The 108961-nt window shown below is 70.3% G+C and carries 113 protein-coding genes, 1 tRNA gene, 1 pseudogene and 1 riboswitch (2 of these 116 running past the window's edge); of the genes and pseudogenes, 47 read left to right on the forward strand and 68 right to left on the reverse strand.

Annotated elements, in window-relative coordinates; genetic code table 11:
• The 9 genes from NVS89_RS03640 to NVS89_RS03680 form a co-directional block, all read right to left on the reverse strand.
• Positions 1–845, reverse strand: the 5' portion of a protein-coding gene (locus NVS89_RS03640; RefSeq protein ID WP_258731126.1) for a phage/gene transfer agent baseplate hub protein. It extends 19 nt beyond the left edge of the window; the window shows 845 of its 864 coding nt (coding positions 1–845); its start codon is at positions 843–845; the stop codon falls past the left edge of the window.
• Complete coding sequence (locus tag NVS89_RS03645; protein WP_258731127.1) at positions 842–1483, reverse strand: DUF2460 domain-containing protein; 642 nt, start codon at positions 1481–1483, stop codon at positions 842–844. Before NVS89_RS03645 ends, NVS89_RS03640 begins: the two co-directional genes overlap by 4 nt.
• A complete protein-coding gene (locus NVS89_RS03650; RefSeq protein ID WP_258731128.1) occupies positions 1483–2091 on the reverse strand; it encodes a phage tail tape measure protein in 609 nt (202 codons plus the stop codon). The genes NVS89_RS03645 and NVS89_RS03650 overlap by 1 nt, the downstream gene beginning before the upstream one ends.
• Positions 2092–2130: 39 nt before the next feature.
• Positions 2131–2337 carry a rcc01693 family protein gene (locus NVS89_RS03655; protein WP_258731521.1) on the reverse strand — a complete coding sequence of 69 codons (207 nt, stop codon included), beginning with the start codon at positions 2335–2337 and terminating at the stop codon, positions 2131–2133.
• Positions 2334–2699 (reverse strand): gene transfer agent family protein, encoded by a 366-nt coding sequence (locus NVS89_RS03660; protein ID WP_258731129.1) that lies wholly within the window; start codon positions 2697–2699, stop codon positions 2334–2336. Before NVS89_RS03660 ends, NVS89_RS03655 begins: the two co-directional genes overlap by 4 nt.
• Before the next feature lie 10 nt (positions 2700–2709).
• Complete coding sequence (locus tag NVS89_RS03665; protein WP_258731130.1) at positions 2710–3117, reverse strand: phage major tail protein, TP901-1 family; 408 nt, start codon at positions 3115–3117, stop codon at positions 2710–2712.
• Between the two features lie 214 nt (positions 3118–3331).
• Positions 3332–3736, reverse strand: coding sequence for a DUF3168 domain-containing protein (locus tag NVS89_RS03670; protein WP_258731131.1), 405 nt, complete (start codon positions 3734–3736; stop codon positions 3332–3334).
• Positions 3737–3827: 91 nt separating this feature from the next.
• Positions 3828–4160 carry a head-tail adaptor protein gene (locus NVS89_RS03675; protein WP_258731132.1) on the reverse strand — a complete coding sequence of 111 codons (333 nt, stop codon included), beginning with the start codon at positions 4158–4160 and terminating at the stop codon, positions 3828–3830.
• Positions 4157–4723 (reverse strand): head-tail connector protein, encoded by a 567-nt coding sequence (locus NVS89_RS03680; RefSeq protein ID WP_258731133.1) that lies wholly within the window; start codon positions 4721–4723, stop codon positions 4157–4159. Before NVS89_RS03680 ends, NVS89_RS03675 begins: the two co-directional genes overlap by 4 nt.
• Positions 4724–4827: 104 nt before the next feature.
• Between NVS89_RS03680 and NVS89_RS03685 the strand changes: the two genes are divergently transcribed.
• Positions 4828–5586: a S1 family peptidase gene (locus NVS89_RS03685; RefSeq protein ID WP_258731134.1), complete on the forward strand. Its 759-nt coding sequence runs from the start codon at positions 4828–4830 to the stop codon at positions 5584–5586.
• Positions 5587–5711: 125 nt separating this feature from the next.
• Entirely contained in the window at positions 5712–6290 is a 579-nt protein-coding gene (locus NVS89_RS03690; protein ID WP_258731522.1) for a flavin reductase family protein, read from the forward strand.
• Positions 6291–6331: 41 nt separating this feature from the next.
• On the opposite strand, the gene NVS89_RS03695 is transcribed toward NVS89_RS03690, so the two are convergent.
• The 7 genes and pseudogenes from NVS89_RS03695 to NVS89_RS03725 form a co-directional block, all read right to left on the reverse strand.
• Positions 6332–7594: a phage major capsid protein gene (locus NVS89_RS03695; RefSeq protein WP_374114524.1), complete on the reverse strand. Its 1263-nt coding sequence runs from the start codon at positions 7592–7594 to the stop codon at positions 6332–6334.
• A 91-nt stretch (positions 7595–7685) separates the two neighbouring features.
• A pseudogene (locus NVS89_RS03700) lies at positions 7686–8257 on the reverse strand (HK97 family phage prohead protease).
• A complete protein-coding gene (locus tag NVS89_RS03705; RefSeq protein ID WP_258731135.1) occupies positions 8254–8424 on the reverse strand; it encodes a hypothetical protein in 171 nt (56 codons plus the stop codon). Before NVS89_RS03705 ends, NVS89_RS03700 begins: the two are co-directional and overlap by 4 nt.
• The gene (locus NVS89_RS03710) at positions 8421–8609 is read right to left on the reverse strand and encodes a hypothetical protein (RefSeq protein WP_258731136.1); all 189 of its coding nucleotides are present in this window, start codon (positions 8607–8609) and stop codon (positions 8421–8423) included. Before NVS89_RS03710 ends, NVS89_RS03705 begins: the two co-directional genes overlap by 4 nt.
• A gap of 654 nt (positions 8610–9263) precedes the next feature.
• Positions 9264–10460: a phage portal protein gene (locus NVS89_RS03715; RefSeq protein WP_258731137.1), complete on the reverse strand. Its 1197-nt coding sequence runs from the start codon at positions 10458–10460 to the stop codon at positions 9264–9266.
• Positions 10461–10817: 357 nt separating this feature from the next.
• A complete protein-coding gene (locus NVS89_RS03720) occupies positions 10818–12128 on the reverse strand; it encodes a DNA-packaging protein (protein ID WP_258731138.1) in 1311 nt (436 codons plus the stop codon).
• Entirely contained in the window at positions 12094–12606 is a 513-nt protein-coding gene (locus tag NVS89_RS03725) for a hypothetical protein (protein ID WP_258731139.1), read from the reverse strand. Before NVS89_RS03725 ends, NVS89_RS03720 begins: the two co-directional genes overlap by 35 nt.
• 295 nt (positions 12607–12901) lie before the next feature.
• Here NVS89_RS03725 and NVS89_RS03730 point away from each other — a divergent pair, with 295 nt between their 5' ends.
• From NVS89_RS03730 to NVS89_RS03750, 5 genes are all read left to right on the forward strand, one after another.
• Positions 12902–13873 (forward strand): IS1595 family transposase, encoded by a 972-nt coding sequence (locus NVS89_RS03730; protein WP_258731141.1) that lies wholly within the window; start codon positions 12902–12904, stop codon positions 13871–13873.
• 204 nt (positions 13874–14077) lie between these two features.
• Positions 14078–14446, forward strand: a complete 369-nt coding sequence (locus tag NVS89_RS03735) for a hypothetical protein (protein ID WP_258731142.1) — start codon at positions 14078–14080, stop codon at positions 14444–14446.
• A gap of 695 nt (positions 14447–15141) precedes the next feature.
• A complete protein-coding gene (locus NVS89_RS03740; protein WP_258731143.1) occupies positions 15142–15693 on the forward strand; it encodes a hypothetical protein in 552 nt (183 codons plus the stop codon).
• Complete coding sequence (locus NVS89_RS03745; RefSeq protein ID WP_258731144.1) at positions 15690–15899, forward strand: TOBE domain-containing protein; 210 nt, start codon at positions 15690–15692, stop codon at positions 15897–15899. Before NVS89_RS03740 ends, NVS89_RS03745 begins: the two co-directional genes overlap by 4 nt.
• A gap of 11 nt (positions 15900–15910) precedes the next feature.
• Entirely contained in the window at positions 15911–16447 is a 537-nt protein-coding gene (locus NVS89_RS03750) for an SAM-dependent methyltransferase (protein WP_258731524.1), read from the forward strand.
• Here the strand turns inward: NVS89_RS03750 and NVS89_RS22900 are convergent.
• Together NVS89_RS22900 and NVS89_RS03765 are read right to left on the reverse strand one after the other, a co-directional pair.
• A complete protein-coding gene (locus NVS89_RS22900) occupies positions 16444–17169 on the reverse strand; it encodes a TetR/AcrR family transcriptional regulator (RefSeq protein ID WP_309486517.1) in 726 nt (241 codons plus the stop codon). The two genes, NVS89_RS03750 and NVS89_RS22900, sit on opposite strands and share 4 nt — an antisense overlap.
• A gap of 8 nt (positions 17170–17177) precedes the next feature.
• On the reverse strand, positions 17178–17753 hold the full coding sequence (locus NVS89_RS03765; RefSeq protein ID WP_258731145.1) for an NADPH-dependent FMN reductase: 576 nt from the start codon (positions 17751–17753) through the stop codon (positions 17178–17180).
• 193 nt (positions 17754–17946) lie between these two features.
• Between NVS89_RS03765 and dcd the strand changes: the two genes are divergently transcribed.
• A complete protein-coding gene (gene dcd, locus NVS89_RS03770; RefSeq protein WP_258731146.1) occupies positions 17947–18504 on the forward strand; it encodes a dCTP deaminase in 558 nt (185 codons plus the stop codon).
• 47 nt (positions 18505–18551) lie between these two features.
• Here dcd and NVS89_RS03775 read toward each other — a convergent pair whose 3' ends face one another.
• On the reverse strand, positions 18552–19316 hold the full coding sequence (locus NVS89_RS03775) for an FCD domain-containing protein (RefSeq protein ID WP_258731147.1): 765 nt from the start codon (positions 19314–19316) through the stop codon (positions 18552–18554).
• 218 nt (positions 19317–19534) lie between these two features.
• Between NVS89_RS03775 and NVS89_RS03780 the strand changes: the two genes are divergently transcribed.
• Together NVS89_RS03780 and NVS89_RS03785 are read left to right on the forward strand one after the other, a co-directional pair.
• Positions 19535–20671 (forward strand): alpha-hydroxy acid oxidase, encoded by a 1137-nt coding sequence (locus NVS89_RS03780; protein WP_258731148.1) that lies wholly within the window; start codon positions 19535–19537, stop codon positions 20669–20671.
• A gap of 85 nt (positions 20672–20756) precedes the next feature.
• On the forward strand, positions 20757–21038 hold the full coding sequence (locus NVS89_RS03785) for a hypothetical protein (protein ID WP_258731149.1): 282 nt from the start codon (positions 20757–20759) through the stop codon (positions 21036–21038).
• 19 nt (positions 21039–21057) lie between these two features.
• Here NVS89_RS03785 and NVS89_RS03790 read toward each other — a convergent pair whose 3' ends face one another.
• A complete protein-coding gene (locus tag NVS89_RS03790; protein ID WP_258731150.1) occupies positions 21058–21666 on the reverse strand; it encodes a YcgN family cysteine cluster protein in 609 nt (202 codons plus the stop codon).
• A 217-nt stretch (positions 21667–21883) separates the two neighbouring features.
• On the opposite strand from NVS89_RS03790, the gene NVS89_RS03795 reads away from it, so the two are divergent.
• From NVS89_RS03795 to NVS89_RS03810, 4 genes are all read left to right on the forward strand, one after another.
• Positions 21884–24097 (forward strand): transglycosylase domain-containing protein, encoded by a 2214-nt coding sequence (locus tag NVS89_RS03795; RefSeq protein ID WP_258731526.1) that lies wholly within the window; start codon positions 21884–21886, stop codon positions 24095–24097.
• Between the two features lie 77 nt (positions 24098–24174).
• Complete coding sequence (locus NVS89_RS03800; protein WP_258731151.1) at positions 24175–24762, forward strand: DUF1214 domain-containing protein; 588 nt, start codon at positions 24175–24177, stop codon at positions 24760–24762.
• 25 nt (positions 24763–24787) lie between these two features.
• Positions 24788–25333 (forward strand): DUF1254 domain-containing protein, encoded by a 546-nt coding sequence (locus NVS89_RS03805; RefSeq protein ID WP_258731152.1) that lies wholly within the window; start codon positions 24788–24790, stop codon positions 25331–25333.
• Between the two features lie 391 nt (positions 25334–25724).
• Positions 25725–27053, forward strand: coding sequence for a DUF2336 domain-containing protein (locus NVS89_RS03810; RefSeq protein WP_258731153.1), 1329 nt, complete (start codon positions 25725–25727; stop codon positions 27051–27053).
• Between the two features lie 8 nt (positions 27054–27061).
• Here NVS89_RS03810 and NVS89_RS03815 read toward each other — a convergent pair whose 3' ends face one another.
• Together NVS89_RS03815 and NVS89_RS03820 are read right to left on the reverse strand one after the other, a co-directional pair.
• Positions 27062–27403 carry a DUF1491 family protein gene (locus NVS89_RS03815; protein ID WP_258731154.1) on the reverse strand — a complete coding sequence of 114 codons (342 nt, stop codon included), beginning with the start codon at positions 27401–27403 and terminating at the stop codon, positions 27062–27064.
• 6 nt (positions 27404–27409) lie between these two features.
• Entirely contained in the window at positions 27410–28117 is a 708-nt protein-coding gene (locus tag NVS89_RS03820) for a peptidoglycan-binding domain-containing protein (RefSeq protein WP_258731155.1), read from the reverse strand.
• Between the two features lie 202 nt (positions 28118–28319).
• Between NVS89_RS03820 and NVS89_RS03825 the strand changes: the two genes are divergently transcribed.
• Entirely contained in the window at positions 28320–28817 is a 498-nt protein-coding gene (locus NVS89_RS03825) for a DUF5330 domain-containing protein (RefSeq protein WP_258731156.1), read from the forward strand.
• Between the two features lie 86 nt (positions 28818–28903).
• Positions 28904–29353, forward strand: a complete 450-nt coding sequence (locus tag NVS89_RS03830) for a SufE family protein (RefSeq protein ID WP_374114525.1) — start codon at positions 28904–28906, stop codon at positions 29351–29353.
• Positions 29354–29414: 61 nt separating this feature from the next.
• On the opposite strand, the gene NVS89_RS03835 is transcribed toward NVS89_RS03830, so the two are convergent.
• Both NVS89_RS03835 and NVS89_RS03840 read right to left on the reverse strand, forming a co-directional pair.
• Complete coding sequence (locus tag NVS89_RS03835) at positions 29415–29951, reverse strand: DUF6456 domain-containing protein (RefSeq protein ID WP_258731159.1); 537 nt, start codon at positions 29949–29951, stop codon at positions 29415–29417.
• Positions 29918–30289, reverse strand: coding sequence for a helix-turn-helix domain-containing protein (locus NVS89_RS03840; RefSeq protein ID WP_258731160.1), 372 nt, complete (start codon positions 30287–30289; stop codon positions 29918–29920). The genes NVS89_RS03835 and NVS89_RS03840 overlap by 34 nt, the downstream gene beginning before the upstream one ends.
• A 202-nt stretch (positions 30290–30491) precedes the next feature.
• On the opposite strand from NVS89_RS03840, the gene NVS89_RS03845 reads away from it, so the two are divergent.
• The gene (locus NVS89_RS03845) at positions 30492–30743 is read left to right on the forward strand and encodes a hypothetical protein (protein ID WP_258731161.1); all 252 of its coding nucleotides are present in this window, start codon (positions 30492–30494) and stop codon (positions 30741–30743) included.
• An 81-nt stretch (positions 30744–30824) separates the two neighbouring features.
• Here the strand turns inward: NVS89_RS03845 and NVS89_RS03850 are convergent, their stop codons facing one another.
• Positions 30825–31247, reverse strand: a complete 423-nt coding sequence (locus NVS89_RS03850) for a Ros/MucR family transcriptional regulator (protein ID WP_258731162.1) — start codon at positions 31245–31247, stop codon at positions 30825–30827.
• Positions 31248–31598: 351 nt separating this feature from the next.
• On the opposite strand from NVS89_RS03850, the gene msrB reads away from it, so the two are divergent.
• Together msrB and NVS89_RS03860 are read left to right on the forward strand one after the other, a co-directional pair.
• Positions 31599–32033, forward strand: coding sequence for a peptide-methionine (R)-S-oxide reductase MsrB (msrB, locus tag NVS89_RS03855; RefSeq protein WP_258731163.1), 435 nt, complete (start codon positions 31599–31601; stop codon positions 32031–32033).
• Positions 32030–34165: a S9 family peptidase gene (locus tag NVS89_RS03860; protein WP_258731164.1), complete on the forward strand. Its 2136-nt coding sequence runs from the start codon at positions 32030–32032 to the stop codon at positions 34163–34165. The genes msrB and NVS89_RS03860 overlap by 4 nt, the downstream gene beginning before the upstream one ends.
• Positions 34166–34211: 46 nt before the next feature.
• Here the strand turns inward: NVS89_RS03860 and NVS89_RS03865 are convergent, their stop codons facing one another.
• The gene (locus tag NVS89_RS03865) at positions 34212–35243 is read right to left on the reverse strand and encodes a hypothetical protein (protein ID WP_258731165.1); all 1032 of its coding nucleotides are present in this window, start codon (positions 35241–35243) and stop codon (positions 34212–34214) included.
• Here NVS89_RS03865 and NVS89_RS03870 point away from each other — a divergent pair.
• Together NVS89_RS03870 and NVS89_RS03875 are read left to right on the forward strand one after the other, a co-directional pair.
• The gene (locus NVS89_RS03870; protein ID WP_258731166.1) at positions 35214–35429 is read left to right on the forward strand and encodes a hypothetical protein; all 216 of its coding nucleotides are present in this window, start codon (positions 35214–35216) and stop codon (positions 35427–35429) included. The genes NVS89_RS03865 and NVS89_RS03870 overlap by 30 nt on opposite strands.
• 220 nt (positions 35430–35649) lie before the next feature.
• A complete protein-coding gene (locus NVS89_RS03875; protein WP_258731167.1) occupies positions 35650–36246 on the forward strand; it encodes a superoxide dismutase in 597 nt (198 codons plus the stop codon).
• Positions 36247–36340: 94 nt separating this feature from the next.
• Here NVS89_RS03875 and NVS89_RS03880 read toward each other — a convergent pair whose 3' ends face one another.
• The 3 genes from NVS89_RS03880 to NVS89_RS03890 all read right to left on the reverse strand — a co-directional run bounded on the left by NVS89_RS03880 (position 36341) and on the right by NVS89_RS03890 (position 38195).
• A complete protein-coding gene (locus NVS89_RS03880; RefSeq protein ID WP_258731168.1) occupies positions 36341–36718 on the reverse strand; it encodes a YkvA family protein in 378 nt (125 codons plus the stop codon).
• A gap of 19 nt (positions 36719–36737) precedes the next feature.
• The gene (locus NVS89_RS03885; RefSeq protein ID WP_258731169.1) at positions 36738–37124 is read right to left on the reverse strand and encodes a hypothetical protein; all 387 of its coding nucleotides are present in this window, start codon (positions 37122–37124) and stop codon (positions 36738–36740) included.
• 81 nt (positions 37125–37205) lie between these two features.
• Positions 37206–38195: a zinc transporter ZntB gene (locus NVS89_RS03890; protein ID WP_258731170.1), complete on the reverse strand. Its 990-nt coding sequence runs from the start codon at positions 38193–38195 to the stop codon at positions 37206–37208.
• 193 nt (positions 38196–38388) lie between these two features.
• Between NVS89_RS03890 and NVS89_RS03895 the strand changes: the two genes are divergently transcribed.
• Positions 38389–38748 carry a hypothetical protein gene (locus NVS89_RS03895; RefSeq protein ID WP_258731171.1) on the forward strand — a complete coding sequence of 120 codons (360 nt, stop codon included), beginning with the start codon at positions 38389–38391 and terminating at the stop codon, positions 38746–38748.
• A 27-nt stretch (positions 38749–38775) separates the two neighbouring features.
• Here the strand turns inward: NVS89_RS03895 and folK are convergent, their stop codons facing one another.
• Both folK and folP read right to left on the reverse strand, forming a co-directional pair.
• Positions 38776–39285: a 2-amino-4-hydroxy-6-hydroxymethyldihydropteridine diphosphokinase gene (folK, locus tag NVS89_RS03900; protein WP_258731527.1), complete on the reverse strand. Its 510-nt coding sequence runs from the start codon at positions 39283–39285 to the stop codon at positions 38776–38778.
• 67 nt (positions 39286–39352) lie between these two features.
• Entirely contained in the window at positions 39353–40195 is an 843-nt protein-coding gene (gene folP / locus NVS89_RS03905; RefSeq protein ID WP_258731172.1) for a dihydropteroate synthase, read from the reverse strand.
• A gap of 206 nt (positions 40196–40401) precedes the next feature.
• On the opposite strand from folP, the gene NVS89_RS03910 reads away from it, so the two are divergent.
• The 3 genes from NVS89_RS03910 to NVS89_RS03920 all read left to right on the forward strand — a co-directional run bounded on the left by NVS89_RS03910 (position 40402) and on the right by NVS89_RS03920 (position 44476).
• On the forward strand, positions 40402–42081 hold the full coding sequence (locus NVS89_RS03910) for a helicase HerA-like domain-containing protein (protein WP_258731173.1): 1680 nt from the start codon (positions 40402–40404) through the stop codon (positions 42079–42081).
• 27 nt (positions 42082–42108) lie between these two features.
• Entirely contained in the window at positions 42109–43491 is a 1383-nt protein-coding gene (locus NVS89_RS03915) for a M20/M25/M40 family metallo-hydrolase (protein ID WP_258731174.1), read from the forward strand.
• A gap of 124 nt (positions 43492–43615) precedes the next feature.
• Positions 43616–44476: a branched-chain amino acid aminotransferase gene (locus NVS89_RS03920; RefSeq protein ID WP_258731175.1), complete on the forward strand. Its 861-nt coding sequence runs from the start codon at positions 43616–43618 to the stop codon at positions 44474–44476.
• A gap of 62 nt (positions 44477–44538) precedes the next feature.
• Here the strand turns inward: NVS89_RS03920 and NVS89_RS03925 are convergent, their stop codons facing one another.
• Entirely contained in the window at positions 44539–44742 is a 204-nt protein-coding gene (locus NVS89_RS03925) for a CsbD family protein (protein WP_258731176.1), read from the reverse strand.
• A 90-nt stretch (positions 44743–44832) separates the two neighbouring features.
• On the opposite strand from NVS89_RS03925, the gene meaB reads away from it, so the two are divergent.
• The 3 genes from meaB (at position 44833) to NVS89_RS03940 (ending at position 47003) form a co-directional block, all read left to right on the forward strand.
• Positions 44833–45825 carry a methylmalonyl Co-A mutase-associated GTPase MeaB gene (meaB, locus tag NVS89_RS03930; protein ID WP_258731177.1) on the forward strand — a complete coding sequence of 331 codons (993 nt, stop codon included), beginning with the start codon at positions 44833–44835 and terminating at the stop codon, positions 45823–45825.
• A 117-nt stretch (positions 45826–45942) separates the two neighbouring features.
• Positions 45943–46320, forward strand: coding sequence for a response regulator (locus tag NVS89_RS03935; protein WP_258731178.1), 378 nt, complete (start codon positions 45943–45945; stop codon positions 46318–46320).
• A gap of 2 nt (positions 46321–46322) precedes the next feature.
• Positions 46323–47003 carry a pyroglutamyl-peptidase I gene (locus tag NVS89_RS03940; RefSeq protein WP_258731179.1) on the forward strand — a complete coding sequence of 227 codons (681 nt, stop codon included), beginning with the start codon at positions 46323–46325 and terminating at the stop codon, positions 47001–47003.
• Here NVS89_RS03940 and NVS89_RS03945 read toward each other — a convergent pair.
• Positions 46981–47310, reverse strand: a complete 330-nt coding sequence (locus tag NVS89_RS03945; RefSeq protein WP_258731180.1) for a c-type cytochrome — start codon at positions 47308–47310, stop codon at positions 46981–46983. The two genes, NVS89_RS03940 and NVS89_RS03945, sit on opposite strands and share 23 nt — an antisense overlap.
• 62 nt (positions 47311–47372) lie before the next feature.
• Positions 47373–48665, reverse strand: a complete 1293-nt coding sequence (locus tag NVS89_RS03950) for a PQQ-dependent sugar dehydrogenase (RefSeq protein WP_258731181.1) — start codon at positions 48663–48665, stop codon at positions 47373–47375.
• Positions 48666–49048: 383 nt separating this feature from the next.
• Between NVS89_RS03950 and NVS89_RS03955 the strand changes: the two genes are divergently transcribed.
• From NVS89_RS03955 to dmeF, 4 genes are all read left to right on the forward strand, one after another.
• The gene (locus NVS89_RS03955) at positions 49049–49975 is read left to right on the forward strand and encodes a sulfite exporter TauE/SafE family protein (protein WP_258731182.1); all 927 of its coding nucleotides are present in this window, start codon (positions 49049–49051) and stop codon (positions 49973–49975) included.
• Positions 49972–50841 (forward strand): TIGR02186 family protein, encoded by an 870-nt coding sequence (locus NVS89_RS03960; RefSeq protein WP_258731183.1) that lies wholly within the window; start codon positions 49972–49974, stop codon positions 50839–50841. Before NVS89_RS03955 ends, NVS89_RS03960 begins: the two co-directional genes overlap by 4 nt.
• A 130-nt stretch (positions 50842–50971) precedes the next feature.
• Complete coding sequence (locus NVS89_RS03965) at positions 50972–51250, forward strand: metal/formaldehyde-sensitive transcriptional repressor (RefSeq protein WP_258731184.1); 279 nt, start codon at positions 50972–50974, stop codon at positions 51248–51250.
• A gap of 17 nt (positions 51251–51267) precedes the next feature.
• Positions 51268–52347: a CDF family Co(II)/Ni(II) efflux transporter DmeF gene (gene dmeF, locus NVS89_RS03970; RefSeq protein ID WP_258731185.1), complete on the forward strand. Its 1080-nt coding sequence runs from the start codon at positions 51268–51270 to the stop codon at positions 52345–52347.
• A 21-nt stretch (positions 52348–52368) separates the two neighbouring features.
• On the opposite strand, the gene NVS89_RS03975 is transcribed toward dmeF, so the two are convergent.
• Together NVS89_RS03975 and NVS89_RS03980 are read right to left on the reverse strand one after the other, a co-directional pair.
• Positions 52369–53805, reverse strand: coding sequence for an AtzE family amidohydrolase (locus NVS89_RS03975; RefSeq protein ID WP_258731186.1), 1437 nt, complete (start codon positions 53803–53805; stop codon positions 52369–52371).
• The gene (locus NVS89_RS03980) at positions 53802–54047 is read right to left on the reverse strand and encodes a DUF4089 domain-containing protein (RefSeq protein WP_258731188.1); all 246 of its coding nucleotides are present in this window, start codon (positions 54045–54047) and stop codon (positions 53802–53804) included. Before NVS89_RS03980 ends, NVS89_RS03975 begins: the two co-directional genes overlap by 4 nt.
• A gap of 307 nt (positions 54048–54354) precedes the next feature.
• On the opposite strand from NVS89_RS03980, the gene NVS89_RS03985 reads away from it, so the two are divergent.
• Positions 54355–54431: transfer RNA gene (locus tag NVS89_RS03985), tRNA-His, on the forward strand.
• A gap of 28 nt (positions 54432–54459) precedes the next feature.
• Here NVS89_RS03985 and NVS89_RS03990 read toward each other — a convergent pair.
• Positions 54460–54957, reverse strand: a complete 498-nt coding sequence (locus NVS89_RS03990; protein WP_258731189.1) for a hypothetical protein — start codon at positions 54955–54957, stop codon at positions 54460–54462.
• Between the two features lie 168 nt (positions 54958–55125).
• A complete protein-coding gene (locus NVS89_RS03995) occupies positions 55126–56862 on the reverse strand; it encodes a DUF3141 domain-containing protein (protein WP_258731190.1) in 1737 nt (578 codons plus the stop codon).
• A 279-nt stretch (positions 56863–57141) separates the two neighbouring features.
• Between NVS89_RS03995 and yfdE the strand changes: the two genes are divergently transcribed.
• Together yfdE and NVS89_RS04005 are read left to right on the forward strand one after the other, a co-directional pair.
• Positions 57142–58347 (forward strand): CoA:oxalate CoA-transferase, encoded by a 1206-nt coding sequence (gene yfdE, locus NVS89_RS04000; RefSeq protein WP_258731191.1) that lies wholly within the window; start codon positions 57142–57144, stop codon positions 58345–58347.
• A gap of 225 nt (positions 58348–58572) precedes the next feature.
• Positions 58573–60213: a Na+/H+ antiporter gene (locus NVS89_RS04005; RefSeq protein ID WP_258731192.1), complete on the forward strand. Its 1641-nt coding sequence runs from the start codon at positions 58573–58575 to the stop codon at positions 60211–60213.
• 87 nt (positions 60214–60300) lie between these two features.
• On the opposite strand, the gene NVS89_RS04010 is transcribed toward NVS89_RS04005, so the two are convergent.
• Complete coding sequence (locus NVS89_RS04010; RefSeq protein WP_258731193.1) at positions 60301–61134, reverse strand: universal stress protein; 834 nt, start codon at positions 61132–61134, stop codon at positions 60301–60303.
• A 161-nt stretch (positions 61135–61295) separates the two neighbouring features.
• On the opposite strand from NVS89_RS04010, the gene NVS89_RS04015 reads away from it, so the two are divergent.
• From NVS89_RS04015 to clcA, 5 genes are all read left to right on the forward strand, one after another.
• Positions 61296–62048, forward strand: coding sequence for an ABC transporter permease (locus tag NVS89_RS04015; protein WP_258731194.1), 753 nt, complete (start codon positions 61296–61298; stop codon positions 62046–62048).
• Positions 62049–62329: 281 nt separating this feature from the next.
• Positions 62330–64156, forward strand: a complete 1827-nt coding sequence (locus tag NVS89_RS04020; protein WP_258731195.1) for a M23 family metallopeptidase — start codon at positions 62330–62332, stop codon at positions 64154–64156.
• Positions 64157–64166: 10 nt separating this feature from the next.
• Entirely contained in the window at positions 64167–65363 is a 1197-nt protein-coding gene (locus NVS89_RS04025) for a winged helix-turn-helix domain-containing protein (RefSeq protein ID WP_258731196.1), read from the forward strand.
• A gap of 87 nt (positions 65364–65450) precedes the next feature.
• A riboswitch (TPP riboswitch) is annotated at positions 65451–65567 on the forward strand.
• A 70-nt stretch (positions 65568–65637) separates the two neighbouring features.
• A complete protein-coding gene (locus NVS89_RS04030; protein ID WP_258731197.1) occupies positions 65638–66591 on the forward strand; it encodes an ABC transporter substrate-binding protein in 954 nt (317 codons plus the stop codon).
• A 160-nt stretch (positions 66592–66751) separates the two neighbouring features.
• Positions 66752–68110, forward strand: coding sequence for a H(+)/Cl(-) exchange transporter ClcA (gene clcA, locus NVS89_RS04035; RefSeq protein WP_258731198.1), 1359 nt, complete (start codon positions 66752–66754; stop codon positions 68108–68110).
• 123 nt (positions 68111–68233) lie between these two features.
• Here the strand turns inward: clcA and NVS89_RS04040 are convergent, their stop codons facing one another.
• The 5 genes from NVS89_RS04040 to NVS89_RS04060 form a co-directional block, all read right to left on the reverse strand.
• Positions 68234–69979 (reverse strand): ABC transporter ATP-binding protein/permease, encoded by a 1746-nt coding sequence (locus NVS89_RS04040; protein ID WP_258731199.1) that lies wholly within the window; start codon positions 69977–69979, stop codon positions 68234–68236.
• Between the two features lie 243 nt (positions 69980–70222).
• A complete protein-coding gene (locus tag NVS89_RS04045) occupies positions 70223–70468 on the reverse strand; it encodes a hypothetical protein (protein WP_258731200.1) in 246 nt (81 codons plus the stop codon).
• A 157-nt stretch (positions 70469–70625) separates the two neighbouring features.
• Positions 70626–71447, reverse strand: a complete 822-nt coding sequence (gene phnE / locus NVS89_RS04050; protein WP_258731201.1) for a phosphonate ABC transporter, permease protein PhnE — start codon at positions 71445–71447, stop codon at positions 70626–70628.
• Between the two features lie 194 nt (positions 71448–71641).
• Positions 71642–72643, reverse strand: coding sequence for a phosphonate ABC transporter substrate-binding protein (phnD, locus tag NVS89_RS04055; RefSeq protein ID WP_258731202.1), 1002 nt, complete (start codon positions 72641–72643; stop codon positions 71642–71644).
• A gap of 14 nt (positions 72644–72657) precedes the next feature.
• On the reverse strand, positions 72658–73518 hold the full coding sequence (locus NVS89_RS04060; protein WP_258731203.1) for a phosphonate ABC transporter ATP-binding protein: 861 nt from the start codon (positions 73516–73518) through the stop codon (positions 72658–72660).
• Between the two features lie 229 nt (positions 73519–73747).
• On the opposite strand from NVS89_RS04060, the gene NVS89_RS04065 reads away from it, so the two are divergent.
• Positions 73748–74209, forward strand: coding sequence for a hypothetical protein (locus NVS89_RS04065; RefSeq protein WP_258731204.1), 462 nt, complete (start codon positions 73748–73750; stop codon positions 74207–74209).
• 10 nt (positions 74210–74219) lie between these two features.
• Here the strand turns inward: NVS89_RS04065 and NVS89_RS04070 are convergent, their stop codons facing one another.
• Positions 74220–75893: an electron transfer flavoprotein-ubiquinone oxidoreductase gene (locus tag NVS89_RS04070; protein WP_258731205.1), complete on the reverse strand. Its 1674-nt coding sequence runs from the start codon at positions 75891–75893 to the stop codon at positions 74220–74222.
• A gap of 117 nt (positions 75894–76010) precedes the next feature.
• Between NVS89_RS04070 and NVS89_RS04075 the strand changes: the two genes are divergently transcribed.
• The 3 genes from NVS89_RS04075 to cydB all read left to right on the forward strand — a co-directional run bounded on the left by NVS89_RS04075 (position 76011) and on the right by cydB (position 79545).
• Entirely contained in the window at positions 76011–76931 is a 921-nt protein-coding gene (locus NVS89_RS04075; protein ID WP_258731206.1) for a uracil-DNA glycosylase, read from the forward strand.
• A 169-nt stretch (positions 76932–77100) separates the two neighbouring features.
• Entirely contained in the window at positions 77101–78516 is a 1416-nt protein-coding gene (locus NVS89_RS04080; RefSeq protein WP_258731207.1) for a cytochrome ubiquinol oxidase subunit I, read from the forward strand.
• 3 nt (positions 78517–78519) lie between these two features.
• Positions 78520–79545: a cytochrome d ubiquinol oxidase subunit II gene (cydB, locus tag NVS89_RS04085; protein WP_309486519.1), complete on the forward strand. Its 1026-nt coding sequence runs from the start codon at positions 78520–78522 to the stop codon at positions 79543–79545.
• Positions 79546–79813: 268 nt separating this feature from the next.
• Here cydB and NVS89_RS04090 read toward each other — a convergent pair whose 3' ends face one another.
• Both NVS89_RS04090 and rnhB read right to left on the reverse strand, forming a co-directional pair.
• Positions 79814–81337, reverse strand: coding sequence for a glycosyltransferase family 39 protein (locus NVS89_RS04090; protein ID WP_258731208.1), 1524 nt, complete (start codon positions 81335–81337; stop codon positions 79814–79816).
• 8 nt (positions 81338–81345) lie between these two features.
• Positions 81346–82080, reverse strand: a complete 735-nt coding sequence (rnhB, locus tag NVS89_RS04095; protein ID WP_258731209.1) for a ribonuclease HII — start codon at positions 82078–82080, stop codon at positions 81346–81348.
• Between the two features lie 282 nt (positions 82081–82362).
• Between rnhB and NVS89_RS04100 the strand changes: the two genes are divergently transcribed.
• The gene (locus NVS89_RS04100) at positions 82363–82986 is read left to right on the forward strand and encodes a MarC family protein (protein ID WP_258731210.1); all 624 of its coding nucleotides are present in this window, start codon (positions 82363–82365) and stop codon (positions 82984–82986) included.
• A 27-nt stretch (positions 82987–83013) separates the two neighbouring features.
• On the opposite strand, the gene NVS89_RS04105 is transcribed toward NVS89_RS04100, so the two are convergent.
• The 5 genes from NVS89_RS04105 to NVS89_RS04125 form a co-directional block, all read right to left on the reverse strand.
• Positions 83014–83895 carry a dienelactone hydrolase family protein gene (locus NVS89_RS04105; protein WP_258731211.1) on the reverse strand — a complete coding sequence of 294 codons (882 nt, stop codon included), beginning with the start codon at positions 83893–83895 and terminating at the stop codon, positions 83014–83016.
• Between the two features lie 276 nt (positions 83896–84171).
• Positions 84172–85809 (reverse strand): chaperonin GroEL, encoded by a 1638-nt coding sequence (groL, locus tag NVS89_RS04110; RefSeq protein ID WP_258731212.1) that lies wholly within the window; start codon positions 85807–85809, stop codon positions 84172–84174.
• A 95-nt stretch (positions 85810–85904) separates the two neighbouring features.
• Positions 85905–86201: a co-chaperone GroES gene (groES, locus tag NVS89_RS04115; RefSeq protein ID WP_258731213.1), complete on the reverse strand. Its 297-nt coding sequence runs from the start codon at positions 86199–86201 to the stop codon at positions 85905–85907.
• A 262-nt stretch (positions 86202–86463) separates the two neighbouring features.
• Positions 86464–86973 (reverse strand): phasin, encoded by a 510-nt coding sequence (locus tag NVS89_RS04120; RefSeq protein WP_258731214.1) that lies wholly within the window; start codon positions 86971–86973, stop codon positions 86464–86466.
• A gap of 258 nt (positions 86974–87231) precedes the next feature.
• Positions 87232–87618 (reverse strand): phasin family protein, encoded by a 387-nt coding sequence (locus NVS89_RS04125; protein ID WP_258731215.1) that lies wholly within the window; start codon positions 87616–87618, stop codon positions 87232–87234.
• Positions 87619–87909: 291 nt separating this feature from the next.
• On the opposite strand from NVS89_RS04125, the gene NVS89_RS04130 reads away from it, so the two are divergent.
• Positions 87910–90930 (forward strand): PAS domain-containing sensor histidine kinase, encoded by a 3021-nt coding sequence (locus NVS89_RS04130; RefSeq protein WP_258731216.1) that lies wholly within the window; start codon positions 87910–87912, stop codon positions 90928–90930.
• Between the two features lie 18 nt (positions 90931–90948).
• Here NVS89_RS04130 and NVS89_RS04135 read toward each other — a convergent pair whose 3' ends face one another.
• Positions 90949–92781, reverse strand: a complete 1833-nt coding sequence (locus NVS89_RS04135; RefSeq protein ID WP_258731217.1) for an AsmA family protein — start codon at positions 92779–92781, stop codon at positions 90949–90951.
• A gap of 231 nt (positions 92782–93012) precedes the next feature.
• On the opposite strand from NVS89_RS04135, the gene NVS89_RS04140 reads away from it, so the two are divergent.
• A complete protein-coding gene (locus NVS89_RS04140) occupies positions 93013–94980 on the forward strand; it encodes an acetoacetate--CoA ligase (RefSeq protein ID WP_258731218.1) in 1968 nt (655 codons plus the stop codon).
• Between the two features lie 31 nt (positions 94981–95011).
• On the opposite strand, the gene NVS89_RS04145 is transcribed toward NVS89_RS04140, so the two are convergent.
• The 15 genes from NVS89_RS04145 to coxB all read right to left on the reverse strand — a co-directional run.
• Positions 95012–96685, reverse strand: a complete 1674-nt coding sequence (locus tag NVS89_RS04145; protein ID WP_258731219.1) for an ABC transporter permease — start codon at positions 96683–96685, stop codon at positions 95012–95014.
• 52 nt (positions 96686–96737) lie between these two features.
• Complete coding sequence (locus NVS89_RS04150) at positions 96738–97787, reverse strand: extracellular solute-binding protein (RefSeq protein WP_258731220.1); 1050 nt, start codon at positions 97785–97787, stop codon at positions 96738–96740.
• Positions 97788–98001: 214 nt separating this feature from the next.
• Positions 98002–98478, reverse strand: a complete 477-nt coding sequence (gene bfr, locus NVS89_RS04155) for a bacterioferritin (protein ID WP_258731221.1) — start codon at positions 98476–98478, stop codon at positions 98002–98004.
• A gap of 117 nt (positions 98479–98595) precedes the next feature.
• On the reverse strand, positions 98596–99039 hold the full coding sequence (locus tag NVS89_RS04160) for a (2Fe-2S)-binding protein (protein WP_258731222.1): 444 nt from the start codon (positions 99037–99039) through the stop codon (positions 98596–98598).
• 166 nt (positions 99040–99205) lie between these two features.
• A complete protein-coding gene (locus NVS89_RS04165) occupies positions 99206–99862 on the reverse strand; it encodes a GNAT family N-acetyltransferase (RefSeq protein WP_258731223.1) in 657 nt (218 codons plus the stop codon).
• 20 nt (positions 99863–99882) lie between these two features.
• Positions 99883–101193 (reverse strand): M16 family metallopeptidase, encoded by a 1311-nt coding sequence (locus NVS89_RS04170; RefSeq protein WP_258731224.1) that lies wholly within the window; start codon positions 101191–101193, stop codon positions 99883–99885.
• Positions 101190–102599: a threonine synthase gene (gene thrC / locus NVS89_RS04175; protein ID WP_258731225.1), complete on the reverse strand. Its 1410-nt coding sequence runs from the start codon at positions 102597–102599 to the stop codon at positions 101190–101192. The genes NVS89_RS04170 and thrC overlap by 4 nt, the downstream gene beginning before the upstream one ends.
• 223 nt (positions 102600–102822) lie before the next feature.
• Positions 102823–103557: an SURF1 family protein gene (locus NVS89_RS04180; RefSeq protein ID WP_258731529.1), complete on the reverse strand. Its 735-nt coding sequence runs from the start codon at positions 103555–103557 to the stop codon at positions 102823–102825.
• Positions 103558–103679: 122 nt separating this feature from the next.
• Positions 103680–104066, reverse strand: a complete 387-nt coding sequence (locus tag NVS89_RS04185) for a DUF983 domain-containing protein (RefSeq protein WP_258731226.1) — start codon at positions 104064–104066, stop codon at positions 103680–103682.
• Between the two features lie 177 nt (positions 104067–104243).
• Positions 104244–105080 (reverse strand): cytochrome c oxidase subunit 3, encoded by an 837-nt coding sequence (locus tag NVS89_RS04190; protein ID WP_258731227.1) that lies wholly within the window; start codon positions 105078–105080, stop codon positions 104244–104246.
• Between the two features lie 103 nt (positions 105081–105183).
• The gene (locus tag NVS89_RS04195) at positions 105184–105900 is read right to left on the reverse strand and encodes a cytochrome c oxidase assembly protein (protein ID WP_258731228.1); all 717 of its coding nucleotides are present in this window, start codon (positions 105898–105900) and stop codon (positions 105184–105186) included.
• 7 nt (positions 105901–105907) lie between these two features.
• Positions 105908–106093 (reverse strand): cytochrome c oxidase system small membrane protein, encoded by a 186-nt coding sequence (locus NVS89_RS04200; protein WP_258731229.1) that lies wholly within the window; start codon positions 106091–106093, stop codon positions 105908–105910.
• Between the two features lie 24 nt (positions 106094–106117).
• Positions 106118–107101 carry a heme o synthase gene (locus tag NVS89_RS04205; protein WP_258731230.1) on the reverse strand — a complete coding sequence of 328 codons (984 nt, stop codon included), beginning with the start codon at positions 107099–107101 and terminating at the stop codon, positions 106118–106120.
• A 160-nt stretch (positions 107102–107261) separates the two neighbouring features.
• Positions 107262–108854 (reverse strand): cytochrome c oxidase subunit I, encoded by a 1593-nt coding sequence (gene ctaD, locus NVS89_RS04210; RefSeq protein WP_258731231.1) that lies wholly within the window; start codon positions 108852–108854, stop codon positions 107262–107264.
• A 65-nt stretch (positions 108855–108919) separates the two neighbouring features.
• Positions 108920–108961, reverse strand: the final stretch of a protein-coding gene (gene coxB, locus NVS89_RS04215; RefSeq protein WP_374114514.1) for a cytochrome c oxidase subunit II. The gene runs 903 nt beyond the window's last position; the window shows 42 of its 945 coding nt (coding positions 904–945); its start codon lies beyond the right edge, outside the window; the stop codon is at positions 108920–108922.

A 108961-nucleotide genomic window follows, 5' to 3' on the forward strand; every position in this document is an offset into this window, starting at 1 on the left:
GACACCTTCAGCACCGCGTCATTGCCCGGCATGTGCGGGAAGCCGCGGAAGTTCAGCGTGTTGGCGAAGCGGTCGCGGCAGGTCTCGAAGCGCTTGTCGCACCCCGCCGTCACGGTGAAGGCGTCGCCCGGCGCCACGTCGTCCGGCGGGCGCTGCCACAGCTCGATCCGCACCCCGGCATCGATGCGGTGGCCCTTCACCTCGCTGGCGAAGCCGGCATTGGCGCCGCTGGTGAAATCGAGCCGCCCCTGCGTGAACCAGCCGCTGGCGAAGCCCTCGAGCCCGGAGACGACGAGAAGGCTCGCCCCCTCCACCGCCGCCACCGTCCCGGCGCCGCGATAGGCCGGTGCGTCGAGCGCGATGCGGCACCGCGCATCGCCGAGATCGGCGTCGCAGCCGGCCGCGAACAGCCGGCCGCGCACGACATTCAGCCCGGCGGCGAGGCTCCTCAGCTCGGCGACGAAGGCGCCGTTCTCGCGGCGCACCTCGCCGATCGTGCCCCGCCGCAGGCTGAGGAAGGCAGCGGGAAAGCTCCAGTCGGCGAGGATGAGCTCGACCTGCGCCCCGTCATAGCGCCCGGCGAGCAGGTCGCCCTCGTCGATCAGCTCGGAGGTCAGCGCGGCGGAAAGCTCGCCGCCGCCGACCGCGAAGCCGAGCGCGGAGCGGTCCTCGCTCCCGGTGACGCCGCCGCCGGCGCGGAACACCGTGCCGTCGACCACGAGGTCCTCGTCATGCTCGGTGAGGCCGAGCACGGTGCCGTCGATGCGGGTGACGCGCCAGCAGCGCGCGAAGGTGGTCGCCCCGCCCGCGAGCGTCGCGGCCAGCGTCTCGGGAAGCTGCCTCATGGGCGTATCTCCAGGATCGGGATGCGCGGGATCGCCCCCGCCTCGAAGGCGGTGAGGTTCACCTCGAGAAAATCGGTGTCGAAGCGCACCGGCACGTCGAAGGCGAAGCCCGCCGTCACGCTCGCGCCCGCGGGCGGCACGTGGCCGGCGAGGAAGCTCACCGTGCCCGTCGTGGTGTCGAGCGCGAAGGCGCTGCCCGCCACTTGCTCGACCCCGTTCACCGCCACCCGCACCGTGCCGGCGACCGGCTTGGCGATCGGGCGCGGATAGGGCGCATAGGCGCCGCCATAGGTCTTGGCGAGCTGGAACGCGGCCTGCGCCCCGTCGCCGGTGCCGAGCGCCTGGTCGAACGGCGTCACCGCGGCACCCGGCGCGGCGGAGGAATGGTCCAGCCGGTCGTGCCAGCGGAAGCCGTAGAGCCGCCCGCGCCGCTCCTCGAAGAAGGCGACCACGCTCGCGAGCTGGTCGAGCGACTTGACGCCGTAGCCCGCGTCCCAACGCCGGCGCGAATGCTTGAGGCGGGTGTTGCGCTCCTCGCGGCCGGTCAGCGTGGTGACGATCTCCGTCGCCCGCTCCGGCCCGCCCGCCGCGCCGAGCGCGATGTCGAGCGGGAACAGCGTCTCGTGGAAGGCGGCCATCAAAGGCTCCTTTCCCCGCGCGAGACGGCGCGGGCGACGAGGCCGGAGAGATAGGCTTCGGAGCGGCGGAACGAGGAGGCGTCGGGCGTCGTCACGTTCACCGTCACGTTGACCGCCCGGCCCTGATCCTGTGCCGCGACGCCGAGGCGACCGTCCGGCCCGCGCCGGAGCGGCAGGATCGCCTCGGCGCCGCTCTCGCCCATCAGGCCTGTGCGGCCGCCGGCGAGCGGGAAATAGCTCGGCGCCGCCACCACGCCGCCCTGGGCGAACGGCACGACGCGCCCGCCGCCCGAGGCGGCGCTGATCACGCCGCCATTGGCGAAGCCCAGCGTGCCGCCCAGAAGGTTCTGGAACAGCCCGGCCACGCCCTGCTCGATCGGCCGGAACGCAGCGTCGAGCGCCAGTGTGGAGAGCCGCGAGACCAGCGAGCGGAACACGTCGTCCGCCTCGCGCCCCTTCACCGCCGCCCCGGTCAGCGCGTCGCCGACCGCGCGGCCGAAGCCGCGCGCCAGCCGCTCGGCCTCGGAGAGCTCGCGCCGGAAGGCCGAGGTGTCGGCCGTGATCGCCACGGTGAGCGTGTCGTCGAGGCCGGAATAGGTGTCGGCCATGCGGATCCTCCATCTGCGGATGCGTCGAAGCGGGCGGGCTCAGTCGGGAAAGCGCGCCATCAGCGCGGCGAGCCCGGCGCGGTCGAGCGGGGCGCGCGCGGGGCCGGACACGGCTTCCATCGCCGCCGCCAGCTCGCGCGGCGTCAGGCGCCAGAAATCATCCGCGCCGAGCCGCAGCCGGCCGAAGCCGAACGCCATCGCCGCGGACCAGGGAAAGGCCGGCCGCTCGGCCGCCTCCCGTCTCAGCCCGCCGGGCGTGCCGGAGGCGCCGGGGGCAAAGGGCCCGGCGCGGCGCCCTCCCCGGCGCCGAAGGTGGCGGCGATCAGCTCGCCGACGATGCGCGCGAAGCCGGCCGCCCCGCCCGGCGTCGTCATCCGCGCCACCTCCGCGTCGCTCACCTCCGCGCCCGCCCCACGCAGCCCGGCGCCGACGACCCGGACGGCGTCGCGCGCCGAGAGCCGGCCGCGCCCGAAGCGTTCGGCCAGCGCGACCAGGTCCTCGGCGCCGAAGGCATCCTCGAGCTCGGCCAGCGCGCCCAGCGTGAGCACCAGCGTGCGCGGGCGCCCGTCGAGCTCGGCGGAAATCTCGCCGCGATGGCGGTTCGCCATGATCTTCTCCTCAGAGCGCGGTGAAGGTGATCTCGCCCGCGCTCTCCAGCGCGATGTCGAACGTCACCTCGCGGTCGTGCTCGGCGGCGATCTCCAGCGTGGTGATCTGGAATGGCCCGGCGAGGGTGCCGAAATCGGGCACCACGATCTGCGCATCGCGGACCGTGCCGTCGAAGAAGCTCTGGCGGATCAGCGCGTCCGAGGCCGCGTCCTTGAACACGCCGGAACCGGAGATCGAGGCGCGCTTGGCGCCGGCGCCGGCCAGCAGCTCGCGCCAGCGGCCCGCGCTCTCGGCATGGGTCACGTCGACGGTCTCGGTGTTGAACGCGATCTGGCGCGAGCGCAGCCCCGCCACGGTCGCGAAGGCCTCGCCGTCATGGATCTTCAGCAAGAGGTCCTTGCCCTTCTGCGCCGCCATAAGCGGGTTCCTTTCCTGTGGGTCTCGGGTATTCAGGGACGGTTAACAGTCGCTCTGTAGGCTGCTCTGCAATTGACGGCAGAAGACCGGCGCGCACGCTGAAGCATCGCGCGAGGAAATCCGCGCAATTGACTTCAACCTCAGAATCAACTTCACGCCGGATCTCGCGATATTACGGCTTCTTGCGTGCATTTTTTCACGAGAACGGAAAAGCTCAACCGCCTTCCGTCACCGCGCGGAAGCGCACCAGCGCGTGATAGGTCAGCCCGCCCGCCTCACGCCGTATGTCGGCCTGGGTGAAGCGCAGATTGACAAGGCGCGCACCGGTCAGCTCCAGCGACATGTCGTGCAGCGCCTCCTGCACCAGATGGGTGATGGCGTGGGCCTCCCCGTGCCCGCCCTGGCGCGACCAGACATGGAGCGTCAGGCGGTGCTCCTCGCCGGCCTCGGTGGCAGTCGACCAGTCGAGAAGCTGCGCCTCGCCGAGCGTCACATAGGGGAATTCCGGCGCCGCCGGCGGCACGTCGTAGACGCGCGCACCACCCAGCGCGGCGCTCAGCGCGCCGTCGTTCGCCAGCGTCGCATGGACGGCGGCGCGCAGCGCCGTGGCCGCGCTCATCGGCCCCTCCCGATCCGCTCGGCAAGCCGGCGGGCGAGCGCCGGCGGCAGGGCGCGCAGCGTGGCGAGCCCCTTCAGGCGAGCCTCGAAGGTCATGGTGTTTCCTCCCGGCAGCTGCAGACGAGCCGGCGGCCGCGCCCGTCCGGGTCGCTCACCGTCTCGACCAGAAAGCGCCGCGCCCCGAGCCGCAGCCGGTCGCCCGGCTGCACGGTGGCGGGCGCACGCACGGTCACCTTGTGGGTCAGCACCGCACCGGGGCGGTCGGTGATCTCGGCCGGCGCGGCCGAGGTCTCGAGCGCGCCCCACAGCGAATCCACGGCGAGGAAGGTGCGGGTCACGCCGCCCATCCCGTCCGGCGTCTCCACCGGCGTCTCGTGCACCAGCCGGTGCCGCAGCGCCGAAACGCTCTCCGGCTCACCGCTCATAGCCGCGCCACCCGGAACGGGGCGACCAGCGCGTCGAGCCGGGCGGGAAAGGCCGCGCCGGCCCCCTGCTCGTCGCGGTGCTCGTAGAAATGGGCCAGCACCACCCGCACCGCCTCGATCAGTGGCGAGGGCACGTGGTCGGCATCGGCCCCGTGCCCGGCGACGACGTCGATGGCGATGCCGGCGATTGGCCGCCCCGGCGCGGGCACAGTGCCGCACGCCACCCGGATCAGCCCGGGCAGGCGCGCCGTGTCGGCCAGCAGCGCGTCCGTCGGCACCCCGACCTCGGCGCCCTCGGCGTCGAGCACATGGGCGCCGGTGATCGTCTTCAGCGGGTTCACCGGTGCGGCGATGAGGCCGGAGGCCGGCCAGGCGTCGCGCACGATGCGCCAGGACTGGTCGATCAGCACCCGCCGCGTCAGCGCCTCCACGGTCGCCCGCGCCGCGGTGATCAGCGAGCCGATCAGGGCGTCCTCGGCGTCGTGGTCGACGCGCAGATAGATCTTGGCCTCGGCGAGCGTCAGCGGCTCGACCTCAGGCCCGGCGATGAGCATCGCGGGCATCTCGTCTTCTCCGGTTGGTCTTTCGTGAACGCCCGCCGCGGGCGGGCCGATTGACGCGTCGGCCCGGCCCCGCCACAACGGCGCGGTACCTCTCAGGAGCCCCGATGCCCCGCCCGTACCCGATCCGCCGCGCCGTGCTCCGCCTCGTCCTCGCCATGCTGCTGGCCGCGCCGTTCACCGTTCCGGCCCACGCCATCATCGGCGGGCGGCCGGCGGATGAATCGCTCAAGAGCGAGGTGGTGATGATCACCTCGACCCGGGGTGCCTTCTGCTCCGGCGTGGTGCTGGCGCCGCGGGTGCTGCTCACCGCCGCGCATTGCGTCGCGCCGGCCTCGGACTATGCGGCGCTGGTGTTCGAGGATTCCACGCCGAAGCTGATCCCGGTCGCGCAGATCGCGATCCATCCGTCCTTCGACCCGCATTCCTTCGAGACAAGGCGCCCGACGCCCGACCTCGCCGTGGTAAGGCTCGCCGAGCCGCTGCCACTCGACTTCAGCCCGGCGACCCTGTCCTCGCAGATGGCCCTGCCGGCGCGCCGCACGTCCTTCCTGCTCGCCGGCTTCGGCGTGACCAAGGACGGCGACGGCGCATCGGGGGGCAAGCTGCGCATGGTGCAGCTTCCCAGCATCGGCATCACCGGCGGCATCATGGTCCGCCTGTCGGACGGGCCGGCGAAGGGCGGCTGCACCGGCGACAGCGGCGGCCCGGTCTATCTCGACGGCCTCGTCGCCGGCATCATCGGCTGGTCGACCGCGGCCGGCGGCCAGCGCGGCTGCGGTGGCGTCACCGGGGCGACGCTGGTCGGCCCGCAATTCCCCTGGATCGACGCCACCGCCCGGCACATGGGGATCGACCAGCCCTGAACGGGGCAGTCCCGGGCGATCCCGGGCGGCCCCGAAAAGCTGCGCCCTTGTGCCTCGTCAAGGACGGCGGCGCCCACCGCGCCATGCTGGGGCTCCCCGCCGCTGCAGGAAGCCCCTCCATGTCCATGTCATCCGGCACATCGTCCGGCCCTTCGCCCGTCGATCCGCCCCGCTTCGCCGCCCTTGCGCTCGGCAAGGTCTACCAGCTCATCGAGCCCGGCCCGGTGGTGCTGCTCGCGACCGCCCGGCGGGGCAAGGCCAACGTCATGACCATGTCGTGGCACATGATGGTGGAGTTCACCCCGCCGCTCATCGCCTGCATCGTCAGCCCGGGCGATCATTCCTTCGCCGCGCTGAAGGCGACGCGCGAATGCGTCATCGCCGTTCCGTCGGTGGAAATGGCCGAGACCGTGGTCGGCATCGGCAATTGCTCGGGCGCGGACACCGACAAGTTCGCCCGCTTCCCTCTCACGGCGCTGCCCGCCTCGAAGGTGCGCGCGCCGCTGATCGGCGAGTGCTTCGCCAATCTCGAATGCAAGGTGGTGAACACCCGGCTCGTCAATGCCTACGCGCTGTTCGTGCTGGAATGCGTCGCCGCCTGGCACGACCCGGCCCGCGCCGAACCCCGGACCATCCACCATGCCGGCTATGGCCGGTTCAAGGTGGATGGCGAGGTGATCACGCTCGCCTCGCGCATGCCCTAGCATTGAGCATGTGCGGAGCGCGCGGCGGGGGCCGTCCGCGCTCAGGCGAACTTCAGCAGCTTGATCGCGTCGAAGTCCTGCACGCCGCCGCCCACGCGCTTGGTGGTGTAGAACAGCACGTAGGGCTTGGCCGAGTAGGGATCGCGCAGCACCCGCACCCCGGCGCGGTCGACCACCAGGTAGCCGCGCTTGAAGTCGCCGAAGGCGATCGAGACGCTGTTCTCTTCGATGTCCGGCATTTCCTCCGCCTCGTGGACGGGGAAGTTCATCAGGCTCGGCGGCTGGCCGGCGGCGGTCGGGGGCGCCCAAAGGTACTGGCCGTTCTCGTCCTTCAGCTTGCGCACCGCGGCCTGCGAGCGGCGGTTCATCACGAAGCTGCCGTTCTGGCGGTAGCCCGCCTTCAGCGCATAGACCAGGTCGACCAGCGGGTCGGCCGGGTTGGTGGCCGGGAAGTCGCCCGCCGCGCCGGTGGCGATGAAGCCGAGCTTGCCCCATTCCCAGGTGTCTTCGGCGGCCGTCGCATAGGCGAGGAAGCCCTTCGGCTTGCCCGCGCCGTCGCCGGTCACGAAGGCGGTGCCCTCCTGCGCCGCGAAGGCGGCCTCGACCTCGATGGCGAGCCATTCGTCGATGTTCACCGCCGCGTCGTCGAGCAGCGTCTGCGTCGCCGCCGGCATGGCGTAGATCTCCATCGCCGGGAAGGAGAGCTCGTCCAGCACCGGGCTCGCGGTCTGGGTGCGCGCGGCCGTCTCGGCCACCCAGCCGACCGCCGGCCCCGAGGTCATGAACGGCTTCTTGTAGGTACCCGAGGAAATCACCCGCACATCGGAGATGGCGCGGATCGGCGAGAGCGCGGCGAGGCGCTTGCCGATCTCGCGCTCGGTCTCGCTCGGCACCACATAGCCGCCGTCGGCCGGCGTGCCGGCGGAGAGCGCCTTGGCCTCCAGCCGCTTCAGCCCGGCGGTCTCGCCGTGGCGGACATAGGCGTCGAAGGCGCTCTTGTGCTCGCGCGCGGCGAGGTCCGAGACGAGGTCGGCGCTGCCGCCGAGCGAGGGACGGCGGGCCTTCAGCACCAGCTCGTCGATCAGCGACTTCTGGGTGTCGAGCGCGGCGTTGATGCGCTCCACCTTGTCGGCGGTCACCGCGTCGACGCCGCGCCGCTCCAGCTCGGAGAGGCGCAGGTCGTTGGCGTCCTTGAACGCCTCGAAGGCGCCCATGAACTCCTCGAAGGCGGCGCTCACCTCCGGGCCGGCCATATGCTTGGTCTCGACCGATTTCGTCTCGGGTGCGGGATGCTTCAGATCCATCGTGCTCATGTCCATGTTTCGATAAGGCGTCGACGTCCCGGACCGGCCCGCCGGTCGAGGGTCGCAGAGAGTGCGTCGGTGGATGCGAGGGTCAGACCGGCAGCGGGGCGAGGCCCGGCAGGGCGCGCAGCCGCCGCGCGCCGCGCCTGATGGTGGCGGCGAGGCTGCGCGCGCCGGTCTTGACCCCGGCGATGCGCGCATCGGGCTGCATCGGGAAGGTCACGACCGAAATCTCCCACAAATCGATGCGGGCGAGCCGGCGTACCCGCGAGCGCGGATCGGTGCGCCCCTCCACCGTGCGGAAGCCGATCGACAGCCCGTCGATCGCCCCGGCGCGCATCAGCGCCAGCACCTCGCGGGCACGGGCGACGTCGAGCGTCAGCCGACCGCGCACATGCAGCCCCACCCCGTCCTCGCGGATCGTGGCCCAGGCGCCGATCGGCTCGGCCGGGTCGTGCTGGAACAGCATGCGCACGCCGCCCACGCCCCGCTCGGCGAGCGAGCGGGCGAAGGCGCCCGGCAGGATCAGGTCGCGGCCGAGATCGACCGGCCGAACAGCGCCGCATAGCCCTCGAAGCTGCCGTCGGGCTCGATCGCGGCGAGCGCGCCGGAATGGGCCTTGGTCTCGGCCGGCGCGGCCGCGCGGTACGCAAACGCGCTCATGCGCCCTCCTTGCCGCCCTTGGGCCGGCGGGTGGCGGCGGCGCGCTCCAGCCGGCCGAGGGTGCGGCCGAACTCGCGGAAGACCTGCGGCGCATCGCCGGCACGGCTCGGCGCCGGCAGGCGCGGACGATCGGGCAGGAAGGCCCTTATGCGTGGTGTGCCTTTCATGGCTCGTCTCCGAACGTGGCATTGAAGCGCGCGATCTCGCGCACGAAGTCGTCGAAGCGTCGGGAGGCGCGGCCGAGCTCGCGCATCGCCGTCCCCGCCAGCGCGGAGGCGCCGAGCGCCCACATCAGCAGCGCCAGATGCGCCAGATCGGCCTTCACGACGAAGGCCTCGATGAGCGTCTGCATGTGACGGATCTCGATACCGCGAACCAATTTCGCGTCTGGGATAGGTAGATTTAAAAATACCCTCTTAAGTTGTATTCTTGGCCCTACGATTCCCTTGAGAGGCTCGGGTATGTGCGAGACATTCGATTTGTTCGTGAGAGCAGTTACCGACAAAAAGCAGGTAACTTGCTTTTACCAAGGTCGCTGGCGCGAACTCTGTGTGCATGTCGTGGGATGGAAAAACGGGCGCCGCCAGGCTTTGGCTTTCCAATTCGCCGGCGACAGTTCCAAAGGGCTCCCGCCCGGCGGCGAGTGGCGATGCTTGGCTCTAGACGAAGTAAGCAGCGTATCGTTGCGCGACGGCATGTGGCATACGCGGGACGATCACTCCCGGCCTCAAACCTGCGTCGACCAGATCACCGCTGAGGTAATTTATTGACCTTCCAGCCACACGGCATACGCTCGAGCGCGACTTTCGGATGCCGGTCCCGCGAAGATAGTGACGTAACAAGCCCCATCGTCTTGATAGTCAATAATCTCGACCGACCAGACGCCCGGCTCATCCGGCCGTTCGATCACCTCTACTTGACGGCCAAGACGTGTTGTCGAAGGCATGTGATCTCTCCAAACCGAAACAACTAGCGGACTCCGGCGCGCCGTCTTTGACGGACCAAACTACTCCCGCGTCCCGTAGCCCACTGCCTGGCGCTTCTCGTCGTCGGTCAGGAACGTCGCCTCGCCCACGCGGCGCCACAGCGCCTCGCGCTCGGCGCCCAGCGCCTCGATGGCGTCGAGGTCCGGCTCAAGCCGCAGGCGCGCCGCGCCATAGGCGGGGGCGAGCCAGCCGGCGAGCTCGGCGCCGAGCCGGCGGGCCAGCGGCAGCACCGTCTGGCGCCACAGCACCCGGCTCGCCTCGGCATAGTTCGCATAGGTGGCGTCGCCCGGAATGCCGAGCATCATCGGCGGCACGCCGAAGGCGAGCGCGATCTCGCGCGCCGCCGCGTTCTTCGCCTCGAGGAAATCCATGTCCTTGGGGCTCAGCGAGAGCGGGCGCCAGTCGAGCCCGCCTTCCAGCAGCAGCGGCCGGCCGGCATTGGCGGCGCCGGAGAAGTTCGCCTCCAGCTCCTCCTTCAGCCGGTCGAACTGCTCGTCGGAGAGGTTCGTCCCGCCGCCATAGACCAGCGCGCCGGAGGGGCGCGCCGCATTGTCGAGCAGCGCCTTGTTCCAGGCGCCGGCGGCGTTGTGCAGGTCGAGCGCGATCTGCGCCGCCTCCAGCGGCGGGGCGCCGTAATAGTCGTCGAGCGGGTTGAACAGAGCGACATGGAGGATCGGCGGCACATGGCCCGCTCCCCGCCCCTCCTGCACGAAGCGCACGGCGCGCCCGCCCACCGTATATTCATAGGCTTCGGCCCAGCCGTCGCCGCCCGGCACCACCCGCATGCGGTCGGGGCGCAGCACGTGGAGCTCGCGCACCTCGCCGCCGATCGCCACCGCCTCGACATAGGCGTTGCCGGCGATCATGAGATGCGCGGCCAGCGCCTCCAGGAACGCGGTGCCGGACTGGCGCGGATTGGGCTGGGCCAGCAGTTCGCCGAGCGGATGGGCGTCGAGCTCGCGCCCGCCCTCGAGCAGGGTGAAGCTCACCTGCCCCACCGCCTCGGCGACCAGCCGCACGCATCGATGAGCCACCGCGTTGCGCTGGTAGCCCTCGCGGGCGAGCGCGCCATAGTCGCGCGGCGTCCAGCGCGGCCGGTGGCCGGCGATCAGCGCCACCAGCGCCTGCGTGCGCGAGGCCTTGGCCTCGGGCGGCGCGTTGGGCGGCATTTCGGGCTGCCCGGCACGGGCACGAAAGGTGAAGGGCAGGCGAAGCATTGACCCATCCTGAGCTGGCTGTCGACCGCGCGGGCGGCCGGGCTGGTGACGCGAAGCCGGCAAGGCAACCGCCCGAACGAGACACACTCAAAACGTGTGTCATTAAACATGCGCACGACCTGCGTGCTGCCCGATGCTCGTCTTCCATCCGGGTTGGAGCGAGGCTTTGGGGGCGCTGCCATGTCGAACAACTATGCCGATCTGCGGCGGGATCTGGCGGGCGAGCCCGGCGCGGCCGGGCGCTGCGCGGACCGGCAGATGTCGGACCACGCCCCGCTCTGGATCGAGATCGCCACCGATTTTCGCCGACGACTACCTGCAGGTCATCGCCGCGCCGCCCGGCTGAGGCGCCCCCCCTCACATCCGCCGCACCCGCGGCGCGCTCTCGGCCGGGCCGAGGGCGAGCGCCGTCACCGCCCAGACCAGCGCGTCGAGCCGGTCGGGCGAGCGCCCGTTTGAGAGGCCCTCAGGCCCGAAATCGCACAATTCGTCCTCGAGCTGCGGGAAGGTCCCGGCATGGCGGACCCGTCCCTGCTCGTAGAGCGCGGCCACGGGCTCGGCCCGCAGCCACTTGCCGCGCGTCGCCCGCACCTCGGCGACCGGCACGCGGGCATCGAGCCCGGCGAGGATGGTGCGCACCATCTCCCCGCCCTGATTCACCTCGACCACCACCCGGTCCGCCTCCAGCCGGTGGAACAGCGCGATCGCCTTCGCTCCCCAGCGCGAGGGGGTGAGCCCCTGCGCGCTCTCGTCGGCCAGCACATGGACGATGCCGTCCCGGTCGATCCCCGCCGCGACGATGCCGCAGGCGTCGGCCTGCCGGCGCGAGGAGGCGGGCGGGTCGACCGCGACCACGATCCGCACCAGCTCCGGCGCCGCCGTCTTGCGGGCGGCCTCGAGCGCGGCACGGTTCCACAAGGCGTCAGGCCGGTCCTCTACCAGTTCGCCCTCGAGTTCCTGCCGCCCCAGGCGCGTGCCGGCATAGCGCCCGACCACGCCCTCGAGAAAGGTCGGGGCGAGGTGCATGGCGTTCTCCGCCGTACCCATGCGCGTCACCGCGGTGCGCGGGTCGGCCAGCAGCGCACGCACCAGTGCGGTCGGGCGCGGGGTCGTCGTCACCATCTGGCGCGGCCGGCGCCCCAGCCGCAGGCCGAACTGCAGCATGTCGAAGGCCGCCTGCGCATAGCGCCACTTGGCGAGCTCGTCGCACCAGGCGGCATCGAATTGCGGGCCACGCAGCGATTCCGGGTCGTCGGCCGAAAAGCCCTGCGCGACCGCGCCGTTGGGCCATTGCAGGCGCCGGCGCGTCGGCTCCCAGCTCGGGCGCTCGGCGCGCGGGTGCACGGCGAGGATGCCGGAGACGCCCTCCACCATCACCTCGCGGAAATCGCCGAGGCTCTCGGCGATCAGGGCGATCCGCCCGGCCGCCGGCCCGGCGCGCCCCAGCGCCAGCGCGCGCACCCATTCGGCGCCGGCGCGGGTCTTGCCCGCCCCGCGCCCGCCCAGCACCAGCCAGGTCAGCCAGTCGCCCCCGCCCTGCGCCTTGTCCGGCGCCTGCTGCGAGGGGCGGCCGAGCAACGGCCAGTGATGGGCCAGCCATTCGGCGGTCGCCGCGTCCAGCGCGGCGATCGCCTCAGCCAGCCGCCCGTCCTGCCAGCACGCGCTCAAGAGTTTCGCCAAGCTCGCGTCGGAAGGCGTCGGCGTCGCGCAGTCCTGCCTCATCCTCATCCCGGGCCGGCCCGTCCTTCTCCAGCGCCGCCAGTTCGCGCAGCGAGCGCACCAGTATGGCGAGCGTGCGGGCCGCGCGTTCGGCCTCCGCCGCGCCGCCTTCGACGAGGCCGGCGCGGGCGATGAGCCGCTCGACGGCGGCGATCTCGTTCTCGACCCGCGTCACCAGCCGCCGGATCAGCACCGGGCGCGGAAGCTCGGGTGAGGTCGGCGCGGAGCCGGCGGACTGTCCAGGTGGCGCACAGGGCCGGTAGGCGTTGCCGCGCCGCCAGCCCCAGCGCTTGGCCCGCCGGTGCAGCGTGCTGCGCGAGACGCCAAGGCGGCTCGCGACCGCCCACAATGGCAGGCTGGCGCCTTCATAGAGCCGGCGCGCCTCCTCCAGCGCTTCCGGCGATATGGATTGCGCGGGAACCGGCATGCCCCCTCCGCCGAACGATGCTGAGAAACGAAAAAGCCGGCCCTGAGGCCGGCTGCGAAACGACATGAAGGAGCCTCGGTCCGGCCCCTCTCCACCGCTGCGAGCCCGGAAGTGACGAGCCCGTCTGCCGGGCAACCCGGCGAGCCCAGCTGACGGCGGCGGCCCCTCGACGCATTTGTGGAGTATGGCTGAAAGCTACCCCCACAGCGTCACGCTGTCAAGGACTATTTTCCTAATTATATACTTGACAAAGCACGCCCTGCGGCTAGGATCGGATCAACAAGGGATCACGACCATGGCCAGCGGCTTCGACAACCACATTTTCACTGACGCGGACAAGGCCCGCGAGTATCTGGAAGCCCAGCGTTGGCCACTCGGCCCGATCTGCCCCCATTGCGGGAACGCACAGCCTTCTTCGATCCGTGCCCTTAAGGGGAAGGCCCACCGTCCCGGCGTCTACCAGTGCAACGCTTGCCGCGAACAGTTCACCGTGACCGTTGGCACCGTGTTCGAGCGCTCCAAAATTCCGCTCAACAAGTGGCTGTATGCGACGCACCTCATGTGCGCGAGCAAGAAGGGCATTTCCGCCCATCAATTGCACCGCATGCTCGGCGTCACCTACAAGACTGCCTGGTTCATGGCTCACCGCATACGCGAAGCCATGAAGGACGACGAGTCGACCTCTGGCCCCATGGGCGGTCAGGGCAAAATCGTCGAGGCCGACGAAACCTATTTCGGCAAGACCGAGACGCAGCCGACCGTTACCACCAGTGGCAGGCCCTTCACAAAGAGCGGCAAGTCGGGCCCGTCCGGTAAGCGTGCCGTGGTCGGACTCGTCGAGCGCGGCGGCAACATCCGCACCTTCCACGTAGCCAAGGCGAACGCCGAAACCGTGCGCGACGTGCTGGTCCGTAACGTTTCCCGCGATACCGCGCTCTACACGGACGAGAGCCGCCTTTACACCGTGACCGGGCGCGAGTTCGCCAGCCATGAGACGGTGCGCCACTCGCGCGGCGAATATGCACGCGGCACCGTTCACACCAACACCATCGAAAACTACTTCTCGGTGTTCAAGCGAGGCATGCGCGGTGTTTACCAGCACTGCGCCGAGAAGCATCTGCACCGATATCTCGTCGAGTTCGATTTCCGCCACAACCGCCGCAGCGCTCGCGGGGTCGACGACGCTACCCGCCGTGACGACGCCCTCAAGGGCATCGAAGGCAAGCGCCTTACCTATCGGCAGATTGGTGAAGCCGCTTACGCTTAAGCAGAAAGCGAAGCGCCTCTCCCGCTGGCGCAAAACTGCGAACAGACGGCGAACGCCATTCGCCCCTGGCTAGATTCATCGTAAAATCGAAACAATGCGCTCATGCGAATCGGGCGCAGAAGCTGCGGGCGACCGGTCGGGAAAGAATTCCAGCTCCTACCGACCAGCGCCCGCTATCGAACAGTCCCTTTGGAGGACCATTCAATGTCTAATCTTCCGTTCCGCCCTTATACGAGCGTCTCACCGCCTACCATTCTTTGGCACGGGCAGTCCGGGGTTCGATATCCCTTCGAGCTCTGGCCCATTGGCACGGTGTTCCGCGATCACCCCGGCGTCTACATCTTCTGTAAGCCGGCCGCTAACGGGAACTGGGACGCCGTATATATCGGCGAGACCAAGTCTTTCCAGAGCCGCTTGACCGACGGGCTCGCCCAGCATCACCAGTGGGTAAGCATTGTACACTGCGGCGCCTCGCATCTCTGCGTGATGCATGTGCCCGGCGGCCTGACCTTGCGTGAGCGGATCGAGACCGATCTGCGCCGCCATATCAAGACCCCCTGCAATCTTCAGTAGGGCGAGAAGACCGGCGAGGGCGACTTCGGTCGCCCTCTGCCTTTCGGTCGCTTTTCGCTGGCGTTTTCAGCATTCGACGCACTGTCCGCTCGAAACTATTCCCATCTGTTTCCACACTAGAAGTGTGGGATTGATGGTTGCGGCTATGGGCGTTGTCTCGCGAATCGGTCATCGTCGTTTGGTCCTGCGACGGATGCGGCCAACCTCTCACAGCAACCGCATGCCATATTGCCGGCCCGGGACTGGCGCACCCTAGGACCATAGACATGCCGTCGGCGTCTATGGTCCGTGCGCAAAGTTAACAGGTTGTTACCCGCCTTGTTCCTCCCCTGCCGTTTATGGGGTCGGCGCCCCTGAATCATCGGCGGTACGGGTCGCCGTTATTACCAACATTCACACCACAAGGGGTGCGCCCGTTCAAGTAAGAATAACGGGCAAGGCACCGCACTTTTTGCGCCGCTCCCCTTGAAATCTCACAAATCAAGCGCCGGCCTGTCGCGAATCACTATGCATTTTCAAGCCTGCTTTGTCACGTATATAATTAGGACTATTTTCCTATATTTGGCCAGCACCCGCTCTCCACCGAGGCTGAAAACGCCCGCCCGGCCGGCACCTCGAGCCGGCGAACGGCGCGCCCATTGTGCCGCCCGCGCCCTTGATATATCCCTTCGGATATATCTTTCGGTGCCTCAGCCATGGCCTTCCCATCCGCCCTTGCCCGCCGACGCTTCGCCTTCCGCGCGCTCCCCGCCATTGCGCTCCTGCTTGCGCTCCTCGCCCCCGCCGCGCCGGCGCTCGCGCGCGACCCGGTCGTCCTCGCCGCTCCGGGCCGCGTGCTCGCCCTGCCGCTCGCCGCGCTCGAAGCCCTGCCCGCCGTCACGCGCGAAGTCGTCTTCCTCACCTCGCGGGGCGAGGAGCATGCGCGCTACACCGGCGCGTCGCTGTGGAGCGTGCTGGTCGGCAACGGGCTGGTCGATCCGGCCGACCTGCACGCCCTCATCCGGCAGGTGGTGATCGTCACCGGCGGCGACGGCTATGTGCTGGTGCTCTCGGCCGGCGAGCTGGCACCCGAGCTCGGCGCCGCGCCGATCCTGCTCGCCCACCAGCGCGACGGCGCGCCTCTGCCGGCCGCCCGCTCGCCCCGGCTCGTCGTCCCCGGCGACCGGCGCGGCGCGCGGCAGGTGTTCGACGTCGCCCGCATCGAGGTCCGTACCCTCCCCGAACCCCCGAAAGGAGAAAACCCATGAAGCTCAGCGCCCGCAACGTCGTCCCGGGCAAGGTGGTCGCGGTCGTACGCGGCGCCACGACCTCTCATGTGCGGATCGAGATCGCCGCCGGGCAGGTCATCACCTCCGCCATCACCAATGAGGCGGTGGACGAGCTCGGCCTCAAGGTCGGCGACGCCGCCTATGCGGTGATCAAGGCGTCCGACGTCATGGTCGCGGTCGACTGAGGGAGGGCGCCATCGTCCGCCTCAACGAGATCCGGCTGGCCGAGGTCGTGATCGACCCGCCGCCCGCCACCGATGCCGGCCTCGTCTATATCGGCCGCATCGCCACGCCCTGGACGTCGCGGCTGGAGACGCCGCGCCTCGGCCGGCCCGACGGCCCGCTGTGCCGGATCGAGGTATTCGCGCCCTGGCGCGCCGCGCTGAAGGGCATCGAGGCCTATGAGCGCATCGAGGTGCTGTTCTGGATGCACCTGTCGCGGCGCGACCTGGTGCTCCAGAGCCCCGCCGACGACGGCACCGCGCACGGCACCTTCGCGCTGCGCACCCCGGCGCGGCCGAACCCGATCGGCACCACCATCGCCCGGCTGGTCCGGGTCGAGCCGGACGGGGTCCTGCTCGTGCGCGGGCTCGACTGCATCGACGGCACGCCGCTGCTCGACCTCAAGCCCGACCGCACCCTCTTCACCCCGCTCGCCCGCGAACAGGCGGGGGACCGGCAGACGGGGGATGACGAGGCGGGCGACGGTCCGGAGGAGACACCGGGCGGCTAGCCCTCTCCCACCCCTATCGCCACGAGCGCCGCCACCGCGGCCGCGGCGGTGCGCGCCGCTTCATCGCGCGCGGCCGGTCCCGCCGCCGGCTCGAACAGCGCGCGGTGCAGCAGTTCCTGCACCGTCATGTCGTGGAACAGCCGCGCCAGCACTGCCGCGTCGGCAGGCTGCCCGTCACGGGAAGGCATCTCGCCGAGCCGGGCGGCGATGAAGCGCGCAAAGATCGCCTGCGAGGTGGCCGGTCCGCTGGCGAACCAGACCGCGCCGAGCCGGGGAAACCGCCCGGTTGCGCTGATGGCGATGCGGAAAAGCGCCACCGAGCGCGGCGTCAGCAGCAGGTCGAGCAGCGCCCGGCCGAGCCGCGCCAGCCCCTCCTCCAGCGACAGCCCCTCGACCCGCACCGCGTCCATCGGCGCGAGGATGTCCGCGCAGGCATGGGCGAGCGCGGCCTCGAACAGGCCTTCCTTGCCGCCGAAGAAGGCGTAGACGTTGGTCTTCGAGCCGCCTGCCTCGGCGACGATGGCGTCGAGGCTCACCCCGTCATAGCCACGGGCGAGGAACAGGTCGGCGGCGACGCGGCGCAGCTCCGCGCAGGTGGCCGTGCCGCGTCCGGTGCGCCGGCTCGGGCAGCGCGGCGCGGTGGTCTTGCTCTCGGGCGCCCGGCCGTGCCGGGCCTGTCCGGGCTCGTGCCCCGCTCCGCCAGCCGCCGCGCGCCCGGTCATGGCCGGCCTCAGGCCGCCTTGGCCGAGGCGAGCAGGCGGATCTCGGTGACCAGCGCCTTCACGCCGCCGAGCACGAAGTCCCGGGTCTTCTCGTCGGTGAACGCGCCGCCATCAACCTTGTCGAGCACGTTGGGAATGGCGAGGTGCGGATAGGTCACCACCCGCGCGCCGGCCGCGCTCAGCGTCTCGCGCAGCTGCGCCTGGGCGCGGATGCCGCCGGTGGAGCCGGGCGAGGAGGTGAGCACCAGCGCCGGCTTGCCGATCAGCGCGCCGCGCGCATAGGGGCGCGAGCCCCAGTCGACCGCGTTCTTCATCGCGCCGCTGGTGCCGTAATTGTACTCGGGCGAGGCGAGGATCACGCCGTCGGCAGCCGCGATCGCCGCGCGCAGCGCCGCCGCGCCGGCCGGCGGATGGTCGGTGTCCTCGTCCTGATTGTAGAGCGGCACGTCGTTGAGGCGGAACACCTTCAGCTCCACCTCGGGCGCCAGCGCGGCGCGCAGCGCCTCCAGCACGGCGGTCGAGTAGGAGCCGGTGCGCAGGCTGCCGGAAATGCCCAGAAGCTTGACGGTGGAATGGTCGGTCATGAGAAATCTCCGTGAGGCGGCACTGCGGTCGCTTCGTTTGATACTATCCGGTATCAATCTAACCACATTCCGGTCCTATCGCGCTTGCAATCGCGCAAGCTTTTTCTGGCATTCCACGGTTTTCCGGCCGCCCTCGCCCGATCCGGGAAAGCGTGCTACCGATTTCGCAACCCAGCCGGGAGAACCGCTACCCGTGATCCTGACCGACCGCGACATTCTCGACGCCCTGAAGGACGGCACGCTGGCCATCGAGCCGGCACCGCCGCCGGAGTTCTACGCGCCGAACGGGGTCGACCTGCGGCTGGATTCGCGCCTCACCCTCTACCGCGCCCCCGGCGCGGAGGAGGACCCGGTGATCGACCCCGCCGGCCCGGGCTACAGCTTCCGCGAGGCGATCGGCGCCATGGCCGACGACATCGAGATCGGCACCGGCGGCTTCGTGCTCGATCCCGGCCGCCTCGTGCTCGGCTGGACGCTGGAGCGGGTCGACCTCACCGCCGGCGCCCGCCTCGCCGCCCGCGTCGAGGGCAAGAGCTCGCTCGCGCGCATCGGCCTGCTGGTGCACCTCACCGCGCCGACCATCCATGCCGGCTCGACCGGGCGCATCCAGCTCGAGATCATCAATCTCGGCCCGCGCCCGATCCGCCTGCGCGCCGGCATGAAGGTGTGCCAGCTCATCCTTGAACAGACTCTCGGCGTGCCGCAGCGCGCCTATGGCGGCCAGTTCGCCGGCCAGCGCGCCGCCGGCTAAGCCGCGGTCGTCAGCAAGCCCGGCCCGCCAAGCAATCCCCCGCCCGGTCAACCGCCCAGCAGCGTCGAGCGGTTGAGCCGGCGCAGCGCCAGGTCCGCGCGTTCCTCGTCGCGGCGGAACTCCTCGACGCTCGCCCCGACGAAGGCGAGGTGGCGGTGCGCCGCATCCTCGGCCGCCTCCCGGTCGCCCCTCAGCACCGCCTCCGCGATCTCCCGGTGCTGCACGAACAGCGCGTCGCGCACATCGGCGCGCGCGAACAGGCTGGCGCGGCTGAAGAAGATGTTACGCCTCAGCATCTCGGAGAAGGCGCGCATGACGTGCAGGATGACGAGGTTGTGCGAGGCGGCGTAGATCAGCCGGTGCAGGTCGATGTCGACCTCCGCCTCGCGGGTGGCGTCCTGCGCGCGGTGGGCGGCCTCCATCTCGGCGAGGCAGGCGCGGATCGCCTCGCGCTCGGGGTCGGTGGCGCGGCGCGCGGCGAGCCCGGCGGCGCTGCGCTCGACCGCGCCGCGGAACTCGAAATAGTCCGCCGTCACCCGGTCGTTGGACTGAAGCAGGTCCGCGAGCGGGTCGGTCAGCGCGGCGAGGAACTCGGTCACCCGGGTGCCGTCGCGGCTGGTGGCGAGCAGCCCGCGCCCCTCCAGCAGGGCGAGCGCGTCGCGTAGCGAGGGGCGTGAGACGTCCAGCCGCTCGGCGAGGTCGCGCTCGCTGGCGAGCTTCTCGCCCGGGCGCAGCACGCCCTCGAGGATCAGCCGCTCGATATGTTCGGCGATGGCTTCCGCCAGCTTCGGCGCGCGCAGCCGCTCGACCATGTGCACCCCCGTCGGTCCGAACCGCCCTTATGCGCCGGCACCGCGCGATGTTCAACAAAGGAGCGGCTTCCTGACCTGTTGACACCCATGGTCATTTTTCCTTACCAAACGTCCGGCCGCCGCGATGGCTCCCTGCGCCCACCGGCGCGGGCGCGCGGCGGGGCGGCCATCGCCGAGAGTGCCCGGCGCGGCCGGGCGGGAAGCCGGAAACCGCGCCCATGACGGCCGTCACCAACATCCAGGACCTGCGCGCCATCGCGAGGCGCAAGGTGCCGCGCGCCATCTTCCACTATGCCGACCGCGGCTCCTACGACGAGGCGACGATCCGCGCCAACCGGGCCGACCTCGCCGCCATCGCGCTGCGCCAGCGGGTGATGATCGACGTCTCCGAGCGCTCGACCGAGACCACCATGATTGGCGAGAAGGTGGCGCTGCCGCTCGCCATCGCGCCGACCGGCCTCACCGGCCTGTTCCATGGCGACGGCGAAATCCATGGCTGCCGCGCCGCCCAGGCGGCGGGCATCCCGTTCACCCTCTCCACCATGTCGATCTGCTCGATCGAGGACGTGGCCGGCGCGGTTGACAAGCCCTTCTGGTTCCAGCTCTACGTCATGAGGGACCGCGGCTTCTCGAAGTCGCTCATCGAGCGCGCCATCGCGGCCCGCTGCTCGGCGCTGGTGCTCACGCTCGATCTGCAGATCCAGGGCCAGCGCCACATGGACATCAAGAACGGCCTGTCGGTGCCGCCGAAGCTGACGCTCGCCAACGCGCTCGACATCGCGCTGCGCCCGGCCTGGGCGCTCGGCGTGCTCATGGGCAAGCGCCATTCCTTCGGCAACCTCACCGTGCGTAAGGAAAGCGACAGCCTCACCACGCTCTCGCAGTGGATCGCCGGCCAGTTCGACCCCTCGCTGTCGTGGAAGGACGTGGAGTGGGTACGCTCGATCTGGCCGGGCAAGCTCATCCTCAAGGGCGTGCTCGACGTCGAGGACGCGCGGATCGCGGCCGGGACCGGGGCGGACGCCATCGTCGTCTCGAACCATGGCGGGCGCCAGCTCGACGGCGCGGTGTCTTCGATCTCGGCGCTGCCGAGGATCGTCGACGCCATCGGCGGGGGGCCGAGCGAGATCTGGTTCGATGGCGGCGTGCAGTCGGGACAGGACGTGCTCAAGGCGGTCGCGCTCGGCGCGCGGGGCTGCATGATGGGCAAGGCGTTCCTGTGGTCGCTCGCCGCCGGTGGGCAGGCCGGCGTCGCGCAGGCGATCGAGATCATCCGGCGGGAGCTCGACGTGTCGATGGCGCTCACCGGAACGAAGGACATCAGGAAGGTCGACAAGAGCGTGCTCGCGCTCTGAGCGCGCTTGTTGGCGGCCCGCCGCCGGCGCACCATGCCGGCCTTCGTTCCACCCTCGCCGTCCCACCCAGCCGAGAGCTTCCCCGATGACAGAACCTTCCCGCCGCGACCTCGGTCCCCTCGCGCTCGGCGGCCTCGCCGTCGCCGCGCTGAGCACGCTCCCCGCCCTGCCGGCCGCGGCCTATCAGGGCAACATGGAGCGCTCGCTCTCCGCCCTCTATTCGGCCCTCGCCTCCCTGCGCGAAGCGACGCCCAACAAGGGCGGGCATCGCGAGCGCGCGATCGACCTGATCCGGCAGGCGATCGGCGAGGTCGAGGCCGGCATCGCCTTCGCCGACGAACATGGCGGCGGCGGCCCCACGCCCTGAGGGCCGAACGGCCCCGGCGTCAGCGCCGGGCCGTGCCGCGGGCGGCGACGGTCGGGGGGGCGGCCGTCCGCCGCCCGCGTGCCGGGTCGGCCGGGCGCCGCATCGCCCCGCGCGGCAGCCGCAGCGGCCAGCGCACCATGTGCTCGATATAGTCCTCGAGCGGCAGGTCGTCCTCCATCGCCTCCACCCGACCGCGCACCGAGACGCCGGCCGCGTGCACCGTGTCGCGGTCGCCCGAGACGAGGTGGTGCCACCAGTAGAGGTCACGTCCCTCCTCGACGAGGCGGTAGGCGCAGGAGGGCGGCAGCCAGTCGATGGCGCGCACCGTCTGCGGCGTCAGCCGCACGCAGTCGGGCACCTGCGCCTGCCGGTTGGGGTAGTCGCGGCAGCGGCAGCCGACATCGTCCAGCAGCTTGCAGCCGATGTCGGTATAGGCGATCGCCTCGGTGTCCTCGTCCTGCAGCTTGACCAGGCAGCAGCGCCCGCAGCCGTCGCACAAGCTCTCCCACTCCTCGGCGTCCATCTGCTCGAGCGTCTTGGCGCGCCAGAACGGCTCCGCCTCGCGGCCGGTGCCGTCGGCGACGGCGCTGTCGGTGTCGAGCCGGTCTTTGATCGTGGGTCGTGTCATCAAGCTTCCGCGAGAGAGGGCTTAGGGAAAACGGACGCGCTTCACGAAGCGTCCCCGCGCGCTTAGATAGCGTTCACCGTCCGCCAAGGCGAGCCCGTCGGCGGCCTCGTCCCGCGTCGCCGTCTGGGCTATAAGGTCGGACGCTGCCTGGGATCGAGGGTGGTACTGGTTGAGCACCCGTGGAGTACCGGGCTTGAGCGAGACGCCGAACGCGGAGATGCCGGAAGAGCCGAAGGAGGCCCCGCCGCCCGGCGCGCCGCGGCGCGGCCGCCGCATCCGCAATGCGCTGCTCGCCATCGATTCCTGGATCGACAGCACGATCTATACCGGCGGGGTGCGCCTGCGCGCCGCCTGGGACAGCTACGTCGCCTTCACCGAGCGCTTCAACCTGCAGGGCCCGGCGCGCTGGGGCGTGGAGGTCGCCTCGGAGGCGGTGACCTGGGGCGCGGTCGGCGCCGTGCTGATGCTGACCCTCGCCCTGCCCGCCTTCCAGGAGACCTCGGACGACTGGCTCAAGCGCGCGGACCTGTCCGTCACCTTCCTCGACCGCTATGGCAACACCATCGGCGAGCGCGGCATCCGCCACAACGACACGGTGCCGCTGGAAGAATTCCCCGACCACCTCATCAAGGCGGTGCTCGCCACCGAGGACCGGCGCTTCTACGACCATTTCGGCATCGACGTGCCCGGCACCTTCCGCGCGCTGCTCTCCAATGCGCGGGCCGGCGGCGTGGTGCAGGGCGGCTCCTCCATCACCCAGCAGCTCGCCAAGAACCTGTTCCTCTCCAACGAGCGCACGCTGGAGCGCAAGATCAAGGAAGCGTTCCTGGCGCTGTGGCTGGAGTTCCACCTCACCAAGAACCAGATCCTCAAGCTTTATCTCGACCGCGCCTATATGGGCGGCGGCACCTTCGGCGTCGACGCGGCGGCGCAGTACTATTTCGGCAAGTCGGCGCGCGACGTGAACCTCGCCGAGGCGGCGATGCTGGCCGGCCTGTTCAAGGCGCCGTCGAAATTCGCCCCGCACGTCAACCTGCCAGCCGCGCGCGGGCGCGCCAGCGTGGTGCTCGACAACCTGGTCGATGCCGGCTTCATGACCGAAGGACAGGTGTTCGGCGCTCGCCGCCACCCGGCGACGCCGATCGACCGCAAGCGCGAGGACGTACCCGAATACTATCTCGACTATGCCTTCGAGCAGGTGAAGTCGATCGTCGCCACCCTGCCCAAGGACTATGCCGAGCGTTCCTTCGTCGTGCGCACCGCGCTCGACCCCAATATCCAGAAGGCCGCCGACACCGCCATCCGCGACAGCCTCAAGCAGTTCGGCAAGGATTACGGCGCCACCCAGTCCGCCATGGTGGTGATGGAGCCGAACGGCGCGGTGCGCGCCATGGTCGGCGGGCGCGACTATGGCGAGAGCCAGTTCAACCGCGCCACCGACGCGTTGCGCCAGCCGGGTTCGTCCTTCAAGCCCTACGTCTACACCGCCGCGCTGATGACGGGGAAATACAAGCCCGACACCATGGTGCTCGACGCCCCGCTGTGCATCGGCAATTGGTGCCCGCAGAATTACGGCCATTCCTATGCCGGCCGCCTGCCCCTCATCACGGCGCTGACGCGCTCGCTCAACACGGTGGCGGTGCGGCTCGCGGAATCGATCGGGCGCGGGCGGATCGTCGACCTTGCCCACGCCATGGGGGTGAAGAGCGAACTGAAGATCACCCGCGCGCTGCCGCTCGGCGCCGCCGAGGTGACGGTGATGGACCAGGCCACCGCCTATTGCGTGTTCGCCAATGGCGGCTACGCCGTGCAGCCGCACGCGGTGATCGATATGCGCACCCCGGCGGGCGACCCGGTGTGGAACTTCGCGCAGGAGGGCGAGAAGCCCAAGCGCGTCATCCCGCCCGAAGTCATCGACATGATCAACCCGATGCTCAACAGCGTAGTCGAGCACGGCACCGGCCGGCGCGCCATCATCCCGGGTGTCAAGGTGGCGGGCAAGACCGGCACCACGAATGCCTATCGCGACGCCTGGTTCGTCGGCTTCACCGGCAATTACGCGGCGGCGATCTGGTTCGGCAATGACGACTACACCCCGACCCGGCGCATGACCGGCGGCTCGCTGCCGGCCATGACCTGGCAGAAGGTGCTGGCGTTCGCCCATCAAGGTATCGAGATCAAGCCGACGCCCGGCCTCGACGGCCACCCCGCGCCCACGAGCAACGCCTCCGCGCAGGCCTCGCTGCTGGAGATCGACGGCGTCAAGCGCCCGGTCACGCTGTCCCCGGACTCAGCCGAGCAGCTCATGGGCCTGTCCGCCCGTATGAAGGAGGCGGCCCGCGCGCCCCTGCCCGGCCCCTCCGCCTCGCTCGAATCCGACCGCGTCCTGGCCGGGCGCGACCCCGACACGCCGGCCACCGGCAGCAATTGAGGGCCAGCACGATTGACCTTCGCGCCCCGCGCGCCCATCGATGAGGGCGTTCCCGTTCCACCGGATTGCTCTGTGCCGTGCGTGCTTTCCTGTTCTTCCTGACCCTCGTCGTCGGCGCCGCCGTCGGCCTCGGCCTGACCTGGGTCACCACGGTCAGCGGCTACGGCCCCGGCATGATCCGCTCCGGCCCGTGGGAGGCTTGGCCCAAGGCCGGCACCGAGGAGGCCGACCCCTATGCGCGCGCCGCGCTGGCGCGGGCGGGGGAGCTGCCGCTCGAGCTCGCCGACGGCCTCGCCTTCGTGGCGACGAAGGACGACGACGGCACCGCGCTCGACGGGCGCTGCGACATCCGCCTGTCGGGCACGCTCCCGCAGGCGCGGTTCTGGACCCTCACCGTCACCGATTCGCGCGGCCGGCTGATCGACAACGCCGCCGGCCGCACCGGCTTCACCAGCGCCGAGGTGGTGTGGAACCGCGACGGCACGCTCGACATCGAGCTCGGGCCGCGGGCACGGGCCGGCAACTGGCTGCCCACCGGCGCGCGCGAGCGCATCGAGCTGACGCTGCGGCTCTACGACACCCCGGTCGGGCTCGCCAGCCGCACCAGCGACGCGCCGGAGATGCCGAGCCTCGTCACCCAGCACTGCCCATGGTCGAAGACATGACGGTCCAGCCCGCGAGGAGATGGCGATGACACGGCTTGTGCTGCCGATCGTGGCCGGGCTGGTGCTCGGCGGCATCGTGCATCTGGTGGCGGTGCTGATCCTGCCCTACTACGCCGAGCAGGACGCCTATGCGCGGCTCTCGGCCATCGGCAGCGTCAACGCGGTCGCGCAGATGGACGACCCCAGCGCCTTCGGCGCGGTGCTGCCGGACACCGATCCCGCCTTCATCTCCGCCGTCTGCCTCTACGACCTCAGCGACGGCCCGCTGAAGGTGCGGGTGCCGACCAGCGCGGACTATACCTCTGTGTCGTTCTACACCCGCTTCGGCCTGGCCTTCTACGCCATCAACGACCGCTCGGCCGGGCGCCGGGTGATCGAACTCGACCTGATGAACCCGACCCAGAAGGCGGCGATGCCGGAGAATGCCGACGTCACCGCCGCCGACCGTCTGGTGGTGGAATCGCCCAGCGACGAGGGCATCGTGCTGATCCGCGCGCTGGTGCGCGAGCGCAGCGCGCGCGAGGCCGTCCGCGCCCATATGAGCGCGGCGAGCTGCGGGCCGGCGTCCTAGCGCGGAGCGTCCCTCAGAGCGATTCGGCCGGGGGGCCGATCTCCCGGCGCGGCGCCGGGACGGGGGTTCGCACGCACTGGATCACCGCCAGGATGACGACCTCGGCCGGGTTGCCGGGCGCCTTGCGGGCGCTTGCGGTCTCTCCGGGCGTCGGACGAAGCGGAAACGGAACCACGGTCCCCATTTCACCTTCCCTTTCGCCAGTCGAATTCCCTTCCCCGGGGCCGGTCTGCCGGTCTGCCCTTCCCTGGGACAACTTCCCCTGCGCCAAGTCGGCGGGTTGTTGCCCATAACGAGCCATCATGGTTAACGGCTTGCTAACGTTCGCCGCCTAGCTTGGTTTCGCGAGTCCCCGAGGGACGGCGCCCGACCTCTCGAACCCGACCGCCCCATGCCTCCCACGTCCGGCTCCGGCCTCAAAGTCCTGATCGAGGAAGCGCGTCGCCGACACGACGACACGCGGCCGGAGATGCTGCGGCTGCTGGTCGAGCTCTATCTGGGCGAGCCGGGCCATGACGAGGCCGAGCAGGCCCGTTTCGCCCGGCTGGCGACGCGGCTGATCGAGGCCATCGAGGTTCCCGTGGCCGCCCGGCTGGTGCGCCCGCTCGCCGCCCGCCACGATCTGCCGCGCGAACTGGCCCTGCAACTGGCGCACGGCCCGCTCGCCCTGGCCGGGCCGGTGCTGCGGCTTTCGCCGGTGCTCGACGACGCCGCGCTCGCCGCCCTCGCCCAGGAGGTCTCGCCCGCCCATGTCGCGGCCATCGCCGCGCGGCGCGACGTCTCCCCCGCCCTCGCCAAGGCGCTGGCCGAGTTGGTCCACCGCACCCGCGAGGGCGCCGGTGGGGAGAGTGAGGGAGAGGCAATTGAAGGCCGGAGCGAGGACGCGATCGCCGCCCCGGCGGCATCGGATACCGAGGCACCCGATACGGGGGCGCCCGATGCCGAGACAGGCGTCGAACACGTCTCCGCCCCAATCGAGGGGACATCGGAGGCCGATCCCGTCATCTCCGATGCCGTCGCTTCCATGCACGGGTCCGAGGCCGGCCTGCCCGAGGCGGTCGTGCCCGAAGCCCTCGCACCCGAAGCTGTCGAGCCCGCTCCGTCTCTCGAAACGGATCTCCCGGACAGCCCGGCCGCACCCGACACGCCTTCTCCCCCGCCCCCGCCCGCACGTCCGGACTATCTGGCGGCGAGCCCGGAGGACCGGGCGCTCATCATCGCCCGCCTCGTCACCCTGCCGCCCCTGCCGATGGCCGAGCGCGTGGCTCCCGCCAGCGCGGAGACCACCGAAGCGCTGCTTCAGGCCGCGCGCGACGCCAGCTCGGGCGAAGTCGCGCAGCTTATCCAGAAGGCGCTCGGCGTGAGCGAGGCCAATGCCGTCCGCATCGTCGACGATCCCAGCGGCCAGGCGCTGGCGGTGGCGGCGCGCGCGCTCGGCCTGTCCTTCGCCGTGCTTTCGCGCGTGCTGTTCCGGCTGCATCCGGTGGCGGGCCGCTCGGCCGCCGAGATGACCCGCCTCGCCGACATGTTCGATTCGCTCACCGGCGCCGGCGCCCAGCATCTGGTCGCCTCCTGGCGCCCGGGCCGGCGCGTGGCGCGCGAGCGCGGCGAGGACGCGCCCTCGATGCGCCGCTTCGGCGAAGCCCGCCCCGAAACCGCGCGCACGCACGAGGCCACCCGCGCGCACGCCGAACCCGGCGAGGCGCGCCGGCCCGGCTGACCGGCCATTCACGACGGGGCGAGGTCCAGGAAGACGCGCCCGGCGCGGTCCTCGATTTCCACGAACCACAGATCAGGATCGAAGCGGATCTCGCGGCGCATGCGCTCCTCGGCCTCCGCCTCGGGGGCCTCGGCCGGCACCAGCGCGGCGAAAAGCCGTCCTTCCTCCGGCGCGGCGTCGAGCGAGGGCAGCGCGGGGCCGAAGAGCGCGGCGCGCCCGTCCAGCGTCGCCACCTTGACGAAGATCGCGCCCGCCTCCTCCGAGCCGCGCCGCCGCACCGCGGCGAACGCGCCCTCGACGCCGGCGCGGCGGATCAGGGCGGAGACGAAGATCGCGCTCTTGAGCCGCATCGCCGGCTACCGGATCGAGAAGCCGGCCACCGTGTCGAGCTCGCGCACCAGCCGGTCGGAGATTTCGCCCGTCACCGGCATGCGGCGGTCGCGCTCGAAACGCTCGATCGCCTGGCGCGTCGCGTCGCCGACGCGGCCATCGATATGGATCGGGCCGTAGCCGAGGCTCGCCAGCGCCTTCTGGATCTCCATCACCCGCGGCGAGACCGCGATATCGGCCGGCGGCCGGGGTGAGCCCGCCCCCGGAACCGCGTTCGCCGGCGCGGCGGGCGCGGGTGCCAGAGCGGTCGGCGCCTGCACCGCCGGGGCGGCGCGCGGCGGCGCAGCGGGCTTGACCGGCGGCAGCGGCATCACCGGCGCGGCGGCGGACGCGGCATCGGGCGTGCCCATCGCCGGCGTGGAAGCCTCGGGCGCGGCCTGCATCACCGGGGACGGCGCGGGGGCGGGTATGGCGGCTGGAGACGCCGCGGCCGGGGCGGCCGGCACTTCGCGCAACGCCGCCGGCGCGGCGATCGGGGCCGGCGTACCGCCCGAATGCCGGCGTTCCTGCAGGCCGAGCGCGTTGAACAGCACGGCCGCGGTCGCGCCCGCCGCCAGCACGGTCATGAAGACGTCCGAGCGCCGTCGACCGGACTGATAGGGCCGACCGGCGGCACGTTCGCCGTCGAGATCGATATCATCCTCCAGCAGATCGCTGGCATAGGATCGGGGCATAGGATCAACCGCAACTCGCGCGCCGTTCGGCGCCATAGGAAAACTGTGCCACGCCATGCTTAAGCGAACACTAAGCGCCCGGCGTGCTTAACATCGGCTTTCCACGATCGGCACAAATTCGCGGGATCGAGAGGCGGGTTGAGCAACCCCTTGCCCTTATCCTGCCGCGCAGGAGGCGTAAGCCGCAGTGGCGAGGCGTATCATGTTCTTTCTGTTGCGTGTCGGTTTCTGGCTGACGATCGTGTTTCTGCTGCTGCCCGGCGTTCCCGGCGCTCCCTCGCAGGAGTCGGCGGAGGGGGCGGGTGCGCCGAGGCTCGGCACCGCCGAGGCGCTCTCGGCGGCGACGTCGGCGGTCGCCGATGCGGGCGGCTTCTGCGAGCGCCAGCCCCATGCCTGCGCCGTCGGGGCTCAGCTTTTCGAGCTGATCGGCCGCCGGGCCGAGGCCGGGGCGCGCTATGCGCTGTCCTATCTGGTCGAGCAGATCTCGGAGGAGAAGCGCAAGGCGGCCGTGCGCTCCGCCGGCGCGCCGGCCGACGACACGCTGACCACCCACGACCTCGCGCCGGAATGGCAGGGGCCGGTGCGTCCCGCGCTCGACGCCACCGCGACCGACCTCATCTTCTCCCCGCCGGCCCAGCCGGTGGGGGCGCCGGCCGCCACCACGCCGGGCGTGCCGCGCCCGCCGAAAAAGCCGGCCTGACGCCCCGCCCGAGCGGCTTGTTCGCACCCCGCGCCATTGCGTCCCGGGGTGCCCCGCGCCTATATCCGGTGGGAAAGGCGCTGATGATGACTTCACCGAACGCGACCACCGCACAGATCGAATCGATCATCGAGGACTTCGAGCTCCTCGATAATTGGGACGATCGCTACCGCTACCTGATCGAGCTCGGCCGCACGCTGCCCCCCTTCCCGGAGGAGGAGCGCACCGAGCGGACCAAGGTGCAGGGCTGCGCCAGCCAGGTGTGGATGGTCAGCCGCCCGGCATCCGCGCCGGACGGCACGCATCTCGCCTTCCTCGGCGATTCCGACGCCCATATCGTGCGCGGCCTCATCGCCATCCTGCTGGCGCTCTATTCGGGACGCGCCGCGGCGGAGATCGCCGGCACCGACCCGGCCCCGGTGTTCGAGCGGATCGGGCTGAAGGACCATCTCACGCCGCAGCGCTCCAACGGGCTTCGCTCCATGGTCGAGCGCATCCGCGCCGACGCCCGCACGGTGCTGGCGACGGCCTCCTGAAGACGACCTCCTGAGAGGATGGGCCGCCAGCCCTGCTGCGCGCAGGACCGCCTCCCCTGCGTCAGGCGTCGGGCTGGGCGCGGAAGGCGCGGATCGGGCTGCGCCGCGGCCCCTCGATCCGCCCGGCGAGGCCGTAATGGCGCGCCAGCCGGTCGAGGCCCAGCGCCAGAACAACCTTGGCGGTACGCGCCGGCCAGCCGCGCTCGCGCTCGACCTGCTCCATTCCCTTGAGGAAGCAACAGACATCCATCAGCAGGCCGGAGAATTCCGGCCCCACCGCCTCCATAGCCCGGGCCAGCCGCTGCTTGGCGGCGAGCACCGCCTCTGAAAGGGCAAGCCCCGCCGCCCCGCCGCGCCGGGGGCCCTTCGGCATGGCGCTCCAGTCGGCGGTCAGGCGGGGGGTCATCTGCGCGCGGGTGAAGTCGGCGCGCAGCCGCTCGCCGGCCATGAGCTGCACCGGCGCGATCAGCGCCTGCCCGTCGCGGCCGCGCCGGCTCGCCAGCCAGGCGAGCGGGCTCTCGTCGAGGTCGATCACCACCTCGCCCGCCTCGCCCGCCATCTCGATCACACGCGTTCCCAGTCGGCGCTCACGCGGCATGAAGCGCCTCCCCTGCCGGGGCCTGCGCCAGCGCGCGGCTCATCCGCGCCTCGAGCTCGGACACCTTGCGGTCCCAGCGGGCGGTCTCGCGGCGCCACGGTTCGGCAGGCATGGGCCACGGTCGAGCGGTGGCGGCCGAAGGCGCGGCCCACCGCGCTCATCGGCACGCCGAGGCCGACATGGGCGAGATACATGGCGAGGGCGCGGGTCGCCGAGACCGGCCGCGCGAGGCGGCACGCGTGCAGCACCTCGCTGAGGGGCACGCCGGTCTCGTCGGCGACGAGGCGGGCGGCCATGTGGCAGAGCTCGGGAACGGTGGGAGAGATCTGAGTGTGCATGCCTGAATTCCCCTGAATAGGAATTTAATCGTTACACACTCATTGGTTGCATTCAATAGAAAATACAATCTTACATGTTTTCATCCACTTCGGGCCGATCCACGCCTCCGGCGGGCCTCACGCGATAGGAATTATATCCGCACCCTCCTCCACCGCCCCGATAATCGGCCCTTTCCGGGAACTCAGCCCAGCGAGGTCGTCCATGCCGCAGTGTCGAGAGCGTCGCCGCATCCGCGCCCAGCGCGTGCACGAGCCGGAGGCCGCCATCGCCGCGCGCAGCGAGGCGCTGCGGCCGTTCCTGGGAGGAAGCCGCGAGGAGCGCTCGGCGCGGCTGCGCAGCCTGCTGCGGGCGGAGCGCCGGGCGGCCCGGCGCGGGCAGGCCTACGACCCGCTGCGCCACGCCGCGCTGGCGCGGCTCATGGCCGAGATCGGCGGCACGGGCGCGGGAAAATGATAGGGAAAGCGCCGGAAAAACGAAAAGGGCGCCGCAGGCCATGCGGCGCCCTTTCGGATGCAGAAGCGTTCGGTGCGGCGCTCAGCGCCGGGCGCTGCGGCGACGCTGCTGGCCCAAGCCCATCTGCTTGGCGAGCGCGGAGCGCGCAGCCGCATAGTTGGGCGCCACCATCGGGTAGTCCGCCGGCAGGTTCCACTTCTCGCGATACTGCTCGGGCGTCAGATTGTACTGCGTACGCAGGTGACGCTTGAGCGACTTGAACTTCTTGCCGTCCTCCAGGCACACGATGTAATCGGGCGCGATGGACTTCTTGAGCGGCACCGCCGGGCGCAGGGGCTCGACGACAGGCTCGACCTCCCCCTTGCCGAGGCGCTGCAGGGCAGTGTGCACGTCGCCGAGCAGGAGCGGAAGGTCGTTCGCCGAAACGGCGTTGTTGCTTACATAAGCGGAGACGATATCGGCGGCGAGCTCGATGTAAGTCTCGGCATCCGTGATTTCACTCATGAGCCAATCTTCATAATGATGTGTATAGACAGGAGTGCCGCCCCGCGGCCGCGGCAGGCGCCCGCCAAAGTGCATCTCAAATACGTTATCTGGCAGCGAACTTCACTCGGCGACCGGATATGCGTTGCTAGATAGACTTAGAACGCACGCGCCGCAAGATTTTTCGCAACAAAAACTCCCACATCTGTGCTCTCGAATGCTCCGCCCCTTATACACCCACAGCGGTATCAAGCTGAAATCGTGTCCAAAAGTCGGCTGTTCAGTAGCAGCCACAGCTTCGTGAAGGCGTTCAAGGCTTGCAGCCGCGCGCGGGGACGACTATCTGGGCGTTGAAAACTCAAGGGAAAAGCCATGAACGAAGGATCCCGCCATCCCAAAGTGGTGAAGACGGACGCCGAGTGGCGCGCCCAGCTCACGCCCGAGCAATACCGCGTTACCCGGGGGCATGGCACGGAATGCGCCTTCACCGGACCCCATCTGTCGCAGAAGGAGCCGGGCGTCTACAGCTGCGTGTGCTGCGGCGCCCCGCTGTTCCGTTCCGATTCCAAGTTCGAATCAGGCACCGGCTGGCCCAGCTTCTTCCGCCCGGTCGATCCCGAAGCGGTGGTCGAGGTCCATGACCATTCCTACGGCATGCACCGGATCGAGAGCCGCTGCGCGACCTGCGACGCCCATCTCGGCCACGTCTTTCCCGACGGACCGCGTCCCACGGGCCTGCGCTACTGCATGAACGGCGTTGCGCTCTCCTTCCGTGCCGACGCCCCGACGGGCGGCAGCGCCTCGTGAGCCACCTCACCGACGGGGTCGCGAGCGACCCGGCGGACGGCACGGCCCGCGCCCACCCGCCCCTCATCCGCAGCTTCCACGGCGAGACGCTGGTGGACCCCTATGCGTGGCTTCGCGCCGACAACTGGCGCGAGGTCATGCGCGACCCGGCCGTGCTCGCGCCCGATATCCGCGCCTGGCTGGAGGCCGAGAACGCCGCCGCCGAGGCGTGGCTCGCCCCGCATGCGGAACTCCGCCGCGAGCTGGTCCGCGAGATGCGGGCGCGAATCAAGGAGGACGATTCGTCGGTGCCGGCCACCGACGGGCCGTTCGCCTATTTCACCCGCTTCCGCGAGGGCGGCCAGCACCCGCTGATCTGCCGCCGCCCGGCCGGCGCCATCGCCGGGGAGACCGTGCTGCTCGACGGCGACGCGCTCGCCGCCGGCAAGGCCTATTTCCAGTTCGGCGACGCCCGCCAGTCGCCCGACCATGCCCTGTTCGCCTGGACCGCCGACGAAGCCGGCTCCGAATATTACACGCTGCGCGTGCGCGACATCGCCGCCGGCACCGACCTGCCGGACGTGATCGCCGAGACCACCGGCGACGTGCTGTGGAGCGCCGACGGGACCTATCTCTTCTATGTCCGCCGCGACCCCGAGCACCGCCCGAGCTTCGTCTACCGCCACCGGCTCGGCACCGCGCCGTCGAGCGACGAGCTGGTCTATGAAGAGCCGGACAAGGGTTTCTTCGTCTCGCTCGGGCGCACCCAGTCGGGCCGGTTCGGCCTCGTCTCCTGCGGCGACCACGACACCAGCGAGGTCTGGCTGATCGATCTCGAGGCCCCGCTCGCCCCTTTCGTGCGGGTCGAGCCGCGCGAGCCGGGCCTGCGCTACGGGGTCGAGCACCACCCCGCGCTGGACGGCGTCGACAGCCTCGTCATCGAGACCAATGCGGACGGTGCCGAGGACTTCAAGATCGTTACCGCCCCGCTCGCCGCGCCGGGGCGGGCGAACTGGCGCGATCTCGTCGCCCACCGGCCCGGACGCCTCATCCTTTCCCACAGCGCCTTCCGCGACCATCTGGTGCGGCTGGAGCGCGAGGACGGGTTGCCCCGCATCGTCGTGCGCGAGATCGCGGGCGGGGCCGAGCACGCCATCGCCTTCGCCGAGGAAGCCTATTCGCTCGGCTTCGATCCCGGCTACGGTTTCGACAAGACCGAGATCCGCTTCACCTATTCCTCGATGACCACGCCCGCCGAGGTGTGGGACTACGACATGGCGAGCCGCGCGCGCGAGCTGCGCAAGCGCCAGGAAGTGCCCTCCGGCCACGAGCCGGGCAACTATGTCACCCGCCGCCTCATGGCCCCGTCCGGCGACGGGGAACTGATCCCGGTCTCGCTGCTGTTCGCGAAGGACACGCCGCTCGACGGCACCGCGCCCTGCCTGCTCTATGGCTACGGCGCCTACGGCATCTCGATCCCGGCCGGCTTCTCGACCTCGCGCCTGTCGCTGGTCGATCGCGGCTTCGTCTATGCCATCGCCCATATACGCGGCGGCACGGAGAAGGGTTGGCGCTGGTACCGCGAAGGTAAGCTGGCGAAGAAGACGAACAGCTTCAAGGATTTCATCGCCGTCGCCGAGCATCTCGCCGGCGAGCGCGTCGCCGCCCCCGACCGCATCGTCGCCCATGGCGGCTCGGCCGGCGGCATGCTGATGGGCGCGGTGGCGAACATGCGCCCGGACCTGTTCGCCGGCATCGTCGCCGAGGTGCCCTTCGTCGACGTGCTCAACACGATGCTGGACGACACGCTGCCGCTGACGCCGCCGGAATGGCCGGAATGGGGCAATCCGATCCTCGACCCGGAGGCCTTCGCCACCATCCGCGCCTATTCTCCTTACGACAATGTCGCGGCAAAGGACTATCCGGCCATCTTCGCCCTGGCCGGCCTCACCGACCCGCGCGTCACCTATTGGGAACCGGCGAAATGGGTGGCGAAGCTGCGGGCGACCAAGACCGATCCGCACCCGCTGATCCTGCGCACCAACATGGATGCGGGCCATGGTGGCGCCTCGGGCCGCTTCGACCGGCTGGACGAGACGGCGATGGCCTACGCCTTCGCGCTCGCCATCGCCCGCGTGACCGGCACCATGTGACCGGCACCGCGTGACCGGCACCGCCGGGAAAGGCTGAGGCGGCGCCTCAGCCCTCGCCGCCGGGGCGCGGCGCGCCGCCGCCCGACACATGGTCGCGCAGATCCTGCAGCGAGGCGAAGCGCAGTGTCCCGTCGGGCAGGTCGGCCTCGATTGAGCCGTCCGAATAGAGCTTGTAGGCCATGCCGCCGATCGTGCCGGCCTTGAGCACGGTGACGGACGGCTCGGGCGGCGCCTCCTCGGGCATCTCCTCCGGCCCGCCCAGCAGATCGGATTCACGCAGGAAGGCCGGCGGCGCGCCGGGATCGGGAATCGTCTCGTCGCGCACGCGCGGCGGGCGCGGCTCGCTCATCGGGGGCGAGGGCTGGGGCGCGGAAGGCACGGGCGGGGGCACCACCGGCGGGGAGGCGGGCGTACGCGGCTCTCCGAACCGCGGCGTGAACTCCTCGCCCGAGGGCGCCGGAGCCGGAGCACCCGTATCCACACCGCCTGTCCCCAACAGACGCTCGCGGCCCTCGCGCAGGAAAGGCGGCGGCTCGCGACGGGCCGGTTCCGGGCGCGGCGAGCCGAGCCGCGGATCGGCGGCACGGGGCTCGGCGGGGCGAGGTTCGGCGGCACGGGATTCCGAAGGACGGGACTCGAACGGCCGCGATTCGAACGGGCGCGGCTCCTGCGCGCGCGGCTCCGGCACACGCGGTTCCTGCACACGCGGCTCCGGCAGCGCCGCCGGCTCGGGGGCGGGCGCCGGCTCGGGCGCTTCCTGAACCTCCGGCTCGCGCTTGCGACGGAACCAGGTCGGCAGGCCCCCTTTCTCCTCCGCCGGCTTCGCCTCGGGCGCGGGCGCGGGCGCGGGGGTCGGCGGCGCGGCGGCGGCGGGTTCCGGCTCGGCGGGCAGCACGATCTCCGGCATAAAATGGTCGGGCTCGATCGGCAGCGCCTCGCTCTCCCCGGCGTGGACGGCTCCCGCCGCCGCGCCGTGGTGCATCTCCTCCTCCTCGGGCTCGAAATGCACGGCGCCGTCGAGCTTGTGGGCAATGTCCACCAGTGCCCGATGGATGAAGCCGAGCGCGAAGAGCAGCATTCCGCCGACGAAGCCGAGGCTTCCGGCGGTTACCATCGTCGCACCGGAAGTTGTCTCGAACGACCCGAAGCCAATTGCACCGAGCAGGATACCAAGGACGGCAACCGCAATGCCGATCCCGATGAGAATTGCACCCATAAAGAAACTCCACCGGACCGATTCGCCATCGATCCCTCTTCTATCTGACATTACGTCCAGTGCTGCTATTGCGAAAGCGTTACGCCGCAGGACTGTGCGCGGCCCGGCGGCCGGCCGGGAAGAATTGCGGCGCGCGCGATGCTTTTGGTTGTCCGCCGTGTCGTACCGCCCTATCTAAGGCATCGCCGAGCTTTCGCGGTGTTCCGGCACCCGCGCGAGAGCGCCGTATAGCGGTGCGGTCGAATTCCATTCTGCGGAGACAGCTTCAATGTCCTTCACGCTTCCCGAGCTTCCCTATTCCTACGATGCGCTCGCCCCCTACATGTCGAGCGAGACGCTCGAATATCACCACGACAAGCATCATCAGGCGTATGTCACCAACGGCAACAACCTGCTGAAGGGCACCGAGTTCGAGGGCAAGACGCTGGAGGAGATCGTCAAGGGCTCCTTCGGCAAGAACGCCGGCCTGTTCAACAATGCGGGCCAGCACTTCAACCACATTCACTTCTGGAAATGGATGAAGCCGAACGGCGGCGGCGCCATTCCGGGTGAACTCGAGAAGAAGATCGTCGAGGATCTCGGCTCGGTCGAAAAGATGAAGGAGGACTTCATCCAGGCCGGCGTCACCCAGTTCGGCTCCGGCTGGAACTGGCTCGCGGTCAAGGACGGCAAGATCGTCGTCATGAAGACCGCCAACGGCGAGAACCCGCTGGTGCACGGCGCGACCCCGATCCTGGGCTGCGACGTGTGGGAGCACTCCTACTACATCGACTATCGCAACCGTCGCCCCGACTACCTCAAGGCGTTCGTCGAGAGCCTGGTGAACTGGGACTACGTGGCCGAGCTCTATTCCAAGGCCGTCTGATCACGCCGCGCCCCGGCGCGACGCGATGCGCATTCAAGCCGTCCGTGCCCCCCGGCACGGGCGGCTTTTCATGTGGGCGGCGTGTTTCGCGCGCTCAGGAGACCCCGCCCGGCCACAGCCACCACAGCAGCAGCACGGCGGCCGCGACCCATATCAGCCCGATCGCGACCATGCCGGCCATGCTCGAGGGCCGGCTCCGCCCGGCCGCCTCGGCCCGGTACTCGGCCATCAGCGGGCCGGGAATGAGTCGGACGACGAGCACGATGCCGAGCGGCACGATGATCAGGTCGTCGAGATAGCCCAGCACCGGAATGAAATCGGGAATGAGGTCGATCGGGCTGAGCGCATAGGCCGCGACCGCCGCCGCGGCGGCCTTGGCGTACCAGGGCGTGCGGGGGTCGCGCGCGGCGATCCACAGCGCCAGCACGTCCTGCCTGATCGCCCGCGCCCATATTTTCGCCCGTGCCAGCATGGCCGACCCCGGCGCGGCCTCAGCCGGCATAGGGGCGCCGCGGGCGCGGCTGGTCGCTGATCACGCAGTAATCGTTCCAGAAATTGTACTGGTAGGTCGAGCGCCACTGGTAGAGCCAGTTCTCGCATTGCGCCTTGGTGCGGAAGCAGCCGGAGACGGTGCGCGTCTGCAGCCGGTCGAGATAGACGCCCCATTCGCGCTGGCCGGTGAAATGGCCGTACCAGAGCTTCGAGGGCGGGATGGTCCGCGCCATCGCCGTGCAGTCGCCGCCGGGAAAGGCGCCGGTGAACTGGTAGGCCCGCGCCTCGCCCGCAAAGCCCAGCAGGGCAAACCCGAGCAGGGCAAATCCCGCGAGCGCACGTCCCGCGGCCCACGGCCCGGCGTCCGGCAATGTCGGCGCGTTCATGGCCTCCTCCCGCGCATTCCTTCCGTTACGCTATTCTACGCCCGTGCGGCGCCGCGCTCCACCGGGCCGGGTCCGCCGGCCTCAGATCCAGCGCGCCCAGCGGAACAGCACCGCCGCCATGGCGAGGCCGGCGGCCGTCGCCAGCAGGGTCACGGTCCAGAAACCGGAAGGGTCGTCGCTGCCGGGAATGCCGCCGACATTCATGCCCATCAGGCCGGTCGCCAGCGTCAGCGGCGCGAACACCACCGTCACCACCGCCAGGATCAGCATGGAGCGGTTCATCTGCTCGGCCCGGCGCTCCACCATCTGGTCGTAGATCACGGCCGCGCGGTCGCGCACCGAATCGAGTTCCTCGGCGAAGCGCGTCACCCGGTCGGCGGCCTCGCGCAGCCGGTTTCGGTCGCGCTGGGAGAGCCATTCGGCGTCCTCCAGCGAGAAATGGTTCAGCGCCTCGCGCTGCGGGGCGATGTAGCGGCGCAGCAGGATGGCGACGCGGCGCACCTCCGAGACCTTGGCGCTCAGATTGGACAGGGTCGCGTTGAGCACCAGCTCCTCGAGTTCGTCCGCCTCCTCGGCCAGCGCCGTGATCACCGTGTCCATGCGGTCGACGAGGCGCATCGACAGGTCGGCGACGAACTCGCCCGGCGTGCGCGGCGCCCGCCCGCGCGCCAGCGCGTCCTCGAAGTCGCCGACCGCCGAGAGCGGCTCGCGGCGCACCGAGACCACGCGGTTCGGCTCCACCCAGAAGCGGATCGAGTGCATCTCGTCGGGCAGCGAATAGGGCTTCAGGTTGATGCCGCGCAGGTTGAGGAAGGCGCCGTGCTCGTAGAGCGAGCAGCGCGGACGCGTCTCCTCCGCCACCAGAGAATCGGCGATGGAGGGCTCGATGCCGCTCTCATCGTCGAGCCAGTTGCGCGCATTGCCGTGGTTGAGCTGCTGCAGGTGGATCCACTGGAACCCGGCGCCCGGCTCCGGGCCGCGGCGGATCTCGCTCCAGCCGATCCGCTTCGCCCCGCCGGCGCCGTCCATGATCCAGGCGGTGACCAGCCCCTCGCTGTCGTAGTCAGGCAAGATCAGGCTCCCCCGTGCACGCGCGCCGCCCCGGCGGCGATGAATGGTCGATGAACGCTCCCCATGGAATGCGTTCAGCTTGATGAACCTAATGCAACAGCCGGTTCAGTCCCGGTTCGGCGATCGGGCTCTAGCGTGTCTCCATCGACGGCCACACGGCCCCCCGTGAGTGCTGAGACCAGATGAGGACGCCATGATCAACCTTCGCTCGATCACCAAGGCCAACATTGCCAGGTTCGCCGCGCTCGCTCTCGCGGGCGCCACCTTCGCCACCGCCCTGCCCACCCCCTCGCAGGCCGGCAACAACACCGGCGCCGCCATCGCGGCGGGCATCGTCGGCGGGCTGGTCGTGGGCGGCCTCGCCGCCTCGGCCGCCAACAATTACGGCCCGCCGCCTCCGCCGGCCTACGGCCCGCGCTACGTGCCCGCCCCCGGGCCCGGCTACTACCACCGCTCGGGCTACTATCGCCGCCCGCACTGCTGGACCCGCACCGAGACCTACTACAACCGCTGGGGCCGGCCCTATGCGCGCGACGTGCGCATCTGCCGCTGACGGCGCGCGCCCGCGCGGCGCGGCCGGCTAGCCCTCCCCCTCCGCCGGCGAGGGCTCGATCTTGACGATACCGGTGCGGTCCAGCCCATCCAGCGCGACCCGCACCGGTACGCCCCCGACCGAAAGGTCGGGGGCGATCTCGTTCAGCGGGATCAGCGCGAAGGCGCGCTCCATCATCCGCGGATGCGGAATCTCGAGGTCCGGCTCGGCTATCGTCTCGTCGCCGAACAGCAGAATGTCGATGTCGATGGTGCGCGGCCCGAAGCGCACCTCGCGGGTGCGGTCGCGCCCGAAGGCATGCTCGACGCCGAGCAGCATGTTGAGCAGCTCGCGCGCCGAAAGCTCGGTCTCCACCGCCACCACCATGTTCAGGTACGGCCCCTGCGGCACCGGCCCCCAGGGCGGCGTCTCGTAGAGCGAGGAGCGGGCGATGATCTTCAGCCCGGTGCGCGCGATCAGCCCCACCGCCCTGGCCATGGTGCCGGCGCGGTCGCCCAGATTGGAACCGAGGCACAGATACGCCACCCGCTTCTCCACCTTGCGCGGGCGGCGGATGAAGAATTCGGGCGTCGACCGGCCGGCCGGCGGGTTGTTCGCCGTTTCGTCAGGCGGCACGGAGGATCGCCTCCGTCACCCGGGCGGCCTGCACATGCGCGGCCACGTCGTGCACGCGGATGATGGCGCAGCCGGCCATGATGCCGATCACGTTGGAGGCGATCGTGCCGGGCAGCCGCTCGGCCGGCGCCGCGTCGATCACCTTGCCGATCAGCGACTTGCGCGAGGTACCGAGCAGGATCGGGAAGCCGAGCCGGCCGATCTCGGACAGCGAGGCCAGCGCCTTCAGGTTCTGCTCGAAGGTCTTGCCGAAGCCGATCCCCGGATCGAGGCTGATGCGCTCGGGCCGGATGCCCGCGCGCGCCGCCCGCTCCAGCGTCTGGTCGAAGAAGGCCAGCATGTCGGCGACGATGTCGACCGAGCCGTCGACGCTCGACCTGTTGTGCATGGCGACCAGCCCCACCTCATGGGCAGCGGTGACGCGGGCCATGTCCGGGTCGCCCATCAGGCCCCATATGTCGTTCACGATCGCCGCGCCATGCGCCAGCGCCGCCTCGGCCACCTTCGCCTTCTGGGTGTCGATCGAGATCGGCACCGGCAGGTGGGCCAGCGCGTCGAGCACCGGCAGCACGCGCGCCATCTCCTCCTCGGCCGGCACCGGCGTGTGGCCGGGCCGGGTCGATTCCCCGCCGACGTCGATGATGTCCGCGCCCTCCGCCACCATGCGCTCGGCATTGGCCACCGCGTCGTCGAGCCGTGCGCTGCGCCCGCCGTCGGAGAAGGAATCGGGCGTGACGTTCAGAATGCCCATCACCAGCGTGCGGCCGGCATAGTCGAGCCGGCGTCCGCGCGCGTCGAACAGGCGATGGGTCGGCGGCGTGAGTGAAGCCATGGCGTTTCCGGCGTTTCCAGCTTTGTGCTTCACATCGCGCGCTGCCAGCCGGAAGGCAAGTACCCTGATGTCACGCCGCGTCATCGTTCCCGCTTGCACCAGGCCCCGCACTACGCCCCGCACTACGCCCCGCACTACGCCCCTTGCCGAAGGCCCCTCGGCTGCGCTCTAAAGGTAGCCCAGCGTTCGCTCCCAGGGAGGCGGCCATGTCCGTAGAGGTCGAGGGAAAGATCTTCGTCGGCAAAAGCACGGGCGAGGATGGCGGCAAGCCCGAATACCTCACGCTCAAGCTCGCCAATCGCCACGGCCTCGCCACCGGCGCCACCGGCACCGGCAAGACGGTCACGCTGCAGACCATCGCCGAGGGCTTCTCGCGTGCCGGCGTGCCGGTGTTCGCCGCCGACATCAAGGGCGACCTGTCCGGCGTCGCCATGCCCGGCGAGGGGCAGGACTGGATCGTCAAGCGCTTCGCCGAGATCGGCGCCGACTACGTGCCGGACGAGTTCCCGGTCATCTTCTGGGACCTGTTCGGCGAGCAGGGCCACCCGGTGCGCGCCACCGTCTCGGAGATGGGCCCGCTGCTGCTGGCGCGGCTGCTGAACCTCAACGACGTGCAGGAGGGCGTGCTCAACGTCGTCTTCCGCATCGCCGACGAGCGCGGCCTGCTGCTGCTCGACCTCAAGGACCTGCGCGCCATGCTCGCCTTCGCGGCGGAGAATGCCGCGCAGCTCACCACGACCTACGGCAACGTCTCCCCCGCCACCGTCGGCGCGATCCAGCGCGCGCTGCTGGTGCTGGAGAACCAGGGCGCGGACAAGTTCTTCGGCGAGCCGGCGCTGAAGATCTCCGACCTGATGCGGGTCGACCCGCGCACCGGCTACGGCACCATCTCGCTGCTCGCCGCCGACAAGCTGATGGGCTCGCCCCAGCTCTACGCGACCTTCCTGCTGTGGCTGCTGTCCGAGCTGTTCGAGGAGCTGCCCGAGGTCGGCGATCCCGACAAGCCGAAGGTGGTGTTCTTCTTCGACGAGGCGCACCTGCTGTTCGACGAGGCGCCCAAGGCGCTGCTGCAGAAGATCGAACAGGTGGTCCGCCTCATCCGCTCCAAGGGCGTGGGCGTCTATTTCGTCACCCAGAACCCGCTCGACGTGCCCGAGAGCGTGCTCGCCCAGCTCGGCAACCGGGTGCAGCACGCGCTGCGCGCCTTCACCCCGCGCGACCAGAAGGCGGTGAAGGCCGCCGCCGAGACCTTCCGGCCCAACCCGAAGCTCGACACCGCGCAGGTCATCACCGAGCTCGGCAAGGGCATGGCGCTGGTCTCGATGCTGGAGGGCAACGGCACCCCCGCCATGGTCGAGCGCACCGCCATCTGCCCGCCGACCGCCCGGGTCGGGCCGATCGACCCGGAGATGCGCAAGGTGAACATGCGCAACAGCCCGGTCGGCAAGCTCTACGACACGCCGGTCGACCGCGAATCCGCCTATGAGATGCTGGCGAAGCGCGCCGACGAGACCGCCCCGGCCGAGGCACCCGAGACGCCCGCCTCGCCCAATCCCGCCGCCCCCAAACCCACCGAGGCCGGCGCCGCGTCCGGCGGCGGCTGGCTCGACGGCGTGCTGGGCGGGCTGTTCGGCACGCCCTCGCGCGGGCGCATGAGCATAGGCGAGCAGGTCGCCCGGCAGGTCACGCGCGAGGTCGTCAATCAGGCGACCAAGGCCATCCTGCGCAACGTGCTGGGCGGGCGCGCCCGCTCCACCCGCGCCGTTTCCCCGACCCCTGCGCGAGTGAAGAGCACCCGCTCGAGCGCGGGCGCCTCGTCCTCGGACGACTTCGCCCAGATCTTCGACGATTTCGCCGGCGGCGGGTCCGCCAAGCGCCGGAAATGAACCTTCCCCACGTGAGTTGATAGCGCCATGTCCGATCTCGACCGCGTCCTCGCCGCCGTCGACGCCGATCTCGATGCCAGCCTGGAACGCCTGTTCGCGCTGCTGCGCATCCCCTCCATCTCCACCGACAGCGCCTATGCGGCCGAGTGCCGGCGCGCCGGCCAGTGGCTGGCGGACGACCTCGCCGGGCTCGGCTTCGAGGCGAAGCTCAACGACACGCCCGGCCATCCGATCGTCACCGGCCGCTCGGACACCGGCGCCGCGCGGCGGGTGATGTTCTACGGCCATTACGACGTGCAGCCGGTCGATCCGCTCGACCTGTGGAACAGCCCGCCCTTCGAGCCGCGCATCGCCACCAGCGCGGAGGGGGTGAAGCAGATCGTCGCCCGCGGCTCGGCCGACGACAAGGGCCAGGTCATGACCTTCGTCGAGGCGTGCCGGGCCTTCGTCAAGGTCACCGGCAAGCTGCCGGTCGACGTGACTGTGATGGTCGAGGGCGAGGAGGAGAGCGGCTCGGCCAACATCGCCCCCTTCATCGCCGCCCACACGGACGCGCTGAAGGCCGACCTCGCCCTCGTCTGCGACACCGGCATGTGGGACCCCGAGACCCCCGCCATCATCCTCTCGCTGCGCGGGCTGATGCATGACGAGATCGTGGTGCGCTGCGCCGACCGCGACCTGCATTCGGGCTATTATGGCGGCGCGGCGGCCAACCCGCTGCACGTGCTCTCCAAGATCATCGCCGAGGTGCACGGGCCGGACGGGCGCATCGCCATCCCCGGCTTCTATGACGGCGTGATCGAGCCGCCGGACTACATGAAGGCGAGCTGGGCCGATCTCGACCTGACGCCGGAGAACTTCCTCGGCCCGATCGGGCTTTCCGGGCCGATCGGCGAGAAGGACCGCTCGCTGGTGGAGATGATCTCCTCGCGCCCGACCTTCGAGGTCAACGGCATGTGGGGCGGCTATATCGGCGAGGGCTCGAAGACCGTCATCCCCGCCATCGCCACCGCCAAGATCTCCTGCCGGCTGGTCGCGAACCAGGACCCGGTGCAGGTGCGCGACGCGGTGCGCGCCTTCGTGCGCTCGCGCCTTCCCGCCGACTGCTCGGTGGAGTTCCTCGGCGGCGAGGGCTCGGCCGCGGTCGCCGTCGCCCACGACAATCCGGACCTCGCCCGGGCCGCGCAGGCGCTGGCCGCCGAATGGGGCAAGCCGCCGGTCACCATCGGCGAGGGCGGGTCGATCCCGGTGGTCGGCCAGTTCAAGAAGCTGCTGGGGCAGGACACGCTGCTGGTCGGCTTCTCGCTCGACGACGACCGCATCCATTCGCCGAACGAGAAATACGACCTCGCCTCGTTCCACAAGGGCATCCGAAGCTGGGTGCGCATCCTCGCGGCGCTGGCCGGCTAGGCGGGCGGCGCGCCGGCCCCCTTCACGCTGCGGCATTCGACGTTAATCGGGTTGCCGCGGCCGGCGGGCGGGCCGACAAGGGGCGCGACGGCCCGGAACGGCGGGTGCAGGAAAGGAATCTTCGATGACCCATAGCTGGTCCCGCACCTGGACCTATCTCGACGGCGCCTGGCACGAGGGAAACGTGCCGATCATGGGCGTGCGCACCCATGCGGCCTGGCTCGGCACCTCGGTGTTCGACGGTGCCCGCGCCTTCGAGGGCGTGACCCCGGACCTCGACCTGCATTGCGAGCGGGTCAACCGCTCGGCGCTCGCCATGGGGCTGAAGCCGATGGTGTCGGTCGCGGAATGGCTGACGATGACGGCGGAGGGGCTGAAGCGCTTCCCGGCCGATGCCGAGCTCTACATCCGGCCGATGTACTGGGCGGAATATCCCGGCGCGCGGACCGTCGACGCCGATGCCGAATCGACCCGCTGGTGCCTCAGCCTCTACGAGGCCAAGATGCCCGAGCCCTCGCACGGCACCTCGATCACACTCTCGCCGTTCCGGCGGCCGACCATCGAATGCGCGGTCACCGACGCCAAGGCCGGCGCGCTCTACCCCAACAACGCCCGCGCGCTGGTCGAATGCCACAAGCGCGGCTTCGACAATGCCGCGCTGTGCGACATGCTGGGCAACGTCGCCGAACTCGCCACCGCCAACGTCTTCATGGTGAAGGACGGCGTCGCCTTCACCCCGGCGGCCAACGGGACTTTCCTCGCCGGCATCACCCGCACCCGCACCATCGCGCTGATGCGCCAGGCGGGCATCGAGGTGGTCGAGGGCTCGCTGCGCTGGGAGGATTTCCGCGCCGCCGACGAGCTCTTCACCACCGGCAACTATTCCAAGGTCGCGCCGATCACCCGGATCGAGGACCGCGACCTGCAGCCGGGCCCGGTCTACCGCAAGGCGCGCGAGCTCTACTGGAACTACGCCCACGGCTGAGCGCGCAAAAAAACGCCCCCGCCGGCCGGCGGGGGCTCCGCTTGTCGCGGGCGGGCGACCGCTCACATCTTGAAGCGGTTGCTCCACGCGTCGATCTGCCGGTTGGCCTCATCCTTGGCGAGGCCATAGCGCTCCTGGAGCACGCCTTCGAGCTCCTCGCGCTTGCCGTGCATGCGGTCGAGGTCGTCATCGGTCAGCTTGCCCCACTGCTGGCGGAGCTGACCCTTGACCTGCTTCCAATTGCCTTCAATGCGATCCCAGTTCATGTGGGGTTCTCCCGTGTGAACAAAATACCCCGCCTCGTCAGGCGGAGTGGTCGCTGCTAGCATCGCCCTGATAACGCGCAGGCCACGGTTTTGATCCACGCTCCTCCCCTTCCCCCGGCCGACGAACTCGCCCGCGGCGTGCGCTCCGGGCACCGCGCGACGCTCGCCCGGGCGATCACGCTGATCGAATCGCGCAAGCCCGCGCACCGCGCGATCGCCGAGCAGTTGCTGCAGGAAATCCTGCCCGACACCGGCAAGGGCGCGCGGGTGGGCATCACCGGCGTGCCCGGGGTCGGCAAGTCGACCACCATCGACGCGCTGGGCACCTATCTGCTCGAACAGGGCCACCGGGTGGCGGTGCTGGCGGTGGACCCCTCTTCCAGCCGCACCGGCGGCTCGATCCTCGGCGACAAGACCCGCATGGCGCGCCTGTCGATGGATAGGCGCGCCTTCGTGCGCCCCTCGCCGGCCGCCGGCACGCTCGGGGGCGTCGCCGCGCGCACCCGCGAGACGCTGCTGCTGTGCGAGGCGGCGGGCTATGACGTGGTGCTGGTGGAGACCGTCGGCGTCGGCCAGTCGGAGACCGCGGTCGCCGACATGACCGACACCTTCCTGGTGCTCATGCTGCCGGGGGCGGGCGACGAGTTGCAGGGCATCAAGAAGGGCATCATCGAGATCGCCGACATCGTCGCCATCAACAAGGCGGACGGCGCCAACCTCCCGCGTGCCAAGGCGGCGGCGGCCGAATACCGTGCCGCGCTCCACGTACTCGGCGCGCGCGAGCCGCACTGGTCGACCCCGGTGCTGACCTATTCCGGCCTCACCGGCGCGGGCATCGACGAACTGTGGGCGCAGGTGCTGCTCCATGGCGAGCGGGGGCGCGCGGCCGGCGCCTTCGCCGCCAAGCGCAGCGCCCAGCAGGTGAAATGGATGTGGACGCTGTTCGACGACCGCCTGCGCGAGCGCATCCGCGGCGATGCGAGCCTGCGCGCCGACGTGCCGGCGATCGAGCGCGCGGTCGCCGAGGGCACGCTGGCGCCGACGCTCGGCGCCTCGAAAATTGCCGCGCGGCTGGGGCTGTGACCCCCAAAAAAGCCGAAATGAGGGGAAACACTGATGAGCAAGCGACGGCATTGAGGAGGCGAGACGGGTTCACGCCGATATGGCGGACCGCGAGCCGTTGGGGGCGGCGCAGCACAAATGTCGAATCATGAGCTTTCCGGCCGTCGGGTATTCATCGTCGAGGACGAGTCGCTCGTCGCTATGATGATGGAAGCCATGGTCGAAGAGCTCGGTGCGACGGTGATCGGCTCCGAGGGACGCGTGGGCGAGGCGCTCGATTTCATCGCCGCCCGCCACAGCGAAATCGATATCGTCGTGCTCGATCTCAATCTCGGCGGCACGCGCGGCTATGCGGTCGCCAATGCGGTGACCGGGCTCGGGATTCCGTTCGTCTTCTCCACCGGCTACCAGGACGGCGACATCGTCGAGGAATGGCGCGACCGCCCCATGCTCTCCAAGCCGTTCCAGCTCTCCGAGTTGCGGGGCGCGCTCGCGCAGGCGCTGCTCAAGCCCTGACCATGCCCGCCCGCGCGGCATCCCTTCCGGCGGACGATGTCCGCGCGCCGGCGCCCGGTCATGCGCCGCGCATCCTCATCACCGGATTCGGCCGCTTCCCCGGCGCTCCCGCCAACCCCTCCGGCCCGCTCGCCCGCGCGCTGGCGCGAAGCCGCCGGCTCGGCGTCGCCCGCGCCGAGGCGCTGGTGCTGCCGACGCTGTGGGACGAGGCCGCCCGCTTCGCTCAGACGCTCGACCGGCTCGACCCGGATATCGTGCTGATGGTCGGCCTCGCGGGTCGACGCTCGCGCGTCGGCGTCGAGACGCTGGGCCGCTGCGCCACCGGCCTGTTCCCGGACGCGGGACGACGCCGCCCGGCCGCGCGCCGGCTGGCGGCGGGCGGGGCGGCGCCCGACGTGATCGGCTGCGCCGCGGCGGGCGCGCCGCTGCTCCACGCGCTGCGGCAGGCGGGGGTGCCGGCCTGCGGCTCGCGCGACGCCGGCCGCTATGTCTGCAACGCGCTCGCCTACGCCGCCTATGGCTGGGCGCGGCGCAGGGGGCGGATCGCCGTGTTCATCCACATTCCGCGCCCGCATCCGGGGCGCCTGTCGGCGGCCCGGCTCGAGACGGGGCTCGAGGCGGTGCTGGTCGGGCTCCTCGCCCAGCACCGCGCCGGCCGGCTCACTGCGGCGCCTGGACGCTGACCTCGACCGAGGCGTACCAGGCCGCGAGATTGGCGACGTCGGCGTCGGAAAGCCCCTTGCTGACGATCGTCATCATCTCGTTGCTGCGCGCGCCCGAGCGGAAGTCGTTGAGCGCCTTGACGAGATACATCTCCACCTGACCGGCGAGGTTCGGCGCCTCGGGAAGCTGGGAGATGCCGGTCGGTCCGTGGCACACGGCGCACTGCGCCGAGGCCTTGGCCTTGCCGAGCTTGGCGTCGCCGGCCATGGCGGGGGCGCACATCATCATCGATGCCGCGAGGAGCGGCACGCAGTCGGTCCATTTCATCGCAGATCCCGGCGTTCGAAAGGAGAACCCGCGGCCGGGCGCCCGGCCGCGGGAAAGAGCGCTCAATTGCCCTCGTAGGAGATGCGGTAGATCGCGCCGGACGTGTCGTCGGAAACCAGCAGCGAGCCGTCATTGAGCTGCGTCACCGAGGCCGGGCGACCGAGATACTCACCATTGTCGGTCAGCCAGCCTTCGGCGAAGGGCATGGTCTCGCCCGCCGTGCCGTCCTCGTTGACCGGGGTGAACATCACCCGCGCGCCCACCGGCGTGGTGCGGTTCCACGAGCCGTGCTGCACCGAGAAGATGCCGCCGCGGTATTTCTCCGGGAACTGCTTGCCGGTGTAGAACACCATGCCGAGGTCGGCCGCGTGGGCGGTCATCTCGACCTGCGGCATCACCGCGTCGGCCGGCGGGGTCTGGTCCTTGTACTCGGTGGTGCGCACCGAGCCGCCGCCATAATAGGGGAAGCCGAAATTCAGGCCCGGCCCGGTGGCACGGTTCAGCTCGCCGGGCGGGATGTCGTCACCCATGCCGTCGACCTGGTTGTCGGTGAACCACAGCGTCTTGTCGGCGGGGTTGAAGTCCATGCCGACCGAGTTGCGGATGCCCCACGCATAGACCTCGCGGTTCTTGCCGTCGCGGTCCATGGCGACGATGCCGCCGATGCCGTGCTTCTTGTAGAGGTCGAATTTCTCCTGCGGAAACACGTTGAAGGGCTGGCCGATCGTTATGTAGAGCCGGTTGTCCGGCCCGATGCGGCACACGCGCGCGGTGTGGTTGAAGGATTCCTCGCTCGCGGGGATGAGGTCGCCCTGCTTCACCACCGGCTCGGCGGCGACGTCGGGACCCTCGTAGAAGAACTCGGCGGCGGGGAACAGCAGTACCCGGTTCTGCTCGGCAACGTAGAGGAAGCCGTCCTTGGTGAAGCACACGCCGTTGGGCAGCTTGAACTCCACGGAAGGCGCGAACACCTTCACCTCGTCCGCCACCCGGTCCTTGTCGCGGTCGGTCACCGCCCAGACCTTGGACTTGCGGGTACCGACGAACACCACGCCGGTGGTCGGCCCGACCGCCATCTCGCGCGCATCCGGCACGATGGCGTAGAGCGCGATCTTGAAGCCGTCCGGCAGCTTGATGCCGGACAGCGTCTTGTTGAACGCCTCCGCCCGCGCGCCGGTCTGCGGCACGGTTTCCATCTCCATGGACGCGCCGGTGGTCTGGAAGTTGTGCAGCTTTCCGAGATTGTCGGACTGCGCCTGCGCCGAGGCAGGCGACGCCGAGATCAGAAGGGCGCTGGCGAGCATCGTCGATGCCAGCAGCGCAGCGGGCCGCTGGCCGCGCCGGAAAATAGCCATGGGGTTCCTCCTAGACGAAATCGGGCCTCGAACGGGTCCGTTAGCGCCGGCACGCTAGCATGGAGACACCTCACGTTAAGGCAGCAACCATGACCTTTCAGCACTATTCTTCAGAATTATCGCAACTGAGCGGACAGAAAATCGGGACGTAACATAATAATACTACATCGATATCGGAACTATTCTTCGGTGCGGGCATATTCCATGCCAGAGCCCAGCGGAGCCGATGAAGCCGCCCCGCGCGCCCGGCCGCGTCGTGCGCGGGCGTGCTCCGCGTCCGCCGGGCTTCACGCCTGCGTCAGCCGCTCATTCCCTGTTAGCGGAATCCTGCTAAGCCGGAGAGGAGTTTCGCCGCCCGATCGTCCCGTGCACCGGATCCGTCCGTGACCATCTACCTGCCGATCGCCGAACTGCCCGTGAACATCTTCACCCTCCTCGCCATGGGGATCGCGGTAGGGTTCGTGTCCGGCATGTTCGGGGTCGGCGGCGGGTTCCTGATGACGCCGCTGCTCATCTTCCTCGGCGTCCCCCCGCCGGTGGCGGTGGCGAGCGTGTCGACCCACATGGCCGCCTCCTCCTTCTCCGGCACGCTGAACTACATGCGGCGCAAGCTGGTGGACGTGCAGCTCGGGCTGGTGCTGCTCTCGGGCGGCATGGTGGGGACGCTCGCGGGCGTGCTCGCCTTCCACGTGCTGCGCCGCTTCGGACAGCTCGACCTCGTCATCGCCGTCGCCTATGTCGCGCTGCTGGGCACGGTCGGCACGCTGATGATCGTCGAGAGCGTGCGGGCGCTGCTGCGCCAGTGGCGCGGGGTGAAGGCGCCGCTGCGGCGGCCCGGCGCGCATCCCTGGTTCCTGCGCATGCCGTTCAAGATGCGCTTCCGCCAGTCGCGCATCTACGTCTCGATCATCCCGGTGGTGACCATCGGCTTCTCGATCGGCTTCCTCGGCTCGCTCATGGGCGTGGGCGGCGGCTTCCTGCTGGTGCCGGCGCTGATCTACCTGCTGCGGGTGCCGACCATCACCTCGGTCGCCACCTCGCTGCTGCTCACCCTCGTCACCATGGTCTCGGCCATCGTCCTGCACTCGATCTTCAACCAGACCGTCGACGCGGTACTGGGGCTGGTGCTGATGGTCGGCGGCACCATCGGCGCCCAGTTCGGCGCCCGCGCCGGCCAGTCGATGAAGGCGGAGAACCTGCGCTTCCTGCTCGGCCTGCTGGTGCTGGCGGTCGGCCTGCGCGTCGCCTACGATCAGATCGCCCGCCCCGCCGAGCTCTACGCCGTCACCATCGACGAGAGCGCGCGATGACCCGCTCCGCGCCGCGCCGCCGCTCACCACCCGGCCCCCGGCGCGGCCCGCAGCCTCTCGCGCTCCTCGCCGTGCTCGCCGCCCTCCTCCTCGCCGTCCCGCCGGCGCGCGCGCAGCAGGCGGAGACGGCGATCGAGGCGCCGGCGACGACGAGCGCCGGCCATCTGGTGCTTTCCCTCTCCAAGGCCCGCGTCACCATCGCCTCCAGCTTCTCCGGCGACAGCGTGGTGCTGTTCGGCGTGATAGAGCCGACCGCGGGCGACGGGGCGGCGCAAACGTATGACGTCGTCGCCACGGTGCGCGGTCCGAACGAGAGCTTCGTCACCTGGCGCAAGGAGCGCCGGCTCGGCATGTGGGTGAACGTCGACAGCCGCTCCTTCCTCGCCGCGCCCTCCTATCTCGCCGTGCTCAGCAACCGCCCGCCGGCGCTGATGGCCGATCTCGGCCTGCTGCGCCGCGAGCAGGCCGGCCTCGCCCAGAACCGGCTGCTGCAGCGCGTCGGCGCCGACTATGCCGACGTGGTGCCGGACGACCCGTTCCGGCAGGCCTTCCTGCGGGTGAAGCAGTCTCAGGGGCTCTATGTCGAGCGCACCGACGCGGTCGAGTTCATCGCCCCGCGCGTGTTCCAGGCGGCGATCCCGATTCCCGGCATCGCGCCCATCGGCACCTACACGGTCGACGTGAAGGTGTTCGCCGACCGCGCACTGCTGATCGACCGCTCGGTGAGCTTCGAGGTGGCGAAGATCGATTTCGAGCAGGCGGTGGCCACCGCTGCACAGCAGCACGCCTGGCTCTACGGGCTCGCGACCGCGCTCGGCGCCCTCGCCGTGGGCTTCATCGCCAATCTCGTCTTCCGCCGCGACTGACCCCGCGCCACCCGTCTCCGTCCCCTCCGCAGCAACCCGCTCGCCGCTTTCGCGCGACGAGCTTACGAAAGGGGATGACTTTCGCTCCGGCATGGATAGTATAGGGGGGTACCCTATATTCGAGTGTCCGATGTCCCATACCATCAAGGAAAAGTCCCGCCTGCTGGCGCGGGTGCGCCGCATACGCGGGCAGGTCGAGGCGGTGGAGCGCGCGCTGGAGGCCGAGCTCGGCTGCGCCGACGTGCTGCAGCTCGTCGCCTCCGTGCGCGGCGCGGTGAACGGCCTCACCGTCGAGCTGATCGAGGACCACATGCGCCATCACGTGGTCGACCCGGCCACCGAAACCGACCCGGCCCGGGCGCGGGGAGCCGGCGAGCTCCTCGACGTCATCCGCACCTATCTCAAGTGAACCGCCGGAGCTCCGCCATGCATGAGAGAACCGCCTCCGCCCTCGCCGCCGGCACGCTGTCGGACGTGCACGCGCACAATTTCCTCGGCGAGCGCCATGGCCGCCATGAGCGCCGCACCTGGATCGTCATCGCCATCACCGCCAGCGTGATGGTGATCGAGATCGCCGCCGGCTCGCTGTTCGGCTCCATGGCGCTGCTGGCCGACGGCTGGCACATGTCGACCCATGCCGCCGCCATGCTCATCACCGCGTTCGCCTATCGCTACGCCGCGCGCCACGCCGACGACCCGCGCTTCAGCTTCGGCACCGGAAAGGTCGGCGACCTCGCCGCCTTCGCGAGCGCCATCGTGCTGGGCCTCGTCGCCCTGCTGATCGGCTGGGAGAGCGCGCTGCGCCTCGGCCACCCGATCGCTATCGACTTCAACGAGGCGATCGCCGTCGCCGTGTTCGGCCTTGTAGTGAACCTCGTCTGCGCCTGGCTGCTGCGCGATGACCACGACCATCTGCACGGGCACAGCCACGGCCACGGACACGGCCACAGCAATGAACATGCGCACGCGCACGACGAGCATGAGCACGAGGACGATCACGGCCACGATCATGACCACGACCATCCTCACCCCCATGCCTCGCGCAGCGCCCGGGCGGAGCAGAAGGAATCGACGCGCGACAACAATCTGCGCGCCGCCTACCTGCACGTGATGACCGACGCGCTGACCTCGGTGTTCGCGATCCTCGCCCTGCTCGGCGGTAGCCTCTACGGGCTGGTGTGGCTCGATCCGGTGATCGGCGTGGTCGGCGCGGTGGTGATCGCCCGCTGGTCGTTCGGCCTGCTGCGCGACACCTCCGGCGTGCTGCTCGACGTCACCGCCCCGCAGCGCGGCCTCACCCGCGCCATCCGCTCCACGCTTGAGCATCCGGGCGTGACGGTCACCGACCTCCATGTGTGGCAGGTCGGCCCGGGCCACCACGCCGCTGTGGTGGCGCTGCGGGCCAGCGAGCCGGAAGCGCCGGCCGCCTACAAGGACAGCCTCGCCCATATCGAGGGGCTCTCGCACGTCACCATCGAGGTGAACGCCCTCTCCCGCGCCGCCTGATCGGGGCCGGGCCGGCGCGCCCTACACCGCCGGCTCCGGCGCGAAGGCGACGCCGGCGGCTTCCAGCACCCGCGCCGCCTTCAGCGCCGCGTCCTCGCGCCAGGGCGCGGCGATGAGCTGCACCGCGATCGGCAGCCGCTCGCCGCCCGGCACGGGCGCAGCCACCACCGGCAGGCCGATGAAGGAGATCGGCTGGGTGTAGATGCCGATATTCGGCCGCACCAGCATCTCCCGCCCGTCCAGCACAAAGGTCGTCTGCCCGCCGCGCGGCGCCGGCACCGGGGTCGCCGGGGCGATCAGCACGTCCCACTCGGCGAACAGCTCCAGCGCTCGGTCGTGGAACCAGCGCCGGAACTTCTGCGCCTTGTCGATCAGCGAGCCCGGCAGCACCGCCCCCGCCAGAAGCCGCTCGCGCACCGCCGGGTCGAAATCGCCCGGCCGGGCGCGCAGCCGGTCGAGATGGAGCGAGGCACCCTCGGCCATGGTGATGATGTAGGCCGCCGCGCGGGCGCGCTCCACCTCCGGCAGCTCGACCGTCCGGCTCGCGCCCAGCGCCGCGGCCGCCCGCGCCACCGCGTCATAGGCCTGCGGTGTGCCCTGGCGGGCGAACCAGCCGCCCAGCACCGCGACCCTGAGCCCCCTCGCCGCCTCCAGACCCGGCAGGGTCGGCGCGGCCGGCCGGTCGGCGAGCGCGGGATCGTCCGGGTCGGGGCCGGTCAGCGCGTCATAGGTCGCCGCGAGGTCGGCGACGTTGCGCGCGAACGGGCCGAGATGGTCGAGGCTCGCCACGAAGGGGAAGCTGCGCGCGCGCGACAGCCGGCCATAGGTCGGCTTCAGCCCGAAGATGCCGCAGAAGGAGGACGGCACCCGGATCGAGCCGTTCGTGTCCGAGCCGAGCGAGAGCGGCACCAGCTTGCCGCCCACCGCCGCCCCCGAGCCGCCCGACGAGCCGCCCGCCATGTGGGCCGGGTCGTGCGGGTTGCGCGAATGGTCGTCATGGACGTTCTCGCCGGTGAAGTCATAGGCGTACTCGCCCATGTTCAGCGCGCCGAGGCACACCGCGCCCGCCGCGCCCAGCCGCTCCACCAGCGCCGCGTCGCGCGCGGCCGGCGGGCGGTCGCGGTTGATCCGCGAGCCGGCACGGGTCGGCAGGCCCTCGATATCGAACAGGTTCTTCACCGCGAACGGCACCCCGGCGAGCGGGCCGAGCGGGGCGCCGGCCGCGCGGGTGGCGTCGATCGCGTCGGCCTCGGCGCGGGCGCGCGCGGCGGTCACGTCGGTGAAGGCGTGGAGCACCGGATCGACAGCGGCGATGCGCGCCAGCGCCGCCTCGGTCACCGCCCGCGCGCTCACCCGCCCGGCGCGGATGGCGGCGGCAAGGGTCAGCGCCGGGCCGGCGAGCAGTTCGGCGGCCAGCGGATCGAGCGCAGAGGCCTCGGCTTCGGCGGGCGCGCTCATGGCCGGACGCTCCCCGTCTCCACATCGCCCGGAGCCGCGTCGCCCGGCTGGTAAACCGGCGCCGGCTCGGCCTCGTCCGGCAGCGGGAAGGTGCTGACGAGCCGCGCCATGGCGAGCGCGGTCTCCAGATGCATGACCACGCGCGGGCGCAGCTCCGGCTCCAGCGGCAGTTCCATCACCGCCAGCGCCGCGTCGAGAAAGGCGCCCGCCTCGCCCCCGCCCCCGGATTGCCGCCTGTCCATCGCGTCCGCTCCTGCCTCTTTGTGCGCCACCGCACGCGTCGTTGCATACATTAAGCGTGCCACCACTCCAGCCTCAAGGCAGAAAGGGCGCGATGCCCTCGGCTTCCACGCCACCATCAGGCTTTGCCATGTTCATCGAGCCGGCCGCACGATCCGGCCCCGCCGGCGCGATCCACGCGCAATTCCCGTCGCGCGCGGCGCCTCTCGCCCGCCGTCCTGCACGCGCGGACGCGCATGCCGTGGGGTCTTGCACAGGTGGTCTTGCAAAGCGGATGCCGCGCAAGTAGGTTCCGCGCCGTTCTGGCACGCAGCTGTAGCTCAGTTGGTTAGAGCGCCGGTCTGTGGAACCGGAGGTCGGTGGTTCGAGCCCACCCAGCTGTACCAGAATCGGCGCCGCGCGCGCCTTCCCGCCTCACTCCGACAGCGACGACGTCATCGACTGCGCGATCCACGCGTCGAGCGGCATCTTTGCCTTGGCCGCCGCGGCCTGCGCCGACTGCAGCAGCTCGGGCGGCAGCGGCACGCTGACGATGATCCGCGTCGTGTCGCCGAGCTGATAGACCAGCGAGGTGATCTGGGCGGCGAAGCGGCGCATCTTGGCGGTGCGGGCCTCCGCGTCGAGCGCGCCGTCCTGCGCCACGGTCGGGCAATAGGCGGCGATCAGGTGGTCGATGATGTAGGGTGCCTTCGCCCCGTCCTGGCGCAGCGTGCCGATCGCGGCGTTGAGCTTGGCCGGGTCGTCCATCGAATCGCCCGAGGGCAGCAGCTTCTGGACGTCGGCGATGGTCGGCCTGGCACCAGGCTCGCTGGGCGTCGGGCACTCGAATCCCGCCCCGGCGGCGAGCGCCGGGCTGGCGGCGGCGATTCCCCCGGCAAGGCCGAGCGCGAGCACAAAAGCAGCGGTCTTCATCGAATCCTCCCCACCACACGTCAGCGGAATCGTTCGCGGGAACCCGCGGCGTTCCGTGACGGCAGACTAGACGAGGTATCCGCGCGCCGACACCCTCCCGGAGGCGGTCCGCCGGTACGGCTTATGACGATGGGTTTAGCGAACGGAAACCCGCCGCGCCCGCAGGAGCTAGGCCGGCGCGTGGCGACGCCTCCGGCGTGTTCGGCCCTCGCCGAACCAGAGCTGCATCGGCGCCGAGCCGTAGAGGCCGAAGAACCAGTCCTCGGTCGCCTGGTCGCGCATCACCCGCCAGGCGTCGATCGAGGCTGAGATCGTCCGCGAGAGCGATTCCTGCGCCTCCATGAAGGGGTTGTCGGCCGCGACCGGCCGGCGATGGGCGCGGATCGACGGCGCCAGCGCGGCGGGAATCGCGGTCCACGGGTTGAGCCCGGAGAACAGCGTGTAGCTCAGCCGCAGCGGGTGGAGCGCGCGCAGCGCCTCTGCGCTCGCCTCGTTGACGCCCGCCCGCACCAGCGGCTGCACGAAGGCGCGGTAGAGCGCGAGGTTGATCTGCGAGATGCGGTCCACCGCCGCAAAGGCCGCGTTCTCGTCCGGCGTGTTGCGGCCGAAGGCACGCACATCGTCCACCGTGCGCGGCTCGAACGCCACCGCCCATTGCGGCCCGCCCTCGATGCCGGCCGGGGTGCCATCCTGCACGGCGGGCGTGATCACCATCTCGTAGAGGCCGGGGCCAAGGTCGTTGATCGCGTCCATGGTGAGCACGAACTCCTCGTCCTCGCGGTCGGCCACCCTGGCCGAGACGAACAGGCCCAGATGCCCGGTCCGGTCCTCGACCGCATAGACGATGACGCGCCCCGCCGCGCGGATCTCCTCGACGTCGCGGTAGAGGTCGGGGATCCAGCCCAGCGTCTGCGCCGGCGGGGAGATGTGGTCCCTGGTCGAGGTCAGGATCACGGTCGGCGAATTGAGCGCGCGCAGGTCGACCTTCGTCCCGTCGCGCGCGGTCAGCGCGCCGCGGGCGAGCCGGTCGCCGACGAACATGTTGTCGACGAGGTACTGGATCTCCTCGGCGTTGAAGAGCACGAAATCGCCCCACCAGCGCTCGAAGGCGAGGTAGCGCTCGGCGCCCTCGTCGACATGGGCGTAGACCTCGTACTGCTTGTCCCACAAATAGTTGGCCGGGCCGAGCAGGTCGAAGTTCATCACCAGCCAGGCGCCGTCGAAAGTGCCGTTGCCGAGGTCGCCGGTCAGCGCGGTGGGCCAGCTCCCGCCGAGCAGCCCGCCGAGATAGCGCATCGCCGCCTCGCCGCGCCGGCCCTGCCAGTAGGACATGGGCGAGCCGACGATCAGGCAGGGGCCGAACAGGTCCGGCCGCAGCGCCGCCGCCATCAGCACCTGGTAGCCGGCCTGGCAATTGCCGATCGCCGCCGGCCGGGGCGCGTCCGGGTGCTCCTCGACGATGCGTTCCATGAAGGCGATCTCGCCCTCGATCACGTCGAGAAAGGTCTGGCCCGGCTCGGGCTCGGCGCTGAAGCCGATGAAATAGACCGGGTGCCCGGCGGCGAGCGCGTCGCCGATCTCGCTTTCCTGCTTGAAGCCGCCGATGCCCGCCCCCTGCCCGGCGCGCGGGTCGATCACCATCACCGGCCGCTTGGCCGGGTCGGCCGGCATGTTGGCCGGCGGCAGGATGCGGTGGAGCGCGAAGTTGATCGGCCGGGGCAGCGCGCGCCCGCTCATCACCACCTCATGGTCGAACCACAGCACCATCGCCCGCGGCTCGGCGGCCATGCGGATCTGCGTATCGCCGCGCTGGCGCAGCGTGTCGAGGAAGAGCACCCATCGCTGCCCGGCATCCACCGCGTAGTCCGACCAGGCGTTGAAGACGGCATCCGATGGTCCGGTCATAGTCGGTTCTCCTCGCCGCGCCCGGCGGCGCTCCCGCCTCGATGCGCCCGGGACGTGACGCTTTTGCGTTCGCCCGCCAGCCCGCCCGTCCGCCTTTGGGATGACGGCACGCAACGGGTGGGGCCGGGCGGGCGAGCCCGATCCACATCTATCGCATTCGCCAGCCGATGGAGGTCGGGTGATCCCGTAGAACCGGCAGCTTCGGCAATGCCATCATGCCGCGGACGGAGACGGCAAGCGGCAGGCGGACAGGGACGGGCCATGACGGAGCGGATGGACGTGGATACGAATACGGGCACGGCCGAAAGCACCGGCGCCGATTCCGCCCCGCTGGTCGGCCCGCTCGCCGGGCTGCTGGTGCTCGACCTCACCCACGTCCTCAACGGCCCGTTCGGCACCATGATGCTGGCCGATCTCGGCGCCCGCGTCATCAAGATCGAGCCGCCCGGCGGGGGCGACGACACCCGCACCTACGGCCCGTTCCTCGGCGATACCTCGCTCTATTTCGCTTTCGTCAACCGCGGCAAGGAGAGCATCGTGCTCGACCTCAAGGCCGAGGCCGACCGCGCCGTGTTCCTCGACATGGTGCGCCGCGCCGACGTGCTGGCGGAGAATTTCCGCCCCGGCGTCATGGCCCGGCTCGGCTTCGCCTATGAGGATCTCGCGCGCATCAATCCGCGCCTCGTCTACGCCTCCTCCTCCGGCTTCGGCCAGACCGGGCCGCTGGCCGCGGCGCCCGCCTATGACACCATCATCCAGGCCATGAGCGGGCTGATGAGCATGACCGGCTTCCCCGAAGGGCCGCCCACGCGCGTGGGCACCTCGCTCTCGGACCTGCTCGGCGGGCTGCACATGTTCGCCGGCATCGCCGCCGCCCTCTATGCCCGCGAGAGGACCGGGCGCGGCACCCATGTCGACGTGTCGATGTTCGACGCCACCCTCGCCTTCCTCGAGCACGGGGCGATGGAGTTCACCGCGACCGGCCATGCGCTGGGCCGGATCGGCAACCGCCATCCCTTCCTCGCCCCGTTCGACCTCTATGCCTGCGCGGACGGGCACATCGCGATCTGCTGCGGCAACGACCACCTGTTCGGCGCGCTGTGCGCCGTGCTCGGCCGCCCGGAGCTTTCGGACGATCCGCGCTTTCGCGACAATTCGAGCCGCGTCGCCCATGTCGACGCCCTCAAGGCGGAGCTGGAGACCGACCTCGCGCGCCGGCCGGCGCAGCACTGGCTGGAGGCGATCCACGCCGCCGGAGTGCCGGTCGGCCCGCTGCTCGACGTCACGCAGGCGCTCTCCCAGCCGCAGGTCGCGGCGCGCAACATGCTGGTTGAGGCTGGCGGCATCGCCATGCCGGGAACCCCGCTCAAGATGGCCGGCTATCCCGATCCGCATGTGCGGGCCGGCGCGCCCGGGCTCGACGCCGACGGCGCCCGCCTGCGGCGCGAATTCGCCGGCATGGGAAAGCCGGGCGAGGCGCCCTGACGTCCCCGCCTCCCGACGCGGCCGTGCGTTTTCGCGCTCAGTGGTGCCGATCGGAAAGCCCCGCCCGTCCCGCCATGCGAGCCTCGTCGTCGACAGCCAAGCTGTCGTCCTCTCCCCTCCAACTTTTCAGGTGACGACGGGCCCTGTTCCGTCGTCACCTCTCTTCCGGCGAGCGGTGGGCAACCGGCCGCGCGCCGCTGATTCCCCGGCGCGAGGTCTGGCCCCGTGAGCGCGATCTGGATTCTCCTGGCCCTGTTGGCCGGGGTCATCGTGACCCAGTGGATCTCCCGCATGCTCGGCGGGCGCATCGCGCTGCCGCTGATCCAGATCGCTGCGGGGGCCGTCATCGGCCACGCCACCAATTTCGGCGTGCGGCTGGAGCCGGAGCTGTTCTTCGTGCTTTTCCTGCCGCCGCTGCTCTATCTCGACGGCTGGCGCGTGCCGAAGAAGGACCTGCAGGCGAACGTCGCCTCCATCCTGTCGCTCGCCTTCGGCCTCGTCTTCTTCACCGTGCTGGGCATCGGCCTGCTGCTGCACCTGATGGTGCCGGCGATGCCGCTCGCCGTGTGCTTCGCGCTCGCGGCGGTGCTCTCGCCGACCGACGTGGTGGCGGCCACGGCGATGGCGGCGAACGTGCCGATCCCGCGCCGCATGCTGCGCATCCTCGAGGGCGAGGCGCTGTTCAACGACGCGTCCGGCCTCGTCTGCCTGCGGATCGCCGTCGCCGCGGTGCTCACCGGCACCTTCCCGTTCTGGCCCTCGCTCGGCAACCTCGTCTGGGCGGCGGCGGGCGGCATCGCGGTCGGGCTCGCGCTCAGCTTCGCGGTATCGGTGGTGAAGTTCTGGATCGTCGCCCGGCTCGGCGAGGACACCTCGACCCAGATCCTCATCAGCCTTCTCACGCCCTACGCCACCTATCTGGTCGCCGAGGCGATCGGATGCTCGGCGGTGCTGGCCGCGGTCGCCGCCGGCATGACCATGAGCTGGATCGAGGTCTCCGGCCGCGCGCAGGCGCTGACCCGCATCCGCCGCGACGCAGTGTGGGAGACGCTGCAATTCGCGCTCAACGGCGCGATCTTCCTGCTGCTGGGCGAGCAGCTCCCGGACGTGATGTCGCGCGTGAGCTCCGGCGCCGCCGAGAGCGGGCATCCCGGGCTCGGCTGGCTGGCGCTCTACATCCTCGTCGTCACCGTCGCGCTCGCCGCGCTGCGCTTCGCCTGGGTGTGGCTGTCGATCGCCATCTCGCTCTGGCGGCACCCAGACCCGACGGGGCGCCACACGCGGCCGAACTGGCGGCTCGTCACCGCCATGTCGACCGCGGGGGTGCGCGGCGCCATCACGCTCGCCGGCGCGCTCAGCCTGCCCTTCGTCCTGCCGGACGGCACGCCCTTCCCCTCGCGCGACCTGGTGATCCTCATCGCCGCCGGCGTCATCCTGGTCTCGCTGGTGGTGGCCAATCTCAGCCTGCCGGAGCTGCTCAACGGCGTCGATGCTCCGCCCGAGCCGCACCATGACGCGCAGGAGCGCGCCGCCCGCATCGAGACCGCCAAGGCGGCCATCGCCGCGCTCGCCCGCGCCGGCGAGGCCAAGGACAGCGGCAACGGCGCCTATCTCGCCGCCGTGGCGGAGGTCGCGGACTATTACCGCCACCGCCTCGCCCAGCTCCAGCCGGAGGCGACCATGCCGGCCGCCGACACGCTCGACACACACCAGGAGGAGGCGCTGCACATCCTCGCCCTGCAGGCCGAGCGCACGGCCATCGCCAAACTGGCGCGCGGGCACCGCATCTCGACCGACCTCGCCCAGAAGCTGCTGCGCGAGACCGACCTGTCGGAAGCCGCCTTCCGCGCCGCCTCCGAGGGCTGATCCCCGCCCCCCGAAACCCGCCGCCGGACAAAGGAAAGGCCCGGCACGCGGGCGCCGGGCCTCTCGAACGTCGCGGGAAGGCGCGGCTCAGTGGGCGAGGAACACCGGCACCGTCATGCGGTCCAGCACGTCGCGGGTAACGCCGCCGAGCACGAATTCGCGCAGCCGCGAATGGCCGTAACCGCCCATGATGACCATGTCGATGTCGCGCGCCGCCACTTCCTTCAGCAGCACGTCGACCACGTTCTCCCCGCTCGCCGGCACCAGGCTGCGCAGCTCGACCGTCTTCTCGTGGCGGGCGAGGTGACGCGCGAGGTCGGCGCCGGGGAGCGCGTTCGCCTTCTTCTTGCCGGTCTCCACCACCACCGCCTCGACGAGGTCGGCATGGACGAGCAGCGGCCGGGCCTCGGAGACCGCGCGCGCCGCGGCGCGCCCGCCGTCCCACGCCACCAGCACCCGCTTGGCCGAGAACGGCTTGCTCTGGCTGCGCGGCACGATGATGACCGGACGGCCGGAATCGAACAGCACCGCCTCGGTGATCACCTCTTCGGCGCCCATGCGGTCGGCGTCGGACTGGTTGACGATGGCGAGGTCGTAGAGCCGCGCCATGACGCCGATCTGCTCGGCCGCGCCGCCCGGCGTGCCGTCGACCTTGCGGACCTCGCCGCTGAGACCCATGGAGCGCGCCGCCTCGCCGAAATGGTCGATCGCGACCTGCGCCAGTCGCTGGCTCTCGGCCCGCTGGGCCTCGAGGAAATCGGTCGAGAACGCTTCGGTGTAGACCGGGGGCACGTCGATCTCATAGGTGACGGCCACGCCCGTCAGATGCGCGCCGAGCTCCGCCGCCGCGGACACTGCATAGTCCGCCGCCGTATCCACGCCTTCACCGACGCGAAGGCTGACGAGAATGTCCTTGATCATGGTGCGTTTCACTCCTCGTTCAACATTCCGTAACGTTAGGACCAAACAACTGGCGCCTTGTTGACGGGCGTCAAGGGATACCGCGTCCATGCGCATAAGCGAAGTCGCATCCTTGCGTCCCCGCGTCTATAAGGGTCTCGACTGATGTAGGAATTCCTCGCATGGCCGCCACGGGGCGCGCGCTCGCCGTCACCCTCCTCCTGCTCGGGCTCTGGGAAGGCGCCGTGCGCCTGCTCGCGATCCCAGCCTATATCCTGCCGGGCCCGCTGCGCATCGCGGTAACGGGGTGGGATAACGCGGCCATACTCGGCCACAACGCGGCGATCACGCTCGGCGAGATGCTGCTCGGCCTCGCCTGCGGCTCGGCGCTGGGCATCGCCTGCGCGCTCGCCATGGCATGGTCGCCGATGGCGCGCCGGGCGATGCGGCCCGTGCTGCTGGTGGCGCAGGCGCTGCCGGTGTTCGCCATCGCGCCGCTGCTCGTCATCTGGTTCGGCTTCGGCCTCGCCTCGAAGATCGTGATGGCGAGCCTCATCATCTTCTTCCCGGTCGCCTCCGCCTTCCATGACGGGCTCGCGCGCACCGACCAGGGCCTCGTCGACCTTGCGCGGCTGCAGGGCGCGGGCACCTTCGCGACGCTGCGCTTCATCCGCGTGCCGGCGGCGCTGCCCGCCCTCGCCTCGGGGCTGCGGGTGGCAACGGCGGTGGCGCCGATCGGCGCGGTGGTGGGCGAATGGGTCGGCGCCTCGGCCGGGCTCGGCTATCTGATGATCTATTCCAACGCCCGCATGCAGACCGACATGGTGTTCGCCGCCCTCGCCGTGCTGCTCGCGGTGGCGCTGCTGCTGTTCGCGCTGGTCGACCGCGCGCTCACCCGCATGGTGCCGTGGGCGCCGGAGACCGTGCCGGCCTGAGCGGGACAGCCCGCCCGCGGGGAAAGCCGGCGCGCCGCGCGCCGAAGAGCGGTCCGGGCCACATTCCCGCCCTCAATCTCGATACATTATATCTCGATCGAGTCGCCCTCTGACAGCCAGGCCGATCCCGGCCGCATCTACGATCCCAGGAACATGAGGCATGAAACGGACGGGCGGACCTAGTGCGCCCGCGTCACTGGAAAGCCGTCGGGCTTGGGGACGATCCCCCGCTGACCGACGGCGATGACCTGCCGGACCGGCGCGCGATCGGTCTTCGCTGGATGAGCTCGACCGTCCTGATGGGCGTCGCGGCCGCCGCCCTGCTCGTCGGGGCGCTGGCGGGCGCCGTCGGGAGGCGGTCCCAGCTCGCCGAGCCGCCCGTCTTCATCGCCCCCCGCTTCGCGCGGCAGACGGTGGCGAAGAGGAGCCGCGCCGACCGCGAGAACCGCCATCGCGACCAGCGCGAAGGCGCCCGTTCGCGCGTGCGCGTCGAACAGCTCGGCGACAGCGGCTCGATGCGCCCCTTCATCCGCGTCTCCGCCCGGCTGGCCGAGATCGACCCGGACCCGCCCGACGACGAGGACCGCAAGGAGGAGGACCGGAAGGAGGACGACCAGCAGGAAGAGCCGCAGGCGAGCGCCGGCGACGGCCGGCCGCAGGCGGACCCGGCACGCCGGCCGGAGCTGCCTCCGATCATCCTCTATGGCAGCTCGCAGCCGGCGCCCCGCCGCCACGTCACCGCCTTCGCCGAGGACGAGGCCCCGCGGCCGGGCGCCCGCATCCTCGGCGAGCCCGTCAACCTGTCCGTGGTCCCGGAACTGCCCGCCTCGCCCAAGCCCGAGCGCCGCGTGATCGTCGCGCGGGACGGCGACACGCTGTCGGCGATCCTGACCGCGCTGGGGGTGCCCTCCGGCGACCGGGACGCGGTGCTCGCGGCCTTCCCGCGACGCCACTGGTTCGGCAAGGAGAGCTTTGCCGGCGGCGAGACGATCACCCTCGTCGAGCGGCCGGAGGGACCTTCACCCGGCTCCCCCATCGAGGTGAGCGTCACGCGGCCGGACGGCGACGTCACCATCGTCGCCCGCACCGATGCCGGCGGCTACGCGCCGGTCTCGCCCGAGCAGGACGACGCCAGTCCACCGGACACCGCCTCCGCCCCGGCCGCGCTCGATCTGCACGCCTTCACCGGCGAGGCGCTTCGCGACGGCCTCGATGCGCTGGCGAAGTCCAACCATGTCGACGGCGGCCTGGTCGCGGAAATCATGCGCCTGTGCGACCGCGATTTCGACCTCGACCAGCCGCTCGGCTCGACCGACACGGCCGACATCCTCTATGCGCCGAACGCGCTCGGCCAGCCCGAGCTGGTGTTCCTGGCCCTGTCGGCGCAGGGCAAGACGAGGCGCTATTATCGCTTCACCGCCCCCGACGACGGCAGCACCGACTTCTACGACGAGGACGGCCACTCGATCACCAAGCTGCTGCTGCGTAAGCCGGTCGCCGACGGGCGCCTGGGCGACGGCTTCGGCTGGCGTACCCACCCGGTGCTGCACGACCGCCGCTTCCACGAGGGCGTCGACTATGCCGCGCCCTACGGCTCGCCGGTCGCGGCGGCGGGGGCGGGCGTGGTCGAGATCATCGGCAAGGAATGGGGCTACGGGAAATATATCCGCATCCGCCACGACCTCGGCTACGAGACCGCCTATGCCCATGTCTCCGGCTTTCCGCGCGGCCTGAAGGTCGGGGATCGCGTGCGCCAGGGCCAGACCATCGCCTATGTGGGCTCGACCGGCCTGTCGACCGGACCGCATCTTTATTACGAGGTCTGGATCAACGGCCGCCGCGTCAATCCGCTCAAGGTACGGCTTCCGGGCGGGCGGATGCTCGACGGCAAGGCCCTCTCGACGTTCCAGCAGGAGGAGCAGCGCATCGACGAACTGCTCGACGTGCCCGTCGGCGTCGCCGCCGGCCTTGACTGGCGCGGCGAACGCGGCAGGGTTCGCGCACGACCCACCGGCCTTGCGAATCCTCAGATGACCAGCATCGGCACCTTACGGCCCTCCTCCGCGGCCCCGACGTCTCCCGTCCGCTCCGGCGCCCCGGATCTGTGAGAAGGTCGCGATGCAGCTTTCCAACGCCGATGCGCGGCGCATCTTCATCGCCCGGCAGGGGCTGAGCCAGCCGCGCGGCCGGCTCGACAAGGCCGGGCTGCTGGCCCTGATCGAGGCGATCGGCTTCGTGCAGGTCGACAGCATCGCCACCGTCGAGCGCGCGCACCACCACATCCTGTTCGCCCGCAATCCCGGCTACCGGCGCGAGCACCTCACCGCGCTGCTGGAGAAGGACGGCGCGCTGTTCGAACACTGGACGCACGACGCCGCCATCATCCCCAGCGCCTTCTACCCCTACTGGAAGCACCGCTTCGCGCAGGCGCGCGAACGCCTCGCCGAGCGCTGGCGGAGCTGGCACGAGAACGGCTTCGAATCCTATGTCGACCACGTGCTGGAGCGGGTGCGGCGCGAGGGCCGGCTGATGGCCCGCGACTTCGAGCAGGACCCCGAAACCGGCAAACGCCCGCCCGGCGGCTGGTGGAACTGGCACCCGGAGAAGACCGCGCTCGAATATCACTGGCGTACCGGCACCTTCGCCATCGCCGCGCGCGAGGGCTTCCAGAAGGTCTACGACCTTGCCGAGCGCGTCATCCCCGCCGGCCCCTATGCCGGCGAGGTCGACCGCGCCGCCTTCGTCGACTGGGCCTGCGCCTCCGCGCTCGAGCGGCTCGGCTTCGCCACCCATGGCGAGATCGCCGCCTTCTGGGACCTCGTCTCCCCGGAGGAGGCCAAACGCTGGGTGGCGGAGAACGCGCACCGCCTCGAGCCGGTCTCCATCGGGCTGGCCGATGGCAGCCGCGCCCGCGCCTCGCACGCCTTCGCCGGCGCGCGCGAGGCGTTCGACGCCCTGCCCGCCCCGCCCTCGCGGCTGCGCGTGCTCAGCCCGTTCGACCCGCTGCTGCGCGACCGCAACCGGGCGGAGCGCCTGTTCGGCTTCAATTACCGGATCGAGGTGTTCGTCCCGGCGCCCAAGCGCGTCTATGGCTACTACGTGTTCCCGATCCTCGAGGGCGATCGCATGGTCGGGCGGATCGACATGAAGGCCGACCGCAAGACCGGCACGCTCGACGTGCGCCGGCTGTGGCTGGAGAAGGGCGTGCGCGGCTCCGCCGGCCGCCTCGACGCGCTCGACGCCGAGCTCGCCCGCATCGCCCGCTTCGCCGGCGTGGAGCGCACCGTCTATCTCGACGGCTGGCGGGGCGACTGACCCCGTCCCGGCCCAGCCCACGCCTACCCCGCTCCCGCCCGTCGCTTAGCCGGCCATTTGCCCCGCTCCGCCCGCTCTGCTAGCCTTCGCGCATCCGAGGGGTGTCCCGCGGCCCGCATGGGCCAAGGGGCTGAGATGGCAGCCGCCAGACCCTTTGAACCTGATCCGGGTCATGCCGGCGAAGGGACGGAACGTCGGCGGGCCGCTTCGCGGGTTCCCGCGCCGCAATCCCCCCGAAAGCTCATGCGCCGGATCTCCGAACGGGAGGAGATCCATGTTCACGCCCGCTACCCTGAAGACCCTCGCCGCGGGGGCGCTCGCCCTCGCCCTGTCCTTCACCCCCGCCGCGGCGGCGGACAAGCTCACCGTCCTGCTGGACTGGTACGTCAACCCGGACCACGCGCCGCTGGTGATCGCCAAGGAGAAGGGCTTCTTCACGGCCCACGACCTCGACGTCGAGCTGGTGCCGCCGGCCGATCCGTCCGCCCCGCCGCGCCTCGTCGCCGCCGGGCAGGCCGACATCGCGGTCAGCTACCAGCCGAACCTCTATCTCTCGGTGAAGGAGGGCCTGCCGCTCGCCCGCATCGGCACGCTGGTCTCCACCCCGCTCACCGCGCTGGTGGCGCTGAAGGACGGGCCGATCAAGTCGATCGCCGACCTCAAGGGCAAGACGGTCGGCTATTCGGTGGCCGGGCTCGAGGACGCGCTGCTCGGCACCATGCTCGCCGATGCCGGGCTGAAGCCGTCCGACGTCACCATGGTGAACGTCAACTTCGCCCTCTCCCCGGCGCTGGTGGCCGGCAAGGTGGACGCGGTGATCGGCGCCTACCGCAATTTCGAGCTCACCCAGATCCGCCTCGCGGGCAAGGAGCCGGTCGCCTTCTTCCCCGAGGAGCACGGCGTGCCGGTGTTCGACGAGCTGATCTACGTCGCCCACAAGGACAAGCTCGGCGATCCGCGCCTCAAGCGCTTCCTCGCCGCGGTCGAGGACGCCACCATCTACATCCTCAACCACCCGGACGACGCCTGGGCCGTCTTCGTCAAGGCCAACCCCAAGCTCGACGACGAGCTCAACCGCACGGCGTGGAACGACACGCTGCGCCGCTTCGCCCACGCGCCGGCGGCGCTGGACAGCGCGCGCTACGCCCGATTCGGCACCTTCATGAAGCAGCACGGGCTGATCGACACGGTCGAGCCGGTCGCCACCTACGCGCCCGTCCTGCCGTGATCGAAGGCTCCAGCACCGCCGGCGGCCGCGCGAACGTGGCCGCCGCGACACGATACGCGCCGCCGGAGGGCAGAAATGGCCCGCTCCGTGCTTCCGGTCACGGTTCGAGGGTGATACCGATGCGCCCGCATTCGAACGGTCCGGAGGTGTAGAAGGGGAAATGGCCAATCTATCGGGCAACGCGGCGTACTATGTGGCGGCGATCCTCATCGGGGCGGCCGTCGGGCTGGTCGGGTCCGCCTTCCATCTCGGTGTCGACGCCCTTGCCCATGGCTGGCCGTCCTTCCTCGACCACACGCTCGGGCTCGACGGGGTCACGCTCTACGCTGCCGCCGCGGTCGTCGCGGCCGTCATGGCGCTCGTCGCGCTGTGGCTGGTGCGCCGTTTCGCGCCGGAAGCGGCGGGCTCCGGCGTGCCGGAGATCGAGGGCGCGATGGAGGGCCTGCGCGAGGTGCACTGGCGCCGCGTGCTCCCGGTCAAGTTCTTCGGCGGCCTGCTGGCGCTGAGCTCAGGGATGGTGCTCGGCCGCGAGGGTCCGACCATCCATATCGGCGCCTCGATCGCCAAGGGCGTGTCCGACCTCATGGGCTGGACCGCGCGCGACATGCGCGGCCTGCTCGCGGCGGGCGGTGCGGCGGGCCTTGCCGCCGCCTTCAACGCACCGCTGGCCGCCGTGCTGTTCGTGATCGAGGAGACGCGCCGCCAGTTCCCCTACAGCGCGCGCACATACATCGCGGTCGTGCTGTCCTCCATCGCCAGCGCCATCGCCACCGAATCCATCACCGGCAACGTGCCCTTCATGCTGCTGGTGGTGCCCGACGTGCCGATGGGCATGTACCCTCTGTTCGTCCTGCTGGGCGTGATCCTCGGCGCGGTCGGCGTCGGCTTCAACCGCACCCTCGTCTGGTCGCTCGACACGGTACGCCGGATCGGGCTGCGCTGGTCGTTCTACATCTTCCCGGCCGTGGTCGGCCTCGTGGTCGGCGTGCTGGTGTTCGCGCTGCCGGAAGCCACCAAGGGCGGCGAGATCCTCGCCGTCGAGCTCGCCAAGGAGGGCCGGCCGCTCGGCATCCTCGCGCTGATCGTGCTGCTGCGCTTCACCATGACCATGGCGAGCTACTCGACCGGCGTCACCGGCGGCATCTTCGCGCCGATCCTCGCGCTCGCCACCACCATCGGCCTCTGCTACGGCACCGCCATCGACACGGTGATGCCGCTGCCCGAGCACGGGCTGCAGGCGCTCGCCATCGCCGCGATGGGCGGGCTGTTCTCGGCCACCATCGGCGCGCCCATGGTCGGCGTGGTGCTGGTGATGGAACTGACCGGCTCCTACGGGATCCTGGTGCCGGTGTTGCTCACCACCATCTTCGCCAACATGGTCGCGCAGTGGCTGGGCGGGCGGCCGATCTACGAGATCCTGCTCGACCGCACGCTGGCACTGGAAGCGCAGGCGAGCGAGACGCCCCCCGCCGCCCCGGCACCCTCGCCCGCGGCGGCACAGCCGCAGGAAGCGCGCTGAGGCGCCACAGGCGGGCCGACGGCAAAGCGCCAGCCCGCGCACTTTCGACAGGCTAAGTTCGTTCCGAAAGTGCCGTGCCCGACCGTACCGTTGGTGCGAGGCAGCCAGCAGCGCGCGGCGCGCCTACTCCGCCGCGAGCGCGCCGCCCATGGAGAGCCGCGCCGGCCCCTCGGCCGTGCGCTCCAGCACGATGTGCCGCTCATGCAGGTCGAGCAGCGTCGAGCGGTGGCCGATCGAGACGATGGCGCTGTCGGCCAGCCTCTCGCGCAGCATGCGGTAGAGCGCCGCCTCGCCCGGCTCGTCGAGCGCCGAGGTCGCCTCGTCCAGCAGCAGCACGTCCGGCCGGATCAGCAGCGCGCGCGCCACGGCGAGGCGCTGCTGCTCGCCGCCGGACAGGATAGCTGGCCACAGGCCGCGTTCGTCGAGCCGGCCGGCGAGTTCGGGCAGGCCCGCCGCCTCCAGGGCGAGGCGCAGCTCCTCGTCCGAATAGCGGTCCATCTGGTCGGGATAGGCGAGCGCGCCGCGCAGCGAGCCGACCGGCAGATAAGGCCGCTGCGGCAGGGTCAGCAGGCGCGCCCCGGGCTCGACCGCGACCTCGCCATGGCCATAGGGCCAGATGCCGGCGATGGCGCGCAGAAGCGTGCTCTTGCCCGCCCCCGAGGGGCCGGAGAGCAGCACCCGCTCACCCCGCCGCACGGTAACGCCGTCCACGGTCAGCAGCGCCTCGCCGCCCGGCAGGCGCACCTCGAGCCCGCTCACCGCCAGCGCGGCACCGTCGCTCGCGGGCACGCGGCGATAGCCCGAGCTCAGCGCCTCGCCCTGCGTGGTCTCGACCGAACGCTCGAAGCCGGTGAGACGGTCGACCACCGCCTTCCACGCCGCCAGCGTCGAATAGGCGTTGATGAAGAAGGAGAAGGCGCCCTGCACCTGACCGAAGGCGGAGGCGGTCTGCATGAGCTGGCCGAGCGCGATCTTGCCGCCGAAATAGGCCGGCGCCACCACGATCAGCGGGAACACCACCGACACCTGGCTGTAGCCGGCGGTGAACCAGGTCAGGCGCTTCTGGGCGATCATGATGCCCCAGAAATTGTGCACGACATGGGTGAACCGATCGAGCAGGCGCGCGCGCTCGACCTCCTCACCGCCCATGAGCGCGATCTGCTCGCCATTCTCGCGCACGCGCACCAGATCGACGCGGTAATCGGCCTCGAAGCGCTGCTGGTCGAAATTGAGCTTCACTAGCACCCGCCCAATCAGGTGCGCGAACAGCGTCCCGAAGGCGGCATAGGCGAAGGCCGCCCACACCAGATAGCCTGGAATGTCCCAGGCACGGCCGAACAGGTTGAAGGAGAAGTCGCCCGAGAGCCCCCATAGGATCACCGCGAAGGACACCAGCGTCATCACCGCGCTGAGCAGGCCGATGAAGATGGAGATGGTCTGGGAAACATAGGCGCTGATGTCCTCGGCGATGCGTTGGTCCGGGTTGTCGGCGCTGTCGCCCTTCAGCCGCATGCGGTAGTGGGTCTCGTTGGCGAGCCACGCGGCGAGGTATTTCTGCGTCATCCAGGTGCGCCAGCGGATCTCCAGCCATTGCCGCAGATAGATCTGGTAGACTGCGATCGCGATCGCCGCCGCGGCGTAGAAGCCGAACAGCCAGAGCTGGTGGACGAAGGCCGTCCAGTCCTTTTCCTGGATCGCGTTGTAGAACGCGTTGTTCCACTCGTTGATCAGCACGCTGGCATAGACCCAGCCGACCTCCAGCGCGATGACGGCCGCGAGAAGCACCCCGCCCCGCCATTTGTCGTCGCCGCGAAAATAGGGGATCGACAGCCGCCAGACATCGGCGATCAGGGAAAGAATGGCGCGCAAGAAAGCTACTCCGACGTCAAGGACCGGGGAAAACAGATGAGCAGGAGAGATCGGCGAATACTAGCCGCGCCAATATCAGCCGAAAGATGGCCACCGGATTAAACTTTGGAAAGCAATGACGTCGCGTCATCAGGCCTCCGGAGCCAGGTCCGGAAGGGAAGAACGAGGGTGGCGGGGAGCCGACATGGAAAGGGCGCCCGACCCTGCGGCCGGACGCCCCTGTCGTCTTCGCCTGCGATGGGCTCAGCCCTTCGGGCCGGCCGCCGGGCGCGGGGCGGGTTTCGCCGCCGGCTTGGCCGTGCCGCCGGCCGGTGCGGTCGGCGCCGGGCTCATGCCGTACATGACTTTCCACGGCTGAACCGATTCATGCACGGTGCGGTAGAAGTTGACGCGATCGTCCTTGCTGCGCCCGCCGGCCGAGGCCGTGCTGACGCCGAACGCCATCACGGCCGCCGTGGCCGCGACGGCGACGAGGGTTTTGCTGAACATTGAGGGCACTCCGTATGGGCGTGATCCGCCCCTCGGAGAGGGAGCTATGTGCACAGGGGCGCCGCCGGTAGACGGCACTTCATTGCGAAAACGCACGATGATGTAGGCGACGGGCGCTCTCGTGCACCCGCCCCCCAACCCGAACGTCGCGTTCGCCTCAGATGTAGCGCTTGCGGATGCGCTGGCTCAGCATGTCCAGCAGCGACACGGTGATGATCACCACGATCAGGATCGCCGAGGCCTGCGAATACTGGAAGCTGCGCATCGTGTCGTTGAAGATCATGCCGATGCCGCCGCCGCCGACGATGCCGAGCACGGTCGCCGAGCGCACGTTCGATTCGAAGCGGTAGAGCGCGTAGGAGATCCACAGCGGCAGCACCTGCGGCAGCACGCCGAAGATGATCTCCTGCAGCCACGTCCCGCCGGTACCGCGAATGCCCTCGACCGGCGCGGGATCGATCGCCTCCACCGCCTCCGAGAACAGCTTGGCCACCACGCCGGTGGTGTGGATGAACAGCGCCAGCACGCCGGCGAACGGGCCGAGGCCGACCGCGGCGATGAAGATCAGCGCGAACACCAGCTCGTTGATGGCGCGGCAGGCATCCATCACCCGGCGCACGCCGAATGCGACCCAGCCCGGCACCACGTTGTCGGCCGACATCACGCCGAGCGGGATGCCGGCGATCACCGCCAGCAGCGTGCCCCATATGGCGATCGCCAGCGTCTCCAGCATGCTGTCGAAATAGAGGTCCCAATAGGTGAAGTCGGGGCGCAGGAAGTCGGCGCCCAGCGTCGCCATGTTGCCGGCGTCGCGCACCAGCTGCGCCGGGTTCATCTCCGCCTCGTACCAGGCGAACACCAGCACGACGACCGTCAGCGCCGCCAGCACAAGGCGCGCGAGCCGGGTCGCCAGCGGCGTGACCGGGGGCGGCGGCATGGTGCCGGTCGCGACGCGGTGGACGGCGTTGGAAGCGAACATGGCGGGGCCTCGTCATGTGGGGCACGGCGGGCGCTGGGGGGCGCGGCGCGCGGGGGCGGCCGTCACGGGCCGGCCCGAAATCCGAAAAGATCCCGGAAGGGCGGGCATGCCCTTCCGGGACCAGTCACGAGGGAGCGCGGACGGGCGGCCGGCACGCGTTACGTTGGCCGTCCGCCGCGATCGTGCGCCTCCGCTCACATGGCGGGGGTCGTTTTCATCTTCTGGTCGAGATCGGCGAGCTGCGCGTCGATCTCCTTCAGCTTGGCGGCCTTCTCGTCGGCCGAGAGCTTGTCGTCGTTCTGGGTCTTCACCCGGGTCTTGAACAGCTCGAGCTGGCGGATCGGGTAGAGCTGGGCGTTCGAGGAGGGCACGAATACGCCCCAGCCGTCCGAGGTCTTGGCGAGCACGGCGCGCTGGCGGGCCACTTCCTCCTCCGGGCCGAGGCGGCCATAGGTCAGGAAGAAGGTGTAGATCTTGGCCTTCATGTCGTCCGGCAGGTCCGCGCGCCACACCAGCGGGTCGGACGGGATCAGCGGCGAGCGCCACACTTCCTTGATCTTGGCGGCGTCGTCGGGACGAAGCTGCTTCAGGCGGTCCATCGACTCGGTGTTGTTGGTGGCGATGTCGACCTGCTTGTTGGCGACGGCGAGGGCGTTGCCCTCATGGTTCGACACCACGACGCGCTTGTAGCAGCTGTTCGGCTCGATCTTGTTGAGCGCGAACACGTAGTAGCTCGGCACCAGATTGCCCGAGGTCGAGTTGGGATCGCCATTGCCGAAGGTCAGGCCCTTCGAGCAGTCGACCACGTCCTTCAGATTGTTGACGGCGTTGTTGTCGACATTGGCGATGATGAGCGAATAGTAGCCCTTGGTGCCGTCCGGCTTGGTGGTCTGGACGAACACCTCGCCATCGGCGCGGTCCACCGCCTCCATGGCCGACTTGTTGCCGTACCAGGCGAGGTCGACCTTCTTGAAGCGCATTCCCTCGATCACGCCGGCATAGTCCTGCGCGAAATAGGCCTTCACCGGAACGCCGACCGCCTTCTCGAGATCCTTGAGCATCGGCTCGAAGCTCTTGGCGAGGCCGGTCGAGGATTCGGTGGAGATGATGCCGAAATTGAGCTGCTTCATCTCCTCGGCCGCCAGCGGGGCGGTCAGGCCGGCGAGCACAAGGCCGGCCGCGAGAATGCGTTTCATGGTTGTCGCTCCTGTCAGGATACGGTCTGGGACGTTCTGGCGTCGGCGCCGGCCGGGGCCGTCACCGCGAACTGGCTCGGCAGGATCAGCTCCTCGGCGCTGGCGCCGTAGAGCTCGGTCAGGAACGCCGCATCGAGCCGGGAGGCCGGGCCGTCGAACACGACACGCCCGCCATTCATCGCCACCACGCGGTCGAAATAGGCGGTGGCGTAGTCGACCTGGTGCAGCGAGACGACGAGCGCGATGCCGTGGTCGCGGCTCATCGTGACCAGCGTGTCCATGACCCGCTTGGCCGATTTCGGATCGAGCGAGGCGATCGGCTCGTCGGCCAGCACCAGCCGCGCGCCCTGCACCAGCGCACGGGCGATGGCGACGCGCTGCTGCTGGCCGCCGGAGAGCTCGCGGGCGCGCTTGGCGGCGTGCTGGGAAATGCCGACCTCGGCCAGCGCGGCATAGGCTGTGCGCCGCTCGTCGGCGTTGAACAGGCCGAGCGAGCCGCGCAGCGCGCTGATGCGCCCGAGCACGCCGACCAGCACGTTGGTCATCACCGACAGCCGACCGGATAGCGCGAACTGCTGGAACACCAGCCCGATATTGCGCCGCGCCGCGCGCACCTCGCGGGCGAGGCGGCCGTTCTCCTGCACCCGCATGCCGAAGGCGTGGACGGCGGCCGAGCCAGCGCCGCGCGCATCGGCAAGGACGAGGCCGGCGGCGAGGCGGATCAGGGTCGACTTGCCCGACCCCGAGGCGCCGATCAGCGCGACGCGTTCACCTTCGCCGATGACGAGCGAGACATTGTCGACGGCGCGAAGCTGCGGCCCCGCCTTCGCGCCATAGGTCTTGCTCACGCGGTCGAGTTGAAGCGCTGCCGCCATCGGTCTCCCGCCGGCTGTTGAAGTCCGGTCTGGGGTATCGGTGCGGAATGACGCGTGGATGAACCTTGCGTTACGTTTGCGTGACGCTCCCCGGCCGGCGCGGCCGCAGCGTCAACGTCCCGTTGAGCAGGCCGGCCGATGCGCGCGATGCTCTCATTGACCGCGCCGGCATCGAGGCGTCACAGTCGGCGGGCTGATGGAGGGGCATGGCGCCCCGCGGGGGAGGCTCATGTATTACGCGATCATCCTGCTGACGATGGTGGTCCTGCCCATCGTCAGCATCTCGGCCGAGCTGGCGACCACCACCGGCATCGGCGGCTTCCTCCTGGTCTGCATCAAGTGGTTCGCCTTCTGGGCGGTCGGCGTGCGGCTGCTGCTGGCCGGCCTCTCGCAGATCTGGAAGCCCGGCTTCACGCTCAAGAGCATTCTCGGCGTCGATGATCCGCGCGCCCATGTGATCGCGCAGGAGCTCGGCTTCGCCAACACCTCGATCGGGCTGGCGGGCCTGCTCTCCATGGTGTTCACGAGCTGGGTGCTGCCGGTCGCCTTCACCGGCGGCGTGTTCCTCGGCCTCGCCGGGCTCAACCACCTGCGCCGCCCCGAACGCAGCCTGCGCGAGAGCGTGGCGATGGTGAGCGACCTTTGGGGCTCGGCGGTCCTGCTGATCGCCTTCGTGCTGAGCCTGTTCTGAGGAAGCCCCCTCACATATTGGGATAATTGGGTCCGCCGCCGCCTTCGGGGGCGACCCATGTGATGTTCTGGTTGGGGTCCTTGATGTCGCAGGTCTTGCAGTGCACGCAGTTCTGCGCGTTGATCACGAACACCTCGTCCCCGTCCTTCTCCACCCACTCATACACCCCCGCCGGGCAGTAGCGCGCCGAGGGGCCGGCATAGACGTCGTGCTCGGACGCCTTCTGCAGCCCCATGTCGGCCACCTTCAGGTGCACTGGCTGGTCCTCCTCGTGATTGGTGTTCGACAGGAACACCGAGGACAGACGGTCGAACGAGACCACCCCGTCGGGGCGCGGATAGTCGATCTTCTTCGACGCCGCCGCCGGCTTCAGCGTCGCGTAGTCCGGCTTGCCGTGCCCGAGCGTGCCGAAGGGCGAGACGCCGAACAGCGTCTGCGCCCACATGTCGAGCCCGCCCAGCGCGATCCCGGCATAGGTGCCGAACCTCGACCAGAGCGGCTTCACGTTGCGCACCCGGGCGAGGTCCCGCCCGATGGCCGAGCCGCGCCAGCCCGCCTCATAGGCGGCGAGCTCGTCATGGGCCCGCCCCTCGGCCAGCGCGTCCGCCGCCGCCTGCGCCGCCAGCATGCCGGAGAGCACCGCATTGTGGCTGCCCTTGATGCGCGGCACGTTGACGAAGCCGGCGGCGCAGCCGATCAGCGCCCCGCCGGGGAAGGCGAGCTTGGGCACCGACTGGAACCCGCCCTCGGTGATCGCCCGCGCGCCATAGGCGAGGCGCTTGCCGCCCTCGAGCGTCGGGCGCACCAGCGGATGGGTCTTGAAGCGCTGGAACTCCTCGAACGGGGAGAGATACGGGTTCGCGTAGTTGAGGTGGACCACGAAGCCCACCATCACCTGCCGGTCCTCCATGTGGTAGAGGAAGGAACCGCCGCCGGTCTTCGAATCCAGCGGCCAGCCGAAGGAATGCTGCACCAGTCCCGGCCGGTGCTGCTCCGGCGCCACCTGCCACAGCTCCTTCAGCCCGATGCCGAACTTCTGCGGCTCGCGCCCCTTGGCGAGGCCGAAACGGGCGATGAGCTGCTTCGACAGCGAGCCGCGCGCGCCTTCCGCGAACAAGGTGTACTTGCCGCGCAGCTCCATGCCGCGGGTGAAGTTGCCGGTCGGCCCGCCGTCGCGCCCGACCCCCATGTCGCCGGTGGCGACGCCGGCCACCGCGCCGTTCCCGTCGAACAGCACCTCGCTGGCGGCGAAGCCCGGATAGATCTCGACCCCCAGCGCCTCGGCCCGCGCCGCCAGCCAGCGGCACACCGTGCCGAGCGAGCCGACATAGGCGCCGTGATTGTTCATCAAAGGCGGCATCAGGAAGTTCGGCAGCCGCACCCCGCCGGCCGGGCCGAGCAGGTAGAAGCGGTCCTCGCTGACCGGGGTCTTCAGCGGCGGGTCGGGGTCCTCGCGCCAGTCCGGCACCAGCCGGTCGAGCCCGGCCGGGTCGATCACCGCCCCCGACAGGATATGCGCGCCGACCTCCGAGCCCTTCTCGACCACCACCACCGAGATCTCGCGGCCGCTCTCCTCGCCGAGCTGGCGCAGCCGGATCGCCGCCGAAAGACCCGCAGGACCCGCCCCAACGATCACCACGTCATAGTCCATCCCCTCGCGGGAAGGCAGGGAGGCCTCGTCCATAATGTTCTCCGGCGACTGGGAAGATTGGAGTTTTTCCATGCTTCTTTCATGGAGCGGGCGTCCTGACAACCACGCGCGCGCCGGTTAGGATCAGCCTCATGACGAAAGAACAGCTTGATGCACCCGACACTTAGCGATCGCGACCTCATCGCCGAACTGCTCGCCTTCCATGTCGAGGCGGGAGCGGACGTCGCGCTTGGCGAGGCGCCGGTCGACCGCTTCGAGGAAAGCGTGCGAGAGCGCGCCGCCGGCCGCCCGAATCGCGATCCCGCGCCGCCGGACGCCGCCCCGCGCCCCCGCGCCGAGAGCGCGCCGCAGCCCGCGCCCCGACCCACTCCCGCCGCCCGCCCGGCGCCCGTGGCGGCACCCGCCCTCGCCCCCTCCGCGACCGCGCCGCCGCCGCCCGACCAGGCGGCGCTGGAGGCGCGCGAGGCTGCCGCCGGCGCGCCGACGCTGGAGGCTCTGCGCGCCCTGCTGGAGGGTTTCGAGGGCTGCCCACTCAAGCACACCGCGACCCGGCTGGTGTTCGCCGACGGCAATCCGGCGGCGCGCCTGATGCTGGTCGGCGAGGCCCCCGGCCGCGACGAGGACATCGAGGGCAAGCCCTTCGTCGGCCGCTCCGGCCGGCTGCTCGACCGCATGCTGGCGGCAATCGGCATCGACCGCAGCGCCGCCTACATCGCCAACGTGGTGCCGTGGCGCCCGCCGGGCAACCGCACCCCGACGCCGCAGGAGACCGCGATCTGCCTGCCCTTCATCCGCCGCCAGATCGAGCTCGCCGACCCGGACGTCCTCGTCTGCCTCGGCGGTCCCTCGGCGATGACGCTGCTCGGCATCCGCGAGGGAATCACCAAGGCGCGCGGGCGCTGGATGAGCTACGACACCGGCACGCGCGAGATCGCCGCGCTCGCCACCTTCCACCCGGCCTATCTGCTGCGCACGCCGCTCGGCAAGCGCATGGCCTGGCGCGACATGCTCGCCGTCGAGGCCCGGCTCGCCGGCCTGCCTCCGCTTGCCGACGCGCCCGGCCCGCGCTGAGGGCCGGCCCGGAGGCGCAGCCCTGCTGCACCTGTGGATGTCTCGCTCCTGACATCACTACCGGAGCACAGTTGGCAACAAGCTGATTTGAGTCGTTCCATCCCGCGAAGGGTGAGGCTAGTCTAGCGACGTCACCTTCCGGCAGCGGTGACGATTTCGGGGGAGGCCGATGGAATTCGATCCTGTCATTCTGGCTCGCATCCAGTTCGCCTTCACGGTCTCCTTCCACATCATATTCCCGAGCTTCACCATAGGGTTGGCGGCCTATATCGCGACCCTCGAAGTGCTCTGGATGACCACCGGGCACGAGCGCTACCACCGCATCGCGCGCTTCTTCACCAAGATCTTCGCCGTGTCCTTCGGCATGGGCGTGGTGTCGGGAATCGTGCTCTCCTACCAGTTCGGCACCAACTGGAGCCATTTCTCCCATGTCGTGGGCAACGTCATCGGGCCGCTGATCGGCTATGAGGTGCTCACCGCCTTCTTCCTGGAGGCGACCTTCCTCGGCATCATGCTGTTCGGCTGGAACCGGGTGCCGCGCGGGCTGCACGTCTTCGCCTCGCTGATGGTGGCGCTGGGCACCTCGCTCTCGGCGTTCTGGATCCTCTCGGCCAATAGCTGGATGCAGACCCCGGCCGGTCACACCATGATCGACGGCGTCGCCCACCCGACCGACTGGCTGAACACCATCTTCAACCCGAGCTTCCCCTACCGCTTCGCCCACATGGTGACGGCCTGCTACCTCACCACCGCCTTCGTGGTGCTCGCGGTGGGCGCGCGCTACGTCTATCAGGGCCGCTACGCCGAGGACGCGCGCACTATGATGCGCATGGCGATCGGGCTGATCGCCATCCTGGCGCCGATCCAGGCCTTCATCGGCGATTCCCACGGCCTCAACACGCTGCAGTACCAGCCGGCCAAGATCGCCGCGATCGAGGCCCATTGGGGCACCGAGGACGACGTCGACAACAGCGTGCCGCTGGTGCTGTTCGCCTGGCCGAACGAGGAAACCGAGAGCAACGACTACCAGATCGCGGTGCCGCATCTGGGCAGCCTCATCCTCACCCATAGCTGGGACGGCAAGATCCCCGGCCTCAAGGAATTCGCCCGCGAGGACCGGCCGCCGGTCGCCATCCCCTTCTTTGCCTTCCGCGTCATGGTCGGCATGGGGCTGCTGATGATCGCCGTCGGCTGGCTCGGCGCCTTCCTGCTGTGGCGCCGGCGCCTGTTCGAGACCGACTGGTACCTCGCCCCGCTGCAATATGTCTGGCCGATCGGCTTCATCACCATATTGTCGGGCTGGTTCGTCACCGAGGTCGGGCGCCAACCCTGGGTCGCCTACGGCATATTGCGCACCGCCGACGCCATCTCCCCGGTCGACGGCTGGGCGGTGGCGACGACGCTGGTGCTGTTCGTGCTGGTCTACGGTGTCGTGTTCTCGGGCGGCATCTACTACATCAACCGCCTCATCGTGCGCGGGCCGGAGGGCGCCGCGGTCGAGCCGCCGAGCGGCGTGCCGAACCGCCCGCTGACCTCGGCCAACGAGGCGACCCGCCAGGCCATCAGCACCACCACGGGAGAGTGAGCCATGGAGGACGTCGGCCTCGGCATGACCTGGTACCTGCCCGTCGTCTGGGCGCTGCTGCTCTCGGTGGCGATCGCGATGTATGTGGTGCTGGACGGGTTCGATCTCGGCATCGGCATCCTGTCCCCCTTCGCCCGCAGCGACAGCGAGAAGGACCAGATGATGAGCTCGGTCGCCCCGTTCTGGGACGGCAACGAGACCTGGCTCATCCTCGGCGGCGGCGGCCTGTTCGTCGCCTTCCCGCTCGCCTATTCGATCGTGATGCCCGCGCTCTACCTGCCGGTCATCTTCATGCTGCTGTCGCTGGTGTTCCGCGGCGTCGCCTTCGAGTTCCGCCACGTCGCCGAGAGCAGCCGCTTCCTGTGGAACATCTCCTTCGCCGCCGGCTCGACACTGGCCGCCTTCTTCCAGGGCGTGCTGCTGGGCGGCTTCGTGCAGGGCATCAAGGTGGCGAACAACGCCTTCGCCGGCGGCCCGCTCGACTGGGCGACCCCGTTCGCGCTGCTGTGCGGGCTCGGCGTGGTCGCGGGCTACGCGCTGATCGGCAGCGTCTGGCTCATCATGAAGACCGAAGGGCGGATCGCGGTGCGCGCGCGCATGCAGGCGCGAATCCTGCTGCCGGTGGTGCTCATCTTCATGGGCATCGTCAGCCTGTGGACGCCGATCGCCTTCCCGCGCATCGCCGAGCGCTGGTTCACCACGCCGAACCTGTTCTACCTCGCCCCGGTGCCGATCGTCACGCTGATCCTCGCCGGGCTGGTCTGGCGCTGGCTGGAGGACGGGCACGAGCACATGCCGTTCTTCGGCGTCATCGGCCTGTTCCTGCTGGGCTATATCGGCATCGGCATCTCGATCTTCCCCTATCTGATCCCGCCCTCGCTGACCGTGTGGGAGACCGCCGCCGCGCCGGCGAGCCAGGTCTTCACGCTGATCGGCACGGTGTTCATGCTGCCGGTGATCCTCGGCTATACCGCCTTCGTCTACTGGCTGTTCCGCGGCAAGGTGCGCGAGGGCGAGGGCTACCACTGAGGCCTGCCGCGCCGAGGGGCCGGGCGGGGCAAGAAGGCCCTCGGCCGAATCGCTTTAGGGGGCTGCGCGTCGCAGGGTAGGTCCCGCGCGTCTCGGGCGGCCTCCTCCGCAGAATGGGAAGCCCGGGCCGACGCCGCGCATCCTCCAGCCACTAGGGGTCGCAGGCGCTCAGGCTACCCCGCGACCGCGTGCTCCGGCCCCATCCTGCGCGTCGGACTTTCCCTAACCGCGTCGTCCCCTGAAACGCTCGCCCGCACCCTCGCCGGCCTCACTTCGGCGCGGGCGGGGGCACCACCGCCCAGCCGACCCGCACCGGGTCCAGCCGGCCGGCGATTGCCCAGGGCACCACGATCGGCGCCTGCGGCTGCAGGTCCGGCCACAGCTCGCGCAGCCCGTAGGGCGGCCCGCCATTGGCGCTGAGCACCGGCCACACCAGCACCATGCCCTCATGCGCGGCGAGGTGGTTCACCGTCGCCGAAGCCTGCGCCGGCCCGGCCTGCGGCATCAGCACCGGCCGGGCGGAGCTGGCGAGCGCGATCGGCGCCGCCAGTGCAGTGACGCCGCCGATCGCGCCCGGCGGATGGCCGAGCCGCCGCGTCGCCGCCTCGGTGAGCGGGCCGGCGACCGCGCGGGCGGGGAAGTTGACGGCCTGCCCTCTCCGGCCGACCTGCGGCGCGCCGAGCGTCACCAGCGCCGTCACCACCGCCGGCGCGGCGACGCAGGCGAGCCAGAGCGGCGCCATCGCCCGGCGCCGGTGGATCCCCGCCACCTGCCCGCGCCAGGCCACCAGCAGCACCGCGAGCAGCGCCGGCGCGGGCGTGCCCCACACGGTCTGCCGCTCGCCGAGCGCGGCCAGCGCCAGCGCGGCGAGCAGCGGCACGATGCCCATCACCGCCATGAAGACCGGCGCAAAGTCCGGCACCGGCCCGCGCGCCAGCGTCGGCACATCCTCGCGCGCCCTGTCGCCGCCTCCCCGCTCGCCGGCGCGCGAGGAGATCAGCACCAGCAGCGCGCCCGGCACGCTGGCGAGCACCAGCCCGGCCAGCAGCGTCGCCGCCGGCACCATGGACGAGCCCCCGGCCGCGGCTCCGCCTGCCGCACCCAGCGTCGGCACGGGCGGGGGAAAGCGCACCGTCCACAGTGCGAACGGAATGAGGAAGGTGAGGCCCATCGCCACCGGCTGCACGATGTCGCGGGTGCGCAGCGCCGCCCGGCCGGCCGGGGTTAGCGCGATCAGCAGCGCCGCCGCCAGCACCACGGCCCAGCCCGACCAGCCGGCGAACAGCGCGATGCCGCCCGCCGCCGCGAGGGCCGGCCAGGCATGGCTCTTGCGCTCGCCGATCAGCCGCCAGCTCTCGAGCACGACCCACAGCACGGCGGGCAGTGCCAGCCGGTCCGGCGCGTAGGGGTCGAGCGGCAGGCCGATCCCCTCCACCGCGACGAAGACCAGCGCCGCCGCGCCGCCCATGGCGCGCCCGAGGAAGCGCGAGGCGAGGCGGTAGGCGAGCCCCGCCGAGGCCAGCATGGCGAGGGCGAACAGCGCATAGACCGCCCACAGGCCGAGCCCGTCCAGCGCCAGCCAGCTCAACCCCGCCGCCAGCGGCCCGCCGGCATCGGCGGCGACGCGTCCCGCGCGGGCCGCCAGCAGATATTGCGTCAGTTCCAGCGGCGGCGAGGCGAAGACCAGCAGCGGCAGCGCCACCCAGAGCAGGCCGAGCGCACCGCCCGCCATCCGCACCGCCAGACCGGGGCGCGCGCGCAGCGCTTCGATCCAGAGCGCCGACCAGAGCATGGCCGCGCCTAGACGCCGTCGGCCAGCGCCACGGGGCGCAGCACCGGATCGCGCCGTTCCGCGCCCGGCTCCGTCTCGACCGCTCTCGTCTCGACAAGCACCGTCTGCGCGAGCTCGATTTCCAGCGCCCGGCGCGCGCGCACCGGCGCGAAGGAGGTGCGGTGGTGGCGGCAGGTGCCGAGTGCGGCCAGCGCCTCGGCGTGCTCGGGCGTGCCGTAGCCCATGTGGCGCTCGAAGCCGTAGCCGGGATGAGCGAGGCCGAGCGAGGCCATCAGCCGGTCGCGGGTCACCTTGGCGACGATCGAGGCGGCGGCGATGGAAGCGACCAGCGCGTCCCCGCCGATGATCGCCCGCGCCGCGCAGGCGACCGGCGGCAGGTCGTTGCCGTCGACCAGCAGCAACCGCGGCGCGCGCGGCAGGCCGGCGGCGGCGCGCGCCAGCGCCCACAGCGTCGCCTGCCGGATGTTGTCGCCGTCGATCCGCGCCGGCGGGGCGAAGGCGAGCGACACCTCCGCCGTGGCGCAGATCTCCTCGAACAGCGCCTCGCGCTGCGCCGCCTTCAGCTTCTTGGAATCGTCGAGCCCCTCGGGCACCCGGTCGCGATCGAGCACGACCGCGCAGGCGACGACCGGCCCGGCCCATGGGCCGCGCCCGACCTCGTCGACCCCCGCCACCGGCACATCGCCCGCCAACCACGCCGCGGCTTCATGGGTGAAGTCCGGCTTCTGGCGTATGATCGTCATCTCCTGCCCTCGCGACTCGTCCGGGGCAGGATGCCGGCCGGCCGGCCGCGAGGCAACCGGGCCGGCGGGGCCATGCCCGCTCACAGGGGCATCGGCGTTCCGGATCGGCGTCGATGACGTCCATGCTGTGTCATTCATGACGCTGTGACGTTCATCAGGCTGTGACATTCATGACATGGCAAGCATGGCATGCGATCCATGTCGCGGTGCCGGCGGCACGGCGCCCAGGGCGGGCAGCACAAGGGCGCGGCGGTCACGGCCCGGCGCGAGGGGGAAAGACGGATGAACTTGTCGGAACATCTTCAGGAATTCGTCACCCTGTGGGTGGTCATCGATCCGCTGGGGACGCTTCCGGTCTTCATCGCCGTCACCGCCACGCTCGACGCCGCCAACCAGCGCAAGGCGGCCTTCATCTCCATCATCGTCTCGTTCTGCGTGCTGGTGTTCTTCGCCCTGGCGGGAAGCTCGCTGCTGCGCTCGATGGACGTATCGATCAACTCGTTCCAGATCGCCGGCGGCATCGTGCTGTTCCTGTTCGCGCTGACCATGGTCCACGGGTCGAACCATTCGGACACCCACGCCTCGGCCGAGACCAATCCGGTGGACATCGCCATCTACCCGCTGGCCATGCCCTCCATCGCCAGCCCCGGCGCCATGCTGGCCGCGGTGGTGCTGACGGACGACGCCCGGCACAATTTTCCCGACAAGATGATGACCATCGTCACCTTCAGCCTGGTGCTGTTGGTGGCGCTGGCGATCATGCTCGCCGCCGGGCCGCTGATGCGCTTCATCGGGCGCGGCGGCGCGGCGGTCATCAGCCGCGTCATGGGCATGCTGCTCGCCGCCCTCGCCATCGACCTCGTGCTCAGCGCGCTGTCGAACTGGCTCAAGCTTCCCCCGATCTGACCGCCGGCCGCGCCGGCGTTTCCGCGCTCAGGTCTCCACCGGCGGCGGCACGCCGAGATGCTTGGCGAGGAAATCGGAGGTGCGCCCCCAGGCGAGCTCGGCCGCCTTCGGGTCGTAGCGGGTCGGGCTGGTGTCGTTGTTGAAGGCGTGGTTGACGCCCTCATAGACATAGATGGTGAAGTCCTTGCCGGCCTCCTTCAGCGCCTTCTCATAGGCCGGCACGTTCGCGTTGATGCGGTTGTCGAGCCCGGCATAGTGCAGCAGCAGCGCGGCCTCGATCGTGTCGACGTCGTCGAGCGGGGGCGGCATGCCGTAATAGGCGACGCCGGCCTTCAGCTCCGGGCTCGCCTCGGCGAGCAGGTTCACCATGCCTCCGCCCCAGCAGAAGCCGATCGCCCCGACCGAGCCGGTCGAGGCCTCGTTGTCCTTCAGGAAGGCGACCGCATCCACCGCCCGCTGCACCGTCGCCGCGCGGTCGAGCTCGGCGATCATGGAGCGCGCCTTGTCCTCGTCCTCGGGCGTGCCGCCATCGGCCGAGAGCAGGTCGACGCCGAAGGCGAGGTAGCCGGCGAGCGCCAGCCGGCGCGTCACGTCCTTGATATGCGGGTTCAGCCCCCGGTTCTCGTGGATCACCAGCACCGCCGGGCGTTTGGCGTCGGCGCGCCGGGCGCGCACGAGGTAGCCGCTGATGTCGTCCCCGCCGGAGGGGTAGCTCACCATCGCGGCGTTCAGCCGTGGATCGCCCTCCGGCACCATGGCCGCGCGGGCATAGTCATTGGTGAGCAGGGGCAGCAGGGCCGCGGCGGCCGCGGCCGAGCCCGCCAGCGTCCCCAGCCGGTCCATGAATCCCCGGCGGTCGATCTGGCCATGGGTGAACCGGTCGTAGAGATCGATGATGCGTTGGTCCATCGGCACGCCTCCCTCTCTGTCCGCGGGAGGATGAGCCGCCTCCCGTCCGGGCGCACGTCGCAAGTGAGTGAACGTGGCAGAGCGAACGGCGCCCGCCCGCAACCATCTAAGGCGCGAACGGCCACGGGCCAGAGCGGCGACGCGGCCGGTGGTCGCCGCAAACGAAAAGAGCGCAGCTCGCGCCGCGCCCTTTCCAACTCGATGAAGGCTTCCTGCCCCGAAGCCGGGCCCGCCCGGCTTCGGCACTCGGTAACCGCAGGGGCGGTTGGATTTCGATCAGAAATCCATACCGCCCATGCCGCCGCCCGGCATGGCGGGGGCAGAGCTCGCGGGCTTCGGCAGTTCGGCGACCATCGCCTCGGTGGTGATCAGCAGGCCGGAGACCGACGCGGCGTCCTGCAGCGCGGTGCGCACGACCTTGGCCGGATCGACGATGCCGGCCGCGATCATGTCCACGAACTGCTCGGACTGGGCGTTGAAGCCGAAGTTCTGGTCCTTCGACTCCAGCACCTTGCCGACCACGATCGAGCCCTCGACGCCCGAGTTCTCGGAGATCTGCCGGATCGGCGCCTCGAGCGCCTTCAGCACGATCTTGATGCCGGCGGCGATGTCGGCATTGTCGCTGGAGAGCTTCTCGACCGCCTTCTTGGCGCGCAGCAGGGCGATGCCGCCGCCCGGGACGATGCCTTCTTCCACCGCGGCGCGGGTGGCGTTGAGCGCGTCGTCCACGCGGTCCTTCTTCTCCTTGACCTCGATCTCGGTGGCGCCGCCGACGCGGATCACCGCGACGCCGCCCGCGAGCTTGGCGAGACGCTCCTGCAGCTTCTCACGGTCGTAGTCCGAGGTGGTCTCCTCGATCTGCGCCTTGATCTGCGCGACCCGGCCCTCGATGTCCTTCTTCTTGCCGGCGCCGTCGACGATGGTGGTCTTCTCCTTCTCGATCAGCACCTTCTTGGCGCGACCGAGCATGTCGAGGCCGACCGTCTCGAGCTTGATGCCGAGTTCCTCGGAGATCACCTGGCCGCCGGTGAGGATCGCGATGTCCTCGAGCATGGCCTTGCGACGGTCGCCGAAGCCCGGCGCCTTCACGGCCGCGACCTTCAGGCCGCCACGCAGCTTGTTGACGACGAGCGTGGCCAGGGCCTCGCCCTCGACGTCCTCGGCGATGATCAGCAGCGGCTTGCCGGACTGCACCACCTGCTCCAGCACCGGCAGGATCGCCTGCAGGCCCGACAGCTTCTTGTCGAAGATGAGCATGTAGGGATCTTCCAGATCCACGGTCATCTTGTCGGGATTGGTGGTGAAGTAGGGGGAGAGGTAGCCGCGGTCGAACTGCATGCCCTCGACCACTTCGAGCTCGGTCTCGGCGGTCTTGGCTTCCTCGACGGTGATGACGCCCTCGTTGCCGACCTTCTGCATCGCGCCGGCGATCATCTCGCCGATCGAGGCGTCGCCATTGGCGGAGATGGTGCCGACCTGGGCGACTTCGCCGGTCGACTTCACCTTCTTGGCGCGCTTGACGATGTCGTTGATCGCCTCGACCACGGCGAGGTCGATGCCGCGCTTGAGGTCCATCGGGTTCATGCCGGCGGCAACCGCCTTGGCGCCTTCCTTGACGATGGCCTGGGCCAGCACGGTGGCGGTGGTGGTGCCGTCGCCGGCGAGGTCATTGGTCTTCGAGGCCACTTCGCGCACCATCTGCGCGCCCATGTTCTCGAACTTGTCCTCGAGCTCGATCTCCTTGGCGACGGTGACGCCGTCCTTGGTGATGCGCGGGGCGCCGAAGCTCTTCTCGATGACGACGTTGCGGCCCTTCGGGCCCAGCGTCACCTTCACCGCATTGGCGAGGATGTCGACGCCGCGCAGCATCTTGTCGCGCGCGTCACTGGAGAATTTTACGTCCTTGGCAGCCATCTGGCCTACTCCTGAAAGGGGTTGCTCGCGAACCCCCGTGGCGGCGCCGTGTCGGGCCGGCCGGGTCCGCGCGTCCTGGTCGGATTAGCCGGCGTTCAGCCGACGATGCCCATGACGTCCGATTCCTTCATGATCAGGAGGTCCTGACCGTCGATCTTGACCTCGGTGCCGGACCACTTGCCGAACAGCACCTTGTCGCCGGCCTTCACGTCGAGCGGGACCAGCTTGCCCGCCTCGTCGCGCGCGCCGGGGCCGACCGCGACCACTTCGCCCTGGGAGGGCTTTTCCTTCGCGGTGTCGGGGATGATGATGCCGCCGGCGGTCTTCTCTTCCGCGTCGAGGCGCTTCACCACGATACGATCATGCAGGGGGCGGAACTTCAGCTTGGCCATTGATGGCTCCTCGGGTCATCCTGTCACGCGCCGCCTGGGCGCTCGGGTGCACGTCTAGCACTCTTCCAGAGCGAGTGCCAAAAGCGCAGCGGAGATAGGCAGGCCGCGAAAGGGAGTCAAGCCGCGCGAGGCGTCGAAATCCGGCGGCGGGCGCGAAAAGGCCCGGCCCGGAAAGGCGGCATGAAAAAACCCGGCCCGCAACGCGGACCGGGCTTGGCGCGGCGAGGCCGCGCGGAAGGGACGGAAGCGGGGCGAAACGCCCTCAGGCCGCCGACTTCTTGATGGTCTTCTCGACCGAAGCCTTGATCGGCTCGGCGGTGTCGGTCGCCACCTTCTGGGCGATGGACGAGAGTTCCTTCGCCTGCGCCGACATCACGTCGAACTGCTTGCGCATGTGGCCGGTCGAAAGCTCGACCGCCTCGGACACGCTCTTGGCGCCGAGCAGCGCGCCCATGTAGTCGAAGGCCGCGTTCACGTTGGTGCGCAGGGATTCCAGCGCCAGCGTGTTGTATTCGGTCACGCCCTTGGAGGCGGTGGTGTAGGTGTCCTCGAGGAGGTCGGTGGTCTCCTCGGCGCTGTTCTTCAGTTTCTCATAGGTCTCGCGCGCGCTCTGCACGCTCTTCTCGGCCATCTCGCGCATGACCGCGGGGACCTCGAGCGACGCCATGTCGATCTTCGGAAGCTCGAATTTGGCGAACGCAGCCTCGAAAGAGGGCGGGGCCGCCTTCGCGCTCTTCTTGGGGGCAGGCGTGACGGGAGTAGCCTCAGCCATTTCTTCTCTCCTCATCGCGGTGACAACCAGGAAGGTCGCGATCGTTCCCGCGTCGACGATCGCACCTTGCGCGTGGAAGACGCGACACCCGATGATGAGCGGGGGTCCTTCCTGACGTCGCACTCCCTAATTGTGCATTGCAATATCATATTGCAATGCACAATCAACCCCGGATGACTGATTTTTCTGCAAGGCCGCCCCGGTACGGCCCATTTGCAGGGCGCCCGGCCCTCTTTTCTCAGCCCTGCTTGTTGGGCCCTACTTCTTCGGCTTGGCGCCGGGCGTGCCCATCGCGGCCGCCGAGGCGCCGTGCTCGCCGAGCACCTTGGCCTGCTCGGTCAGGCGCGCGGCCTGCTCGCGCACGAAGTCGGCCTGCAGGCGCGGCCAGTCGTCGAAACTCTGCGCCCTGGCGATACGGGCCGCGAAGTCGAAGGCGGCGGCGATGTTCGCCTCGGCGAAATCGAGCGTCGTGCGGCCGATCTCGCGCACGTTCTCATGCGCAGCATCGACCTGCCGGCCGGCGTCGTCCAGCGCCTTGTGCGCTGCATCGATGACGCCGTCGATCGCCACGCGGGCCTGGTCGACGCCCTGCTCGGCGAATGTGCGCAGTTCCTCGGGAATTTCCGGTTTCAGATCACTGGGCATGGTGACACCTCCGCTCTCGACGCCCAATCGTACAATCAGCCGTTCGGCGCTTTCTATTCGCGTAGGCGCCTACGACCAAAGTATAATGCTTCTGGCAGGACGCAACGATAATCGCCGCGTGACGGGTCGCATTGGTTGCCTGCGGTTAACCGGCTTCAGTCGCCACCGGTTAACCTGAAACTGCGAAGCCGGCGTGACGCAGGGCCCCCGGCGTGGCGCGGGAGCACCGCCGCCATTAAAGTAACTCGGGTGCCGGGTGTAAGGAACACGGCGGCAGGCGTTCTGGTGGGCATGAGTATTCCTACGGACGGTCGACATAGCGGGCAGTCCCAGGCGGACGGCGAACTGCGCAGGCGCGCCGAGGCTTCCCTCGGCGGCGCAGGCGCGGCCGTGCTGCTGCGCGCGGACGGCTCGGCGCTCGCCGCCAATGCCGGCGGAAGGGCGCTGCTCGGCGCCGCGGGCAGCGCCGAGGCGCTCGCCGCCGCCGCGCTCCGGCTGCTGCCGACGCTGCGCGCCGACCGCCCCGCGCGGCTGGAGCGGCTGCGCCTTCCCGGCCGTCTCACCCCGGCGGTCTTCGCCTGCTCGCTCGTCGCCGCCGGGTCGGCGCGGGCGGTGCTGATGGTCACCGGCGACGTAGCCGGCATGCCCGAGCCTTCCGCCGAGCCCGCCACGCCGGACGTCTTCGCGGCCCCCCAGCCATTCGTGCCGACGCCTCCGGCCGCCGGGCCGGCTTCCCTCCCCGCCTCCGCCACGGCCACATCGGCGGCAGCGCCTTCTTACGCGCCCGCCGGCAGCGGCACGGGCGCGGCCCTGCCGCAACGCTTCACCTGGCGCACCGGCCTCGACGCCCGCCTCAGCCATGTCGACCCGCGCCTCGCGGACGCGCTCGGCTGGTCGGCCGAAAGCCTCGGCGGGCATGACTGGCAGACGCTGGGCGCGCCCGGCGCCCACCGCGCGGTGCTGGACGGGCTGAGCTTCAACCATCTGCCGGTGCTGGTGCCGACCGCGCGCGGCGACGCGCTCGACATCGAGCTCGGCGGCGCGCCGATCCGCGGCGAGGGCATGCGCGGCTTCGGTGTCGTGCGCGGCCGCCGCGCCGCGCCGCAGCCCCAGACGCCTGCTGTGCCGCCTGTGCCCGCCGCGCCGCCCGCGCCACCGGCGTTCACGCCTGCGCCCATCGCGCCCGCTCCCTTCGTGCCCCCGGCCGAGCCTGCTCCGCCCCCGGCTGCCGAGCTGACGCCGTTCACGCCACAGGCCCCCGTGACGCCGCCGGCACCGCTGCCGCCGCCGCAAACGCAATCACCGCCGCCTGCGCCCCCCGTCGTGCCGCCGGCCGAGCCTGCTTCCCCGGAGTCGCCGCCCGCCGCCGCCCCGCCCGCCGCTGCCCCGCCATCGCCCGCGCCCTCCAGCGCGCCGAACGTGGTGCAGCTCCACGGCGAGCCCCCGTCCGCGACCCCTTCGGCGACCCCGCCGGCGGCCGTGCCGCCGTCCGGCTCCCGGCCCGAGAGCATCCGCGCCTCGTGGGAGGGGCTGTCGACCGGCGAGCGCAACGCCTTCCGCGAGATCGCGCGCGCGCTCGGCGCAAGGCTCGAGGGTGAGGAGGACGCGCCCGACTTCCTCAGCGGGGAGAGCGCCGCATCCGGCGCGTCCGCAGCCGAACCCTCCGCGCCCGAACCTTCCGCGCCCGGAGAGCCCAAGGCGTCGCCCTTCGCCCGCACGCCCGCGAGCCAGATCACGCCCAGCCAGATCACGCCCAGCCAGATCCCTGCCAACGACGTCACCTCCCCGCCCGCCTCGCCGGCCGGGCCGGAGGGCCTTCGCCGCGTGCTGGCGGATGGCGAGCGCCCGGTGCTCGACCGGCTGCCGCTCGCCATGCTCGCCTTCCGCGGCGACCGTCTGCTCTATGCCAACCGCGCCCTGCTCGACTGGACCGGCCATGCCGACCTTCCGGCGCTGGAAGCGGCGGGCGGGCTCGCCGGCCTGTTCGGCCACGCGCCCGAGCCGGCCGACACCGGCGCCGCGCGCACCGGCGCGCTCACCCTGCTCACCGTCCATGGCGAGCCGATCCCGGTCGAGGCGCGGCTCATCTCCGCGCCGTGGGAAGGCGGGACGGCGATGCTCTACGTGCTGCACCGGGTCGAGGCGGTCGCCGACGAGCGCCTGCGCCAGGCCGAGCTGGCGCTGCGCGAGGCCGAGACCTCCGAGCGTGAGCTGCGCGCCATCCTCGACACCGCGACCGACGGCGTGGTGCTGATCGACACCGCCGGCGCCATCCTGTCGATGAACCATCCCGCCGAGGCGCTGTTCGGCTTCGAGGCCGGCGAGGTGCAGGGCGAGAACTTCACCATGCTGTTCGCGCCGGAGAGCCGGCAGGCGGCGGTCGACTATCTCGACGGCCTCGCCTCCAACGGCGTGGCGAGCGTGCTCAATGACGGGCGCGAGGTGATCGGCCGGGTGCGCGAGGGCGGGCTGATCCCGCTGTTCATGACGGTGGGGCGGATCGGCGAGGACCCGTCGAAGTTCTGCGCCGTGCTGCGCGACATCACCCAGTGGAAGCGCGCCGAGGAGGAGCTCACCGAGGCCAAGCAGCTCGCCGAGCGCGCCAACCTCGCCAAGTCCGACTTCCTCGCCAAGATCAGCCACGAGATCCGCACCCCGCTCAACGCCATCATCGGCTTCTCGGAAGTGATGATGGAGGAGCGCTTCGGGCCGATCGACAACCAGCGCTACCGCGACTATCTGCGCGACATCCACGCCTCGGGCGGGCACCTCATCTCGCTCATCAACGACCTGCTCGACCTGTCGAAGATCGAGGCCGGCAAGCTCGACCTCTCCTTCACCAGCGTGCCGCTCAACGAGATCGTGCAGCAGTGCATGGGCATCATGCAGCCGCAGGCCAATCGCGAGCGGATCATCATCCGCTCCTCGCTCGCCGCCGACCTGCCGCAGGTGGTGGCGGATGCGCGCTCGATCCGGCAGATCGTGCTCAACCTGGTGTCGAACTCGATCAAGTTCACCCGCCCCGGCGGGCAGGTGATCCTCTCCACCGCGCTGACCGAGAACGGCGAGGTGGTGCTGCGCGTGCGCGACACCGGCATCGGCATGTCGGAGACGGACGTGTCGATCGCGATGGAGCCGTTCCGCCAGCTCGCCACTTCGGGCCGCTCGGGCTCGGGCGGCACCGGGCTCGGCCTGCCGCTGACCAAGGCGCTGGCGGAAGCCAACCGCGCCAGCTTCAACATCCGCAGCGCGGTGGATGTCGGCACCATCGTCGAGATCACCTTCCCCTCGACCCGGGTGCTGGCGTCGTAGCGCCGCCCGGCGCTAGCGTCAGGGGTTCGCCGAGCCAGAGACGCCGAGCGGGTCCAGCGTGTTCAGCTTGTCGCCGAACAGCGCCCGCGCCGCGCCCGAGCGGCGGATCAGCAACTGCGCGTCGGGCAGCACCACCGGCCGCTCCCAGTCGCCGCGCACGATGAAGGGCAATTCGAACGAAGCCACCTGCGTGCCCGCTTCCTTCGAACCCATCAGCGTCGCCTCCCCGCTCAGGTCGAGGTCGCGCCGGGCGATCGAGCATTTACCGTTCATCGCGATCCGCAGCCGCGAGCTCTCGACCTCGAACTTCGCCAGCCGCGCGATGCCGCCGGCAATGGTCGCCGACAGCTCGATGCTGTCGAACGGCGTGCGCCCGCCCCTCAGGTCGCCCATGCCCGACAGCGGGCGCTTCGCCAGCCGGTCGAGGATACGCCCGACATCCATGCCGACCAGCGCGCCGTGCGCGCCCGAGAGCGTGAAGTCGCCGTCGAGCCCGGTGACGATCTGGGCGATGCTTTCGCCCGCGCCGCCGGCGGTGAGGTGGAAGCTGCCCTTGCCCTCCAGCCGCTGCGAGCGGAAAATGTCGCCGAACGCCTTGGCGAAGGCGACATCGTCGCCGGCGAGGTCGACCCGCGCATCCGCGCCGGCGCCGTTCGGCCCGGGCGCGACATGGATCGCGGCGCGGAAGATGCCGTCCCAGGCCTCGGCCTCGCCGATCGCCAGCGAAAGCTTGCCGTTCTTCAGCACCGCGCTCGCGGCCATGCGGCGGAACTGCGAGTTGCCCGCGCGCACCCGTGTCGCCGAGAGCCGCAGGTCGAGGTCGAGCCGCGCGAGGCGGGACAGGTCGAGCGGGTCGTCGCTCCAGGTGCCGTCGTCGGAATCGAAGATGGTAAGCTGACCGTAGGGCGTCAGGTCGACCGATTCGCTCGCCAGCGAGCCCTGCACGATGCTGCGCCCGTCCTCCAGCCGCAGGTTGAAGCCGCCCTCGCTGACATTGCCGTCGAGCTCGAGCCGCGCACTGGACAGCGCTGCGCCCTGGTCCGACATCAGCGCCTGCCCGCGCAGCGCGAACGCGCCGAAGCCCTGCTCGGTCGGCGCGTCGAGGCCGAGCCATTCCAGCGTGTCGCGAAGCTTGCGCGAGGACATGGCGAGCTGGCCCTCGGCCACCGGGCCGCCGGCGAGCTTCACCGAACCGTCGAAGGAGAACTCGGCCGGCGGGCCGGAGGCGGAGAGCCGCAGGCCGGCCCCGCCGCCGGCGGCGAGGCGGGCGACGTCCGACAGGGCGAAGTCGACGTCGAGCGGCTCGCCGCGCCAGGTGAGCTTGCCCTTGAGCGCGACCTCCTTCATCCCCTGCCAGGCGAGGCGGACGTCGGCGCGCGGGATCACCACCTCGCTGACATTGCCGTGGCGCACCAGGAGCTGGCCGTCGGTGACGCGGATGTCGGCGTCGAGCCGGCTGGTGCCGAGGCCCGCCACCAGGGCGGAGAAACCGTCGAGGCTGGCCTCGCTGCCGACGATGCTCAGTTCGGGCGAGGCGAGCTCGATATGGTCGGCGCGCGCCTGCCCGGTCAGCAGCGGCAGCAGGTGCAGCACGACCCGCAGGCGCGGCACCATCAGCCGGGAGTCGCCGTCCTCGTCATCGACCGTGAGATCCTCGGCGGTGATCGCCGGCCAGGGCAGCACCGAGAAGCCGACCGGCCCCTCGATGCGCGGTTCCCGGCCGGTCGCCGCGCGCACCGCCGCCACCGCCTCGGCGCGCAGCCGCGCGTCGGAGGCGAGCTTGGGTGCAAAGGCTGCCGCGGCGAGCACCAGCACCACGGGCAGCAGCAGGATCGGAACGAGTTTCTTCATAAAGCGATCGGTGGCGTCCCCTGTTCATGCGCGTACAGCACCCGGACGCAGGCACGCAAGCGCGGAGGCACGCCACGGTGGGAAATGCCAGCCGGCGGACGGCGCAACATCTTGTGTCTCTGTGTCTGTTTGATGGCCTGACAGACGCCGAGGCGGGCGCTATGAATCCGCTGGCGCCATGCGGCCCGGCGACGCAGAACGCGCCGGCCGACCTGAACACGGAGGAAATCGATGAGTGCGGCGAGTGATGAACCCCTCTGGAAACCGAGCCCGGAGAGGATCGCCCGCAGCGCGGTTACCGCCCTCGTCCGCACCGTCAATGCGCGCCACGGCACGGCGCTGACCGACTTCCGTGATCTCCACGCCTGGTCGGTCGCCCATCCCGGCACGTTCTGGGAGGAGGTGTGGGATCTGGGCGACATCATCGGCGAGCGCGGCGCGACCGCGCTGGTCGACGCCGAGGCGATGCCCGGCGCCCGTTTCTTCCCCGAGGCGCGGCTCAACTACGCCGAGAACCTGCTGCGCCCGCGCGGGCGGGACGAGGTGGCGCTGGTCTTCCGCGGCGAGGACAAGGTCGAGCGGCAGGTGAGCTTCGGCGAGCTGTGCGACCTGGTCTCGCGCCTGCAGCAGGGGCTGCGCGCGGCCGGGGTCGGGGTCGGTGACCGCGTCGCCGCCACCATGCCCAACATGCCCGAGACCATCGCCATCATGCTGGCGACCACCTCGCTCGGCGCGATCTTCTCCTCCTGCTCGCCCGATTTCGGCGAGCGCGGCATCCTCGACCGATTCGGGCAGATCGCGCCCAAGGTCTATTTCGCCTGCGACGGCTACTGGTATTCGGGCAAGCGGGTCGCCATCGGCGACAAGCTGAAGAGCGTGGTGCCGCACCTCGCCGACACAGCCGCGACGGTGATCGTGCCCTATCTCGGCGAGGCCGCGGAGGTCGCCGCCGGCCTGCCGAACGGGGTCGCGCTCGACGCCTTCCTCGCGCCCCACGCCCCGGCCCCGCTGGTGTTCGAGCGGCTGCCCTTCAACCACCCCGCCTTCATCCTGTTCTCCTCCGGCACCACGGGCGTGCCCAAATGCATCGTCCACGGGGCGGGCGGCACGCTGCTGCAGCATGTGAAGGAGCACCGGTTGCATTGCGACCTCGCGCCCGGCGACCGGCTGTTCTACTTCACCACCTGCGGCTGGATGATGTGGAACTGGCTCGTCACCGGCCTCGCCAGCAACCTCACCCTGTGCCTGTTCGACGGCTCGCCCTTCGCGCCCGGCCCCTCGGTGCTGTTCGACTATGCCGAGAAGGAGGGCTTCGCGCTGTTCGGCACCTCGGCGAAATACATCGACTCGCTGCGCAAGGAGGGTCTGAAGCCCGGCGAGACGCATGATCTCTCGAAGCTGAAGGCGCTCACCTCCACCGGCTCGCCGCTGGCGCCGGAGAGCTTCGGCTACGTCTACGAGGCGATCAAGCCCGACCTCCACCTCGCCTCGATCTCGGGCGGCACCGACATCGTTTCCTGCTTCGTGCTCGGCGACCCCACCGCCCCGGTCTACAAGGGCGAGATCCAGGCGCCGGGCCTCGGCATGGCGGTCGAGGTCTGGTCGGACGAGGGCCGGCCGGTGGTCGGCGAGCGGGGCGAGCTGGTCTGCACCAAGCCCTTCCCCTCCATGCCGGTGATGTTCTGGAACGACCCGGACGGGGCCAAGTACCACGCCGCCTATTTCGAGCGCTTCGACAATATCTGGTGCCATGGCGACTTCGCCGAATGGACCCATCACGGCGGCATCATCATCCATGGCCGCTCCGATGCCACGCTCAACCCGCAGGGCGTACGCATCGGCACCGCCGAGATCTACGCCCAGGCCGAGCAGGTGCCGGAGATCGTCGAGGCGCTGGCGATCGGCCAGGAATGGGACAATGACGTGCGGGTCGTGCTCTTCGTGCGGCTGAAGCCGGGCGCGGTGCTCGACGCGGAGCTCGAGAAGCGCATCCGCACCCAGATCCGCACCGGCGCCAGCCCGCGCCACGTGCCGGCCAAGATCGTCGCCGTGGCCGACATCCCGCGCACCCGCTCCGGCAAGATCACCGAGCTCGCCGTGCGCGACGTGGTGCACAACCGGCCGGTGAAGAACACCGAGGCGCTGGCCAACCCGGAATCGCTGGAGCTCTACCGCGACCTGCCCGAACTCGCGGTGTGAGGGCGGGAGGGCGCGGCCAGTCTGTCGCGCCCTATCCCTCGCGCGGGCGGGAGAGCCGCGCCAGCAGGATCACCGGCACCAGCCCGACCAGCACGATGAGCAGGGCGGCGAGCGCGCCGTCCTCATAGGTGCCGCGCGCGGCCTCGCCATAGACGTGGCTCGCCAGCGTCTCGAAGTTGAGCGGGCGCAGCATCAGCGTCGCCGGCAGCTCCTTCATGCAGTCGACGAACACCAGCAGCGCCGCGGTGCCGAGCGCGGGGCGCAGCAGCGGCAGGTGGATGCGCCGCACCACGCCGGGCGGGCGCTCCCCGAGGCTGCGCGCGGCCATGTCGAGCGTGGTGCCGATCCGCCCATAGCCCGCCTCCAGTCCGCCGACCGGGATCGCCAGGAAGCGGATGACATAGGCGAGGACCAGCGCCGCGCCGGAGCCGGAGAGCAGCAGCCCGGTCGGCACCCCGGTCAGCCGCGCGCTGGTCGATGAGACCCAGTTGTCGAAGGCGGCGAGCGGCACCAGCAGGCCCACCGCCAGCACCGTGCCGGGCACCGCGTAGCCCAGGCTCGCCAGCCGCGGCACCAGCCCGCCGCGCAGCGCCCGCACCCGCAGCGCCACGGCGACGATGAGGCCGCAGCCGAGCGCGGCCAGCGTGCCGAGCCCGGCCAGCAGCGCAGTATTGGCCGCCTCCTGCCAGATGCTCGCGGGCACGCCGTGGAACAGCCAGCGCTTCCAGGCGGTGTGCGCGAGGTGCCCGGCCGGCAGCAGGAAGCCGAGCGTCACCGGCACCAGGCAGGCGAGCATCGCCAGCATCCCCTGCCCGCGCCCGAGGAGGCGGCGTGCCGGGGCGTGGGCGCGGGCGCCGATGGCGGCGATGCTGAGATGGCGCCGGCCCCAGCGCTCCACCATCACCAGCGCGAACAGGATCGCCAGCATGAACAGCGCGATCTGCGCCGCGCCGGGCAGGCTGGAGCGGTTCAGCCAGGTGGAATAGATCGACAGGGTGAGCGTCTGCACGCCGAGGAATTCGGAGGCGCCGACATCGTTCACCGTCTCCATCAGCGCCAGCGTCACGCCTACCGCGATGGCGGGGCGCGCCAGCGGCAGGGCGATGCGCAGGAACGTCTCGCCGGCCCCCGCGCCCAGCGTGCGCGCCGCGTCGAGGATCGAGGCGGTCTGCATCAGGAAGGCCGCGCGGGCGGCGAGATAGACATAAGGGTAGAGCACCAGCCCCAGCAGCACGATGCAGCCGGGCAGGTTGCGCACCTCCGGCAGCCACAGGTCGCGCGGGCTCTTCATGCCGAGCAGCGAGCGGATCAGCGTCGGGATCGGCCCGAGCGGGTGGACCGCGTCGACATAGACGAAGGCCTGGATGTAGGTCGGGATGGCGAGCGGCAGCAGCAGCGCCCATTCGAACAGGCCGCGCCCGGGAAAGCGGCAGACCGCGACCAGCCAGGCGGTGCCGGTGCCTATGATTCCGGCCAGCACGCCGACGCCGAGCGCGAGCAGCACGGTCTCACCCAGCGCGTGCGGCACCACATGGCGCAGCAGATGCGGCCACAGATCGCCCGAGCCCTGCGCGGCGGTCCACACCAGCGCGGCGAGCGGGAGCAGTACCAGAAGCACCACCGCCCCCGACGCCCCGCGCAGCAGGCGCGCGCCCGTCGGCGCGCCTGCGCCCGCGCTCGCCGGCGATCGTGCCGCCACGCTCACGGGCGGCCCGCCGCGCCGCGTGCGCCCGGTCCAAGCATCGCCGGCCGGCGCGTCAATTGTCGAAACCGACCGTATCGACGAGGTCGGTCGCCGCCTTGCGCGCCTTGGCGACGGCGACGAGGTCGATATCGTCGATCTTCAGCGGGCCGAAGGCGGCGATGATCGGGTCGATCGGCGCCCCCGCCACCACCGGATATTCGAAGTTCGACTTGGCGTAGAGCTCCTGCGCCTCGTGCGAGACGAGATATTCCAGCAGCTTGACCGCGTTGTCCTTGTTCGGCGCGTTTTTCGCCACCGAGGCGCCGGAGATGTTCACATGGGTGCCGCCGCCCTCGAAGGTGGGCAGCACGACGCGGATCGCCGCCGCCCACTCCTCCTGCTCCGGCCCGCCCTTGCCCGAGCGCATCAGCCCCACATAGTAGGAATTGGCGATGCCGAGGTCGCAGATGCCGGCGAGGATGTCGCGGGCGTTCTCGCGGTCGCCGCCGGCCGGCTTGCGGGCGAGATTGGCCTTCACGCCCTCCAGCCACTTCTGCGCCGCCGCCTCGCCGTGATGGACGATATAGGCCGCGATCAGCGCCGTGTTGTAGGGGTGCTTGCCGGAGCGGATGCACAGCTTGCCGTTCCATTCGGGCGCGGCGAGATCCTCGTAGTGCAGCGCGTCGAGGCTCACCCGGTCCTTGGCGGCATAGGCGACGCGGGCGCGCATGGAGAGCGCGTACCAGCTGCCGTCGGCGCCGCGCAGATTGGCGGGGATCGCCGATTCCAGCACTTCGGAGCGCACCGGCTGGGTGATGCCCTGGTCGACGAGGTCGAGCAGCGCGCCGACATCGACCGTCATCAGCACGTCGGCGGGCGAGGCCGCGCCCTCGGCCTTCACCCGCTCGGCGAGGCCGTCCTTCACGAACACGCTGTTGACGCCGATGCCGGTCTTCTCGGTGAAGGCGTCGAACAGCGGCTTGGCGAGACCGATCTCGCGGGTGGTGTAGACGTTCACCACTTCCTCGGCCCGCGCCCCGACCGTGGCCAGCGCGAGGCCGGCGGCCAGAAGTCCGCCGAGGGCGAGCCGGCGGGCGGCCCGATGAGGGAGCTTGGCGGTCATGTCGTTCCTCCTGCGCGCGGGCGGCCCGGATGGCGGGGCGGCCCCTCGATATGGCTCGCCTGCCGCGGTAGGTCGAACATGACGCAACGTCAACAAAAAGCTTCGCGAGATCAATAGGTTGGAATTGATCTAAAGACGGCAGGCGCCCGCCGCCGGGCAAAGAAAAAGCCGGTCTCGCGACCGGCTTCCCCGTCTTCGGGTCGATGCCCGGCGCCTATTCGAAGCCGCCGATATGGTGCTGCGAGTAGAGCTGCAGGCCGAGCCGGGCGATCAGGTCGAGCTGGGTCTCGAGGAAGTCGATATGCCCCTCCTCGTCCGCCATCAGCTCCTTGAACAGGTCGCGGCTGGGATAGTCCTTCACCTCGGCGCAATAGGCCGCGGCTTCCTGATAGAGCGCGCGGGCCTCGATCTCGGCGGCGAGGTCGCACTCGATCACTTCCTTCACGTCCTGGCCGATGCGCAGCGGGTCGAGCACCTGGAGGTTGGGGAAGCCCTCGAGGAACAGGATGCGGTCGACGAACTTGTCGGCGTGCTGCATTTCCTCGATCGATTCGGCGCGCCACTTGGCGGCCATCTTCTTGAAACCCCAATTGTCCAGCATGCGGTAATGCAGCCAGTACTGGTTGATCGCCGTGAGCTCGGACCTCAGGCCGCGGTTGAGATATTCGATGACCTTCGGATCGCCCTTCATGGCCGCGACGTCTCCCTGAATTGATGTGACCGGAGTTTCTTTAGAATAATTCCAAGTATGAGGCAAGCCGAGAACGTCGCCGGCTACGGGTCCGGGCGGGACCCGCGGCGGCGCGGATTATTCGGCGGGAATCAGGGAAGCGTAGGCGTCGGCGCGGGCATGCGCGTGCGCGGTCTCGTCCGCCTCGGCGCGGCGCCGGGCCGGCTCGCGCGCCGGCACATGCTCATGCTCGTGGGCCGGCGCGTTTGCGCGGGCAGATTCGTGGGCGCGGACAGGCTCGTGCCCCTGCGAAGTCTCATGCGCGTGCGCCGTCGCATGCGCCGGCCCGTGCACGTGCTCATGGGCGTGGCCCGCCACCGGGCACTCGCGCACGCAGGCGCCGCAGGCGGTGGCGTTCACGTCGTCGATCAGCTTGCGGATCATGCGCGCGCAGCGCCCGCACTGCGCGCTGCAGCCCAGGCAGCGATAGACCTGGCCGGCCGTGCGTACCGAGGACTGGGTATCGTTCACCGCATCGCGGATCTGACGATCCGTAATCACGTTACAGGAACAAACAATCATCGCGGGGATGGACCAAGTGATCAGCTATTTAGAATTATTCTAAACTCTGCCTTTGTCTTATTTTCTCGCGCTATTCCCGCCGCGCGTCAATCGGGAAAACCCTATCTGGCGATCACGTGACCATATGAACGGGGAAATACCGGAGGTAACTTGTAGTCGTTCCAGACTAGCCGCCGCCATTGATGTCGTTTTCACTTTGCACGGGCACCAGGCTCGGCGTGTCCACCGCCTTGGGGCGGCCGATCGGGTCGCGGCCGAGCCGGGCGAAGAGCAGATGGTCCTGCCATTCGCCGTTGATGCACAGATATTCGCGGCCATAGCCCTCGCGGCGGAAGCCGGTGCCTTCCAGCAGCCGGATCGACGGCGTGTTGCTCGGCAGGCAGGCGGCCTCGATGCGGCGCAGGCCCAGCGCGCCATGGGCGAAGGGCAGCAGCGTGCGCACCGCCGCGCTCATATAGCCCTGCCCCGCGAAGGGGGCGCCCATCCAGTAGCCCAGACTCGCGGTCTGGGTGACGCCGCGCCGCACGTTGGAGAGCGACAGCCCGCCCAGCAGCGCCCGGTCGCCGGCGCGGAACACCAGGAACGGATAGGCGCTGTCCTCGCGCACATCGCGCGCATAGCGCCGGATGCGGCGGCGGAACGAGCCGCGGGTGAGGTCGTAGGTCGGCCACAGCGGTTCCCACGGCGTCAGGAAGTCGCGGCTCGCCTCGCGCAGGCCCGCCCAGGCGGTGAAGTCCGCCATCTGCGGCATCCGCAGCACGACGCCATCGCCCTCGATCAGGGTGGGCGGCTCAGGCCAGGAGACCGTGCGGAACAGCGACATGCGGGTGCGTGGAAACGAGATCAGCCAACCGACAGACGTTCCGCGATGCGGGCGGCGGATTCAAGGGGCTTTCCGGGGCCGAGCGCGGTGAAGGTCGGCCGCCCGCCCGCGATAAGCGCCCGGCCGGCGGCCCGCGCGTCCTCCAGCGTCACCGCCTCGACCTTGGAGACGATCTCTTCGAGCGGAATCGGCCGGCCGAAGGCCAGCATCTGGCGGGCGAGCTGGTCGGCCCGCGCGCCGGAGCTTTCCAGCGCCGCCAGCAGCCCGACCTTGGCCTGCGCCTTGGAGCGGGCGAGCTCGGGCTCGGTCATCTCCTCGACGCTGGCCGCGATCTGGTCGACCACCACGTCGACCAGTTCCCCGACATCCCCGCCATCGGTGCCGGCATAGACGCCAAACAGGCCGGTATCGGCATAGCCCCAGTGGAACGCATAGACCGCGTAGCACAGGCCGCGCGCCTCGCGCACTTCCTGGAACAGGCGCGAGGACATGCCCCCGCCCAGCACGTTGCAAAACACCTGCAGCGCGTGGATGCCGGGGTCCTTGTAGGAGAGCCCCTCCAGCCCGATCAGCAGATGCGCCTGCTCGAGCTCGCGCCCGCCGCCGATCTCGGTGCCGCCCTGGTAGCGGCCGGGCACCGGCTCGGGCTTGTCGCCGGCCGCGAAGCCACCGAGGCGCTTGGCCGCCTCCTCGACCAGCCGCTCGTGCTCGACCGCGCCGGCGCCGGCCACGATCATCCGCGCCGGCCGGTAGGTGCGGCCCATATAGGTGCGCAGCCGCGCCGCATCGAAGGAGCGCACGCTTCCCGGCGTGCCGAGGATCGAGCGGCCGATCGGCTGGCCGGGGAAGGCCCGCTCCTGGAACAGGTCGAAGACGAGGTCGTCCGGCGTGTCGAGCGCGGCGCCGATCTCCTGCACGATCACATTGTGCTCGCGCTCCAGCTCCTCGGCGTCGAAGGCCGGCTCGGCGAGGATGTCGGCCAGCACGTCGAGCGCCAGCGGCACGTCCTCGCCCAGCACACGCGCATTGTAGCTGGTGTGCTCGACGCTGGTGGCGGCGTTGATGTCGCCGCCCACCGCCTCGATCTCCTCGGCGATGTCGCGCGCCGAGCGCCGGCGCGTGCCCTTGAACGCCATGTGCTCGAGAAGGTGCGAGATGCCGTGCTCGTCGCCCTGCTCGTCGCGCGCGCCCACCCCGGCCCAGATGCCGAGCGAGGCGGTCGCCAGATGTTCCATGGCGTCGCTGATGACGGTCACGCCATTGTCGAGCTCGGTGATGCGCGGCGCCTTGGAAAAGATTCCGCTCCGCTGGCCGTTCGTGTCGCCGCTCATGCCGCCGGCTCCGCGGCGCGGGCGTGGCGGGCGACATAGGCCTCGATGGCGGCGAGGTCGTTGGGCAGGGTCGGCGTGCGCTCCTCGCGCCCCATCAGGTCGGCGAGGTGCGCGGGCAGCGCCGGCCGTTCGCCGCAGGCCCGCTCCACCGCGTCGGGGAACTTGGCGGGATGGGCGGTGGAGAGCACGATCTGCGGCACGTGCGGGTCGTGCGCGATCCGCTCCGCCACCGACACCGCCACCGCCGTGTGCGGGTCGATCAAATAGCCGCAGTCGCGGCGCACGGCGGCGATGGTCGCCAGCGTTTCCGCCTCGTCGGCGCGGCCGGCGTCGAAATCGGCGCGGATCGCCTCCAGCGCGCGCGCGGGCGGCGAGAAGGCGCCAGACTGGGCGAGCGCGGCCATCAGCCCGCGCAGCGCGCCGGCGTCGCGCTCCAACGCCTCGAACAGCAGCCGCTCGAAATTGGACGAGACCTGGATATCCATCGAGGGCGAGGAGGACGGCACCACCCCGGTCACCTCGTAGCGCCCGGTGCCGAGCGTGCGCACCAATATGTCGTTGACGTTGGTGGCGATGGTCAGGCGCGAGACCGGCAGGCCCATGCGCTTGGCGACATAACCCGCCAGCACGTCACCGAAATTGCCGGTCGGCACCACGAAGGAGACCGGCCGGTGCGGGGCGCCCAGCGCCACGCCGGCCACGAAATAGTAGACCACCTGCGCCACGATGCGCGCCCAGTTGATCGAGTTGACGCCGGCGAGCTGCAGCCGGTCGCGGAAGGCGTGATGGTTGAACATCGCCTTCACATGGGCCTGGCAGTCGTCGAACGTGCCCTCGACGGCGATGGCGTGGACATTGGCGTCCGGCACCGTCGTCATCTGCCGGCGCTGCACCTCGGAGACCCGCCCGGCCGGGTAGAGGATGAACACGTCGGTGCGCGCACGGCCGCGGAAGGCCTCGATCGCCGCGCTGCCGGTGTCGCCCGAGGTCGCCCCGACGATGGTGGCGCGCTGGTCGCGCTCCGTCAGCACGTGGTCCATCATGCGGCCGAGAAGCTGCATCGCCACGTCCTTGAAGGCGAGCGTCGGGCCGTGGAACAGCTCCAGCACGAAGCGGTTCGGCGCGATCTCCACCAGCGGCGTGGTCGAGGGGTGGCGGAAGGAGGCATAGGCCTCCTTGAGCATCGGCTTCAGCACCGCGGGCGGAAAGGAGGCGTCGACGAAGGGCGCGATCACCCGCGCGGCCACCTCGTCATAGGAGTGGCCGGCGAGCCGGGCGATCTCCGGCGCCGCGAAGGTCGGGAACAGCTCCGGCACATAGAGCCCGCCATCGCGCGCCAGCCCCGCCAGCAGCGCGTCGGAAAAGGCAAGGGCCGGCGCCTCGCCGCGAGTGGATATGTAGCGCACGCGCGCCTCCGCTAGGGCCGCCCCGGCACCGGCGCGACGCACGCGCAGGCCGGAACGGCGTATTCACAAGGAGCCGGAGTCTATCCCGCGACGACACGTGCGCGCGACACGCTCCAGGTGCGAATTGCGCGGCAACCTAGTGGCCGGCCCGTTCCGAGGCAAGCGGCGCGGACGGTGAGGGCGTGCGGCGGGCCTGCCCGGCCGGCGGCTACTTCACCGCCGGTTACCTGGCCGGCGCCTGCCGCAGCCGCGACCAGGCATAGGCGGCGAACACGCCGAGCAGCGTCGCGGCGAGGCCGAACCAGGTCAGCGCATATTCGAGGTGCCGGTTGGGGAAGGCGACCCGCGTCAGCCCGCCGACCGGCAGCCCGCCCGGATTGGGCGTCGCGTCGGCATCGATCAGGAACGGCGCCACCCGCACCAGCCCCTTGGCGCTGGCGATGGCGACCGGGTCGCGGACGAACCAGTCGTCCTTCTGCGTGTCGTTGCCGGGGGTGAACAGCCCGCCCTCCTCCGGCATGCGCATGAGCCCGGTGACGGTGACGAGCCCATCGTCGCGGCCCTCGGGCCGGCTCGCCGGGTCCTTGCGGTCCATCGGCACGAAGCCGCGATTGACGAGGATGGTGCTGCCGTCGGCCATGGTCAGCGGCGTCACCACCCAGTAGCCGGGCCCGCCGCTGCCGTCCGGCTCGACGTCGACCAGCGCGTAGACCTGCACCTCCAGATCGTGGCGGAAGCGGCCCTGCGCGGTCACGTGGCGGTATTCGTCATGCTCGAAGTCGACCCGGTCCCAGTCCGCCTCGTCCGGCACGGGCTGGGCCGGCGCGTGGATGCGCGCCTCCACCTTGGCGATCAGGTCTTCCTTCCAGGCGAGGCGCTCGAGTTGCCAGACGCCGAGCCCCACCAGCAGCGCGAAGGCGACCAGCACCGTCAGCCCGGCCGGCAGCAGCCGGCGCAGCGGCGAGCGCTCCCGCCTCCCCGCGCGAGGCCCGGCGGGGTCCGCGCCGCGGTCGTCTCCGCGGTTCCCGGCGTGATCCTGGGCGAGGTTCCCGCCGCGGTTCTCCGTCGGCGCCGGCGCGCTCACGCATCCCCCTCGTCGAGGCGGCCCTGCTCGGCCCTCTTCTGGTACTGCAGCGCAATCATGGTCGCCTTCAGCGGCCGCAGCAGGCCGAGCGTCGAGATCAGCACCAGCGGCGTCCACAGCAGAGCGTGCACCCACAGCGGCGGCGCCCAGGTCAGCTCGACCCACAGCGCCAGCCCGACCACCAGCGAGCCGGCGAGCAGGATGATGAACACCACCGGCCCGTCGCCGGAATCGTCGAAGCTGTAGTCGAGCCCGCAATTGTCGCAGGCCGGCGCGACGGTGAGGAAGCCCTTGAAAAGGCGCCCGCGCCCGCAGCGCGGACAGCGGCAGGAGAGGCCGGCGGCATAGGGCGAGACGCCGGTATGGAAGGGCTGAAGATCCATGGCGGGCTTCTACTCCCATTCATGCCCGGGCGGCAATCGGGCCGCGGGCGTTGCGTCCGGCCGGCGGACAGGGCGCCGTGCTCAGGGGCGCGGCGGCCGGGTCAGGAGCCGCGTCGGCGGCCGCGGCAACGAAAAAGGGGCGGCTGCGCGCCGCCCCTCGTCCCCGTTGCCGGTGTCTCAGTGGGGCGCGCCGGCGCTGCCCCACACATAGATGAAGGTGAAGAGGAACAGCCAGACCACGTCGACGAAGTGCCAGTACCAGGCCGCCGCCTCGAAGCCGAAATGGCGGGTCGGCGTGAAGTGGCCGGCGAACAGGCGCCCGAGGCAGACCGCGAGGAAGATTGTGCCGACGATGACGTGGAAGCCGTGGAAGCCGGTCGCCATGAAGAAGGTGGCGCCGTAGATGTTGCCGGAGAAGGCGAACTCGGCGTGGCTGTATTCGAAGGCCTGCAGCGAGGAGAACAGCACGCCGAGGCCGACGGTCAGCCACAGGCCCCATTTCGCGCTCTGCCGGTCGCCATGCACCAGCGCGTGGTGCGCCCAGGTCAGCGTCGTGCCGGAAGTGAGCAGGATCAGCGTGTTGAGCAGCGGCAGGTGCCAGGGATTGAAGGTCTCGATGCCCGTCGGGGGCCAATGGCCGCCGGTGAACTCGGCGCGGGTGAAGTTGATCTCCTCGCCGACGAACAGCGCCGCGTCGAAGAAGGCCCAGAACCACGCGACGAAGAACATCACCTCGGAGGCGATGAACAGGATCATGCCGTAGCGCAGATGGAGCTGCACCACCGGCGTGTGCGCGTGCTGGTACTGGCCCTCGCGGATGATGTCCCGCCACCACACGATCATGGTGTAGATCACGCCGAGCAGGCCGGCGATCATCACCAGCATGGTGAGCTGGCCGTGCATCCAGAACACGGCGCCGACGGCCATGACGAAGGCGAAGACCGAGATGACGAAGGGCCACGGGCTCGGGTCGACGAGGTGGTAGTCGTGGTGCTTGGCGTGGGCCTCGGCCATGGGTCGCGCTCTCCGTTCGGTATCTTTTTCTAGCTGGCCCCTGCCGCGACGGCAATGTGGCGTTCTGCCCGCCTCGGGGTGTGCTGCACAGGTGCGTTGCGTCTTAAAGCGGTGCCTTGCCGGTCTCGTCCTTGCCCGTCGCGACCGGGGCCGCCTTGGGGAAGAAGGTGTAGGACAGGGTGATGGTCTTGAGCGTCGTCAGCTCGGGGTCCTTGGCGAGCTCCGGGTCGACGAAGAAGATCACCGGCATGTCCTGCGTCTCCCCCGGCTCCAGCGTCTGGTCGGTGAAGCAGAAGCACTGGAGCTTGGAGAAGTAGTAGCCCGACTGCGCCGGCGTGACGTTGTAGGTCGCCCCGGCGGTGATCGCCTTGTCGCTGCGGTTGTGCGCGCGGTAGTAGACCAGCTTGGTCTCGCCGATGCGCACCTGCACCGAGCGCGTCTCCGGCACGAAGTCCCAGGGCAGGCCGGGCGAGACGTTCGAATCGAAGCGCACCTCGACCATCCGGCCGAGTTCCTCGGTCGGCGCGCGCTCCGCCACCCGGGTGGCGCCGCCATAGCCGGTGACCTGGCAGAACACGCGGTAGAGCGGAACCGCCGCATAGGCCGCGCCGACCATGGCGCCCACGAACAAGGCGAGGCTGGCGCCGAGGATCCAGCTATTGCCGCCGGTCGGCCTCGGCCGCGCGCGGCCCGCGGAATCGCCTTCCGCAGCACTGCCCTCTGCCGGGCTCGCCTGCGACGCGGCGGGGGTTTCGCTCGTCCGGGTCTCGCTCGCGGGAGCCGCCGCGCGGCCCTCGGTGTTCGGGGTCTCGTCCACCATCACACCCTCACAGCGGCCGGACCAGCACGCCCGGGCCGAGCTTCACGATCGTCACGATGTAGAAGAGCAGGCACAGCCCGCCGAGCACGAGCCCGATGGCGATCGAGCGCGAGCGGCGCCGGCGCTTCTGCTCGTCGGTGAGCACCACGCCCTCGTCCTGCTCCGGTTCCGGGGCCTTGTTCTGGTCCGACATGATCATTCCTTGCGGCGCACATGCTCAGAGCCCGAACCAGATCGGCCCGAACCAGGCCGGCCCGAACGAGGCCGGTACGACCGCTTCGATGAGAAGGACGGCGAAGAGCAGGAAAAGGTAGAGAATCGAGAAGGCGAACAGCCGCTTGGCCGCGGTTTCGGCGGCGACGCCCTCCCGGCGGCGGTAGAGCTGGACGGCGAGGGTCAGCATCAGCGCGCCGCTCACGCTGGCGACCACGCCGTAGACGATCCCCGCCATGCCGAGCAGCGCCGGCGACACCGCGAGCGGCACCAGCACCAGCGTGTAGAGCAGGATCTGGCGGCGCGTCTCGGCCGGGCCGGCCACCACCGGCAGCATCGGCACGCCCGCGCGCTCGTAGTCGCCCGACTTGTAGAGCGCCAGCGCCCAGAAATGGGGCGGGGTCCAGAAGAAGATGATCAGGAACAGCAGCACGCTCTCGAGCCCGATCCCGCCCGAGGCGGCGGCCCAGCCGACCATGGGCGGAAAGGCCCCGGCGGCGCCGCCGATGACGATGTTCTGCGGCGTCCAGCGCTTCAGCCACATCGTGTAGACGACGGCGTAGAAGAAGATGGTGAAGGCCAGCAGCGCCGCCGCCAGCTCGTCCACCAGCAGCCCCAGCACCAGCACCGAGCCGATCGCCAGCGTCAGGCCGAAGGCCAGCGCCTCGCTCGGGGCGATGCGCCCGGCCGGCACCGGCCGGCGGCGCGTGCGGGTCATCAGCGCGTCGATGTCGGCGTCCCACCACATGTTGAGCGCGCCCGACGCACCGGCGCCGATGGCGATGCACAGCAGCGCGGTGAAGGCGATCACCGGGTGCACGGAGCCCGGCGCGCGCACGATCCCGACCAGCGCGGTGAAGACGACGAGCGACATCACGCGCGGCTTCAGGAGCGCGACGTAGTCCGCCACCGAGGCGTGGTAGGGGGCCTCGTCCGGGCGCTGCCCGGCATGGGCCAGATCGTATTCGCGCGAGGCGACGTCGCTCATCAACTCACTCCGGCGCCGCGCGGGGCGGCGCTCTCACCTGCCGGGCGGCGCCTGTGCGGCGCCGGCCCGCAGGAGGGCCCTCTGCGGCCCTCCATCCCGTCTTGTCGCCCGCCCCCGCCGCGTGCGCCGCGCCGGGAGAGGGAGTGCCGCGTCCGGCGGATCACTTGATCCGCGGCAGGACGTCGAAATGATGGTAGGGCGGCGGCGACGGCAGCGTCCATTCCAGCGTCGTCGCACCCTCGCCCCACGGATTGGCCCCGGCCGGCACCTTGGCGGCGAACATGCGGTAGACGCCGAACAGGAACACCAGCAGCGCGAAGCCGGAGATGTAGGAACCAATCGAGGAGATGAAGTTCCAGGCGTGGAACGCGTCCGGGTAGTCCGCGTAGCGGCGCGGCATGCCGGCGAGGCCGAGGAAGTGCTGCGGGAAGAACACCAGGTTCACGCCCACGAAGGTCAGCCAGAAATGTATCTTGCCGATGGTCTCGGAGTACATGTAGCCGAACATCTTCGGCGCCCAGTAGTACCAGCCGGCGAAGATCGCGAACACCGCGCCGAGCGACAGCACGTAGTGGAAGTGCGCCACCACGTAATAGGTGTCGTGCAGCGAGCGGTCGATGCCGGCGTTCGACAGCACGACGCCGGTGACGCCGCCGACCGTGAACAGGAAGATGAAGCCGATCGCCCACAGCATCGGCACACGGAACGAGATCGACCCGCCCCACATGGTCGCGATCCAGGAGAAGATCTTGATGCCCGTCGGCACCGCGATGATCATCGTCGCGGCCACGAAATAGGCCTGGGTCGAGGAGGACAGGCCGACCGTGTACATGTGGTGCGCCCACACTACGAAGCCGACCACGCCGATCGCCACCATCGCGTAGGCCATGCCGAGATAGCCGAACACCGGCTTCTTCGAGAAGGTCGACACGATGTGGGAGACGATGCCGAAGCCCGGCAGGATCAGGATGTACACTTCGGGGTGGCCGAAGAACCAGAACAGGTGCTGGAACAGGATCGGGTCGCCGCCGCCGGCCGGGTCGAAGAAGGTGGTGCCGAAGTTGCGGTCGGTGAGCAGCATGGTGATGGCGCCCGCCAGCACCGGCAGCGACAGCAGCAGCAGGAACGCCGTCACGAGCTGCGACCAGGCGAAGAGCGGCATCTTGTGCAGCGTCATGCCCGGGGCGCGCATGTTCAGGATCGTGGTGATCAGGTTGATCGCGCCGAGGATCGAGGACGCGCCGGCAAGGTGCAGCGAGAGGATCAGCAGGTCCATGGCCGGGCCGGGATGGCCGAGCTTGGACGAGAGCGGGGGATAGATGGTCCAGCCGCCGCCGAAGCCGTTGGAGCCGGCCGCGCCTTCCACGAACAGCGACAGGATCGCCAGCGCGAAGGAGGGCGGCAGCAGCCAGAAGGCGACGTTGTTGATGCGCGGGAAGGCGGTGTCCGGGGCGCCGATCATCAGCGGCACGAAGTAGTTGCCGTAGCCGCCGATCATGGCCGGCATCACCATGAAGAAGATCATGATGAGGCCGTGGCCGGTGGTGAACACGTTGAAGGTCTGCGGATCGGAGAAGATCTGCAGGCCCGGCTCCTGCAGCTCGGCACGGATGCCGATGGACAGGATGCCGCCGACGATCCCCGCCACGATGGCGAAGATCAGGTACATCACGCCGATGTCCTTGTTGTTGGTCGAGTAGACCCAGCGCTTCCAGCCCGTCGGATCGCCTGCGTGAGCGGCTGCGTTTGCCATTGAACCGTCCCTCATTCGTGCGCTTTCACGCACTTCGTATTTCCTGTTGCGCGGAAGCGAGAGCCTCAGCGCGCCGCCGCGGCGGCCGCCACCGGCAGCATCGTGCC

The organism is Ancylobacter mangrovi (assembly GCF_024752355.1).
Lineage (GTDB): Bacteria > Pseudomonadota > Alphaproteobacteria > Rhizobiales > Xanthobacteraceae > Ancylobacter > Ancylobacter mangrovi.

What these genes read in the sequence shown, in the direction of transcription:
- NVS89_RS04195 (WP_258731228.1), bottom strand. Translation starts at nt 105,900, where the DNA reads ATGGTGGACGAGACCCCGAACACCGAGGGCCGCGCGGCGGCTCCCGCG.
- NVS89_RS03915 (WP_258731174.1), top strand. Translation starts at nt 42,109, where the DNA reads ATGTCCGATCTCGACCGCGTCCTCGCCGCCGTCGACGCCGATCTCGAT.
- folP (WP_258731172.1), bottom strand. Translation starts at nt 40,195, where the DNA reads ATGGCTTCACTCACGCCGCCGACCCATCGCCTGTTCGACGCGCGCGGA.
- NVS89_RS04160 (WP_258731222.1), bottom strand. Translation starts at nt 99,039, where the DNA reads ATGATTGTTTGTTCCTGTAACGTGATTACGGATCGTCAGATCCGCGAT.
- msrB (WP_258731163.1), top strand. Translation starts at nt 31,599, where the DNA reads ATGAACGAAGGATCCCGCCATCCCAAAGTGGTGAAGACGGACGCCGAG.
- NVS89_RS04015 (WP_258731194.1), top strand. Translation starts at nt 61,296, where the DNA reads ATGGCCGCCACGGGGCGCGCGCTCGCCGTCACCCTCCTCCTGCTCGGG.
- NVS89_RS03645 (WP_258731127.1), bottom strand. Translation starts at nt 1,483, where the DNA reads ATGGCCGCCTTCCACGAGACGCTGTTCCCGCTCGACATCGCGCTCGGC.
- rnhB (WP_258731209.1), bottom strand. Translation starts at nt 82,080, where the DNA reads ATGACGATCATACGCCAGAAGCCGGACTTCACCCATGAAGCCGCGGCG.
- NVS89_RS04045 (WP_258731200.1), bottom strand. Translation starts at nt 70,468, where the DNA reads ATGTTCAGCAAAACCCTCGTCGCCGTCGCGGCCACGGCGGCCGTGATG.
- NVS89_RS03920 (WP_258731175.1), top strand. Translation starts at nt 43,616, where the DNA reads ATGACCCATAGCTGGTCCCGCACCTGGACCTATCTCGACGGCGCCTGG.
- NVS89_RS03830 (WP_374114525.1), top strand. Translation starts at nt 28,904, where the DNA reads ATGACTTCACCGAACGCGACCACCGCACAGATCGAATCGATCATCGAG.
- NVS89_RS03795 (WP_258731526.1), top strand. Translation starts at nt 21,884, where the DNA reads ATGCCGGAAGAGCCGAAGGAGGCCCCGCCGCCCGGCGCGCCGCGGCGC.
- NVS89_RS03660 (WP_258731129.1), bottom strand. Translation starts at nt 2,699, where the DNA reads ATGGCGAACCGCCATCGCGGCGAGATTTCCGCCGAGCTCGACGGGCGC.
- NVS89_RS03690 (WP_258731522.1), top strand. Translation starts at nt 5,712, where the DNA reads ATGTCATCCGGCACATCGTCCGGCCCTTCGCCCGTCGATCCGCCCCGC.
- NVS89_RS03850 (WP_258731162.1), bottom strand. Translation starts at nt 31,247, where the DNA reads ATGAGTGAAATCACGGATGCCGAGACTTACATCGAGCTCGCCGCCGAT.
- NVS89_RS03715 (WP_258731137.1), bottom strand. Translation starts at nt 10,460, where the DNA reads ATGCTTCGCCTGCCCTTCACCTTTCGTGCCCGTGCCGGGCAGCCCGAA.
- groL (WP_258731212.1), bottom strand. Translation starts at nt 85,809, where the DNA reads ATGGCTGCCAAGGACGTAAAATTCTCCAGTGACGCGCGCGACAAGATG.
- NVS89_RS03805 (WP_258731152.1), top strand. Translation starts at nt 24,788, where the DNA reads ATGACACGGCTTGTGCTGCCGATCGTGGCCGGGCTGGTGCTCGGCGGC.
- NVS89_RS04030 (WP_258731197.1), top strand. Translation starts at nt 65,638, where the DNA reads ATGTTCACGCCCGCTACCCTGAAGACCCTCGCCGCGGGGGCGCTCGCC.
- NVS89_RS04105 (WP_258731211.1), bottom strand. Translation starts at nt 83,895, where the DNA reads ATGGACCAACGCATCATCGATCTCTACGACCGGTTCACCCATGGCCAG.
- NVS89_RS03945 (WP_258731180.1), bottom strand. Translation starts at nt 47,310, where the DNA reads ATGAAATGGACCGACTGCGTGCCGCTCCTCGCGGCATCGATGATGATG.
- NVS89_RS04080 (WP_258731207.1), top strand. Translation starts at nt 77,101, where the DNA reads ATGGAATTCGATCCTGTCATTCTGGCTCGCATCCAGTTCGCCTTCACG.
- NVS89_RS04150 (WP_258731220.1), bottom strand. Translation starts at nt 97,787, where the DNA reads ATGACCGCCAAGCTCCCTCATCGGGCCGCCCGCCGGCTCGCCCTCGGC.
- NVS89_RS03675 (WP_258731132.1), bottom strand. Translation starts at nt 4,160, where the DNA reads ATGAGCGGTGAGCCGGAGAGCGTTTCGGCGCTGCGGCACCGGCTGGTG.
- NVS89_RS04200 (WP_258731229.1), bottom strand. Translation starts at nt 106,093, where the DNA reads ATGTCGGACCAGAACAAGGCCCCGGAACCGGAGCAGGACGAGGGCGTG.
- NVS89_RS03845 (WP_258731161.1), top strand. Translation starts at nt 30,492, where the DNA reads ATGCCGCAGTGTCGAGAGCGTCGCCGCATCCGCGCCCAGCGCGTGCAC.
- NVS89_RS04125 (WP_258731215.1), bottom strand. Translation starts at nt 87,618, where the DNA reads ATGCCCAGTGATCTGAAACCGGAAATTCCCGAGGAACTGCGCACATTC.
- NVS89_RS03965 (WP_258731184.1), top strand. Translation starts at nt 50,972, where the DNA reads ATGTCCCATACCATCAAGGAAAAGTCCCGCCTGCTGGCGCGGGTGCGC.
- NVS89_RS03765 (WP_258731145.1), bottom strand. Translation starts at nt 17,753, where the DNA reads ATGACCGACCATTCCACCGTCAAGCTTCTGGGCATTTCCGGCAGCCTG.
- NVS89_RS04205 (WP_258731230.1), bottom strand. Translation starts at nt 107,101, where the DNA reads ATGAGCGACGTCGCCTCGCGCGAATACGATCTGGCCCATGCCGGGCAG.
- NVS89_RS03730 (WP_258731141.1), top strand. Translation starts at nt 12,902, where the DNA reads ATGGCCAGCGGCTTCGACAACCACATTTTCACTGACGCGGACAAGGCC.
- NVS89_RS03665 (WP_258731130.1), bottom strand. Translation starts at nt 3,117, where the DNA reads ATGGCGGCGCAGAAGGGCAAGGACCTCTTGCTGAAGATCCATGACGGC.
- NVS89_RS04070 (WP_258731205.1), bottom strand. Translation starts at nt 75,893, where the DNA reads ATGGACGAGGCCTCCCTGCCTTCCCGCGAGGGGATGGACTATGACGTG.
- dmeF (WP_258731185.1), top strand. Translation starts at nt 51,268, where the DNA reads ATGCATGAGAGAACCGCCTCCGCCCTCGCCGCCGGCACGCTGTCGGAC.
- NVS89_RS04060 (WP_258731203.1), bottom strand. Translation starts at nt 73,518, where the DNA reads ATGGCGGCAGCGCTTCAACTCGACCGCGTGAGCAAGACCTATGGCGCG.
- phnE (WP_258731201.1), bottom strand. Translation starts at nt 71,447, where the DNA reads ATGTTCGCTTCCAACGCCGTCCACCGCGTCGCGACCGGCACCATGCCG.
- ctaD (WP_258731231.1), bottom strand. Translation starts at nt 108,854, where the DNA reads ATGGCAAACGCAGCCGCTCACGCAGGCGATCCGACGGGCTGGAAGCGC.
- NVS89_RS03785 (WP_258731149.1), top strand. Translation starts at nt 20,757, where the DNA reads ATGACAGAACCTTCCCGCCGCGACCTCGGTCCCCTCGCGCTCGGCGGC.
- NVS89_RS03990 (WP_258731189.1), bottom strand. Translation starts at nt 54,957, where the DNA reads ATGAAGACCGCTGCTTTTGTGCTCGCGCTCGGCCTTGCCGGGGGAATC.
- NVS89_RS03735 (WP_258731142.1), top strand. Translation starts at nt 14,078, where the DNA reads ATGTCTAATCTTCCGTTCCGCCCTTATACGAGCGTCTCACCGCCTACC.
- NVS89_RS03935 (WP_258731178.1), top strand. Translation starts at nt 45,943, where the DNA reads ATGTCGAATCATGAGCTTTCCGGCCGTCGGGTATTCATCGTCGAGGAC.
- NVS89_RS04165 (WP_258731223.1), bottom strand. Translation starts at nt 99,862, where the DNA reads ATGTCGCTGTTCCGCACGGTCTCCTGGCCTGAGCCGCCCACCCTGATC.
- NVS89_RS03870 (WP_258731166.1), top strand. Translation starts at nt 35,214, where the DNA reads ATGGATGAAGCCGAGCGCGAAGAGCAGCATTCCGCCGACGAAGCCGAG.
- NVS89_RS03740 (WP_258731143.1), top strand. Translation starts at nt 15,142, where the DNA reads ATGGCCTTCCCATCCGCCCTTGCCCGCCGACGCTTCGCCTTCCGCGCG.
- NVS89_RS04120 (WP_258731214.1), bottom strand. Translation starts at nt 86,973, where the DNA reads ATGGCTGAGGCTACTCCCGTCACGCCTGCCCCCAAGAAGAGCGCGAAG.
- NVS89_RS04135 (WP_258731217.1), bottom strand. Translation starts at nt 92,781, where the DNA reads ATGAAGAAACTCGTTCCGATCCTGCTGCTGCCCGTGGTGCTGGTGCTC.
- NVS89_RS03925 (WP_258731176.1), bottom strand. Translation starts at nt 44,742, where the DNA reads ATGAACTGGGATCGCATTGAAGGCAATTGGAAGCAGGTCAAGGGTCAG.
- NVS89_RS22900 (WP_309486517.1), bottom strand. Translation starts at nt 17,169, where the DNA reads ATGACCGGGCGCGCGGCGGCTGGCGGAGCGGGGCACGAGCCCGGACAG.
- NVS89_RS03775 (WP_258731147.1), bottom strand. Translation starts at nt 19,316, where the DNA reads ATGGTCGAGCGGCTGCGCGCGCCGAAGCTGGCGGAAGCCATCGCCGAA.
- NVS89_RS03650 (WP_258731128.1), bottom strand. Translation starts at nt 2,091, where the DNA reads ATGGCCGACACCTATTCCGGCCTCGACGACACGCTCACCGTGGCGATC.
- NVS89_RS03680 (WP_258731133.1), bottom strand. Translation starts at nt 4,723, where the DNA reads ATGCCCGCGATGCTCATCGCCGGGCCTGAGGTCGAGCCGCTGACGCTC.
- NVS89_RS04075 (WP_258731206.1), top strand. Translation starts at nt 76,011, where the DNA reads ATGCACCCGACACTTAGCGATCGCGACCTCATCGCCGAACTGCTCGCC.
- NVS89_RS04010 (WP_258731193.1), bottom strand. Translation starts at nt 61,134, where the DNA reads ATGATCAAGGACATTCTCGTCAGCCTTCGCGTCGGTGAAGGCGTGGAT.
- NVS89_RS03695 (WP_374114524.1), bottom strand. Translation starts at nt 7,594, where the DNA reads ATGGATCTGAAGCATCCCGCACCCGAGACGAAATCGGTCGAGACCAAG.
- NVS89_RS03910 (WP_258731173.1), top strand. Translation starts at nt 40,402, where the DNA reads ATGTCCGTAGAGGTCGAGGGAAAGATCTTCGTCGGCAAAAGCACGGGC.
- NVS89_RS03825 (WP_258731156.1), top strand. Translation starts at nt 28,320, where the DNA reads ATGTTCTTTCTGTTGCGTGTCGGTTTCTGGCTGACGATCGTGTTTCTG.
- clcA (WP_258731198.1), top strand. Translation starts at nt 66,752, where the DNA reads ATGGCCAATCTATCGGGCAACGCGGCGTACTATGTGGCGGCGATCCTC.
- groES (WP_258731213.1), bottom strand. Translation starts at nt 86,201, where the DNA reads ATGGCCAAGCTGAAGTTCCGCCCCCTGCATGATCGTATCGTGGTGAAG.
- NVS89_RS04140 (WP_258731218.1), top strand. Translation starts at nt 93,013, where the DNA reads ATGAGTGCGGCGAGTGATGAACCCCTCTGGAAACCGAGCCCGGAGAGG.
- NVS89_RS04025 (WP_258731196.1), top strand. Translation starts at nt 64,167, where the DNA reads ATGCAGCTTTCCAACGCCGATGCGCGGCGCATCTTCATCGCCCGGCAG.
- NVS89_RS03705 (WP_258731135.1), bottom strand. Translation starts at nt 8,424, where the DNA reads ATGAAAGGCACACCACGCATAAGGGCCTTCCTGCCCGATCGTCCGCGC.
- NVS89_RS03865 (WP_258731165.1), bottom strand. Translation starts at nt 35,243, where the DNA reads ATGCTGCTCTTCGCGCTCGGCTTCATCCATCGGGCACTGGTGGACATT.
- NVS89_RS03780 (WP_258731148.1), top strand. Translation starts at nt 19,535, where the DNA reads ATGACGGCCGTCACCAACATCCAGGACCTGCGCGCCATCGCGAGGCGC.
- NVS89_RS03725 (WP_258731139.1), bottom strand. Translation starts at nt 12,606, where the DNA reads ATGCCGGTTCCCGCGCAATCCATATCGCCGGAAGCGCTGGAGGAGGCG.
- cydB (WP_309486519.1), top strand. Translation starts at nt 78,520, where the DNA reads ATGGAGGACGTCGGCCTCGGCATGACCTGGTACCTGCCCGTCGTCTGG.
- NVS89_RS03815 (WP_258731154.1), bottom strand. Translation starts at nt 27,403, where the DNA reads ATGCGGCTCAAGAGCGCGATCTTCGTCTCCGCCCTGATCCGCCGCGCC.
- NVS89_RS03960 (WP_258731183.1), top strand. Translation starts at nt 49,972, where the DNA reads ATGACCCGCTCCGCGCCGCGCCGCCGCTCACCACCCGGCCCCCGGCGC.
- NVS89_RS03875 (WP_258731167.1), top strand. Translation starts at nt 35,650, where the DNA reads ATGTCCTTCACGCTTCCCGAGCTTCCCTATTCCTACGATGCGCTCGCC.
- NVS89_RS03975 (WP_258731186.1), bottom strand. Translation starts at nt 53,805, where the DNA reads ATGAGCGCGCCCGCCGAAGCCGAGGCCTCTGCGCTCGATCCGCTGGCC.
- NVS89_RS03940 (WP_258731179.1), top strand. Translation starts at nt 46,323, where the DNA reads ATGCCCGCCCGCGCGGCATCCCTTCCGGCGGACGATGTCCGCGCGCCG.
- NVS89_RS03950 (WP_258731181.1), bottom strand. Translation starts at nt 48,665, where the DNA reads ATGGCTATTTTCCGGCGCGGCCAGCGGCCCGCTGCGCTGCTGGCATCG.
- NVS89_RS04090 (WP_258731208.1), bottom strand. Translation starts at nt 81,337, where the DNA reads ATGCTCTGGTCGGCGCTCTGGATCGAAGCGCTGCGCGCGCGCCCCGGT.
- NVS89_RS03840 (WP_258731160.1), bottom strand. Translation starts at nt 30,289, where the DNA reads ATGCACACTCAGATCTCTCCCACCGTTCCCGAGCTCTGCCACATGGCC.
- NVS89_RS04170 (WP_258731224.1), bottom strand. Translation starts at nt 101,193, where the DNA reads ATGAGCGGCGACACGAACGGCCAGCGGAGCGGAATCTTTTCCAAGGCG.
- NVS89_RS03880 (WP_258731168.1), bottom strand. Translation starts at nt 36,718, where the DNA reads ATGCTGGCACGGGCGAAAATATGGGCGCGGGCGATCAGGCAGGACGTG.
- NVS89_RS04190 (WP_258731227.1), bottom strand. Translation starts at nt 105,080, where the DNA reads ATGGCCGAGGCCCACGCCAAGCACCACGACTACCACCTCGTCGACCCG.
- NVS89_RS03745 (WP_258731144.1), top strand. Translation starts at nt 15,690, where the DNA reads ATGAAGCTCAGCGCCCGCAACGTCGTCCCGGGCAAGGTGGTCGCGGTC.
- NVS89_RS03810 (WP_258731153.1), top strand. Translation starts at nt 25,725, where the DNA reads ATGCCTCCCACGTCCGGCTCCGGCCTCAAAGTCCTGATCGAGGAAGCG.
- NVS89_RS03980 (WP_258731188.1), bottom strand. Translation starts at nt 54,047, where the DNA reads ATGGACAGGCGGCAATCCGGGGGCGGGGGCGAGGCGGGCGCCTTTCTC.
- NVS89_RS03885 (WP_258731169.1), bottom strand. Translation starts at nt 37,124, where the DNA reads ATGAACGCGCCGACATTGCCGGACGCCGGGCCGTGGGCCGCGGGACGT.
- NVS89_RS03820 (WP_258731155.1), bottom strand. Translation starts at nt 28,117, where the DNA reads ATGCCCCGATCCTATGCCAGCGATCTGCTGGAGGATGATATCGATCTC.
- NVS89_RS03895 (WP_258731171.1), top strand. Translation starts at nt 38,389, where the DNA reads ATGATCAACCTTCGCTCGATCACCAAGGCCAACATTGCCAGGTTCGCC.
- NVS89_RS04130 (WP_258731216.1), top strand. Translation starts at nt 87,910, where the DNA reads ATGAGTATTCCTACGGACGGTCGACATAGCGGGCAGTCCCAGGCGGAC.
- NVS89_RS03685 (WP_258731134.1), top strand. Translation starts at nt 4,828, where the DNA reads ATGCCCCGCCCGTACCCGATCCGCCGCGCCGTGCTCCGCCTCGTCCTC.
- NVS89_RS04065 (WP_258731204.1), top strand. Translation starts at nt 73,748, where the DNA reads ATGTATTACGCGATCATCCTGCTGACGATGGTGGTCCTGCCCATCGTC.
- NVS89_RS03835 (WP_258731159.1), bottom strand. Translation starts at nt 29,951, where the DNA reads ATGCCGCGTGAGCGCCGACTGGGAACGCGTGTGATCGAGATGGCGGGC.
- NVS89_RS04185 (WP_258731226.1), bottom strand. Translation starts at nt 104,066, where the DNA reads ATGGATCTTCAGCCCTTCCATACCGGCGTCTCGCCCTATGCCGCCGGC.
- NVS89_RS03670 (WP_258731131.1), bottom strand. Translation starts at nt 3,736, where the DNA reads ATGAGCGCGGCCACGGCGCTGCGCGCCGCCGTCCATGCGACGCTGGCG.
- bfr (WP_258731221.1), bottom strand. Translation starts at nt 98,478, where the DNA reads ATGAAGGGCGATCCGAAGGTCATCGAATATCTCAACCGCGGCCTGAGG.
- NVS89_RS03710 (WP_258731136.1), bottom strand. Translation starts at nt 8,609, where the DNA reads ATGCAGACGCTCATCGAGGCCTTCGTCGTGAAGGCCGATCTGGCGCAT.
- phnD (WP_258731202.1), bottom strand. Translation starts at nt 72,643, where the DNA reads ATGAAACGCATTCTCGCGGCCGGCCTTGTGCTCGCCGGCCTGACCGCC.
- NVS89_RS04100 (WP_258731210.1), top strand. Translation starts at nt 82,363, where the DNA reads ATGAACTTGTCGGAACATCTTCAGGAATTCGTCACCCTGTGGGTGGTC.
- NVS89_RS04020 (WP_258731195.1), top strand. Translation starts at nt 62,330, where the DNA reads ATGAGCTCGACCGTCCTGATGGGCGTCGCGGCCGCCGCCCTGCTCGTC.
- NVS89_RS03995 (WP_258731190.1), bottom strand. Translation starts at nt 56,862, where the DNA reads ATGACCGGACCATCGGATGCCGTCTTCAACGCCTGGTCGGACTACGCG.
- NVS89_RS03790 (WP_258731150.1), bottom strand. Translation starts at nt 21,666, where the DNA reads ATGACACGACCCACGATCAAAGACCGGCTCGACACCGACAGCGCCGTC.